Genomic DNA, 115,343 nt, shown 5'->3' with positions numbered 1-115,343 from the left:
AAGGGATTTCTCTTAGACTCGGCGGAACACTCTTGATACTAACAAGGTGGTGAATCGAAATGGCATCGTTGCGCGAGATACAAATGCGGATCAACTCGACGAAAAGTACGAAACAGATCACGAAAGCGATGAACATGGTTTCGGCGTCGAAACTGAACCGCGCTCAAGCACATAGCGCGAAGTTCCAGCCTTACATGCTGAAAATGCAGGAAGTGCTCGGAACCATTGCGAATGGCACGACAGGTGCTAGCCATCCGATGCTCGAAAAACGTCCTGTCAAAAAGACAGGGTATATCGTCATCACATCGGATCGCGGCTTAGCTGGTGCATATAACGCCAACGTGCTGCGTGAAGTCTACCGGGAAATCAATGAAAAGCATACTACGGACAGTTACGTCTTGTTCGTGGTCGGTAAAGTCGGTGTCCAGTTCTTCCGTTCACGCGGAATCACGGTCACGGATGCGATCACAGGACTAAACGATTCTCCTTCGTATGTCGATGTCGCAGAAATCGTGAAGCGTACAGTGAGTGCGTTCACGCTCGGCGAAATCGACGAACTCAAGCTGTGCTACAACCACTTCATGTCTGTCATCAGCCAGGAAGTGAAAGTCGAAACCCTTCTCCCGCTCGGAGAAATCGAAGCTTCGTCTTCGACGACTTATGAGTACGAGCCAAGCGAGGAACAAATCCTGGCTGAACTCCTTCCGCGTTATGCGGAGAGCTTGATTTTCGGTGCGCTTCTTGACGCGAAAGTAGCAGAACATGCGTCACGTATGACAGCAATGCAAAGTGCGACAGATAACGCAGATGACTTGATCGGTCGATTGACTCTCGTCTACAACCGGGCTCGACAAGCTGCAATCACGCAAGAAATCACAGAGATCGTCAGTGGAGCCGCTGCCCAGCAGTAATCTACTCGGCGTAATGATAGCTAGGAGGAAACACGATGAACGAACTCGGTTTAAAAGGCCGCGTCGTCGCGGTCATGGGACCTGTCATCGACGTTAAGTTCGACGGACACTTGCCGAAGATCTACAACGCGCTTCGTATTCAATATACGCCGCAAACAGTAGAAGAAGTGGCTATCGACTTGACGCTTGAGGTCGCCTTGCACCTTGGTGACGACGTCGTCCGTACCATTGCGATGGATTCTACGGATGGTGTACGCCGTGGAGTGGAAGTACTGGACACTGGTGCTCCAATCTCGGTACCTGTCGGAGAAGCAACGCTTGGTCGCGTCTTCAACGTACTCGGTAACCCAATTGATGAAAAAGAACTCGATGCAAGCGTGGAACGTCTTCCGATCCACAAAAAAGCACCGACGTTTGATAACCTTTCAACAAAAGTTGAAATCCTCGAAACAGGAATTAAAGTCGTTGACTTACTCGCTCCTTACATCAAGGGTGGTAAGATCGGTCTCTTCGGTGGTGCCGGTGTAGGTAAGACCGTCCTCATCCAGGAACTGATCAACAACATCGCGCAAGAGCACAGCGGTATCTCGGTATTCGCAGGTGTTGGTGAGCGGACGCGTGAAGGTAATGACTTGTACCACGAGATGACGGATTCAGGCGTTATCAAACAAACAGCGATGGTCTTCGGTCAGATGAACGAGCCGCCGGGCGCACGTCTTCGTGTTGCCTTGACTGGTTTGACAATGGCGGAATACTTCCGTGATGAGCAGGGACAAGACGTTCTTCTCTTCGTTGATAACATCTTCCGTTACACACAAGCAGGTTCAGAAGTATCGGCCCTTCTCGGTCGTATGCCATCTGCCGTTGGTTACCAGCCGACACTTGCTACAGAGATGGGTATGCTTCAAGAGCGTATCACGTCAACAAACAAAGGTTCGGTTACATCAATCCAAGCGGTTTATGTACCAGCCGATGACTATACTGACCCGGCTCCTGCAACGACGTTTGCCCACTTGGATGCAACGACGAACCTTGAGCGTCGTCTCTCTGAGATGGGTATCTATCCTGCCGTGGATCCACTTGCTTCTACATCACGTGCCCTTTCACCGGAAATCGTCGGCGAAGAGCATTACGGCGTAGCTCGTCAAGTTCAGGAAACACTTCAGCGTTACAAAGAACTTCAGGATATCATCGCGATCCTCGGTATGGACGAGTTGTCTGAAGAAGACAAATTGACTGTACACCGTGCGCGTCGTATCCAGTTCTTCTTGTCGCAGAACTTCCACGTAGCTGAGCAGTTCACAGGACAAAAAGGATCGTACGTCCCGGTTAAGGACACGATCCGCGGCTTCAAAGAAATCCTCGGTGGGAAACACGATGATTTGACGGAAGAAGCATTCCGTCTCGTCGGTCCGATCGAAGATGCGATTGAAAAAGCGAAGACGCTTGTCTAAGTGACAAAGCATAAGGGGGACTTGAGATGAACACACTTCATGTCAATATCGTCACCCCGGATGGCGAAGTGTATGATGGCGATGTCCGTATGGTCGTTGCGAAAACGATATCTGGTGAGATCGGGGTTCTCCCGCACCACGTACCACTCGTAACACCACTCGACATCAGCATCTTGAAGTTGCGCCACGAAGATGGCGGACGCACGTTGATCGCTATCAGCGGTGGCTTTATGGAAGTGCGCCAGGATACAGTGACGGTTCTTGCTGAAACGGCTGAAGCAGCGGATAAGGTCGACTACGACCGTGCCTCGGCTGCGAAAGTCCGGGCAGAACGTCGCCTCCAGGACACGAAATTATCAGATCTTGAGTTCAAACGCGCTGAGCTTTCATTGAAACGCGCAATCAACCGTCTCAACCTAAAAGAGTACGGTCGCGATTGATCCAAGTTAAAAGACCCGGTTTCCGTCATGGAAGCCGGGTCTTTTTTTGAGGAGAGGTCAATGATTTCCTGCAGGACAATCGCTTTCACAAATCTGTTGGGTGATTCAGGTTTAACAACGCTAAAAAAAGTAAAAGGACATATATGTGTCCTCTTCACACATTTTTCAATCTTATTATGTGGAATTTTCCATAATCATCTTTTCATAATATATTTTATAGGATAAAATAAATTATCTTGTGCCTTTTTGTTTGCGCAATCATTCATTGTATGAAATCATGGTAAGGTTGGAAAAACCTTAACAGAAGAGGTGCAGTAGCAGTGACGTCAATCGGTTTAAGTGCATTAATCAGTATGCTCGTTTATTTAACGGCGATTGTCTTCGCCTGGTGGGCACTCCTTCCAGTCAAGTGGGAGAAGTTCCTGCAACATCCGAAAGGACCACAGGCTGTCGTCTTACGTGTGTTGCTTGCCGTTGCGCTCGGTTCGCTGATCGCCCGTTTTTTGCTCGACTATTCAGGATTCGCACAGCGTCTCCAGTTCTTAGTCGGGTGAACTTGTAACTTCGTTGTAAACCCTAAATCATCAATCTGATTTAGTATGGAACAGGATAGTATTCTTATAATGAAGAAACGTAACCATTGTAAAGCTGAAAAGTCGTGTTGGATTTGGAATGAGAGATTAACTATAGGGTGTTTCTCTTCTATCATGCGTTGGTCTTCAACTATGATGCACACCAATCGCGAATTGAACATAATAGAACAGAAACGAAAGCAGAGGAGTATGAGTAATGGAAAAAATCGTTGTCCGTGGCGGACGTAAATTAGCTGGAACGGTAAAAGTAGAAGGTGCCAAAAATGCAGTCTTGAAAACATTGGTCGCAACATTGCTGGCTTCAGAAGGTACATCGGTCCTTCAAAACGTTCCCCGTTTGGCAGACGTCTATACCATCAATAACGTCTTACGGAACTTGAACGCAGAAGTAACATTCGATGCTGAAGCAAACACAGTCTCGGTCAATGCAGAAGCAGAATTGAAAGACGAAGCACCACTTGAATACGTTCGGAAGATGCGTGCGTCAATTCTTGTCATGGGACCACTCCTTGCGCGTCTCGGTCGTGCACGTGTCGCCATGCCGGGTGGCTGTGCGATTGGTTCACGTCCAATCGATCTTCACTTAAAAGGATTCGAAGCGATGGGCGCAAAAACAATCATCGGCAACGGATTCGTTGAAGCACACGTTGACGGTCGCCTGCAAGGTGCAAAAATCTACCTCGACTTCCCGTCAGTCGGTGCAACAGAAAACATCATGATGGCAGCGACACTTGCTGAAGGTACGACAGTCATCGAAAACGTCGCGAAAGAACCGGAAATCGTCGATCTCGCAAACTTCCTGAACGCAATGGGCGCAAAAGTCCGCGGTGCCGGTACAGAGACGATTCGCATCGAAGGTGTCGAAAAACTTCACGGTGGCAACCACTATGTCATTCCAGACCGGATCGAAGCCGGTACATTCATGATTGCAGCTGCCATCACGGAAGGTGACGTTGAAGTCATCGGTGCTGAGCGTGAACACCTTCGTCCATTGATCTCGAAAATGGAAGAGATGGGTGTTAAAATCTCAGACACAGAAGAAGGACTTCGTGTCGTCGGACCGAAGAAACTCGTTGCGATTGATGTCAAGACGATGCCACACCCTGGTTTCCCGACAGACGTTCAAGCGCAAATGATGGCGTTGGTCTTAAAAGCAGAAGGCACTTCTGTCATCACGGAAACAGTCTTCGAAAACCGTTTCATGCATGTCGAAGAATTCCGTCGTATGAACGCTGACATCAAGATCGAAGGACGTTCATCCATCATCACAGGCGGCATCCAGCTTCAAGGCGCAGAAGTCCTTTCAACGGACCTTCGTTCAGGGGCAGCACTTGTCACGGCAGGATTGATTGCAGAAGGCGAAACACGTGTTGGTGCCTTGCATCACATTGATCGCGGATACGTTGATTTCCATCTTAAATTACAAGCACTCGGCGCAGATGTCGAACGCATCACGGAAGAAACAGTCGCCATCGAAGAGACAGCAGCGACGAAGCTTTAAGCTATTATTTCATTCCAATACATTCTTGACGACTTTCTCAAAAAGAAAGTCGTCTCTTTTTGTTTCCCTGTGCTAGAATTGAAAGGTATGTATACATAAATGGGTTAGACGTCCAAGCGACGTTCTAAATTTTGGAATAATAGCCAGTGGATAAAGGAGATCACGCGAGATGTTTTTGACAAAGGATATCGGAATTGACTTAGGGACGGCGAATGTCGTCATTCACGTAAAAGGTAAGGGAATCGTACTCGACGAGCCGTCAGTCGTCGCTATTGATAAAGTAACAGGCAAAATTCATGCGGTCGGAACGGAAGCCCACCAAATGGTCGGCCGAACACCGGGTAACATCGTTGCCATCCGTCCATTACGCGATGGGGTCATCGCTGATTTCGAGATGACGGAAGCGATGTTACGTCACTTCATCGATAAAATTGAAGTGAGAAGTATGTTCGGCGGAGTCCGGATGTTGATTTGTACACCGGCCAGCATCACGACGGTCGAAGCGAAAGCGATTCGTCAAGCAGGTGAAAAATCAGGCGCGAAAACAGTTTTCCTTGAAGTGGAACCGAAAGTCGCAGCCGTCGGAGCGGGTATGGACATTTGGATGCCGGCCGGTCACATGGTCATTGATATCGGTGGCGGGACAACAGATGTCGCGGTCCTGTCGATGGGCGATATCGTCTGCGGTGAAACGATCAAAGTAGCAGGGGATCGGTTTGACCACGACATCATCCGTGCGATCAAAGATAACCATAAACTCATCATCGGGGAACGGACGGCTCAAAACGTCAAGATGACGGTCGCGACCGTTTCAGATGAGGGGCGTCAGGAAGAGATGGACATTCGTGGCCGGAATCTCGTGACAGGTCTCCCGGACAACATCACGATTTCATCGCAGGAGATGCATGAAGCATTGGCGGAAGCCGCAATGGAAATCGTTGAAGCAACAAAACGTGTCCTCGAGAAAACACCACCGGAACTTGCGGCAGACATCATCGACCGCGGGATCATCCTGACGGGTGGCGGAGCATTACTTGACGGCATCGACCAGTTGCTGGCGAAAGAGCTTGGACTTCCGGTCTTGATCGCAGAAGATCCGATGTTATGCGTTGCACGCGGGACAGGGATCATGCTTGATCATTTAGGGAAATAAGACGAATCAAAAAGGTTCATTCCACAATGGAAATGAACCTTTTTTTAATGGAGCGAAAAGTAAAAATCACTGCGTATTGCGCATGAAGGCCTGATACGCATCAAAATCATGATAGACGATCGCACTTGGCGGCAGTGAACTGTTCATCGTTTGATTGACGAGCTGATTGAGGGCGGTCCGCGTCTGTCCGTAAAACGTGATACTTGGTGTGTCCGGCAGTTCCGTGAATTCCAGAGCATACGACAGACGATGTTGATGACTGGCGGCGTAGAGCGCGTCGGTCATCGTAATCGCAGCGAGACCGTTTCCGCCGCCGTAGACGGTCCGGTAACTCATTAAAGTGACTTCGTCGGCCAGTTCCATTGCCCATTCGCTAAGCGGTTGTCCGGAAGCATCCGGAACGGTATGGAACCAAAACGGCAGGAACAGTTGCAACGGAAGACGTTTCGACGCACTGGCATCGTGAAAAGCTGTCAACATACGTTGATAAGAGGAGATAACGGCTGCTTGATCCGTTTCCCAGGCCGGTAAGGCATAAGGCTCGAGATCGACACTGATGCCATCGGGACGTTCCATTGTTTCCTGAAGATAGACATTGATCCAGGCTAACGGATCTTCGACGTTCGGCCGGTTCGTCGTCCCTTCATTCGTAATCCATGCGGGCTGACCGAACAAGAAATAGACTTCGATCCCGGCAAGATGGGCTTTTTCAACGAATGTGCGGTAGAGAGTTCGGTCACCCTCGACAGCGACATGCAGGTAGACACGTTTCATCTGTCTGTTTGCCAGCTGTGTGACTTTCGTTGAAATTTGTTTCGCTTCAGGAATGGACCACATTACGGTATGACGCGTGACGGTGACGGCCGCTTCGGTTTTGGCAGGTAGAAGCGTCGCAGCCATCGTAAGACAAATCAGACTGATAATGAAGCGTTTCATATCGTTCACTCCCTATACTTAAGTTATCTTATTATCGGTCGTCCGGTGCAATTTGGATATAAGCCGAAAGTACGAGAGTCCTAAGAATCAGTTCAAATCCTAGACATTTCACTTTATGAAGTGTATATTAGAAGTTGTTGAATTGAAACGGAATTACCATTAAAAAGGAAGTGATGCCACAATGCCATTGTGGAAACGAAATTTAGTCGTCGTATGGATCGGTAGTTTTTTGACTGCTGCCGCGTTAAGTTTAGTCTTACCGTTTTTGCCCTTATTCATTGAAGAACTTGGTGTCCACGGACGCCAGGAAATCACGACCTGGTCCGGCGTAGCGTTTGGTGCAACTTTCCTCGTCGCAGCAATCGTCTCACCGATTTGGGGACGTTTGGCCGATAAAAAAGGCCGGAAGTTGATGTTACTGCGGGCAAGTCTCGGTATGTCGATCGTCATGTTCTTAATCAGCTTCGTTCAAGATGTGTATCAACTCGTTTTCTTACGACTCGTCATGGGAGCCGTCTCCGGATTCATCTCTGCCGGAATCACATTAATTGCGTCACAAACCCCAAAAGAGAAAAGTGGCTGGGCGCTCGGTACATTATCGACCGGTGGGATTGCCGGTGGATTACTCGGACCTCTGATTGGAGGATTCCTTGCCGATATGATTGGGCTTCGACCCGTTTTTTTCTTTACGAGCATTCCGCTCTTCCTGACGTTCCTCGTCACGTATTTCTTCGTCAAAGAAGAATTCGTGCCGCTTCAGACAAAGCAGATGGCGTCAGCGAAACAAATCATCCAGTCGTTACGTCATCCGGAACTGATTTTAAGTCTCTTTTTGACGACGTTTTTGATTCAGTTCGCAGCACAATCGATCAGTCCGATTCTATCGCTGTACGTCCGGGAACTTAGTCCTGGTACGGAACGATTGGCCTTACTGTCCGGTATCGTCGCGTCGGCTCCAGGGATTGCGGCCTTGATTGCCGCGCAGCGGCTCGGTCGGCTGTCGGATAAAATCGGGGCGGAACGCGTCTTGTTCTTCGCCTTACTGATTTTCGCCGCCTTCCTGATTCCGCAAGCATTCGTGACGGATACGAGTCAATTGATCATTTTACGGATGGGTATCGGCTTTGCGACCGCCGCTTTGATGCCGTCGGTCCAGGCGCTTCTCCGGAAACATACGCCGGCGAATGCGTCGGGTCGGATTTTCGGATATAACCAGTCGGCCCAGTTCATGGGGAACTTCCTCGGACCACTTGCCGGTGGCCAGATTGCCGGTCATTTCGGCTTTGAAGCGTTGTTCCTGTTCACTGGTCTGATTGTCATCACGAACGCGGTGCTCGAACGGACGCAAACGGCTGTCCTCAGTAAAAAACATTCTTAAAGCATACGAAAGGGCGGTTCTGATTCTGCATCGGGACCGCCTTTTTGATGTAGCAACGTCAGGATAACACGAAGAATTTATCCAGCTTCAGTTGTTCGGATGTTTCGAGCACCTTCATGATTTGTCCCGACTGGGCGCGGATTTTATAGTCGGCCGAGTAGTGAAACAGTCCGTTCTCGAGTTCGGTCACGGCGAGCGGTTCAATCAGTGTTTTCAGATGGATGATATCCGTCAAAATCCGTTGTTTAAGCGGCGTCCTCCGCTTCGCTTCGGTCGGTGTGATGAACTCATTGAAATGTTGATGGTGAAGTTGTTTCCCACCATAGCCGAGAAGCAGGGACAGTTTTTGATTGTAAGAGACGATTTCTCCTTCTAAATTCAAGATATAGACCGCATCCGGATGATTTTCGAGAAAGTGGGTCGCGTCGACCAATTGTTTAAAATCCAAGGAGCCGTTGATGAAGGATTCTGTGTTCTTCTTTTTGAAGAAAGGCATGAACTCACCTCATTAGTGTCGTTATAGGTCGATTATAACAATTTATGGAATTTAGACATATCGTGTCTGTTGAAAAATAAGCAAATGTTTTTGAACAACAGGGGTAGGCCTTTCGATGCATCTACGAGATTCATTGCCTTATTTTGAAAAAAACATCGAATTTCCAAAAAATTGACCGATATACTTAAGGAACAGAATTGAACAATAAGTCAATGAGGAGCCAACACATATGTTACGAGGAATGTATACGGCGTCTGGTGCGATGCAGGCGTTACAACGGCAACAAGAAATGTTAAGTAATAACCTGGCCAATGCGCGGACGCCGGGCTTCCGGGCCGATCAGGCGTCCCTCCGGACCTTTCCGGAGATGATGATCCAGCAGTCGGGCGTCAACGAACAATCCGGTGTCCGCTCGCGCGGGACAGTCGGGAAACTTGCGACCGGTGTTTTCATGCAGGCCGCGACACCGAACTTCGCTCTCGGCTCGATTACAGAGACAGGTAACGCAACGGATATTCAAATCAGTTCGCTTGAAGGAGCAGCCCTGTTTACGATCCGGCATGCCGATCCTGCGACCGGTGAAGAAGAGACACTCTATACGACGAACGGTCAGTTCGCCGTCGGACAGGACGGTCTCCTGCGGACGACGGAAAATGATCTTGTCCTCGGTGAAGACGGTCAACCGCTGAACGTCGTCAATGAAGATTTTGTTGTCAGTGCGGACGGTGCCGTCACGGACGGGAACGGTCAAGCCATCGGTAACCTCGGTCTTGTCGTGACGAATCAGCCGGAGACGCTTGAACGGACCGGGAACGGTCTGTTCCGTTCGCCGGACGCGTTAAACGCCGGTGCCGTCAAAGTCGATCAAGGAGTGCTCGAACTCGGGAATGTCGAAGTCGAACAGACGATGACAGAGATGAACGCCGGTCTCCGTCAATTCGAAGCCAATCAGAAAGTCATCCAGGCCTATGACCGGACCGCTGAAAGAGCAGTCTCGGAAATCGGACGCGTCCGTTAATCAAGGAGGAAATTCATGCAATCACTTTATACATCGGCCAGTACGATGGCTCAGCTTCAAAAACAGCTTGATACGACGGGGCATAATTTGGCGAACGCCAATACGAACGGATACAAACGACGGGATTCCCAGTTCAATGAACTGCTCGTCCGGAATCTGAATAACCAACCGGCGGGACTGACGACCGGACCGCTGACGACACCTGCTGGTCTCCGACTCGGTGTCGGCGGATACGTCGCCAATGAAGCGACACGCTTCGCAACCGGGACGTTCCAAAATACCGGGCGCAAGCTGGATGCGGCCCTCAGCAATCCCCATCATTTCTTTGGCGTGATTGATGCGGACGGCGTGACGAAGTTTACACGCGACGGCAATTTTGAATTGTCACCGCAGGCAAACGGTCAAGTCTTGTTGACGGATGATGCCGGACGATCGGTCATCAATCAGGCGAACGAACCAATCACGTTCCCGGACAATGCGACTTCGATTGAACTGAACAAGGATGGCAACATCACCGGTGTCCTGAACGGGGAACGGCGTGTACTCGCCCGGATTGGCGTCGCTGATATTCCGAACCACGGGGAATTAACGGATGTCGGAGGCGGACTCTTTACCGCGACGGGACAATACCAGAACACGACAACCGTGAATCCGTTGACGGTCGGAACACTTGAGACCTCGAATGTCGATATGGCGACGGAGATGACGAACTTGACGCAGATTCAGCGGGCCTATCAGTTCAATTCAAAAGCCTTGACGACATCGGACCAGATGATGGGCATCGTGACGTCGCTGAAATAAGCGGAAATTGTATATTTGGATAGATGAAAGAGGGGGCCGGATGTTAAAAATCCGCCCCCCTCTTTTCTGTGCGTACTGATGATGTCAGTAGATGCTGTTAGTTTTTTTTCAACGCAAGATAAATCGCCGCCATGTCTTCATCACCGTGACCATCCTCTAAAGCATGTTGGTACTGCTTGTTTGCCGTCGTGGCCAGTGGCAGATCGAGCGTCAATCGTTTCGCTTCTTCCGTGATCAATCCGAGATCCTTTGCCATCAGGCGAAGCGGGAACGCAGGCGGGAATTGTTCGTCCCGGTACATTGTTTGTTTGCCCTGGAAAAGTGGTGTGTTCATTCCGGAAGCACCAATCAGCTGGAGGAGCTTTTCTTTGTCGAGTCCGGCACGTTCGCCGAGCAATAAGGTCTCGGCGACTCCTTCACCGACTAGACCCAGCAGTAGATTGATGGCAAGTTTTGCTGAACTCCCGGTTCCATATGCTCCGAAGTGAATGCTTTCCTTACCGAGAATGTCGAAGTAGGGACGACATGCGGCGATCGCCTGTTCATCTCCGCCGAGTAACAGGACGAGTTGACCGGCTTCAGCGACCCCGACGGATCCTGAGACCGGTGCTTCGATATACGTCGCCCCGGCCTGTTCGGCACGTTCCGCAAATGAAGTCGATTGTTCCGGTGAAATGGTACTCAGGTTGACGAGAGTCTTCCCCGACAGCGCACTTGTCAGCAGACCGTCTTCCTGTTCAAAGACTGCCGTGATGGCAGGACCATCCGCCAGCATGACGAAGATAATCTCCGATTGTTCGACGACGGCGCGGGGCGACTTCAGTGCGACGGCCCCTTCTTTGACGAGGGACGCTGTCTTCTCGACCGTCCGGTTATAGACGTTGACCGGGTGTCCGGCCCGTCTGAGACGTAACGCCATCGGTACTCCCATATGACCTAATCCAATCCATCCTAATACCATCAATAAAACTCCCTTCGTTTTTTAGCTCTTTTTCTCAATACCCGTCCTGCAACGGTCAGTAACCTGACAAAAAAAACGTGCCCCTGTCTGATGACAAAGGCACGTCAGCTTATTCTTCGTACGTGAGGATGGTCGAGATGACCGCAATCGGGAAACGGATCGTAAACGTCGATCCGGCACCAATCGTCGATTCGACATCAATCGTCCCGTTATGATGTTTGACGATTTCCTTACAAATCGATAGACCGAGTCCGGTTCCACCGATTTTCCGGGTTTCCGAATTGTCGACCCGGTAGAACTTATCGAACAACTTCGACATCGCTTCTTGCGGAATCCCGATTCCCTGGTCCCGAATCGTAATTTCTGCGAAGCCGTCGTTGTTCTCGATTTGAATGGCGACATCGCCGCCATCCGGTGAATACTTGATTGCATTACTGAGCAGGTTGTTCAGCAACTGTTTGATTTTTTCCGCATCGGCATCAATCATGATTGGACCTTCCGCTTCAAAGGACAACTGGTGCGTTGTGTGCGAGGCGTCGTGGAAATCAATCAGTTCGCTTGCGAGCTGGACGAGATCGAACGTCGCCATCTGGTACCGTTGTTCGCTCGACTCCATCCGCTGGACATCGAGGAAGTCATTGACGAGTGTCGTTAAGCGACCTGTCTCCGAGTGGATCGTCGTCAGGTATTTCCGTTGTTTCAGGGAATCGATTTCCCGGTTGAGCATCAGTTCCGTGAAACCATAGATTGAGGACAACGGTGTCCGGAGTTCATGGGAGACTGTCGAAACGAACTCTTCTTTCATCCGGTCCGCTTCCGTTTCCTTCGTGACATCCCGTAAGACGAGCATCGTGCCGACCCAGACCTGATTGATCTGGATTTTTTCCGCATAAATCTGGATGTAGGCACTTTGCGAGCGGATCGAGACGACAAGACTCTCTTTCGGCAGATTCTGTTCGACGATTTGTTCGATATACTGTTCGAACGGTTCCGGCTCATCGATGATGGCAGAGAGGGCCGACATCGCCTGGCGGAACGACGAGAGATTACTTTCGTCCTGGTATTCCGTCTGGACTTCCGGGAAAAGTTTCATCAATGGTTCATTGACGAGCAGTTCATCTGATTCATGTTCAATGTAGACGACGGCTTCGCGAATCGAGTTCAGGAGTTGGCCGGTCTTATTTTTCTCGTGCATCATTTTTTCATAAATCCCCATCCGCATCAGCGAGAGCGACAACTGGTGCGAGAACGACAGGATGTCACCCATCTGTTCCGGTGTGAACGCATCCCGGTAACGGACAAGGTAGACACAGGCGATGATCTGTTCTTCATTCGGATCAAGGATCGGAACGGCGACCTCATACATATAGTACGGATACGGCAACGGACTGTCGTGGGCAACTTGTTTCGACGAATGGACCGGTCGTTTCAGGACGCGGGCCCGGTGGAACAGGGACTGATCGTCCTTGACGAGCTGACCGACCATCTCTTCCGTCATCCCATACTCAATCGTCGAGCGGACGTCATGCTGATCGAGGAACAGCAGGGCACCGATTTCCGAGTGCGTGATGGCGACGAGCTTTTCGATGATTTCCGGATACGCCGTTAATGTCTCGCGTGACGCAAGTGTCTCCGTCAGTTCATTGCGGTATTTGAGATGCTGTTCGCTGCGCAATGTGATTTCGAGTGCCTCTTCGAGTTCCTCTTGCTGCGCCTGCAGTTCTTCCTGCTGGGCGACGAGTTCTTCTTGCTGCGCTTGTAGCTCTTCATTTTTCGACAGCATATGAACTTTATTGTCGGCGATCGATGTTGCCATCCGGTTAAATGATGTCGTTAATGTATACAGTTCATCATGACGCTTTGGTAAAGGAATGTTATTGATATCTTCACCACTGGCGAGCAGGGAACTGTCACGGGATAACGTATTGACCTGCTTCGTCACCCGGCTGATGAACGGACGCACGAGCAGTAACAGGATGATGATTAGAACGACGAGATTCGACAGCCAGATGAACTGGGCCACCCGCATTTCGCCGAGCAGGTTCGTTTTGGCTTCCGTCTCTTTGTTTTGAATCAACGTCAAGTAGTCCCTGAGTAACGTCTCGATACCGGCTGCATCCGTATTTGTCGTCAATTGACTGTTTGATCCTTTTAATGTGCCGTTCTCATTAAATAAATCTTCACCATTCGATAAGGAAGCAAGTGTTTTCGGATCAAGGAATGTCTCGTCGATTGAACCTTGTTTTTTCCCGGTGACATATTCCGTCAACAAGGGGAGGGCGGTCCCGAAGTAATCGTCGTAAAGTGTTCGGGTCGCAATAGCGTATTCCTTTCCTTGTTCGTAAATCGCATTTTTTTCGAACCAGGTCGTCAAACGATTAATTTCCCGTTGGTTCGCTTTGATCGTATCGAGTATTTCTGGTGTACCGAACAGCACATACGATTTCACATTGCTCTGCACAAGTGTCCATTCGTTGGCTAATGTATTGGCATTCGTTCGGCGTTCCCGTAAATCATCGAACGCGGCATTCGTCTGGTCGATCTTTCGTTCTGTATAGTTATAGACGATAGCTGATGTCAGACTGAGCGCGATGAAAACCATATAAAAGGCAAACATCAACTGGCGACCGATTTTTTGATTAATCCATTTCACTTGTTTATCCTCCGTATATTATTTTCTAAGGTTCAAAGAATTAATCCAGCATTTTTATCTTACTTAATAAAACAGGCATTCATCAAACTTTAACACGCAAAGATGCAAAAAAGATATTTTAATTACTAGATTTGTAGAATGAATAAAAAAGTAATCAATTTTTATGGAAGAAATCGAATAAACAATCCTTCAACTATTTTTTGAAAATAAGGATTAGAAGAGTCGGGATAAAGGGAATCTAATGAAGGAGAAGCCCTCATTTTAATCATAAGGAAGTGACAAGATGCAAAAAATGTTTGAGAACAAATGGTACCGCGGTGCCTGGTGGATCATGACACTGCTGATCATCGTCTGGATCGGCAACCACGTGACGTTCCTGTTCCGACCGATTGCGATTTTATTGCAGATGGTCGTTCCACCACTCGCGATTGCCGGTATTCTGTATTATGTCCTATTGCCGATTGTCGAGCTGCTCGAGAAGAGAATGAAACGGCGTCCTGCTGTCATCATTGTGTTGATAGGTTTGATTAGTATCCTGACGACGCTCGGATTCATCTTTGGTCCGATGTTGTCGGATCAGATTACGGAATTCGTCAATTCGATTCCAACACTCGCTTCCCAGTTTCAGCGTCAATTGGTTGATGTCCGGGATCAACTTGAAAACAGTGCCTTCTTCTCCCGTTTCCTCAGCGGACAAGATGACCTGTTTAATAAGTTTTCCGGAAGCGTCTCGGAATATGCGTCATCGTTCCTGAAAAATATTGGAACCGGTGTCGGCGGTGTCGTCAGCGTCATCACGACGACGGTCGTGACGGTTATCATCATTCCGATCATGTTGATCTATATGCTACTAGACGGAGATAAGTTGAAAGGCAACCTCGTCAAGATGATGCCGTTTGAATACCATAAGGAAACGAAAAAGATTCTGCATGATGTCCATTTAACGATCATGAGTTACATCCGTGGCCAGGTCATCGTCAGTATCGGGGTCGGGATCATCGCCTATATTGGTTACTTGATCATCGGAATTGATTACGCGCTGTTGCTCGCGTTGTTTGCGACATTGACGAACATCATCCCGTTCCTCGGTCCGGTCATCGGCGTCGTACCCGCCTTGATCGTCGGGTTCATCCAGGATCCGATTCTTGCCGTCTATGCGGTCATCGTCATGACGGTCGCCCAACAGATTGATTCGCATATCATGTCACCGCTCGTCCAAGGGAAAACGCTTGATGTCCACCCGTTGACAATCATCATCGTTCTGCTCGTCGCCGGAAACATCGCCGGATTCTTTGGTGTCCTGCTCGGTGTTCCATTCTACGCGGTCATGAAGGTCGTCATCCTGAACATCCGTCGTCTGTATCATCTGCGGTCGCAAAAAAAGATGGTTATCGCAGAAGACGATAAGACGTTTAATACAATCGTGACGACAAAAGACTGACTTTGAATTTTCAGGACAGTTCGGTCATACTGAAAGAGTAGTCGATTGTGTCACGAAAGGGGTATGTGTCAGATGGATCAACGTCACGTAGAAGAACAGGCTGATTTATTGGCCCTCCAAAAGTTTCAGCACAATTTCGAAAATAGTCTCAAGTCGAGTGTCATCTATATTTTGCGGGATGGGGCGCTGACGATTGGTGAGATTGAACAACGTCTCGATCAGTCGCACGGTCAGATTCTCGAACAATTGCAGGAATTGATTGAAGACGGACTCGTCTTGCAACAGATGTCGGAAAAGGTCCATGGACTTGCCTATTCCTTGACCAGTCCGGCGGAAGAACTCGTTCGCCAGTTCAAGGAATCGATTGCCTGGAGCAAGCAGCACATCACCTATTAAGGAAGTCTGCCCCCTCGAGCAGTTGCTCGGGGGTTTTTGCTATTATAATTGTGAAAAAATGTATAATTATTGAATTGAAACCGACATAATGAGGGGAAGAACGTTGACGTCAGAGTAGGAGAGAAGGAATCGGTGTGAAAACAATCCTGTTGTATGTCCTGATACCGGTATGCGTTATTTTCGTGATCGTCAAGTGGATCATTCCCGTCTCAGGGTGGGGAGCAGACTCTGAACCGGTCAAGCCGAATCCCATTCCTGTCATGCAAAAATGGGGTGAAGATCAATTGAAACAATTTGACCGGGAAAACCGGGTCGGTACCCGGTATACGCTCGGCGGATTGGAGGTCGAGACGTTAGCGATGAAGCAACGCAATACGATTCGGGCGACCCCGTTGTTACGGGTGATAGTTTCAAAAGAAAAACTGGTGCAAGTCGGCACAGGAACGGACCGGTTACTGGCTTTGACCGTAACGCTTCAAAATCAATCGGACGATCCGATTGATTTGTCCAAAAAACTTGGCAAGTATGAGACGAACGGGAAAAGAACATCGATTTTACATGAAAATCATCCGCTCGTCGGCACGTACCGGGCGGGAGAAGAACGAATGGGAGTCCTGTTCATCCGGACGGAGCAGAAACAGCTGACGACGGGACATCTTGATTTACTTTATCAAACCCAATCGGGTGAGAAACAGTTGCGTGTACCGCTGAATCAACCAAAAAACTGACCGACCCCTGCAGGCAGCTGCTGGAGTCGGTCAGTCGGATTATTTTTGAACGGCACTGAATGCTTCTTCTGATTCAATCCCGGCTTTGTTGACAGCCGTGATGATAAAACGTCCGGTCTTATCTTTTGGTAACGGGAAGGCTTTTCGTTCGATCGATTCCGTCGAACCAAGCTTTTTCCGTTTTCCTTTTTGTTCCTGATAGATGTTATACGCGACGACTTCATCATCAGTCGATGCATACCAGTTAACGAACCCACCCGAGACGCGGACGTTCGTCGCTGGTTTTGGTGGTGTTTTGACGGGATCGGATGCCTTCTCATCTAATTCAGTAAAGACGACGAGCCGATTGTCGTACGTGCCTTCATTTTCATCGTACGTACCGATACACGTGATCAAGTTCAGGTTACGCTGATCAGAGGTCCCGAAGATTTTTTCGAGCGGTGCATCGAGATGACCGTACTCGACCAGTTTTTTGACCCGGAAGACGAGATTACGGCCTGACTCATCCTTGATTTTGACCGTATCGCCTTTTTTGAGTTCGTGCAGTTGATAAAAGACGGCGGGACCGGTCTTCGTATCGGTATGTCCGTCGATGACGGCATTTCCGACATCACCCGGACGGGGACCGAATTTATACCACCCGACTTGCTGTTCGTTTTTCGGCGTCCCCATGGCGCCTTTTTTATCGAGGCCAACCTGTTCCACGTTGGTTTTAACTTTAAGCGAATCAATCGTCAGGGTCTTTGGCAGTTCTACTTGATTCGTAGAGAGATTTTTAAATTCTTTTTTAAAGATTTCGGACGGTTTGAGTGGATCTTCCTTTGTCTCGGAAGATGTCGCAGCGTCCGTTTTTGTATCGCCTTGCGTAATATTCGTTTCCGGTTCATTCGTGTTTCCAAACAGTAGAAAAATTAACGTACCGATTGAAACGAGCATCAAGAGGATGCTGACCGGTAATAACCATTTTTTCATGACACGTCACTCCTTTCCGAGACAAAGCCTCTTACACAGAAAAAGGATAGTGCCGAGGCGCTATCCTTTTTAGTATACCCGAAATCTTATGCGTTTTGACGTTTGCGTGCGAGGACGATTCCGGCTGCACCGAGTGCAAGACCGAAGAGAGCGATCGCACCAGTTGTACCTGCTGTATTGTTGTCGCTCATGCCGCCGTTACCTGTGTTCGGCATTGAACCTGGTGTACCATCCATGAATTTCTCAGGTGATTGTTTGACGATTGCGCCACCGAGGTTTTCACCGACACCGTACATGTAAGCATATGACTCACGGAACGTATCAACTGATCCTTTGTAGTCGCCTTCGACATACTGCATGAACGTATCTTGGACGTATGTCTCATGACCAGAGATTGCTTCCTGTGCTGCTTTTGTCGGAAGGTTTTCTTCCGTTGCTGCACCAAGGAATGCACCAAAGTCATTTGAGAACATTTTGAGCATGTCTTGTGCGTCACCCATCATTTTCTTGTCGTCGTTGATTGCTGCTGTGACAAGGTTCGCTTGCGCTTCGATGTGGTTTTTCGTCCAGACTTGCTCGAACTGATCCGCACCCGCTTGACCGTAGACGGATTTCATTGCCGCTTTGAAGTCAGCTGTGTGCATGTCTTCTGCCCAGTTCGCTGCATCGTAGTCTTTCGCTTGATCGACGCCAGCCGTCATGCTGATGTTGGCAAGGGCGACGTGCTCCGCTGCAAGGCTGTTGAGTGTTGACCGGAGGTCAGCTGCTTTTGTGTCGGCTTTCGTGTTGTCGAACTTCTCAGGCATTTGTGTTGTGATCGCGACTGAGAGTGCTTTTGAGATATCATACATGCGGCTGTAGCCTTCACGGAACGTGTTGTACGATCCTTCGTAGTCACCGGCTGCATATTGTTGGAATGTTTTATAGACGTCGGCTTCATGGGCACGGAGGACTTCTTCCGCTGCTGCCTTCGGCAGTTTACCTTCAGTTGCTGTATCGAGGAAGCTCGAGAGATCCTGGACGAACTCTTCTGTTTCCGCTTTTGACGCGTTGATGCCGTCCTGGTCGTCCGCTTTCACAGCTTTGACGAGATCCGTTGTGTATTTGTTGTGATCAACGAAGATTTTTTCGAATTGTTTTGCACCTTCATCGCCATAGACAGAAGCGATCGCCGGTGTCATGTCGAGTGCGTTCTGTTTAAGTGCTGCTTCATAATACTTCGCATCTTTTGATCCGTCATATTGTTTTTTCATGTCCATGACGGCAAGCACGAAGTGCTCAGAGAGTAACTGATCGAGTGTTGCACGGAGGTCAGCGGCTTTTGTTTTGACCGTGACGTTCTTCGCGCTCTCTTCATGTTTCATGTCGTCTCCGCCACCGGAAGCGAATGCTGCCGTTCCTGGTAATACGAGTGCTGCTGCCATTGCTGTTGCTGCGAATTTTTTTGTGTTTTTCATCTTGTCTCATCCTCTCAAATTTGGGTGATATCTAGTTAGTATTTGGTAGTTGTTGTCTGTATCGTTCTGAACAGCATACGCACCTGGTTTTTGTTTGGATTGGAAAATTGAAAAAGTTTTTTAAAAAAAGTATGAACGGTTCGGTTTCTTCCTTATATACAAAATGCGGAACTTTTTTTACAAGTTCATCGTTTGTGCATGTTACACTAAAAAAAAGAACCGTTTTGTAGCTAAACTGCAACTATTTAATACCAGGTACTAATATGCTATACTGTTCTTTAGACTGAACCAATGAAAGGTGATCAAGATGGTACAAAATCAAGCCGGAACGGACCAACCGACCCGTGAACGTCTGAAACGTAATCAACAGATCAAAAACGAAGAGCAACAGGAGCAGGAACCGAAACAACGTAAAAAGCTGCGTCAGTATTCTTCACGCCGCGTTCCCATCCTTGTTCGTTTATTGATCATTGTTCTTCTTATTGTCCTTGCGTTAGTGATCGGTGCCATGGTTGGGTATGCGACACTTGGTGGTGGCGAAGCGATGGATGTCCTCAAGCTCGACACATGGACCCGCATCACCGATTTTTGGACACAATCTTAAATTAACCAGTGATTGGAGCTGTGTGATATGTATACGATTGAACAAATCAAGGAAGTGATTCCGCACCGGTACCCGTTTTTACTCGTCGACCGGATTTTAGAAGTCGAAGAAGGAAAACGTGCTGTCGGCATTAAAAATGTCACGGCAAACGAAGAATTCTTCAATGGCCATTTCCCGGACTACAACGTCATGCCTGGTGTTTTGATCGTTGAGGCATTGGCGCAAGTAGGTGCCTTTGCTGTTTTGAAGATGGAACAAAACCAGGGCAAACTGGCCTTTTTTGCCGGCATCGAGAATTGTCGTTTTAAACGTCAGGTCGTTCCCGGTGACCAGCTCCGACTGGAAGTCGAACTGACGAAACTGCGTGGACCGATTGGTAAAGGACGTGCCATAGCAACAGTCGATGGGGAAGTCGCCTGTACTGCTGAACTGACTTTCGCAATCAAGTGAATCCGTGATGAAGCGTGTGCTGATTCCTTTGGCAATCTCGCTGCTTGTCATTACCGGTTGTCAGCATGCTGACGAGGTGGAGACTGCTTCCCCGACGGTCATCATCGATCCTGTCACACGTGCTGGACAAACGGAAAACATCTCGGCTCAGATTTCAGCGACGGAAAATGATCGGATGCGTCTGACGATTCGGACGGCAAACGACATCCGGCTGGATGACCAACAGGTCGATATTCGACTGGATGTTGCCAATCAGTCGATTCCGTTCCCCTTCGTTTCGTTTACGGCGAAAAAAATGGGGGAAATCAGAACATATACCTCGGATACGACTATTGAAAAAGAAGTCTTCGATGAAAACCGTCTGCCGGTTTTAATCATCGATGCCGGCGCCGGACGTGGAATTGAAATTCCGCTTGAAGTCGTCCGTTAATGGAAAAGAACCATACGATAACCACCGGTTCCCCGGTTATCGTATGGTTCTTTTTTTCATGTTTCTAGTAGCTAAAAGAGGGAATTTCTCAAAGGAATACTTAGTCAAAAAAATGAAGGAGGAACGAACCATGTCTGAACATCAACAAGATGCATTAAACGAATTACAAAAGTGCATCACAGCCTGTAATGTCTGTTTTGACGCTTGTCTAAACGAGCCGCATGTCGGTCATATGGCAGATTGTATCCGTCTTGATCGTGATTGTGCCGATATTTGTAGTCTCCTCAGCCAAGCGATTGCCCGAAACAGTCCGAACATCGCGGCTCTGGCGGCGGCGTGTGTGGAGATTTGTCGAGCGTGTGCAGAAGAATGCGGCAAACATGAACACGATCATTGCCAAAAATGTGCGACAGCGTGTGAAGCTTGTGCGACAGCGTGTGAAGCATTGATCTGATGAACAAAACCGATAAAATCCATCCAGGTTGCTTTGCTTCTTTGAGCAAAAGCGACCTTTTTTAATGAAAAACAATTGAATTTAAGATTTCATGTGGTTTATTTTTCCTTTATTGTTTAAAATCTAGGTAGAACATATTTAAAGAATGGGGCGAAATGAACAGAATGAAAAAATTAGGCATGTACATACTGGCTTGTTTGCTTGTTTTGGGTGTCATCACACCGGCACAAGCCGAAACAGCACTGATGTGGGACGTCAAAGGAACGGGAACGAATCCTTACACATTAACCTTTACGGGTGAAGGAGTCGTCAACCTCGAATCCGAAACCGCATTGGTTTTTGAAGAGGGCGTGACAGGACAAGACATCGACATCGCGAAAACACCAATCGTGACGTTCACGGCAGAGACGGCACCAGTCGTCAAGATTGTCTCGGCCAATCAAACGAAAACGGTCTTGATTGAGTTTGGCCGTGAAGTCAAAGAGGAACCGACACCAAAAGAGCCGGTGACGGAAGAACCACCGGCAGAAGAACCGGTGACGGAAGAACCACCGGCAGAAGAACCAATCAAGGAAGATCCTCCTGCCGAGGAGCCAGTTAAAGAAGAACCGGTTAAAGAAGAACCAGTCAAGGAAGAACCGGTCAAGGAAGAACCAAAACCGGAGACGGAACAACCGGTCGCGACGACAGGAACGATCAGCGGAACGATCTGGTACGATGAAAACGAAGACGGAATCCGTCAAGACAAAGAAACGCGCATCAGTGATGTGCCGGTCTACCTCTTGGACAGGGACTATGACGTTGTCGACGAAGCCTATACAAAAGACGGTCTTTATTCGTTCAAAGACCTGAAGCCGGGCACATACTACATCGACGTCTACGGAATGGACATCGGATACTACTCCACGTCACCGCAACACGAGGGGACGGACCCGACAATCGATTCTGACCTTGATGAGGATGATATGGCGAAAGTTAAACTGACAGCCGGTGAGAATGTAGAAATCGATGCCGGTTTATACGGTTATGATGAAGAAGCAGAGATGGATTTTTCAAACTTATTGCTCGTCACGAACTTCTTTGATGCGAACGCCGACAAGATTCCAGGTTACTCGGAGCAAACACTTCCTGCGACGTATACGGTGACGGATGCAATCACAGGCAGCGACGTCTATACGGAGAAAGTCGGGAAAGACGACGCATTGATGATTGAATTGACACCTGGTACGTACACAGTCAAAACAGAAGTCGCTTCCGGATACACGGTTGAAGCGATGCACCACATCTCACTGGACGACTTGATGGATTCGTTTGATTTTGAAATGACGAAAGCCAGCGTCAAAGCATTGGCAGTCGGCATGGCGGATGAAGAGGAAGAAGAATTCCCGGAATACGATGAGTTCTTGAAACTGTTCGAACGCAAAGCAACAACCGATTCGATCATATTGACGGAAGACACGATGGGGTATTTCCTCGTCGCGGAAATCGTGAAAGCAAAACCGGTCGTAGCACCGAAGCCAACACCGACACCGACGAAAACATCGGTCAAGACGGTCGAAGCACCGGCGACGAACGTAGCGGATCAACAAACAACGAACACGACGTCAAACGAACGTCTCCCACAAGCAGGTGAAGACAAACCATTCCCATATGCAGCAACTGGAGCAGGTCTCGCTGTAGTCGGAGTTTGGTTATTGTTACGACGCGCTGGATAATAGGAAAGCCCTTTGGACCGAATCGGTTCAGAGGGCTTTTTGATGTGTGTCTTGATTGACACACACGCACACACGTGTGTATATTAAGGGTATCAAATGAATGGAAAGAGGGATGACGATGTTAACAACAAAACAGATCAGTGAATTGTTACGTGTCTCGGAAGAAACGGTCCGTCGTTGGATTCGGACAGGCGAACTGCATGCCGAACAGGATGGTAAAGGGTACTTGGTCGATGAGTTGGCGTTAAAACGTCTCGTCGACGAGAAGTCACAGATTCCAGGCAACGCGATGAACAAAGTCTTGCCGATCATCAACGACCTGTTTGGTCCGGAAGCAGCGAAGTTCGCGAAGTCGAATCTGTTTGATCCGCTCCGCCAGTCGATGGATCAGTCAGCACCGCCACGTCCGGAAGCATCACCGGAATCGGTTGCGGAAGAACTGAGCCAATTAAAACGTAAAAAACGTCGCCTCGAACTCGAACATGAACTGAAGTTGCTCGAAATCGAAGAGAAAATTGCCGTCCTCGAACAAAAGGCGTCACGTCTTTAATTTGAAAGAGCTGAACGATTCCGGTTAACTGACCGGGGTCGTTTTTTATGAACGAAACCCTTTGATAAGCAAACGAATGCGGCTTCCGGACTCGGTTGTGCGACAATGAAAATATAATGAACGAAGGGGTTGGGAAAATGTTCGAACGTGATGTTAAGAACCATTGGCAAGTGACGTATCAACAAAATGGTTATCCGCATGTGCAGCAAGGATGGGTCCTGTCACCGGAGCGGAAGGACGAGTTTGATCCGTTTATCCTGATGGCGGAAGATTGGTTCAAACGCGGAACGTTTTCCGATCATCCGCACCGCGGCTTCCAGACGATTACCTATGTCATCGATGGCCGGCTTGAACATATCGATAATCATGGCGGACACTCGATTTTAGACGCCGGGGACGTCCAGTACATGAACGCCGGCTGGGCGGCACGGCATGCCGAAGAAGCGGTCGATGACGATTTGATCCATACGTTACAACTCTGGCTCAATCTGCCGAAACGTTTGAAAGAGACGACGACATCGTATCAAAACGTCCTGCTGGAACAGGCACCGGTCGTGCCGCTTGCCGGTGGACACGTCCGGGTCTATTCCGGTGCGATTGCCGGCGTGACGGGACCGCTCGAGAGTCTGGTGCCGATTACGATGAGTGAGATTTCGCTGGCTCCCGGAGCGACGTATTCGCATGTCTTACCGGCGAATCATAACACTTTTCTATATGTCCTTGCAGGCGAACTGGAAGCCGGGACAAGCGGGACCCGCCTCGCGAAGACGATGGCAGCAACATTGACGTTTGACGAACAGGCGCAAGGGGACAGTGCACTCGCATTGACGGCTGTCAGTCGGACGAAGGTGCTGATTTATTCGGGTGAACCGATTCGGGAAGAAACGATTGCCTACGGACCGTTCGTCATGAATACGGAAGACGAGATTCGTCAGGCGTACCGGGATTACCATGATGGGAAGTTCGGACCGCCAGCCGTCTTGTGACGACAAAAAAAACCAGTTCCGTCAAACGGACTGGTCTTATGTGATCGATAGGCGGACACCGCTCGACCTCAAACTGAGGAAGAATCGGTTGTCCGTTTTTTCTTGCGGCGCCAAAACCAGTAGCCGAGCCCGAGTGCAATCGGGATAGCGGCCAGGTAAGGATTCGCTTCTAGATAACTGATGATCTCAAACAGCGCGAACCATCCACTGAGTAAACCGAGGATGAGTAAGATCGTCCGAATCGCTTCGGGAAGCTTACGGATACGATATGCGAAGAGACATACGAGGCAAAAGATGATAATCGCCACGAGCATTCCTCCCATTCCCGTATTCAGTATAGCGTATTCGAAAAGCTTTTTCGATGCACAAATCACTTTCGCTCCCGTATAGTGAAGACAGGGAAACTGATGAAGGATGTGATGAGATGCAAGTAACGGTAATTGGGACAGGATATGTTGGTCTTGTGACCGCGATTGGACTAGCTGATGCGAAACACGATGTAGTGTGTGTCGATTTAAATAGAGAACGAATGGAACAGTTGTCAAAAGGAATTGCACCGATTACGGAAGAAGGAATTGAAGAAGCCTTACAAAAAAATCAAAATCGCCTGACCTTTACAACGGAGTATCCAGTCTCAGATTTGTATCTAGTAGCGGTCGGGACGCCGGAAGGAGCGGATGGGAGTTGTGATTTATCGGCAGTCGAAGCGGTGGTTAAGTTAATCCATTCGATTCAACCAGATGCGGCTGTCGTCATGAAGTCGACGGTACCACCAGGAACGACGGAAAAGTTGCAGACGGCCTATCCATCGTTACGTTTTGCGATGGTTCCGGAGTTTTTACGGGAAGGCACAGCGATTCGTGATATGCGTAATCCGCATCGCGTTATCATCGGGGCGTATGATCAACAATTGGCCGAGACGTTGACGGATTTGTTCAAAACGAATGCACCAATCGTTCATGTGGATCCGACGACGGCAGAACTGACAAAATATGCAGCCAACAGCTTTTTGGCGGTCAAAATCAGTTTCATCAATGAGATTGCACGGTTGGCGGATATCGTCGGAGCAGACGTCGAGGATGTGGCCCATGGAATCGGTCTTGATCCACGGATTGGTCCGGCCTTCTTAAAAGCCGGTGCCGGTTACGGGGGATCATGTTTTCCAAAAGACATCGCTGCTTTGACGACACTGGCGCAGCGACAAGGGGAACATCTTCATGTCATCGAGGCGGCAGACCGGACAAACGAAGCACAACTAGAATATGTCCTTCAAAAAATCAATCCAAGACCAGGACATCGGGTTGCTTTGTTAGGGCTATCCTTTAAACCGGGAACGGATGACTTACGTGATGCACCGGCGCTACGTCTAGCGGAGCGTCTGGCTAAAATGGGTGTCATCGTCACAGGATATGACCCGGCTGCCAAAACATTACTCGACCAAAAAAGTACGATTGAAGAGACGGTCTCAGGGGCAGATATAGCAGTTATCATGACAGAATGGGATGAGATCAAGCACGTCACTCCACGACAACTGACGGATAACATGAAAACGGCACGTTTGATTGATGGCCGGAATTGTTGGACATTCGTCGATGAACCGGGGAACGTCCAATATGAAGGCATCGGTCGTCCGAGTAAAACATTTTCGAACAATCCAACGCTTTGACCTGTCATATAGGGTGAGTCCATCAAGGATTCATCCTATTTTTTGTGGAAAAGGAGAAGGCGGATGAAAATCGATTACTTCAGCGTCATGCCGAGTGGTCCTAAAGGAGCACTGGAAACACATTGTCTGACGAATGGAAACTGGTATGAAAGGATCAGCGAAGAGTGGGAACGGGCGATTCATTATGGGGCAGGTCTGATCCGGATTAAAGATAAGGGCGCCGAATTACGGATTCCGATTGAATTCGGATTCGGTTACGCCTTGCAGTACTTACGGCAGTTCGCAGCAGCAGAACGACATACGATTGACCGGGCCAGACGACATCTCCAGCAGCAACTCGAATGGATCGCACGTGGTCTGCCGATTCAATTGCGTCGCTTGGACGACATGATTGAACTGACGGCGGATGCCGATCACCGGTTTCAGCGCGAATCGTTTCTAGAGGCAGTCGAACAAGCAAATCAGAGTATACCCTGAGATAGAAGCCGTCACGTTCAAAAGCGTGGTGGCTTTATTGTATTTCAGAAAAATATTGACTTCAGTGAAATTATATATAAATGTAAGCGTTTTCCCAAAAAGGTATGACCAGTTTTTTAATTTCCATATACAACCTGTAAATATATTTTACTAGTTACTACTATTCACCTATTTTTTACAAAAAACCTATTGTCGTTAGTTTCTGAGTTTTGTATATTTGAGCTGTAGCTGAGTGATTCACTTATCTCGAAGTGAGACTTGGTACGAACCTACAACATACAGAAAGCTTTGTGAATGAAGCGTTCGACAACGTTTTTCTGTTCATCCCAAACTGGATACATAATGGATCACTGACGATCGTCTACTGTATAGGCGATGGATCGGCGTGTGAAACAGAACGTATTCCTCCGAAGAAGACAGAAAATCAGTTGAATGGTTAAAGTAAATATTTACAAATATTTTACTTTAAGTGTAGGTTATCTGGTTGGGATTGTCGCATTTAGTTTTGAAAGACAAGAGGAGGAATTGTAAACATGGCTTACACGAAAAAATCAAACAAATTGTACGCTGCTGCAACTGCACTCGCAGTCACTGCATCTGTCGTCGCACCGGTTGCTGCTGACGCGGCTTCGAAGGTCTCTGTCAAATACATCGAACCGATCTTGATGAAACATGCAGGCGGTGATAAGTACGCTGTTAAGAAATTGATGTTACCGACGAAAGTCAAAGTCAAGCTCACAAACGGCAAGTACGAAATGCGTTCAGTGAAGTGGAACGGTACCGTGAAGTTCGAGAAAAAGTACATTAACAAGTTCCAAGTCTTGTATGGAACAGTTTCTGGTACTTCGAAAAAAGCAATCCTCAAAGTAGAACTTCAGAACTATCCGGTTGATGTCCTCGAACCAGTCCTCGAACCAGTTGCAGTCGGAGGAAAAGTTGTTCTTCCAAGCACAATCAGCATCCGTTACAAATCAGGTATCATCGTTAAACGCCCGATCAGCAAATTCAACCTGAAAACACCAAACACATCAAAAGCAGGCAAGTATAAGCTTGCTTACTCATACAAAGGTGCGAACTCTGTCGTGACAGGTTCAATCAACTATGAAGTCAAAGCAGCGAATATCATGAACGTCATGGGAAGCGTCGATGATCAGACACTTTCTGTTAAAGCAGACGTCATGTACGCAGCGGCAGGCGCAATGACAGAACTCTTAATTTACCCAGGTAAAGATATGTCCAAAGCACCAATCGTCGTCAAAGGGACGCTTTCAAAAGGGAAATTCATGGCTTCGAAAGGCGGAATTCCTGAAGGTACACACAGCTATGTCGTGAAAATCGGCGATGTGAAATCAGCAGCAATGGACTTCACGGTAGCGAACACGATGTTGACGTCAGCAAAAGCAATCGGCAACAAAAAAGTGGAAGTCTCGTTCTCACGCGCGGTTGATAGCGCTTCAGTCGAAAACTTCAAAATCGCAGGCGGAACAGTGACAGCTGTTACCCTCAGCCCGGATAAAAAATCAGCACTCCTTGACGTGTCAGGTCTTGAGTACGATAAAGACTACACAGTGGAAGCGAAAGGCATCATGATCGGCGGCGTCGCTCGTGACCTCGGTTCAATGAGTTTCATGACACAAGGCGTTGAAAACCTCTGGATGCTTGAAGTCTCACCAAAAGCGTCGACAATCGTCGCAAACGGTGCCGACAACACAGAAGTCACGTTCTTACTCAAAGACAAAGCAACTGGTGAAGTCGATAAAAATGCAGACGATATCGTCTTGAAATTATCAACATCATTCGGTGCCCTGGCGAAAGACCGCGTGACAATCCAGGACGGAAAAGCAACGGTCATCCTCACTTCAGAGTTCAGCAACACAGATCTCGAAGCTATGATCCGTGCAGAAATCATCGAAACAGCAGCAGGCGACTACAAAAACCTCATCGGTAAGATTTCTGGAGAGACGAAAGTCAAATTCAGCACAATCGCTGTCACGCCAGCACCGATCGAGATGATCAACGTCCTGGCAGCTGAATCGAATCAGGCAGATCGTGTCACGGTCTTCCTTGATAAAGCTGTTTCACGTGAACTCTTACTCAAATCGTTTGGACTCGATAAAGTCTACCCAGGTCTTCACGAAGAAGATTACTTGGCAAACGACAACATCCAAATCGAACAATTCGATGGCATGAAACGTGTTATCGGTGTCAAAGCGATTCCTTCGAATCCAAAAGCGTTCGAATTGATCTTGGACAAAGAAACACCACTCCAGGACAACGCAGTCGTCAAATTGACAGCGAAAATCACGAGCAGCACGGATACAGAAGTGAAATCAAAAGCAAGCTTCAAATTGACGGATGCCCGTCCGGCTGAAGTAACGTCTGTTAAAGCAGTCGGTCTGAACCAACTCGAAGTGAAATTCTCTGAAGCGGTTGATTCTGCGAAATTCAAAATCGACGGACAATACGGAGAGAAGTACTTCAAAGTCATCCATTACGGATTTGATAACAAAACAGGTGTCGACCGTCGCGATACAGTCCGCATCATGTTGAATGATGATTATCCGGGCGTCAAAGAAGGCTACTTCGCAGCAGGCAAACACTCACTTCAAGTCTGGGATACAATGGACTTCGCAGCACTTTCAGATGAAAGCAACATCGGAACGACACAAAACCTCGACTTCACAGTTGCGGCAGATACAGTCAAACCGACAGCTGGCGTTGTCGTTGAATCACCTGAACAATTCCGCGTGATGTTCAGCAAAGGCCTCAAAAATTCGAATATCCTTGCATTGCTTGATAACGAACTGAAGTTTGAGCGTTACAACTCGAACACGAAGAAATACGAAGACTTCAGCAAGTATGTCAATGTCACGTCTTACAACAAAGAGACGGGCGAAGCTGTCATCGAGTTGATGAAAGACTGGACGGAAATCTACGATACAGTCAACACGAAAGAAAACTACTACAACGATAAGTTCCGCATCACGCTCGAAAAAGGTGCCATCCAGGCCGAAGCGAACGGTGAGAAGAACGACGCGTTAATCCTTGACCTCAGCTATGAAGGATCGCCGCTCAACACGCCGGACCTGAAGAGTGCTGAAATCAACACGATCGACCGCGTACCAATGACAAACGACTTCGTTGTCATGATGAGCGAGCCGGTGAAAATCCGTGACCTCGATGAGTACAACACGCCACTGATCAATGCGGACGGTATCGTCTTGCCTCCGAAAACGACAGTTGAATTCATCGGTAAGAACAAAGATGGAAAAATCGTTACAATCGACGGATCTGTCGTCAAGTACACGGATACAACGGACAAAAACTTCCAAGTCAAAGCAAACGAGAGCCTGCAAAAACTCGTCGACATGGAAGGGTACGGCGAAGACTGGAAAGTCGTCGTCAAATCATTGTCTGATGATGTCGGTAACACGGTTGCAACAGCGACACATGACTTCAAACTCATGAAAACGCCTGTTAAACCAGTCTTGACACCGTTCGAAATCGTTAAAGTATCAGCGAACGAGAAAAACGAGAAAGACGTCATCCGCATCAAGTTCACAGAGGGCGTTCAATACTCTGGTATGTACGATGCGACAAGCACAGCGAACTACATCCTGAACGGAAAATCACTTCCGGTCGGAACAAGTATCTCGCTTGCTGACTCAGATGACATCGTATCGAACGGACTTGATATCGTTAAAATCAAAGTCCCGGCTGGTACACTCAAAACGTTGTCGAACGTCATTGTCGTCAACAAAGATCTTCAGTCATACGACAACTCAGTCTTGACTGGCGGTTACGAGAAAGCAGTTCTTCTCGGATTAAACTAATTCCCTCGAACACCTTTCGTCCGGAAATGGATGGAAGGTGTTCTTTTTTATGACAATTAGTGCAATCGATTGCATTTTGTTAAATCTATTGACTTTTTTTGAAAAATAGAAGGTGTTATCTTGAAAGAAAGATGTTAAATTATGTGATGTTGTTTAGTAATTAAAGGAAAAAATAATCAATTAAATACAGATAATAAAGGGGACTTATATTGATGAAGAATACCAAAAAAGTATCGGCTGGACTGCTTGCTACCCTCGTAGCAACAAGTAGCTTCGGTGTAGCACCAAAACAAGCAGCAGCTTATACGTCAGGTGAGAAATTGGATAACCATGTCATCTTCCAGAGCTTCAGCCTCTACCAACCATATGACAGCAATATGTACCGGACTCTTGCTAAAAAAGGTGACCTGTTAAACTCATGGGGAGTAACAGATGTATGGATGCCGCCTGCGTATCGTTCGTTTGATATGGCGCGTTACATGGAAGGGTATGCTATTGCCGATCGGTATGACTTAGGTGAATTCCCACAAGGACCAGGCGGGACAACGGCGACGAAATACGGTAAAGCCAGTCATCTCGAGATGATGGTCGACATGTTGCATGATGACAACATCAAAGTTCAAATGGACTTGGTTCCAAACCAGATGCTTGGATTAAACAAGCGGGAAGCTGTTTTCGTACGTCGTGCGACAAGCTCAGGTGAGTTATTCACGAATCCATACACGGGCGGACAGACAACAAAAACGCTCGCGACACCTTACCTCGCCTATACAAAAGGTGGCGGACAGGGACAAGAGAAATACGGGTACCTCAAAGAGTGGAACAAAACCTTCTTAAACGGAACATCGCTTCAAGGTCAAGGTACAGGACGTGTCATGACGGACAAAGACGGTAAACCGTACCGTTACTTTGGACCGGAGAATGAGAAAAACTATTTACCTGAATGGTTGATTGAAGCGTCTAAAACTCAAAACTTGAATGTCGTCGATACTTATCTCGCGGCTGACGGTTGGTATGAAGTTTCACCGCAGAACTGGAAACCGATGTTATCGCAATACGCGAAGGATCCGGGTTACCTTGCTTATATGAAAGAAAATGGTTTCGAGACAAAAGAAGCACTCCTCGCGTCAGCGGACAATGGAACGATTGCGAAGTTGACGGAAGAATACATGAAGACACAAGCAACTTACGGATACGGAACAGAAGAACGTTCGTATCAAAACGATAACTCGGGCATCGATATCGAAGATCAGTTCCTCTTCGTAGATGAAACAGGATTCCCGCTTCAAGCCTATAACAAGACGATGACGAATAACGATGAGTTCTTACTTGGCGTAGACTTAGCCAACTCGAACACAGAAGTCATCAAAGAACAAAAGAACTGGATGAAGTGGATGCTTGAAACATACAAGTTCGACGGCTTCCGGATCGATGCAGCGTCACACTACGATACGGCGATTTTAAAAGCGGAAGCAGAAGTCGCAAAAGAACACTTTGGTAAAAAAGAGCATTTAAGCTACATCGAGAGCTATAAGTCAGAGCAAAAAGCATACATGAAGGCAAATAACGATGAGCAGCTGATCATGGACTCACCACTTTACTTCACGATGCGGAATGCCCTTGGAAATGAAGCGTCAAAACGTCCCTTAAGTGCCATCGTGACAGGTTCAACTGTTAATCGTTCAGCGACTGGTGCAACAGATGTATCAGCTAACTGGTCATTCGTTAATAACCACGATCAAGAGAAGAACCGCGTCAACCAGATCATGCTCGATCTGTACGGCATCAAAACAGGTATTCAGTACAAAGCAGGCGAAGAGCCGAAATCGTTTGAAAAAATGTACGATAAAGATACAGAAAAGAAAGCACTCGCAATCTACAATGCAGAACTCGCAAGCACAAAGAAAAAGTATTCAGTGGATAACGTCGTCTCACAATATGCGTTCTTGCTGACGAACAAAGATACGGTCCCGACTGTTTACTATGGTGACTTGTATCAGACGGATACTTCATATATGTCTAAGCAAACGCCATACTATGATGAAATCACAAACTTATTGAAAGTCCGTAAACAATATGCATACGGTGCACAGAAAGTGGCGTATCATACGACGAACACTTCAAAAGTTGCCGGCAGTCATTTGATTTCAAGTGTCCGACTCGGTAAAGACCGTAACACAGGTGTTGCGACAGTCATCGGGAAGAAATCAGCACTTAACACGACAATCAAAGTCGATATGGGAAAACAACATACGAACCAGGTCTTTGTCGATGCTAGTGGTGTAAACCAAACAAAACTTGTCACAGACAAAAACGGAATCCTGACCGTTCCAGTTAAAGGGATGAGAACGGCAGAAGTAAATGGATACCTCGGTGTCTTCGTTCCGCAAACAACAAAAGCACCGACAGCAACAATCGAGAAAGCAAGTGTCTATCAAGGAAAAGGTATCAACCTGAAAACAAAAGTCTCACATACATCATCTACTGTGTCATCGATTCGTTATCAAGTAGCGGACACGTCAAAAGCAACAGTTGATACAACGGGACGTCTCGTTGGTAAAGCATCAGGCAAGACGACTGTGACGGCAACCGTGACATTAAAAGACGGTTTCGTCCTGACGACTACATTGCCGATCGAAACGAAAGTCAATGAAGTGAAGCTGAAAGCTACGCAAAAAACATTGAAAAAAGGTCAAACAATGACAATCATTTATGCGTCAGCAACCGATAAAATCAAATCTGTCAGCTATGCGTCGCTCAATAAAAAAATCGCGACGGTGAACACAAAAGGACAAGTTAAAGCAGTCACTAAAGGAACAACATCAATTCGCGTTACCTATACGACTGTCGGAAATTACAAGGTCGTTAAAACCTTCAAAGTCATCGTGAAGTAAAGCGAATATCCATCACCTATTGAGGTGGTGGATATTTTTATTCCAAAAATAAAGGAATCAGGTAAATGATTTTTAATATTCCACATTATTCCAAAATTAACGGGTATATAGGTGTATGGACCTAAGACAATTGAAGGGGTGAAGGAATGAAAAAAATCATTGCAGGAAGTCTTGCCGCGAGTTTGTTCATGGGACTCAGCGTAAACGGGGAAGCCGTCGCGCAACAAAAAATTGCTGGTACAACACAAAAAACTGTCAGTGCAAAACAAATCAATCAAGCAAAAACGTTACCGACATTCCATGGCAGTTATGCCGGAACACCGATGAAAGGACGATTTGATGAAGACGGATTTGCTATCTGGTACATGGACGCCAAAGACTTTGTTCAGGACGGAACTCATCTTGAATTTGAACTGGATTGGGATGTCTACGGCACGATGTTTACGAGTAAGGCAGACATTGATGCGGGACGCGTCTACAATCGTTATTTCCAGCGTAACGACGAGACGATGTATTTCCCGCTCAGCTGGAGTGGACGGCAGTACTTGATTTTAGAAGGTTACCCGGGCGATAGATATTCCGTCCCGTTCAGTGTCTCGCGTTACGAACCGATTGATGCGACGAGCAGTTCCTCTGTTAAAACGAAAGCGAGTACGACAACGGCTCTTATCATCCAGACAAAAGCGGGTATGGTACGCAGCAGCAGTCTTGGTGCCAAGTCTGTCGAAGCTTTTGCTCCGGAATTGCGTTTAGAAAAATTGACGTATCGTTCAGCGGCGGAAACGAAATTAGCGAAACAAAAGTTTGAGCAGTCGAGTGCGACGGCCTACGTCGAATATGATACGCCGATTCAAGCGTTCGGAACGGACGCTTTCAAGCATCATCAATGGTCGCTCCTGAACACCGGTCAGAAAAAAGGGTTGAAAGGAGCGGATATCGGTCTGACGGCGATGCAGAAACGGATTGCGAAGAAAAAACAGTCGACAACGCTCGTTGCGGTCATCGATTCCGGTATCAATCCGAGTTATGCCGATTTCGCCGGGAAAGTCCGGATGGATCTTGGTTATGATTTCGTCAACCGTTCGAAGACGGCGTGGGATGATTACGGGCATGGGTCGCATGTCGCCGGTATCATTGCAGCCGGAAGTGACAATACGTATGGGATGACAGGGATTAATGCCAAAGCCTCGATTATTCCGATCAAGGTCCTCGATGAGAACGGTGCCGGCTATACGTCGGACTTGGTCAGTGGAATCAATCATGCGGTGAAAAAAGGTGCCAAAGTCATTAACCTCAGTCTCGGTGGCGATACCTCTTCCAAGGCGGTCGAGTCGGCACTGGCTTATGCGAAAAGTAAAAACGTGTTGATTGTCGCCGCTTCCGGCAATGCTGGAAAAAAGGCATTGTCTTATCCGGCTCGTTCGAAATATGTACTGTCAGTCGGTGCGACCGACCGGACGGATAAAAAAGCGTCCTTCTCGAACTACGGAACGGGACTTGATCTCGTTGCACCCGGCGTCTCGATTCCGAGTTATCTCGCAGATGGAGAACTCGCCTTTGCGAGCGGAACTTCGATGGCAGCGCCGCATGTCGCGGCTGTCGCCAGTGTCTTGTACAGTTTCAAGCCGACGATCAAGTCAGCGGACGTCGAAAGTATCCTCAAAAAATCAGCGAAGGACCTCGGTTCGAAAGGATATGATACGACCTATGGTTCCGGTCGTCTGAATGCTGACCGGGCGACGAGTTACATTAAATGAAACAAAAGGTGGATCCGGTTGACGCCGGATCCACCTTTTGTGTGAAGTGACTTGAAAACAGAAAAAAATCTGCTCGAAACGTAAAAATTAGGTGTTTAGCGTAAAATTTTCCATTATACTGGTTTTATAGGTCAAAAGGTGGATGAAGGAGTGAGGAAATGAAAAAATGGATTGCAGGATTAACAGTAGCAGGTCTTCTCGGGACGATGATCCCGACTCAAATAGAAGCAGCAGGAACCGGTGCCAAAAAATTACCGACGCTGGACGCGAAAACAAAGAAAGCCTATATCAAAGGCAAGTTTGACAGTAAAGGAAAAGCATTATTTTATTTCGATACGAAAACCTACCTGACAGGCGGAACCCATCTGAAATTTGCTGCCGACGAGACAGAAGCCGTCACCGTTTATAAATCACAATCCGACTACAAACGACAACTGGTTTACGGACGATATGATCAAGTCACGGATCAGTCGCTCGTCTTCCCGCTCAGTTGGAGTGGTCGTCAATACATAGAAATCGAAGGGAAGAAAAATACAGCGTTTGTCGTGCCGTTTAAGCTTGAGCGGTTGCAGCCGCTTCGGGAATCGATTGGACAATCAGGTACGGTCGCGAAGTCGAGCAGTCTCGTCGTCAAGATAACAGGCACGAGCAGCCAGAAACAACAACTGTCGGAGAAGACGGCAGCCGTGAAGCACGAAACAATTGATGCCGGCCTCGGTCTCGTCAAGTTCACGTACCGGACGGTCATGCAGGCACTAGCAGCGAAACGGCAATTCGCGAAGGCGAGTGGTGTCGCGTACGTCGAGCTCGACAGCTCCATGCACGGACTCGGAGGCGATGTCTTCAAATCGTATCAGTGGTCACTGAACAATACAGGGCAACGCGGTGGCGTCAAAGGCGCCGATATCAACTTCGATGCGATGAAGAAACGGATTGCCGGGAAGAAACAATCGACGGTGCTCGTCGCGGTCATCGATACCGGCATCAATCCGACGTACGCGGACTTTGCCGGACGTGTCCGGATGGATCTTGGTTACGATTTCGTCAACCGCCGGCAAGTCGCGATTGATGATCATGGGCACGGCTCGCATGTCGCCGGTATCATTGCGGCGAACAGTAACAATACGTACGGTATGTCCGGTATTAATGTAAAGGCTTCGATCATTCCGATTAAAGTGCTCGGGGAAGACAACTACGGGTTGAACTCGGATATCGCGAAAGGCATTTTACATGCCGTCAAACAAAAAGCCAAAGTCATCAATATCAGTATCGGCGGTGGGTTCTCATCCCGGGCAATTGAAGACGCCCTCGCCTATGCGAAGAAAAAAGGGGTTCTCGTCATTGTCGCTTCCGGGAACGAAGGACAAAGTAAATTGTCGTATCCGGCCCGGTCCCAGTATGCGTTTTCGGTCGGATCGACGAACCGGTTCGATAAACGGTCGTCGTTCTCAAACTATGGCAAGGGACTGGATTTAGTCGCTCCGGGACAAGACATCCCGAGTTATCTCAGTGACGGTGAGTCCGCTTTTTGGAGTGGGACCTCGATGGCAGCTCCGCACGTCGTCGGTGTTGCGAGTCTCCTCTACAGTCTGAAGCCGACGATCAAAGCGTCGGAAGTGGAAGCAATCCTTAAGAAGTCGGCACAGGATCTTGGCGCAAAAGGATACGACCCGTCGTACGGATACGGGCGACTCGATGCGGATCGGGCAGTTCGATTACTGAAATGAAGAGAGTAGGAACATCATGAAGTGTTTAAAACAATTGGTGCTGGTCCTTATCATCGGTGTCCTGTGCTTGAGCGGGGCACTCGACGGACATGCTGCATCCAAGGAAGAACAAAATGTATTAAAAGAATACCGGTCGTTTAAATTTGGTTTGACGCTGACGCAGGTCGCCAAAGTCATGTACGGTCCATCATACAAACAACATTTGAAACAAACCGATGGCGCGACGGTCTTTAAGAAAAAAGCCGATTGGACTCAGAATAAACAAGGATACCGGTCGCGGGAGTATTCATTTTATGATCAATCGAAGACGTTACCACGACTGATAATGTTTGAATTCCACACGAAAAAAAATCAGAAGACGTATTTCCTGGTCCAAAAAATATTACAGTTTGCAGCGGACACGAATAGCGGATTACGGGAGAGCAGCCGAACGCTCAAACATGTAACCTACATCCGGGGAGATGAGACGGAAGCGGAACTCGATGAACTGTTGTCCGGTAAAGGCTTAGGTCAGGTAGGGATGCGTTGGTCTTTGGACTATAAATCGGTCCAAACGAAACAGGAACGAAAAGAATACAAATACCGCGGTCAAATGAAAATCTATACGTTCAAAAGTTCAAATCCGAAAAAGCAGATTGAGGTAATGATGAAGTTTGATTATCAAAAGAAACATTACGTGATGAACAACTATTCGATTCATACGATTAAGAAGAAGTAAGAAAGGAACACTCATTCATGTTAAAAGGAATGTTGAAATACGCTGTCCTGGTGTCACTCATGACATCAACTCTAGTAATCAGCTCTGTCGATGCGGCAACCAAACAGGAAAAACAAGTCACGACGGATTTTACGAAATATAAGACAGGTATGACGATTACCGAGTTTGCGAAAGTACGCTACGGCAAAACGTATAAAATGCAATTGACGAAGAAACACGGCCGGGTCATCTTAAAAGAAAAGTCACCGAAGCGGGATTCTGACACACTGATGGATTACAGGTACTACCTCGTCGGGGATGAAAAATCGGAGCATCTGATGACTTTCCTCTTTACGGTCAAACCGAAGGAAAAGGTATACCGCTTAGCTTTAAAGTCACTTGATTTCCGTGGGGAAAATCCGATGGGCGTCCGGCAAAGCGACAAACAACTGAAAAGAGGAAAACAAATTAAGAATGGTATGACGGAACAGCAACTCGATAAAGTGTTGATAGGAGAGGGACTTGGCGACTGGATGACCTGGTCAGCAGCCGACTTCAGTCATACGCTGTCCAAGCGGGACATGGAAAGAATGGGATTGGGTCAAGGGAAAGGACGAGGGAAAGTCTATCTTTTCCGGACCAATCATCCGAACGAGCGGTTGCGAATTGAGATGGCCTTTGATTTAGATAAAAAAAACTATCGCGTCAGTGGCGCTGAGACCTTCTCGAGTGATCAAGAACTAGACTAAACCTTAAATTAAAACAGAAAAGAGTGAACACACATGACAACAACATTTGGTAAACTCACAATCGCGGCATTAATCGCCGGATCAACACTGATCGCCGGAACAGCAGAAGCGGCAACGAAACAAGAAACAAAGGTAACGACACAATTCAAGACGTTGAAGAATGGGATGACGATTGAACAGGCAGCAAAAGTTCTTTACGGAAAAGACTATAAAAAACAATTAACTAAAAAGAACGGAATGACCGTCCTCAAGCAAAAAGCAGAGGCGACGAGCACGACACAAGGTCAAAAGACGACGATTTATAGTTTTTATGACAAAAAGGAAATCGTGCCTTCTGATATTACGACGCTGATGTTCATGACGAAGAAAAATAGTTCGGTTTATCGTTTGACATCGAAGTCGCTTGATCTGTTCCGTGACTCTTCGACAGGCGCGCGTGAAAGTAAGATGAAACTTGCAAAAGGCGCGAAAATTAAAACAGGAATGACTGAAAAACAATTGGATGGTGTATTGTCAGGAAAAGGATTGGGCGAATGGACAGGACTGGATTCAATTGATATGACATCTGTCCAAACTAAGCAGGAGATCGATTTAGGACTTGCGATTAAATCAGAGTTTAAAACATATGTCTTCCCGACTTCGACAAAACAGAAAAAATTTGTCATGCTCGAATACAATGTAAAAAAGAAAACGTACACTGTCTCAAGTCAAATGTCATATTAATAAGGACGAAAGAGTCTGCCAACCGGTAGACTCTTTTTTTCATCTTTTCCCGTTTTTTACAATTCCCGGTCGATTTTCAGTATACTCGACTGTAAGATCGTTTTTATTTGACCGATAATAACGAGAACTCATGAAGTTACATAGGAAACAAGCAACATATAATAGAAGGGAACGTGGGAAAGTGGAACGTGTCAAAAAAAGAAGGAAAGTCAAAAAGCGCTGGACGCCGTTAAAGGTTATGCTGTTAATCGCTCTAGTACTGGTCGTCGGAATCGGAGGGTTTATCGGCTACACGTATTATCAGGTTGATCAAACCGTCAAAAAGATCCAGTCGCCAATCAAAAATACGGGTGACGAAGTCGTCGAGAAACAAAAACCGGTGTCTGTTTTATTGCTGGGTGTCGATCGTCGTAAAGGCGAAACAAACGGGCGAAGCGACTCGATTATGATCATGACGCTCAACCCGACACAAAACGAAAGTCGTTTGATCAGTATCCCACGCGATACGAAAGTTGAGATCGTCGGTAAGGGGAAAAATGATAAAATCAACCATGCCTATTCGTTTGGTGGACCGGAAATGGCGATTAAAACCGTCGAGAAGTTTCTCGATATTCCAATCAACTACTATGTAGAAATCAATATGGAAGGATTCACCTCACTCGTTGATGCGGTTGGTGGAGTGACTGTTAATAACGATCTAGATTTCAAAGTCGGCGATAAACAGTTCACGGTCGGAAAAATTAACTTAAACGGTGATGAAGCCTTAAAGTATACACGGATGCGTTATGAAGATCCGCGTGGTGACTTCGGTCGTCAAATGCGTCAACGCCAAGTCATCGAACAAGTTGTCGCTAAATTATCATCGGATGTTTCCGTCAGTAAGTTCAATGCGATCATGGATGTCGTAGGTAAAAATGCTCAGACAAATGTATCATTCAAACCGATGCGGACACTTGCCTTTGATTACATGGATGCGTTTAAAAATCAAAAGAATTTAAAGCTTGAAGGAACAGGTGGAAAAGAAGCGGATGGCATTTATTACTGGCATCCGACTGATGATTCACTGGCCCAAACGAAAACCGCATTACGTTACTCGCTTGGTCTGGAGTAAACAAAAGGGACAATCCGAAAAATGGATTGTCCCTTTTACTGTTATAGATTTTGTTCAGCCAATCGCACCCGGCTGGTACTTGTTTCTGTTTGTTCAAACCGTTGCAGGCGATAAGAATTACTAGTCACAAGACCAGTCGTCTCTGTTTCGAGTTGGAGAGGAGCGAGTGTCGCTAGTTCAGCATTGGTGATGGCTGTTTCAGCCCAGTCAATCGCAATGACCTTGTTATTTTGAAGGGTAAAAAAATGAGTTCCGTAAAACAGATACGTGTTGACTTCATCGGAAAACGTCCGTTCCGGTGGACCATAAGTACTATTTAAATCTTCGGCTTTTTTGCCGATAAGGTCAATGAGCGTCTCGGTGACGAAGCTTGTATCGAGATTGTCATTGACCCACGTCAATAGGGATTCGTCAGCAATCGCGTCTCCTTTTAAAGACTTCGTCGTATCGTTATTTTTGATATAACCTGTCAATTCATCCGTCAATTCAATCTTACTGATAGAGTCGGTCGTTTCAAGAACCCGGTAACCGTCACCAAAGTCAGCTTCAAAAAGTAGATCGGTCAAGGCAGAGTCACTATAGATGTTGCTGTTTCTGCTTTTGACGTAAAGGACATTTGATTCTTCTTTGACCTCCGGCGTTGGTTCTTTTGTTTTTTCCTTTTCTTTTTCAACAGTGACCGGTTGTTCGATTGTTGACTTCGGTTTGCTGGAAGATGGACTCGCGATGTAATTGGAATAGACATATGTTCCACCGGCACCAAGAAGGAAACATAAAATCAGTAGAGCAACCCAACCCCAAGGGAATTTTCTTTTAATGCGTTGTTCTGGTCGGGTTTTCACTTTGTTTCGACGGATGGCTTCTGGTTCACGGTGCGTCCGCGATAGGGATGGAGCAATTTCGATATCCTCTTTAGGTTCGACAGGGCCATCTTCCTCAAGAATCGGACGAGCCACGAGTGTTCCATAAAAATCCGCCAATTCATGGTGATGTTTGCCGGCTAAAAAAGCTGACCATTCTTCGGCGGTCACTGTATCCTGCTTAAATGGAACAAGTGGTGTTTGGCCGGTCAAACGAATCATCGTATCCGTTAACGATTCTGTCGAAGCAAGGCTTAAACGAATCCGCTCATGAAGGCGACGGATGTCTTCTTCCGAGTGCGATGTATAGTATTGAAGGGCTTGTAGAGAGCGATGCATGAAGATCTTCCTCCTATGTTGATATCCGGAAATTCATGTAAAACGAAACATGTCATTCTTTATTATACGCAACAAATTTCAAAAAACGTATGTTATTTCCTGAAATTTAATCAACCATTTCCCAATTTTTTGTTATACTGAGTTCTAGTTGATGAAAAAAGACACCGTATTAGACAAATAAAGGAGAATAATTAAACTATGAATGAAACGATCAGCTTACAGGAATTATTTTCAATTTTGAGAAAATCGCTTTGGCGGATTCTCGCACTGACCATCGTCGCAGCCATCATCACATTTGCCGTCAGTACCTTTTTGATCAAACCGACATATCAAGCCGGTACGCAAATTTTGGTCACACCGAAAAAACAGGAAAACGATGTGATTGATGCTTCACAAGTCCAATCGTCCGTCACACTTGTCAATACATACCGCGTCATCATCAAGAGTCCGGCTATTCTCGAAAAGGTTCAGGCAGAAGTGGAAAATGCTCCCACTAGCATTAACGCCTTAAACAATATGATCACCGTTGAAAGTGAACAAAATTCGCAAGTCATCAACGTCTCCGTTCAGAATACGGATGCCGCTCTTGCGTCGAACGTCGCAAACTCGGTTGCGAGCGTGTTTAGTGAAGATATTACGGATCTGATGAATGTCGATAACGTCAAAGTGTTATCTGTTTCGGGCATTCCGACAGCTCCGGTCAGTCCAAACATCATTTTAAATACAGCCATCGCTGCAGTTGTTGGCTTCTTATTGGGAGTAGGTCTTGCCTTCTTACGTGAAGTGCTTGACCGCCGGATCCGGACAGAGGAGCAGGTTCAGCAAATTCTTGATCTGCCTGTTTTAGGAAGTATTCCGGATATCGACAGCAAAGTCTTTAAGTCATCAGCGAAAGCAGCAAAACGGGAGGCGGCAAAACAATATGGCTAAGAAAAATAAGATGAACAAAGATGCCCGTAATTTAATTACGGTCACTCAACCGAAGTCGCCGATTGCAGAACAATACCGGACCATCCGGACAAATATTGAATTCATGGCAGTGGATAAAGAGATTCAAGTCATACTCGTGACATCAGCCACACAAAGCGAAGGGAAATCGACAACGTCTTCTAATCTTGCCGTCGCATATGCGCAACAAGGGAAAAAGGTATTGATTATCGATACGGATATGCGCCGTCCGACCGTGCATTATACGTTCCGTGTCGCAAACGGTCTTGGTCTATCCAGTTTATTAACGCGGCAAGCGGAACTTGAAAAAGCAATCATGCCGACAAAAATCGAAAATTTATCGATCCTGACCGCAGGACCAATCCCACCGAACCCGGCTGAATTGTTATCATCCAAATCAATGGAAAACCTCATTTTAAAATTACGGGAAGAGTACCATGTCATCATCTTGGACGCACCCCCGCTACTTCAAGTCGCGGACAGCCGGATTACGTCTAAATTGACGGACGGAGTCGTCCTGGTCGTCAGCTGTATGACATCGGATCGTCAACGTGTCCTTAAAGCAAAAGAACAACTCGAACTGGCAGAAGCGAAGATTCTCGGTGTCGTCTTGAACCGCCGGGAGCTGACGGATGATTCAGCTTATCAATACTATTATTCCTATGAATAAGGGGTGCCATTATGGTTGATCTTCATTGTCATCTATTACCGCTGGTCGACGATGGTCCGGCGAGTGTCGAGCAAATGTTACAGCTGGCAGAGCAGGCCGCGAGTGAAGGTATCACACGAATCATTGCGACACCTCACCTGTTCCATCCGCAGTTTGAGACGGAAGACGTCGATGTGAAACTGACCGTCGATGAACTAAACGTCTTACTCCATCAACGAAATATTCCGATTGTTGTTTACCCCGGGCATGAGATTCGTTTGACGGGGGATTTAATCGAAGAAGTTCAAAAGAGCATAGCGCTACCTCTCGCGAATTCCCGTTATTTACTGATTGAGTTTCCTTCGACCGGAATTCCGTCGTATGCACGACAAATGTTTGCCGAATTGATTTCAGATGGTTATGTTCCCGTCATCGCTCATCCGGAAAAAAACAAAGCGATCATTCAAAACCCGACATTGTTGTTTGATTTGATTTCAAACGGGGCAATCAGCCAAGTGACATGTGCCAGCCTGATCGGTAAGTACGGTAAAGATGTCCAACGTTTTGCCGTTGCGTTACTCGAAAACGGTTTGGCGCATCTTGTGGCATCAGACGCCCACCATACTGAAAAACGCCCGTTTTATTGGGAACAATGCCGGACATATCTAGAGCATGAATTAGAAGACTGGTTGTATGAAGAAATTTATGAAAATAATGAAGCAGTTCTTTTAAACCAACTCGTGACAATCAATCCTCCGAATCCGGTTGAAAAAAACTGGAAAGGTCAGTGGGTATAAAAGATGTAATGTCAAGAAATTGTAAAGAGAGTGGAAATACACTCTCTTTTTTCGATGATATCGTTTACATTTTAGGTATATGGAAAATTTTATAGAAGTGTCATTGATGGATGTGTTAATGTAAATTACATAAAGAATTCCAAATTAATTATATTATAGGAGAATTAAGTGAGATGAGGAGGGGTATCATGACTCGTGTCAAAAAGGCTGTTATTCCAGCTGCTGGGCTCGGCACACGTTTTTTACCGGCAACCAAAGCGATGCCGAAAGAAATGTTACCGATTGTCGATAAGCCGACGATTCAATATATCATCGAAGAAGCGATTGAATCGGGGATTGAAGATATTTTAATCATCACCGGTAAAGGGAAACGGGCGATTGAGGATCATTTTGATTCCGTTCCGGAACTGGAAGCGAACTTGATTGCGAAAAATAAGTCGGAGCTGTTGCATCTCGTCGAAGCGACAACGAACATCAATATCCATTTTATCCGTCAATCGAAACCAAAAGGACTGGGTGACGCAATTTTACAGGCAAAAGCATTTATCGGTAATGAACCGTTCGTCGTCATGCTCGGGGATGATATCGTCCAAGCCGATGTTCCATGTACCCGGCAATTAATTGAACAGTATGAGATTACAAACAGTTCCATCATCGGCGTTCAACCTGTTGCGGATAAAGATACACACCGTTACGGTATTGTCGATCCAAGCACAAGCATCTCAGAGAACTTACATAAGGTGAAATCATTTGTTGAAAAACCGGCACCAGGAACAGCACCATCGAACTTAGCGATTTTAGGTCGTTATCTTCTGACACCGGAAATTTTTAAATACTTGGAAACACAGGAAGTCGGATCCGGCGGTGAGATTCAATTGACGGATGCAATTACACGACTCAATGAGATGCAACGGGTCTTTGCCTATGAATTCGACGGCAAGCGCTATGATGTCGGGGAAAAACTAGGATTTATTCAAACGACACTCGAGTTTGCCTTGAAACGGGATGATCTTGGAGACGACGTTGCTAAGATGATGGCAGACTTACTCGCAGAACGGGCGAAGGCATCTTCGTTAGTCTGAAAAATGCTATAACCACCAAACGAGAAAGGAGAGTGTCCTTTGAAATTCTACTATTATTACCGCACGTTGACCTTAGCCTGCATTGATGCCGTAGCCTTAGGGGTTGCGATGGGATTCACCTACTTCTTCTTATATCCCAAAGAACTGTTTGATTTGATTGATAGTAAACTATTGCTTCAATCAGCTGCTGTCTTTGCCTTGTTGTTCGTCACATTGGCTTTTTTAATGAAGTTGTATCGTGTCAACTGGAAGTATGCCAGTATCCAAGAGGCACTGACCTTGTCCTTGTCACTCGGTGCCAGTTCAATTGGACTGATGGTTTATCAAAAAATTGTGTTCGGACAAGTGCTTGAACGTATCACGATTCTTAGTTTTTGTATTTCATTATTATTGCTTGGAGCGATTCGTGTCGCTTTACGGTTACTTGGTATCGGACAACATTGGCGAAAATACGCATTACCAAGAAAATTGGTCAAGTCGCGTAAACGAACTCTTGTCATTGGAGCAGGTCGAGCTGGAAGGTCTTTAGTCCGCCAATTATACGTATCTCCGTTCCATGAGCTAAAGCCTGTTGCATTTTTGGATGATGATCCAAAAAATATGCATTTCATGATTCAAGGGATTGAAGTGGTTGGGACAACAGCGAACTTAAAGTCGGTCATCGAAAAGCACCGGATTGAAGCGATTGTGCTTGCAATTCCGTCATTAACGCAACAACGACGAGTCGAACTGATCACGGAAGCGAAAACGCTTTGTAAAAACGTTCAGACGTTGCCGATGATAGAAGAATTGATTACCGGGAAAGTTTCCGTCAGTGCAATCCGTGATGTTTCGATTGAAGATTTACTTGGTCGTGAACCGGTTGAACTCGATATTTCAGGGATTAAATCTGAAATTGAAGGACGAACGGTTCTTGTGACCGGAGCAGGCGGATCGATTGGATCAGAGATTTGCCGACAAATCATTCAATTTAATCCAACGACACTAGTATTGCTAGGGCATGGTGAAAACAGTATTTATCTGATTGAACGAGAGCTACGCGGACTTCAGTTTCCGATTAACTTAGTCCCGATCATTGCGGATGTCCAAGATCGCACGCGACTCGAAGAAGTGTTTGCGACACATAAACCACAGGTTGTTTTCCACGCAGCAGCACACAAACATGTCCCGTTAATGGAAGCCAACCCGTACGAATCAGTTAAAAACAATGTGTACGGGACAAAAAATGTTGCCGAAGTAGCAGACTTATTCGAAGCAGAACGTTTTGTAATGATTTCAACCGATAAAGCCGTAAATCCAACAAACGTCATGGGATCAACAAAACGGATTGCGGAAATGGTTATTCAAGAACTGGGATGTCGTAGCAAAACAAAATTCGCTGTCGTACGTTTCGGAAATGTACTGGGTAGTCGTGGCTCAGTCATTCCATTGTTTAAATCGCAAATTTTAGCAGGGGGACCAGTTACGGTCACACATCCGGAAATGACGCGCTTCTTTATGACGATTCCAGAAGCAAGTCGGTTAGTCATTCAAGCCGGTATTTTAGCGGATGGTGGAGAAGTATTTGTTCTTGATATGGGGGAACCGGTCAAAATCGTGGATCTTGCAAAAAATATGATTGAACTGAGTGGTTTTACAGAAGATGAGATGCCAATCGTATTCTCGGGGATTCGCCCGGGTGAGAAAATGTATGAAGAACTACTGAAGGATGGTGAAGTGGATCCAGAAGCGATTTATCCGAAGATTTTTGTCGGACGAACACGTCAAAAAGAACCAGTCATAGATATTTTGAATATAGTGGATCGACATAAGAATGCACCACTGCAATTAAGAAACATCTTACTTGATATTGCGAATGATGTAGTGGTTCGTGAAGAAAATTTAGTCTGACGAACGATGTCTAAAAGGAGGAATGAAATTTGAATTACTTAAAAATCAAACGTCCACTTGGATTTTCGATTGCCTTCGTTGCCTGTTTAGTATTGATTCCTGTTTTTATCTTCATTATGGCTGCCATCAAGGTGGAGTCACGAGGGCCAGTATTCTTTAAGCAAAAACGAGTCGGTCTAAATAAAAATCATTTTAATATTCTAAAATTCCGAACGATGTATATCGAAACACCAAATGATACACCAACCCACTTGTTAGCGGATCCAGATGTGTACATCACGCGTGTCGGTAAAATCCTACGAAAAACAAGCCTCGATGAATTGCCACAACTCTTTAACATTTTGAAAGGTGAGATGGCATTTGTAGGGCCACGTCCGGCGTTGTGGAACCAGTACGATTTGATCGACGAGCGAGATAAATACCAAGCGAATGATACATTACCCGGTTTAACAGGTTGGGCACAAATCAACGGTCGAGATGAACTACCGATTGAAATTAAGGCCAAGCTGGATGGAGAATATGTCAAGCGAATGGGAATCATGATGGATACACGATGTTTCGTAGCAACAATTTTTAGTGTTTTGAAAAGTGACGGGGTAGTTGAAGGCGGCACAGGAAAAACTACTGTAAAAGAAGTTGCAAGTACAAAGGAGTAACTAAATCATGAAAAAAGTTCTTGTAACAGGAGAAAATGGCTATATAGGTACTGCATTTTATAATTGGATTAAACTAAATTCTATAGATATTGATATGGATTTTATAAATGTTAGAACAAATGAATGGAAAGAAAAAAGTTTTTCAAATTATGATGTAGTTTTACACTTAGCAGGAATAGCACATTCGTCTCGAAATCCAAAACTTAAAGAGAAATACTACAAAGTGAATCGTGATTTAACTTTGGAATTAGCAAAAAAATCAAGGCGAGATAGTGTGAAACAATTTATTTTTATGAGCAGTATAATTGTATATGGTGAGGGCAATCTTAATGATCCAAAGATTGATGAAAGTACTGTTCCAGTACCATCCAATTTTTATGGGGATAGTAAACTTCAGGCAGAAAATCTAATAAGGTCACTAGAAAATGATAGTTTTAAAATTGCAATTATTAGACCACCAATGATTTATGGAAGAAACTCGAAAGGAAATTATTCGAAACTATCTAAGTTATCGAAACTTACTCCTGTATTCCCAGATTTTTATAACGAAAGAAGTATGCTACATATAGATAATTTATCTTCATTCATTACAGCTATTATTTTAAAAGATGTTAAGGGTACGTTTTTCCCTCAAAATAAATCCTACGTGACTACTTCTGAACTGGTTAAAACAATTGCTGAAGTAAATGACAAAAAAGTAATTCTTGTACCAGGGTTTAATTATTTAATAAAAAAACTAATAAAAAAACAAGAAATTTTTAATAAGCTATTTGGAAATTTAGTCTATGATCAAAAATTGTCAGAGCATCAAATCTTAAATGATTATTGGGTGAATGATTTCTATGAAAGTATAGTAAAAACGGAGAGGGATATACCTTGAATAAACGACATATACTAGTGATTAGCCAGTATTTTTTTCCGGAAACTTTTCGAATAAATGATATGTGTAAGGAATGGATTGAACGAGGATACGAAGTAACTGTAGTGACAGGGATTCCAAACTATCCTCAAGGGAAATTTTTTGAGGGATACGGATTTAATAAAAAGAATAGAGAAAATTATGAAGGAATAAATATTATTCGCTTACCAATCGTTCCAAGAGGAAATTCAGCTTTTAATTTAGTCTTAAATTATATTTCGTTCGTAATAAGCGGTGGACTATGGTCAGTATTTTCCAAATTAAAACCTACACATGTATTTATATTTGAAGTTTCTCCTATGACTCAAGCGCTTCCGGGAATATGGTTTGCACAAAAAAAGAAAATACCTTGTTTTTTATACGTACAAGATCTATGGCCGGAAAATGTAGAAATTGTAACAGGTATTCATAACAAAAAGATTTTGAATATGATTGGAAAAATGGTTGATTACATTTATAAAAGAACAACAAAAATTTTTACAACTTCCAACAGCTTTGTCACAGCAATTTCTAAAAGAGGTGTTCCATTAGAAAAATTAAAATTTTGGCCTCAATATGCTGAAGAGTTTTATAGAGTAATAGAGAATAAAGAGGTTCATGAAGAAAAAGATATTCTTTCGTTTGTCTTCACAGGTAATATTGGTAATGCACAAGGTTTGGATATTTTGCCGAAAGTAGCTGCTGAAGTGAAAAAACTAAATCTAAAGAAACAAATAAAATTCACTTTAGTTGGTGATGGACGCTATAAATCTGAGCTCATAAGCTTAGTTAAGATGAATGATGTAGACGACATGTTTACTTTCGTAAATAAACAACCTGCAGAGGCAATTCCGGAAATCCTAGCAGAGCATGATGTTGCAGTTCTTACTCTAGCAAATAGTAAATTATTTTCAATGACAATTCCTGCGAAATTACAATCATATATGGCATGTGGTATGCCGGTCTTGGCTTCAGTTGAAGGAGAGTGTGATTCCATTATTAAAGAATCACTATCTGGCTTATCAAGTTCACCAAATGATGTTAATTCAATGATTACTAATGTAATTCAATTTGTTAATTTATCGTCTGAAGAATTAAATGAAATGAGTATGAATTCTAAAAAATATTGTGAGGAAAAATTCAACAAGAAAAACTTGATGAATGAAATGGATAGCTATTTCGAAAAAAATTAAGTTTTTATAGATTGGAGTACATAAAATGTTCAAAGATAAAATATTATTAATTACAGGCGGGACAGGATCATTTGGTCATCAAGTGTTAAAACGATTTATTGATACAGATATCAAAGAAATACGTATCTTTAGCCGTGACGAGAAAAAACAAGATGATATGCGTAACTTAATTCAAAACGATAAAGTTAAATATTATATTGGTGATGTTAGAGACTACAACAGTATCGCTGACGCAATGAAGGATGTAAATTATGTTTTTCATGCTGCTGCATTAAAGCAAGTCCCTTCATGTGAGTTTTATCCAATGGAAGCAATCAAGACAAATGTCCAAGGTTCAGATAATGTATTTCGTGCTGCGAAGTATCATAATGTGGAACGTGTCGTTTTATTAAGTACAGATAAAGCAGTCTATCCAGTTAATGCTATGGGAATTTCAAAGGCAATGGCTGAGAAGTGTATGATTGCGGCTTCCCGAAATCTTTCTGAAGACGAGACAGTATTCTGTTCAACACGTTATGGTAACGTTATGGCTTCACGGGGATCGGTTATTCCTTTGTTCGTTAATTTGATGAAAGAAGGAAAAGATTTAACAATCACGGATCCGAGTATGACACGCTATATGATGTCATTGGAAGAATCAGTTGATTTAGTATTGTATGCTTTTAACAATGCTAAACAGGGAGATATTTTTGTACAAAAAGCCCCTGCATGTACAATTTTTGAACTGGCCACTGCGTTAAAGGAACTATTCAATGCGAAAAGTGACTTTAAAATCATCGGACCACGTCATGGTGAAAAGTCGTACGAGACGCTACTTACTAAAGAAGAATTTGTTAAAGCAGAAGATCACGGTGAGTACTATCGTATACCGGCCGACACACGTGATTTGAACTATGAAAAATTTTTTACAGAAGGTAACGAGTTAGTCCGCGACCATTTGGAATATAACTCTGACAATACAAATCGAGTAAACGTGGAGCAAGTAAAAGAAATGCTTTTAAATCTTCCTTATATTCAGTATGAGCTAGCACAATGGAAAGGCGAAAAAGTCGAATCAGATAGCATCATTGAATTGATGTAAGGAGGATATATAATGAAAATTTTAGTAACGGGATCAAAAGGTTTTGTTGGTAGAAACTTGATCTCACACTTAAATGAAAATTCAAGATTTGAAGTATTAGAATACTCAAAAGGTAATTCGGAAGCTGAATTAGAATCACTAGTAAAACAAGCAGATAAAATTGTTCACCTAGCTGGAGTGAACCGGCCAAAAACAGAAAATGAATTTAAGAGCGGGAATCAAGATTTAACGGCTAAACTTGTAGATTTTGCTAGCCGTTCAAATAAACATCCGCATATTTTACTATCATCCTCTACTCAAGCTGAGCTAAACAATCCCTACGGCGAAAGTAAATTGGGAGCGGAAAAAGAAGTACTTAAATATCATGATCAGACGGGATCACGTATTACGATTTATCGTTTACCTAATTTATTCGGTAAATGGAGCCGGCCTAACTACAACTCAGCAATTGCTACATTTTGTTACAATGTTGCGAATGATTTAGAAATTACTGTTACTGATCCTTCCATTGAGCTGAACTTAGCTTATATTGATGATGTAGTTGATAGCATAGTTGCTAACTTATTATCTGATAACAACGGTAGAAATAACACGTATGTTACAGTACCAGTTACTTATAAAAAAACACTTAAAGAAATAGTAACGTTGATTCAAAGTTTTAAAAACATGCGTGATTCTTTACTGTTGCCTAACTATCAAGATTTATTCGTCAAAAAACTATATACGACTTATTTATCTTACTTAGAAGAGGATAAATTCTCATATGGTTTAAAAAAACATGAGGATAATCGAGGCTGGTTAAGTGAATTGATCAAATCGGATTATATGGGACAAATGTTTGTCTCAAAGACAAAACCAGGCATCACACGAGGAAATCATTATCATCATACGAAAGTAGAGAAGTTTATCGTCATTAGTGGTGAAGCAATGATTCGATTCAGACATATTGAGAAATCTGAAGTAATTGAATATAAAATTGAAGGAAACGAAGCGCGAGTTGTCGATATACCACCTGGTTATACACACTCGATTGAAAATATTGGAACAGATGAAATGATTACTTTGTTTTGGGTGAATGAACAGTTTGATACAAAAAAACCAGATACTTATATGAATGAGGTCATAAAATGAACAAATTAAAAGTCATGACGATTGTTGGAACGCGTCCGGAGATTATCCGCCTATCAGCTGTAATTAACAAATTAGAAGAATCTGAAGCAATTGAACATGTATTAGTACATACGGGTCAAAACTATGATTATGAACTAAACGAAGTATTTTTTGAGGATTTCAATTTACGAAAACCTGACTACTTTTTAAACGCTGCAAATGGTACAGCAGTTGAGACTATAGGAAATATTTTAATCGCCATTGATCCGATTTTAGAAGAAGTACAGCCTGAAGCAGTTTTAATTTTGGGTGATACAAACAGTTGTCTTTGTGCAATTGCTGCAAAAAAACGTAAAATCCCGATTTTTCATATGGAAGCAGGAAACCGTTGTTTTGATCAACGTGTACCTGAAGAAACAAATCGTAAAATTGTAGATCATATTTCAGATATTAATCTAACTTATAGTGATATTGCGAGAGAGTATCTACTCAGAGAAGGATTACCTGCTGATCGGATAATTAAAACTGGAAGCCCTATGTATGAAGTTTTGAATTCCAGAAAAATTAGTATTGAAAATTCTTCAATTTTAACCACCTTAAAATTAACCAGTAATCAGTACTTTGTAGTTTCAGCACATAGAGAAGAGAATATTAACTCTGTAACTAACTTTAAAAAATTAATCGACTCCTTAAATACTATTGCTATCTCTTATAAGTATCCAATTATTTTTAGTGCGCATCCAAGAACTATGAAAATGATTGAACAAGAAGATTTCATACTTAATGAAAAAATTATTTTAATTAAACCCCTAGGTTTCAATGACTATATTAAGTTGCAGCAAGGAGCAAAAGCAGTTCTAAGTGACAGTGGAACAATAAGTGAAGAGACATCAATTTTAAATCTTAAATCTTTAAATATTAGAGAAGCTCATGAAAGACCTGAAGCTATGGAAGAAGCTAGCGTTATAATGACTGGATTAGAGTCAAATAATATAATGAGAGGATTAAAAATAATAGAAGAATCTGTACATAAACCTTCCCGAATTGTTTCAGATTATAATATTGTGAATGTTTCAGATAAAGTAGTAAAAATAATTATTTCATATACAGATTACGTCAATAGAAATGTTTGGAAAAAGTAAAAATGAAATATTACCTTTCAAAATTTATTAGTAAGTTGAGAATTAGTTCAGTAAAGTCAAGTACGATTGATAAAAAATCTAAAATTGGTAGAGGAAACAATATTATTAATTTAAAAATGGATAAATATTCATATATTGGAAATGACTGTATTATCGTTAACTCTGAAATAGGTTCATTTTGTTCAATAGCAAATAATTGTATTATAGGTGGAGCAAGTCATCCTATTGATTGGTTGTCATCTTCTCCGGTTTTTTACGATGGTAAAAATATACTTAATAAAAATTTTTCTGAAAATAAATTTAATAGTTATTCAAATACTTACATCGGAAATGATGTATGGATTGGAAACAATGTGCTCGTTAAGTCCGGGGTTAGAATTGGTGATGGAGCAATTGTAGGAATGGGATCTGTTGTTACAAAAAATGTAGGAGAATACGAGATATGGGCAGGAAATCCAGCTCGTTTAATTAAAAAAAGATTTTCTGATTCAACTATTCTGAAGCTTAAAAATTCAAAATGGTGGGAATTTAGTGAAGAGAATATTTATGCTATAGCAGACTATACAAATAATTTAGAAGAAGTATTAAAAATAATTGATGAGAGGAATGAATAATATTAAAATTCTTCATGTTTGCCTTTCGTGTTTTTATATAGATAATCATTCGTATCAAGAAAATTTATTACCAAGGTATCATAAAAAAATGGGGTATGATGTAGAAATTATAGCATCTCAAGAGAACTTTGATGAAAACGGAGAGAAAACAAATGAGGGAGAGTTTAGAGAATATTTAAATGAAGATAACATTAAAGTGACTAGATTGGAGTACAAAAATATAATTTTTTCTAAAAAATTAAAATTGTATAAAAACACCGAAAGATATATCAATGAATCTAATCCTGATATAATTTTTGTTCATGGATCGCAATTTTTAGATTTAAAGATTATCAGGGAATATTGTCAGAAAAATCCTCAAGTAAAACTATATATAGACAATCATGCGGATTTTTCAAATAGTGCTAAAAATTTTATTTCTAAAAACATTTTCCACGGAATTATATGGAGGCAAAATGTAAAACAAATAATTAGTTTAACTGAAAAATTTTATGGCGTTTTACCAGCAAGAGTGAATTTTTTAAATGAAGTTTATAAAATTCCAAAGAGCAAAATAGATTTATTGGTTATGGGTGCGGATTCTGACTACATACAAAAATTGACCGAAAATAATTCAGAAGAAATAACATTATTAAAAAATTCATTAATAGAGAATGATGATTTTTTAATAGTTACAGGTGGAAAAATAGATAATGCTAAAAAAGAAATTTTTCATTTAATAAAATCTGTAAAAGAGGTTAAAGGAGTAAAGTTAGTCATTTTTGGATCTGTTATAAAAGAACTTCAAGAAGAGTTTTATCATGCTATTGATAATCCTCAAATTAAATATGTAGGTTGGATAAAATCAATTGAATCATACAAATACTTTTTGGCTGCTGATTTAGTTGTTTTTCCTGGAAGGCACTCAGTTTTATGGGAACAAGCTGTAGGATCAGGAGTTCCAGGTATATATAAGAGATGGGCAGGAACGGAACATATTAATATGAATAATAACGTTATATTTTTAAATGATGATAGTTCATATACTTTAGTAAGTTTATTAAATACATTAAAGTATAAAGACAAGAAAGAATATAAGAATTTATTAAAAAATTCTCAGGAAATTAAAGATTCGTTCTCATATTCAAAAATAGCTGAAAAAAGTATCGATTATAAAACTACCAAATAATTTTGTGATTTTTAATAAAAAAATCTATGGGTATTTATTTAACCCTATAAAAATTAGAAAAGCTTGATTGAATAGAGTAGGCTAGATTATTATGCAGTTATCTGAGCTATTAGAGTTATTTCTTTAAAATTAAAACATACCATGTTATATATTTAATGGGGTTAAAAAGGAATTTAATTAATGAGAAAAATTATAAAAGATATTTTATATAATGTAATTTCTTCATTTTTAATTGTGTTAGTAATTCAGTTCTTAATTTATCCTTTTTTGGCTAAAGATTTATCAATTAAAGAGTATGGCTTATTTTTATTATCTATAGGTGTTATCAATATGATTTCTATAGGGTTCTCGAGCTCAATTGGAAATCTAAGATTAATTAATCAAAAAAAGTATATTAAAACTAGTGAATATAATAATTTTTTAACTCTTGTATTTATTGTTACCATAATAATTTACATCATAAGCCGATCATTATCTGAAGTAATAAATATTTATTACTTGGTATTAGCCCTTTGTATGATATTTAAAAATTATCATTCTTATAGCTTCAGGATAGAAATTAATTATAATAACGTATTAGTACTTAATTTGATTACTGCAAGCGGATATTTATTAGGTTTAATCTTCTATAAGTTATTACTTCAAGAATGGATATTTATTTTTTTGATTGGTGAAGTATTAGGTACAGTATTCGTCATTTTAAAAGCAAAAACAGTAAAAGAAGAATTTAAAGTAGTAAAAAATAAAAAAATGTACTCTCAGTTTTTTTCACTATCAATGGCGTCTTTGATAAGCAACTCGATGATTTATATTGACAGATTGTTGTTATTTCCTTTATTAGGTTCTACAAGCGTATCTATTTTTGTAGTAGCTTCTTTTGTGGGGAAGTCAATAGGTCTTGTAGTTACGCCAATTAACAGTGTTTTTCTAACATATATATCTAAAAAAAACGATTTAAGTTTAAAATTATTTCAGAAGATATGCTTCTCTTTAACTATAGTCTTTTGTTTGATATTTATTGTAACTTATTTTTTAGGGGACTATATTACTAAAATTTTATATCCAGCTATTTACGATGACTCAAAAAAATATATCGGTATTTCCAGTGCGTCAGCATTAACTTTTATTTTTGGCACTATATTAAATACGTTTCTATTGAAAATGAGTGATATAAAATGGCAATTAAGAGTTCAGATTGTATATGTGATAATTTATATAATTTTTGGAGGTATTTTTCTAATTTACTATGATTTAGAGTTATTTATTTACTTTACGATTATCTTAAATTTATTTAGAATTTCATTGATTTATTTTATTATAAAATTTACTAGTCAACTTAATATAGAGGAGAGAACATAATTTGAAAATTACAGTGGCGGGAACCGGTTATGTAGGGCTTTCTATGGCCGTTTTGCTTGCACAACATAATAAGGTCACATCGATTGATATTATTAAAGAACGTGTCAAGCTCGTTAACGATCGGAAATCACCAATCGTTGATGCAGAAATCGAAAATTTTTTACAGAACAAAGAATTGGATCTACATGCGACAACCGATAATTTTGAAGCGTATAAAGATGCTGAATTCGTTATCATTGCGACGCCCACAGATTACGATCCAGCACGAAACTACTTTAACACCCGGACGGTTGAGAGCGTCATTGCTACAGTCCTTGCGATTAATCCGGATGCCACGATGATAATAAAATCGACGGTACCGGTAGGCTACACACAAGAATTAAAAGAGAAGTTCGATACATCAAACATCATCTTCTCGCCAGAATTTTTGCGTGAAGGACAAGCCCTGCATGATAATCTTTATCCGTCACGAATCGTCGTTGGTGAACAGTCAGAACGGGCGCAACAGTTTGCTAATCTTTTACTCAAAGGAGCCATTAAAAAAGATATCCCGATTCTTTTGACAGACTCAACAGAAGCCGAAGCCATCAAGCTTTTCTCTAATACGTATTTAGCAATGCGTGTTGCGTTCTTTAATGAACTCGATACGTATGCAGAAGTCCGTAACCTCGATACTAAACAAATCATCGAAGGTGTAGGGCTTGATAGCCGAATCGGTAATCACTACAATAATCCATCTTTTGGTTACGGTGGATATTGTCTTCCAAAAGATACGAAGCAGCTGCTGGCGAACTATGATGAAGTACCCAATAATATCATCGGGGCGATCGTTGAAGCGAACCGGACACGGAAAGATTATATTGCCGATACGATCATCAAACAAAATCCGAAAGTCGTTGGTGTGTATCGTCTGACGATGAAAACGGACTCGGACAACTTTCGTGCGTCTTCGATTCAAGGAATCATGAAACGAATCAAGGCGAAAGGAATTGAAGTGACGGTCTTTGAGCCTGTGTTGACAGAAGATACATTCTACAATTCCCGCGTTATTCGTGATCTTGAAGCATTTAAACAAGAATCAGATGTTATCATCTCGAATCGTATGCATCCTGAGTTAAGAGATGTCGAGGATAAAGTGTATACACGTGATTTGTATAGTCGTGATTAAAAAGGGTGTCATCTTCTTATAATATAAAATATATGTCTTATTGTATTGAGTTAATTTAATATTAAATACGTTGGAATAAATAAATAACAAGTCGCCATTTTAGCGAATAGCGGAATAAAAAATATATTTATCTAATAGAATAACAAGCATAAATTGGGTAAACATCCATATTCTTATTGAGATAGGAGCTTTTAATTGAATAGCGCCCAAATACAAATAAATAATAAATCTAAAATTGTATTTTTATTAGGTTGCATGGGAGTGGCAATATACAGTTCAAATTTTTTAAATATAGGCAACTACTTACCTCTTCTTATAGCGCCTGTTATGTTATTTTTTTTAATAAGTAAAAAGATTGAAAAACAATTTATTTTTATTTTTTTCTCATTAGTAGCTTTTACAATTACTTATAGTATTATCCTTATTTTTTATGGATTTAGTTCAATAGATGCAGTAATTGGTCGATTGCTATTTCCACCGATTATGTTCATATTTGGATATTATATTATTGTTAATGATAAAAGTTATAAAAAGTTTACAAAGATATTGTTTGTAATGATTGTTTCTCTTTCACTATTCGGTTTTCTGTCATTCCTAAAGACTATTTATATGTACGGAGATTTTGATTCTTATATCTTGACGAATGGAAGAACGGCAATTAATTTGTGGGGTCAAAACCCTATTAATGCAACCGGTCTAAATACCAGTTTGTCGCTAGGTCTTGTTTTATTACCATTGCTATTTTTATCCGCAAAATCGCTAAAAAATGGGAATTTAATAAAATTAATTTGCTTATTTTGTTTTGTTATAACAATCTACACAGCAGTTCAGTTAGCTAACAGAACTGGTTTGTTGTTAGTTCCAATTTCTTTTGTAGTACTATATTTAGCGTTTGTAAAAATTAACTTTAGAAAAATTATAACTTCGTTCATTATCATTTTAGTTATCTTAATTGGATATTTTTTGTATTCTATAAATTTTCTTAACATAAAAATTTATATCCAATCGACTCTCATGTTTCAAAGGCTTAATTCTTCAGATTTATTTGATGATCCGAGGTTAAAGGCATGGAATGACACATTTTTTGGATTATTTGTTAATCCTATGGGAGGAAGAAAAACACATTTGTCACTAAACTTTGCTCATAATTTATGGCTTGATATTGGGTTAGACGTTGGTGTTATTCCTTTGCTATTCTTATTAATGTTTACAATTTTTTCATTTTTATCTCTAAGGAAATTTATGGAATTACCTCATCCAAAGTTTTTGAAAGCTTTAGTGATTCTTTTATATACAGCATTTTTCGTAAGTTTTATGGTAGAACCTATTATGCAAGGATGGGTTGTTTATTTTACGTTGTTTTGCTTCCTTTTTGGAGTTGTTCAGCGTATTAATCAAGAAGTAAGTAATTGAATTAATTTAAGTTTTAATTATGATTAATCGTTGGATGATTAAAATTTGTTAAGGTGATTTTATTTTTAAATTATTATAGCTAAAATTACCAATATATTTGAGAAAAAAATAAAATATATTTTAATAAAAGTGAACTATTCCAAGTCTACTTGATAGAGTACAGTTCAACTCTCCCACTAGATACTTTTTTTGCTTTTGATTCCTCAATTCTTCGGCTTTATTCTGAAAAAATTACTTTTATGTAATTGTGTAGTGCAAAAGCATTTGAAATTGGAATTGATCAATTGAGAGGGAATCCCTTTGTTATAAAAACTAAAAGAAGGATTTTTCAGAACACAATTTTCTTATTTAGGGCACTACTTTGTTTCACATACGACGTATAGTAAGCTAACAATTAAAGCTTATCGTACATAATGATCTCATACAGATGAAGAAGTATTGTGTAAAGTGACCAGTAAAGTATCTTCGAATTTATTTTTATCATTTAATTCAACACTATAAACCAACTACGGAGATGCGGCGGTATCACGCGTTGATCGCACTCGGAAATGAACTTGTTCGAGCGAAACGGCTTAAGGCAAATCCAATGAAACAAATCCGTTTGATTGTTCATCAACACATTTAACAACACGAGTATCACTCGCTTAAAGAGACGATTCAAACAATTCGCCAAATTCATCATCTGTACTAACGTCTATTTTTTTAACTCATCAGTGAAACGGGCTTCTGCTTTATGGAGGTCCGTTTGTTGTTACCGATGACCGAGCAGATTCAAGACAGTCGGTAAATCAGCGTGATGTTCCTGATAAATTGTTATCGCGAACGTTACTCGTAAGTCATGTGATAGGAGGATGCGCTTAAGGATCTGTTGACTGTCGAGTCGAAGTTGTTTCTTCGTTTGATTCGGCTCCAGTAAACGCCTGGTGTTGTTTTGAAACAAGTAACTGTCATTGGTCTGGACATCGAGATATTGTGTCAGGGTAGTAGCGCATCCAAAAATGATTAAAAAACCCTGAGTCCAACAAAATGTCGGATCCAGAGCTTGAAAATCTCTATTTTTGAACAGTTCAAAAAGACAGGTTTTTATTTTTTTTGATTTTGAAGAGAAGCCGACTTTTGAGTCAGCTTCTTTATTTTACATCGTCGCTGTTTTTGAATCATATTAACGAGTGATAAAAATATCATCTGTCCGTCTGTCGTGATAGGGAAAAAGTTAAATACATTTGCTAAACAAAGTATTTTCACTACTACCCACGCTCCGCTGTTCCCTTCGACCCATATACCAAAAGAGAAAAGAAGTAATGGTGCTGAAGCTGAAATAATCAGATTTTGCCAGTCTACATGAGTATTATGATAACGGACCGTCGGAGTCAGAAAACGGTCGAATGTCACGCGTGGCTGACGTCGGAAGAGAAGCGCAAAACACCAATGGATACTTTCATGAATAGTCACGACTAAAGCAATCAACAGTACATAACTGATCAGGAGCAGCAGTGTCTCAGCTGTCATGTCGAGCAGAAGTCCGTCGTGTCTGCATGAATAATCCAAATAAAGTGAACAGTGCGATAAAGGCAAGATACATGAGGAGCGCCTGTAATGTGAGTGAGAAATGTGTATTCAGTTCTTCTTTCGTCATCACAGTAGAAATTTTCAGACCGGTTAGCGTTGTCACAACACTGGTTTCATTAATTTGAAAAAGCTCATAAATGTAATCAATCAAAAAGATGACCGCCCAGATTACAGTTCCTACACCAATCAATTTTGTGATCTTCATTTTGCCACCTCGTATTCTTTCTTTAGTATGAGATACAACACGCCGAGCAAGAACAATAATGCAGGGTATAGCGCACCGTCTATGCTGACAAGTACTGATAGGAGAATAATTAAGATAATCGTCAAGACGGAAGCAATCGTCTCGTTGATATTACTTTGTGATTTCGGAAACAAAAACCCTGCGATTGTTGCCGCAAAAAAGATATTGATCCCGTATAGATAGGGGTTCAAACTACTTGTCTCGACAATCCCGACATATAAGGCAGGGGCCATTAGAATGATCGACACTCCGAGTAGGGAGCCAAGCTCCATCAACGGATGGATACGGTATAATCCATACAGTTTGCGTACCGCCAACGTCGCATCTGCATAAGTGATCGTTACGATTCCTAAAATCGGTAAAAGGAATAACCACAGTTGCATCGTCCCCCCCAGACCCACTTGATAGAGCGCCCCGGCTGACATGACAGCTAGTAATGCCCAGAAATAAAGGAAGTTCTTACTTCGAATAATGGCCGGCATCGTTGTTGCCAGTCCAATATTAAAAGCGGGCAAGCCCAATTTAAAGTAACTCTGACGCACATAAAGATGGTTGCGGGAGAAGAATAGGGTTTGCAGGAGATACGCAGCTCCTCCAATCAAGATGCTTCCTGCCAGTACGAATAGGGTTAGTGTAAGAATAGAGTACGGCAGCCTGCTGACCCAAACATCGATTTGAAATCGTGTCTTGATTAAATGAAAGGTCACTAGGCCGATCAGACATAAATCGAGCACGAATCCTAATAGGGTGCGCTTCAGTCCGGAGATGTTTTGTAACAGGGCTGCGTACAAAAAATCAAGAATCCAAAAGCTTGCAATAAATACAGTATGTAGCGTTAAGAGCACGAGCAACGCAACTCCCCATTGCATCGGAATCAACTTCAGTGCAGGTGCCACGATAATCATCAATAACTCAAAAAAGACAAGTGCGACACTCAGTTTAAACAAGCGTTGGCTGACATTAACTTCCCGTTCAGAAAAAGGAAGTGTCTTGGCGAAAAATAAAGAGTTTCGATTCAACGAGACTGTTGCGTTCAACAGAATGAACATGAACGTTCCTAAAATGAAAACGACATTGAAGTAACTGCTCAACGTCATTTTTCCTGCTAACAAGAGTGTCGCCTGATCAGCTTCTTTCGCGTTAGTCGTCAACGTCGAAAGTTGGACCATATTTAAATAAAAGTATCCGAGGTAGGCTGCCGTCAGCAGTAGTAATAATCCGTAACGGTTCAATCGGCTACGAAAGAACGGACGATTGAACAAACCATGAAATGTATCGTTATAGAAGAACTTCAGAAGACATAAAATGTTTTTGGACGATGGCGAACTTCTCACGCAAGACCTCCTCTTGTTTTATGACTTGTGTCAATTCTTCGGGAGACCCCTCAAAGTGTATAAGGGAACCATGACGCATGAGTCTGACGTCATTCGGAAAACGATCAATCGTGTTCCGTTCATGCGATACGATGATGATTTTCTTCGTCTCGCCAACCGCTGCGAACAGCTCCTGTACAAGAAGGGAGGTATCGAAATCCAGTCCGCCGAAAATTTCATCCGCGATTATATACTCAGTATTGGCAGCGAGTGCTGCAACAATTTGAATTTTCTTTTTCATTCCAAAGGAGTACGATTCGATGGTTTTATGTTGTCCATCCGCTAAATCGAGTAGTTCGATTAAGATGGGTGCTTTCTCATACTCACTTGTCTCGTATCGACTTAAAACGAACTGTACATATTCTTTACCTGTCATGTATCCTGGTAAATAAAAATCTGAAGGCAGATAGAAGAACTTAGACTTATATGCTTTGCTACCTGGTGATAACTCATCAATCAAAATCTCACCACGATCTGCTTCGAGTAAGTTTGTCATCATGTTTAGTAATGTCGTTTTCCCACTACCATTTGTCCCGACGATCACAGAAACACCGGTTTTTGAGAACGTTGTTGATAATTGATCAATAATACAATTTTTTTTGAACGACTTCGTTAACTGTTTGATTTCAATCATGTTCTCGCCTCCTAAGAAAAACGGGAGCCCGAAGAGCCCCCGCTTATTAAGTACGTTACGAGGCTTTACAGCCAATACCCATTTGCCAAATCTTTGGCCAATTCAGCTTTACGTTTCCGTTAAAGCTGTAGCCGCGGCTTGTGCAATAAAAGGCATATGCAAAAATTCCAACTAAAAGGACTAACGCGAAAACCATCCAGAACCACTTGTTTTCGATCATGTTAAAGAATTTTTCTTCCAATGATAACTGATACGACACGAACATTGCAGACATTCGAATTCCTCCTTTCTCTTTTAAGATAGAAAGTTATTCATCCTCATGAAACATGGCATTAGTTTTTTGAAGAGAAAATTAAAACTTCCTTCCACTTGATTGTAACAAAAATTCCAATATTAGGAACAAGTCCTTTTGGAGCATCTTACTCAACGAATAATCATGACTTTTCTACCGAGGATTTCTCTAATACTAGTAGGTTATTAACTTGTTTTGTAAATATCTGAATGGAACGTCCTACAAAAAGTAAAGATTATTCTCATAGTAGAATTAGATATATTATGGAAGAAGTGTTTGACATTACGTATTAATTGAGAAAACGATGACATAAACATGTATCGTTTTTAAGTGTGGGTCAGGTAGTCTTCAGGGGATTTTTAGAGGATGGCTAATTTGGTATTTTCCTGTGAGCTGAGCGATAGGCAAGTGTTGAAGTAGTGATCATATATTCGAACAGACGATAAAACAAAAATGGGTTTGGATGAAGTGAAATTTGAATAGACCGACAAAAGCTGAACTTTTTGTTTGATTAAGGAGTTCAGCCTTTGGAGTATGAGAAGCGCATAGTTAAGCAGTTTTTAATCTATATTAGTGATACAACCTTTACTTGATTAAAGTAAGAGCTATTTTTATTACTTTTTTTAAAATGATGCATGTCAGACTCACTAGTGTGATAGAAACAAATACTATTTACAATTTAAACTAATTGATGAAGTTGTCCGATAATATAGTACAAGATTAGGCAAAATCATTAATGACTTGATGAGAGGACTGTACAAATATATGCTCAATGTTTTTAAAAAATCAAGTGAGATTTTAAAACCACGTGCACACGTTGTTTTATCAGGCTCTCTGAATGAAGATATGAATTTCCTAGAAGGGCACCCTGATGCCATTTTTATATTAAATACAAAAGGTGAAATATTAACATGTAATAGTAAATTACTTGTTCTATTAGGATACAAAAGGGAAGAACTCAAAAGCTTTTTAGAAGAAGTCGTCCCACCGACTCATCGGGAAGAGGTAAAAGATTCTTTTCAAAGTACTCTTAAAGGCAAGACAGTTCATTATTCAATTGTAATTCGCCAGCAGAATGGCCAATCGCTTACAACGGAAATCACAAATATTCCGTACTATCAAGAAGGCGTAATTAGCGGAGTATATGGCATCGTGCGTGATGTTACGGAAGAACAAACCTTTAAAAAGAATTATGCAGAATTGTTAAAACGAAATGAAGAAGAAGTATGGCGTTTAGCCACTCATGATCATGTTACAAAGCTGCCGAATCGTTTTTATCTTATGAATACAGCAGAGCAATGGCTTAATGAAGATAAAAGCATGACTGTAATAGCAATTAGTTTTAATCAAATCAGCGAAATAAACCGTACTTTGGGATACACGTATGGGGATGTATGGCTTCACGCGACGGCACAGCTCTTAAAAAACAACACACCTAAAGAGGCGTTCATCGGACAGTTGATAGGTGATGATTATGTAATTTTACTTCCCGAGTTAATAGGGTTCAATAAAGAGGAATGGATCGAAACGCTTTTATCGTTTAATAATCATAAATTTAGTTTAGAGTCGTACGAATGGTATGCCAAAGTTTCATTAGGAGTAAGTAACAGTAGTCCTGGTGAAGACGAAAAAGCCGAAACTTTAATCCGCCATGCTAATATTGCTTTGGATCGATCTAAAAAAAGTACTACTAAAGTCCATATTTATGATGCCTATTTAGACATTGAGGCATTTAAGCGTTATAAAATCTATTCAGACTTACGCTATGCGGTTTTGCGAGAAGAATTGTTTTTGGAATACCAACCAAAAGTAAATGCATGGACTGGTAAAGTGGAAGGGGCAGAAGCATTAATTCGCTGGAATCATCCGAAGTGGGGTCGTATTCCTCCGAATGATTTTATTCCACTTGCAGAGGAAAGTTCTGTCCATCTGAAAATTGCGGATTGGGTCGTAGAAGAAACATGTAGACAACTATCGGAATGGAAAAAGCAAAATCTTTTACTAGTACCTATCTCAATAAATGTTTCTCCCAAAAGATTATTACATGGTGATTTTGCAGAGGTTGTCTTTAAAAACTTAAGAAAACATAAGTTACCTTCTTCCTTGTTTGAAATTGAGATTTCAGAAACAGATATTTTATATGAAAATGTAAAAATCTCAGAAACACTTCGTCAATTGCATGATAAAGGGATAAGTATCTCTTTAGATGATTTTGGAAAAGGATATTCCTCTATTTCTTATCTACAGGACTATCCGATTGATACGATTAAAATAGATCGTAAGTTTATCAAGGATATTGATTCAGAAATTCGTGCCCGTTCCATCGTAAGGTCCGCAATTTTTATTGGTCAAGAGTTTAGATTGAATATTGTAGCGGAAGGTGTAGAAACTGCTGCGCAATTACAAGTTCTTCGCGGATTAGATTGTCCGACTATTCAAGGCTATTTATTCAGTCGACCTTTACTAGAAGCGGATTTTGCTGAAGTATTATCACGTCAACTGTTACTACCGAAAGAAGAGATTACTAATAAAGAGATTGCTACGTTATCGTTGCAGGCAAAATTGACAATTGATCGTATTGACGACGTGCCTGTGAAAATTGGCTCCTCTGTCATCATGATTTGCAGAACTAATTTGAAAAACTTAACGTTTTATTCTAACATTCGTTTTCCTGTTAAAGAGGAAGTGGAGTATAGATTAACTGTAGAGTTAACAGATAGATTTCAGGATGTTTCAATTCGGCTCCATGCTATGAAAGAGCTCTCAAACGGATTGCTGGAATATGAAGGGTACTATACCAGCATTCATCAATCACATATCGTCATCACTGCCTTTCAAAATCTTAGATGAAGTAAAGCTTTAAAGTGCCGCTGACCTGTAGTCTCTTCCAGTTTTATCTTTATATACGAAGTTAGGCTGAGTGACAATATTAAGAAAGAAACAATCAAATAGTACAAACTCTCCGATTTTTCTACATTTTAAAAAGTTCACGGGTAGAGTTATTATATGAATGGGATTGAATAAAAAGTGAATGGGGAATTGAGTGGGAAATACTTTCTAAAAGGAGGTTCTTCTCATGACACATTTTGAATATCTAGACCACTATTTGAAAACGCATCTTTTTTATAGTAAATCGACAATCAAAGCATATCGCAGTGATTTACGACAAATGAAAAATCATCAAATTGAATGGTCGATGAAATCCTTGCAACGTTACTTTAATGAGTTGATTAAACGATACAAACCAACGACCGCGATGCGGCGATATCATGCCTTGATGGCACTGGGAAATGAACTCATCCGAGCGAAACGTCTCAAAGTTAATCCGATGAAACAAGTCCGTCCGATTGTTCACCAGCATATCCAACAACGTGAGCATCATCCACTCGAAGAAACGATTCAAATGATTCGTCACATTACGGATCCGACCTATCGTCTCTTCTTTGAACTCATCAGTCAAACGGGCCTCCGCTTTATGGAGGCCCGTTTGTTGTCGATCGAGGATATTCAGTTTGCGAAGTCGACGTTACTTGTACGACATGGGAAAGGCCGACGCTTACGAACGGTTCCGCTTGGAGAAGGACTTGTGAGTAAGCTTCGAACGTTTTTAGAAGGACGGACGACAGGGCTCGTCTTTCAGTCTGTCCGAGGCAAAGCCATCAATGAGCAGTCGGCTCGTGATGCATTACGTAAGCAGTCGCTTGCTAAGCGTGGACAATCGTTACATCCGCATGACTTACGTGTTTCGTTTGCAACGTATCTCTATCAGACAGGAAATCGGAAACTGCTGGAAATTCAGCAGTTACTTGGTCACGGTAGTTCCCGAACGACAGAAGGCTATATCATCAGTCAGGAAACGAAGCTCCAGCAAATCATCAATGCGTTATCGGCATGAGACGGTTGATTGAGGAACGAGCGACTTCTGACGACGGTAAGATATACTGTTGCGTCGTCTTCGCGTCACTATGGCCGAGCAGGCGCATGACAGTCAGTAAATCAGCGCGATGTTCCCGATAAATTGTCGTCGCGAACGTGACCCGTAAATCGTGTGGTCGGAGTGTCCGTTTTAAGACATTTTGACTGGCAAGCCGGAGTTGTTTCCGGGTCTGATTCGGGTCCAGCAAGCCTCCGGCAGTGTTTTGAAATAAGGGATCATTTGGTTGAATGTCAAGATAGCGCTTCAGGACAGTAACCAGTTCGTTATGCAGGGGAACGTAGCGTGTTTTCTGTCCCTTGCCATGACGGACAAACAATTGCCGTTCGGTCAGGTCAAGATCGGTCCGACGTAATTGTCGGGCTTCATTGAACCGAAGACCCGTATGTAACAGCAGGAAGTAGAACGTATACAACGTATCGTCTTGCAGGGTCTCAATGACACGTCTCGCTTCGGTGTAACTAAAGGCAGTCCGGTGTTTTGGAAGCGGACGGGTCGGTTTCTTAATCTGGGATAACGGGTTTGAAGAAATTGATTTTTCAGCGACTAAGGCATCAAATAATGTGGCCAATGCATGAATCCGTCGGGAGACGGTCGTCGGGGCATAGGTTTGTTTTAACAACGTGATGTAACGATGCATGGAAGGGATGTCGATGGTGTGGGCGTGGGTACAGAAATGACGGACGTCAGCACGATAGGCTTTTTTCGTCAGAGGACTGTAGATCGGTGACTGTTCGATGATGGCCAGTAACCGGTCCAAGTAAAACGTCATCATAGGAGGATGTCCTGGACTTTCTGTTTGAGTTCCGACTTGAGCGACCGGAGGCGGGCCGGAGAGTAGCCGAGGGTTTCCTCGTTACCATGAAGGAGGGCTTGAAGAATCGTAAATTCCTTGCGGGACAGTTCCTGTTTCAGTTGATCGAGTAGATAAGTGAACGAGACTTGCTGCTGACGGGGGAGTTCCGGTAACATCTCTACAGCGACTTCACCGGCGAGTGTCCGGTTGCGGGTCGCCAAGTAATCGAGCATCGCACCCTTCGCGCGAATCCGGGCGAAGGTGACGGTCATGACCTTACCTTCTTCGATGGATTTCCAGAGTCGGAGAAGTGCGGCTTGACGGCATTCATCCTGTTCATTCGGATGAATCGAAAGGCGGGAGAGAAGAGAGTTGACGAGGGGAATCCATTGTTTTAAGGCTTCATTCATGACGAGATGATCCAATCTGAGATATGCATATCTATGTATTCCGCGGTAGTTTCAGTATAAGTAGAGTTATCCTGAAGCAAGTGGCGGAAACAGGCGGTTTTTCAAGAAGTTTTTCGTGTTCAGTCGTAGAAATGACGACAGTAGGAAATCGGAAAGTTTAGAAAACCGTTGGCATAATTCAAAAAAGACGATTTGAAAAGAGAGGATAACTCTACTTATCCTAAGGGGTGTTCGAAAAAGAAAATCCTTTTTTTGCAAGTCGTTACTACACAATTATTCTACAGTCTGAAAAACCAAGGTTAAAAGAAAAGACGAGATTTTTCAGATACTGCTTTCCTTGATGTGCAATAGAGAAGTAGAAGCGGATTGACTGAAGGTGATACGGTAATTAAACCGGTAACGTTAATCTTCAACACGAACAATAATACTATTAAAAAGAAAAGGTTGGTTGAAATGGGATGAATTTAAAGAAAAAACGCCCGCGCATAACACTCATCCTAATTGGTGGTTTCCTGTTGCTAAATCTTGTCTGGTACGGGGTTACGGCGGTTGAGTACAAACCATTCGTTTCGGCTGTACCGGATTTTGATGGCGTACACAGTATGATGCAAGACGGTTTCTCCTATACGGTGGAGACACCTGACTACCTGTCTTATACAGGTAGACTGATGATCGCTGACAAACAAGCCGGATTGGCAGTCGGTGTATACCCACACTTGTTTCAAGACGACACGTACGAAGTCTGGATTCAAGAAGGATTGAATGGATATCTTCTTGACGTCAACAATCGTTTGGAACTACTCGAACCGTACGACGAGCAACAAGATGTACTTAATCGGAATAAATCGGAAATCACGCGTCTCATGGACCAAGTGAAGAGTGTGTTTTCACTTGATTGAATAACTATCTGAACCCAATTAAAATGTACTATTCATGTATGTTTTTAAAAGAACAAGGGTAACTGTAACTGTTAGCTAAGGGAATAAAAACTGACATTTACGGAGGCGGAAAATAATGAAGAATCTGGATGGATTTCCAACATCGTACTGGCGCACTTCGATTGAACCATCGAATTATCCGAAACTGGAAACAAATCTAACAAGTGACGTCGTTGTCATCGGGGCAGGCATCGCCGGACTCGTCACGGCTGTTCAACTGATTGAACGGGGCTATGACGTGACGTTGATCGAGGCTGACCGGATTGCAAGCGGGACGACCGGTTATACGACGGCGAAGGTCTCGTCTCAGCACGGCTTGATTTATGACGAACTGATCCAGACGTTTGGCGAAGAGAAAGCACGGCTCTATCACGAAGCGAATGAAGAGGCGATTCGGTTCCTCCGTGATCAGACAACACGCCTGGCAATCGAGTGTGAGCTTGAGGAACAGGATGCTTATCTGTATGTCGCGTCAAGCGGACCGAAACACAAGCAACTGATCAAAGAAGCAGAGGCATACAGCCGGCTTGGAATCAACGGCGGAGACGCGACGGAAGAGGTCAGAGGCAAGTTACCGTATCCTGTCGAACAGGCCCTCGTCATTCGCAATCAAGCTCAGTTCCATCCGGTGAAATACTTACTTGATCTGGCCCGTTATTTCACGGAACAAGGCGGAAAGCTGTATGAACAGACGCGGGCGACGTCTGTCGAGTCGAAACGGACACCGACGGTATTGCTTGAATCCGGTCACCGGATTGAAGCGAAGAAAGTCATCGTCGCAACACACTTTCCATTTAACGACTTCAAGGGACTCTACTTCTCGAAACTCGAAGTTCACCGCTCTTACATCGTCTCGGGACTTGTTCCGGAAGAGTTCCCGGACGGTATGTTCATGAGCGCGGACAAACCGAGCCGGTCGCTCCGTCACGTGCACACGGCGCACGGGAAACGGCTTGGGCTGTTCGGTGGGGAGAACCACCTGTCGGGACATCAGACGGATACGAAAACGAACTATCAAGCGTTGGGTCATTTCGCCGAGAGTGAGTTTGGGGTAGCTGAAATTGATCAATTTTGGTCGGCGCAGGATTTGATTTCACTCGATAAAGTGCCGTATATCGGTCAGATGACGAGTGATGATCCGAACATCTTGATCGCGACTGGATTTGCCAAGTGGGGGATGACGAACGGGATTGCGGCAGGTCTTCTCTTGTCCGATTTATTAACGGGAACGCCGAACCGCTTCAAGGGATTGTTTGATCCGAACCGGTCGAAGTTGCATAAACAGGATGCCAAACAATTCGCGAAGAACAATGCCGATGTCGCAATCGAATTGCTGAAAGGGAAAGTGACCCGTGCCAGTCAATCGGCGGACGAACTCGGTATTGATGAAGGGGGACTTGTCCGTCATGCCGGGAAGACGGTCGGAGGATACCGAGACGAATCCGGTGAGTTACATCTCGTCAAGACGACCTGTACGCATATGGGGTGTGACGTCAAATGGAACAACGGGGAACGATCGTGGGATTGTCCGTGTCACGGCTCGCGGTTTGATTACGAGGGGAACGTGCTCGAAGGACCGGCAGTCAAACCATTGAAAAAATTAAACTGACTAAAAAACATCCACGCCCATTGATGCGTGGATGTTTTGATTAGTTGTAAACACTTTTCGGAACAAAGATTTCCGGCTGACCTGTCGAATAAGGCGCAATCTCGTAAGACTGGAAGACGACCTTGATGCCATCCTTCATCATCAGATATTCTGATTTTTTTGAGACATCGACGTCACCCAATGTATCGACGAAGTAATCGTCATTGTTTTTTAATTTATTGTAGATGTACTTCTCAACTTTTTTAAACTGTGTCGATGTTTTTAAGACGCTTATGATTGGCACTTCTTTACCTGTTTTCAATGAGTAGTTGACCCCATATTTATAACCAAATCCGTGGGCACCGCCTGTATAAGAATAATCCGACAAGGTGAATGTCAAATAAGACGTGTTATTTCCAGTAACTTTATAAGACGTGCTGTATGTATAGTTGCACATCGACGGATTTTTTTTGCAGTAAGAGGTTTTTCTTTCTTCTTTCTCGAAGGCTTCGATCTCTAAATAGTTTTGATAGGCGAACTTGGAGAAATCAGCTAGGTCAGCGTTGATCGTTTTTTGGACACTCGTCGATGGACCTTTCGTGACATATGGGTACTTCAATGCCTTTTTGTCTTTTGCGTACTTTGTGATGACGGTTGGTTTCGTCGCTGCATCAACAGACAAAGTGGTCGGTAAAAGTAATGTCGCTGACAGCAGGGGGATGAACCAGGATTTTTTCATAAGTAATCGCTCCTTAAAAATGTATTTCTTTTAGTATACGGGATTCTAGCCTAATTGTAAGTAATTCCCTTTACATTTCTTTTATCTCCAAATCAATGTTTTGGAGTCCATCTGACCATAAATATTTCAAGTGATATCAGAATTTAATATTCATTTATTTTTTCGATGTGCTATAATTACCAGGTATTAAAAATATTCAAGCGTTTAACTATATCGGTCGGGTCGATCTTCATGTGGATGTTACGAATTCACCGTCACGAACGCCGTTTACAGGTTTCATATCAAGTTCATTTCATAGTAGCGTCGTGAACGCTGTACGAATTCGAGGAGGAAGCAACACATGAGTAAAGAAAAAATCGCCCAGCTTCGCAAACACGTTTCGCCTTTTGAGAAGGCAGACGTCAAATCAAGTGTCCGGCAAATGATCAATACGATCCTGCCGTTTCTCGTCGCCTGGTTCCTGGCCTATCAAGCCTTACAGATTTCCGTTTGGCTCGCTGTTCCGCTTGCGATCGTCGCAGCCGGTTTCGTCGTCCGGATGTTCATCATCTTCCACGACTGTACACACGGGTCATTCTTCAAAAACAAAAAGGCCAATGCAGTCGTAGGAACGATTACTGGCATTCTGACTTTATTCCCGTATGAGAAGTGGAAACGGGAGCACTCGATTCACCACGCATCCAGTGGGAACTTGGACAAACGCGGTGTCGGTGACATTTGGGTCATGACAATTGAAGAATATGTCGAAGCTTCAAAATGGACGCGTTTGAAATATCGTCTTTACCGTAATCCGTTCGTCATGTTTGGTCTTGGACCACTCCTGTTGATTTTAGTCGTCAGCCGCTTTAACCGGAAAGATGCCCGGAAAAAAGAACGTATCAATACGCATGTCATCAATGCGTCACTAATCGTCTTATACGGCATCATGATTTACTTCATCGGATGGCAAGCGTTCCTGATCATTCAAGGAACAACGATGTTCACGGCAGGCGTACTCGGAATCTGGTTATTCTACGTCCAGCATACGTTCGAAGACTCGTATTTCGAGGATGAGAGCGAATGGGATTACGTCAAGGCAGCTATCGAAGGCAGCTCATACTATGAATTGCCGAAAGTCTTGCAGTGGGTAACAGGGAACATCGGTTTCCACCACGTTCACCACTTAAGTCCGCGTGTACCGAACTACAACTTAGAAAAAGCGCATACGGCGACACCACCGCTTCAAAAGGCAACGACAATCGGCTTGTTCTCAAGTCTGAAGTCGCTGCGTTACAAGCTGTATGACGCTAAAAATAAAACGTTCGTGACGTTCGGGGAAATCAAGCACCTCTTGCGTGAACCGAAAACGTCTGTCTCATAAACGATAGGGTCTTACTTCTTTTTAAAAGGAGTAAGGCTTTTTTTGTTGCGAACTCCGACTTTTGCCGTATGTCTCGCCCGGGAATCCATGGTACGATGGCAAGTATTGAAAAGGAGGGATGTTCGGATGCGTCGCCCATCAATCGGCTACATCATGGCAGGAGTTATTTTGCTTTTATTATTTGGATTCAGTTCGATGAGTTATCAGCAACAATCCTTGATTCCGTTTCTGACGAATCATATCCCACTCGGATGGGTCTACGCCTTTTCGTTCGTCTCGTTTCATTATGAGGTGCCGATTAGTGTCGCAGCCCTGGGACCCGCAGCATTCCTTGAATTTTTCATCCGTAAAGGGATGCATGCCGGCCTGTTCTTCATCCTCGGGACAAGCCTCGTCCATGTCTTGCGTCTGCGCGGCTATCGTCCGGTTCCAGCTGCTTTCTTTGCCGCGACGACAGCGATGACCGTCGGAGTGTTCGATGAGTTCCATCAGCAATTGACCGGCGGACGGACCCCGCTCGTCGGAGACGTCCTCATTGATGGCAGTGGGGCTGTATTTGGAATTGTTCTGTATACGGCCATTCGCCTGTTTATCAAAGCCGACCGAATCGTTAAGACTGAGTACTTGCAGTCGAGTTAAAGACAAAAATACCCGGTCGTCTCAATCTTGCTGAGGCGACCGGGTATTTGGACGATTAGAAGCGTTGGACCCATTCGATTTTATATTGCGTCCGACCGAATTGTTTACGAAGCATCGTATCTGCTTTTTTCCGCGCTGCCGTGTGGTCACCGGCTTTAATGATCAGGCGATCTGTGTCCACGATTTCATCCTGTTCGATAACTTGATATTGAATCGTATATTCCTTATTAAAAAGTCCTAATAATCCCAAGAAAATCACTCCCATATTCTTCATTCTAGTAGTTAGTATATGGTATTTAAGAGGGAATAGCAATTTAAATAAATGACTATTGTCGCACCTGTAACTAAAAATTATATGGTTCTAAAGAACCATTCGTCTAATGTTTCAAATGTTACGAGTGATGTTGGTATAACTAGATAAATGGTGTTTGAAAGTGGCTTTTAATCAACTTATTTATAACTTTCATGAGTCTTTAGACGTACTTAGGGTAAATATATTTTTATCCTTAAAATATATTTAAATATAATGATTCGGATGATTAACAAGAATTGCCTTGGAACTCTTATGGAATTATCGGTATGATAAGAGAAGTGAGAAAAAGAGGTGAACCAATGCATGAGGAAGTGAAACAAATCAGACAGAGAAAACAGTCCGCGACTGTACGAGAGCGACTTTATTTTTGGTTACTCTTGCTGAGTACACTCGTAACGGGTTGTGGCTTAATCATCGGGATTCTGACGCTTGAAACAATAGGGATCATAATCGTTGGAACGGCCCTTGTTTTACTCGGTATGTTCTGGGTTCGTCAGTGGATTCGTGTCATGACCATCCGGACGGACGGGATGGTGCTGAGTGAACAGCAGCAGCCGCTTGTTTATGAACAACTTCGGCAGGATACGGAACGACTGGGATTCTGGAAGGTGCCGGAAATCATCGTAACAAACCATAAGACAATCAAACGTCCACGGACGATCGGCTTGTTTCAAAAGTATCTGCTTGTCTTACCGACCGGTTATCCGGTCGATGAGGCGACGCGTTTCGAACTGTTGCGCGAGCTCGTCCATTTAAAACAGAACCACGAAGAGAAACGGATGCTACTGTTGCTCGGGAGTTGGGTGCCGTTCCTGAGAAGTGCTTATCTCCGGGCATGCGAAGAGACGGCTGACCGGCTGGCACTGGCTTGTCTTGCAGAAGAGGAACGTGTCCCGGCGCTTGTCCGGTCCGTTGTCGGTCCTGTCTCCTGGCAGACGTTGAACCTTGATGCCTATATCGGTCAAAAACGCCAACCGATGCCGTTTGCCGCAGCGCTCAGTGAATTGTTCCGAAATCAGTCGTCCATTTCCCGGCGGTTGACGTTTGCCGGACTCGACGCTCCGCGAAAACAGTCGACCCGTATTGCGAGTGCCGCCGTCGTCAGTCTGAGCTGTCTGGCCCTGGCCGGTCTGGTCTTCGCCGTGACCAAGCTTGAGTTGCCCACTTGGTGGACGAATGGTGCCTCTTCCGTTGCCCAACAGACGGCGAAAGAAGATCTTGGAGAATCGAAACTGATGGCGGCGATTCAAAAGGGGACGCTCGCAGAAATCGAAACGTTGATTCCGAAGAGTGATATGCAGGCAGTCGATGCCGACGGCGATACGGCCCTGCATTATCTCGGGTACCGCAAGTCGAGTGAGGGGCTGGAAACAGTCTTTAAAGCCTTGCTTGCTGCCGGCAGTGATGTCGACGCCGTCAATGAGTTCGGCGAACGGCCGTTCATCACAGCGGTCTACAGCAACAACAAGGAATTGGTTGAACTGTACTTAGAACGGGGTGAGAAGATCAATCAACAGGACGACGAGAAATACACACCACTCCACCACGCGGTTGAAGGCGAAGGAAAAGAGACCGTCCAACTATTGCTTGAGCGGGGCGCCGATCCGGCAATCAAAAATGCCGATGGTTATACCCCATTGATGATGGCACAGGAGTATGAGCTTGATGACATCATCATCTTGCTGAAACAAAATCAGACCCAGACGTTATGAATATAACAACAGGATGGGATATGATCCGCCTCCTGAAGACGCAAAAAGACCGGCTGTTAAGCCCGGTCTTTTTTTGCGGAATTATTTTGTTTCTGCTTTTGTATCAACGATCCGGCCTTCGATTTTGTAATCGACTTGACCGAGTGTTTTCGTAAAGTCGCGGAGGTTTTCCCAGTCCGAGAGACCAAGATCCGTCACACGGCCGGCTTTATAAGCCACTTCGAACGGTGTGAGTCCGTCGCCACCTTTTGCTGTGAAGGCATTAGTTGCGATGACATACGTTTTCGCAAGGTCAATGGCTTCAAACGTATCGCCGTTTTTGACTTCTACTTTCGTGACACGGTCGCCTTTTGCGAGTTTGCTGCTGTATTCGAACTTCATGCCTGAGACGTGGAGGAAACCGCCGTTTTCGATTGGAGCGACGCCAACGCTGATTTCAAGCAAGTCTTTGATTTCCTGACCTGTCAATTTCGCTGTTGCGAGTGTGTTACCGAATGGAAGTGTCGTTAAGACTTCACCGACCGTGAGTGGACCGGCATTGATGGCAGCACGGATTCCACCACCGTTTTGCATCGCGATGACAGTCTCTGAATTGTACTCTTTAGCTTTTTTAAGCATCCCGTCTGTGATCAGGTTTCCTAGTGCCGTTTCGCTGTTCCGGACACTGACTTCGCCACGCGGGTTCACGAGTTCGTTGACGATGTTCGCGCCGACTTCTTCGTTTTTAAGTTCTGTGATTTGATCAGCGTACGGTTTAAGGATAGACGCGGCAGTAGCATCTTCTGCTGCTTTCGAGACGTCGATCAATGATCCTTTATACTCTGTCAATTTCCCTTTGTAGTCGAACGTCAGGTTAAGATTTCCGAGGAAATCACCGTACTGGTAAGCTTGAGCGATGATAGTCGGCTCTGCTTTACCCGGTACGACCGTATCATCGACGACGACCGGTGTTTCGAGTTTCGTATGCGAGTGACCACCGACGATGACATCGATGCCGTCCACGTTACGAGCGAGCAACTGATCGTTGTCGACGGCCGGATTGTCATCGAAACCGATGTGCGTCAAGGCGACGATTTTGTTGACGCCACGGTCTTCGAGTTTTTTGACGGCTGCTTTCGCGCTGTCGATGTAGTTCGCGAAGGCGACAGTTCCCGGACTCGAGATATCGGCCGTTTCTTCTGTCGTCAGACCGAAGAAACCGATTTTTTGTCCTTTGTATTCTTTAATGATGCCTTGATAGATTTTACCTTTTTCAGGACCGGCTGTGATCGTTTTAGATTGCAGACCACTAAGTAATTCGTTTTTGCTGAAATCGACGTTCGCTGTGATGAACGGGAATTTCGCTTTCGTGACGAATTCTTGTAACGCGAGATGGTTGTCCGCATCCCCGAGATCGAACTCATGGTTACCGAACGTCATCATGTCGTATTTCATATAGTTCATCAGTTCGAGATCGGCTTGTCCTTTGAACTTATTGAAGTAAAGGGAACCGGAGAAGACATCGCCTGCGTCAAGTAACAGTGATGGTGTGCCGTCTGCTTTATAGGCAGTGCGGAGTTCTTTAATGACGGTTGCCCGTTTCGGTGCTTTATCAAGGTTTGCGTGCGTATCGTTCGTGTGCATCAAACCGATTGAGAAATCATCTTTATTGATATCGAGGACGTTGATTTTTGCTTTGAGTGTGATTGTTTTTCCGAGACGTGTGTAACTCGCGACGGCATATTTCACGCCGGCTTCGCTCGTATCGACTTTCGACCAGCGAACCGGCTTGTCGTAGACACGGCCTGTCGCATAGAGGACAGCCAACGTTTTCGGAAGTTCCGGTTTTTCACCGACATAGATCGTCTGTTCCTTGACACTTTCAACGAACTTGACGGCATAGTTTTGAATGAGGATTTTCACTTCGATCGGTGATTTCTTCTTGCCATACGTTCCTTTGACCGTCTGATAGCGGTTGAAGATGTGACGATCATAATTTGTCCACGTGATTTTCTCGCCCTTGTATGTAGCAGGTAACTTGACCGGGGCACCTTTTGTGAAGACGAGTGACTTGAGTTTGACCGTTTTGACCTTGACATGCGTTGCTGCCGATACAGTAGTCTGTGCAACGGGCACGATTGCCGATGTCGTCAGGGCGACAGCGACGGCTGCCGCGTAAAGCGGTTTTGATTTATACATGCGTAAAAATCCTCCTTCAAAGTGGGTGTATGAATACAAGGTCGAAATGCGATCGTTGACCTCTTCTTCTACTATAAGTCGTTCTTGACAGGTGGTGCGATAAAACTTTTGTAAAATTCGTAAATTCTTAGGTCGGACGACATGACAACCAGCGGGAGACGTCCGTTTCAGCACGTTTTTCTGGTTAATTTGACCTAAACATGTAAAATGATAACGCTTTCATTATAATCTGTCCGAATGAAAAAAGAAACGGAAATATACATCAAATCGTCAAACATTCCCATTAATTGATAATCTACTGGTGGAGTTCAGTGCATGAGTTCGGTATGATGAAGAAATGAGGAAACCGCGGGAGGAGAGCAACAAGACGATGAAAGAGACGATTCAAGGCACCATGGTTTTGGTCATCTTATGTGTGATGAGCATTTTACTGATTTGGGGATTGTCGTCCCCGCCCACCACGATTGAATTTCCACTTCTATCCCATTCCAAACCAGTCAGTAGCGATGTCTTTCATACCGCTGCCGACTGGTTTTTTTATCGGGGAGAAAGCTACAGTTTGGTGTCGGTTTGCCCAATACATTGACATGAATTTTAACGATGGCTAGAATTGATTAAGTGTATGGCACCCGGTGCCTGCTTTTTTAATAGGAAAAGAGTGCTTGAAAAGGAAGGGAGGAATGAATCAACGTGCAGGCGTCTGCCTGTCCGCAGTCGGTCGTTCGTTTGAAGAATCGCGAACGGAGCCCGTCTTTTTATTTTGAATTGGATGCAACCGAACTAAAATACATGTACCTTTACAGATCGGAAGGAAATTAATTATGTGGAAAGAAATGAAAAGCATCATCCGCGAACAAGTGGAGAATTTTCCGCTGATTCGCCGTCTCGCCCGTTATGAGATTAAATCGGCGCACGCGGAGCAACGACTTGGACTTTTGTGGGAGCTGCTCAATCCTGGTTTACAGATCTTTATTTATTGGTTCGTCTTTGGTGTCGGTCTGAAAGGGAATAAAAACGTCGACGGTGACACGCCGTTTATCGTCTGGCTCCTCTGCGGGATCGTCGTCTGGTTCTTCATCAATGATGCCTTGTTGCGCGGATCGAACTCGATCAACAGCCGACTGGCGATGGTGACGAAAATGCGTTTCCCGATGAGTGCGATTCCGTCGTATGTCATCCTATCCCGGATGTACCAGCATTTCGCGATGCTCCTGATCGTCTTCATCGTCATCATCCTGAACGGTATTCCGATCACATGGAAGTTACTCCAACTCCCGTATTATATGGCGGCGACTTACATCTTCGTCTACGCGTTCTCCCTGTGTTTCTCGACATTGATTACGCTCGTCAAAGACATTCAATTATTCCTGCAGTCGATGATGCGGATGCTCTTTTACCTGACACCGATTCTGTGGAACATCGAACGGTTCCCGGATGTCTTACATGGTGTACTTCGCCTGAATCCGGTCTTTTACCTTGTGGAAGGATACCGCGCGAGCCTGCTCGGCGGAGCCTGGGTTTGGCAGGAGTGGCCGACGGGACTTTATTTCTGGAGCGTGACACTGCTCTTGTTCACAGCCGGAACGTTTTTACACATCAAGTTCCGTAAATCATTCACCGAGCTCGTTTAAGGAAGGAAATCGCCATGTCTATGATAAAACTCGACCATGTCACGAAACGGTTCGATATGGTCACGACGACAAAAGAAAAATTTAAGTTACTGTTTAAGAATCAAAGTAAAAACGTTAAGACGTTTACGGCGCTCCGCGATGTCTCACTTGATATCGGGTCCGGTGAAGTCGTCGGTCTCGTCGGAATCAACGGTTCCGGGAAATCGACGCTGTCGAATCTGATTTCCGGTATCATCTATGCCAACGAAGGCGACGTCGAGATCAACGGGGAAGTAGCGATCATCGCCGTTTCCCAAGGGTTGAAAAACGTTTTGACCGGCCGTGAGAACATCCACCTGAAATGTTTGATGCTCGGGATGGACGATGCAGAAATCGAACGCCGGATGCCGGGGATCATTGATTTCGCGGACATCGGGGATTTCATCGATCAACCGATTAAAAAATATTCAAGCGGGATGAAATCGCGCCTCGGATTTGCGATCGCCGTCAATGTCGATGCCGACATCCTGATCGTCGATGAAGCTTTGTCAGTCGGTGACCAGACGTTTTATAACCGGTGTATCGACAAGATGAACGAGTTCAAGAACGAAGGCAAGACGATCATCTTCGTCAGTCACTCGTTGAACCAGATTCGGAGTTTTTGTGAGCGGGTCATCTGGCTCGAATACGGACAGGTTAAACTCGACGGGACGACGAAGGAAGTCGTACCGGAATACAAGAAGTTCCTGACCGAATACAAGAAGCTGACGAAAGAAGAACAGCACCAGTACCGGCGGGATCGTCTGAAGGAACAGGGGGCCCAGGCAAAACCGGGCAAGAAAAACATGGATGCCGAAGATACCGTCAAACATCCGGGATGGATCTTGTCAGGGATCAGCTTACTGGTGCTTGCAGCCGGCAGTCTGATGGTCATCGATGAGACACCGTCATTCGCGACGTTTACAGAAGCCTTAACCAAATTATTCTGATGGCAGGCCAGGGACATGTGTCTCTGGTCTTTTTTTGAGTAAAACAGGGAACAAGAGATTGGAAAGCGAATGCTTACGAGTAACGGATCAAGTGCTGAGGAGGAATGTACGTGTCGAAAGTCAGAAAAGCCATCATCCCGGCAGCCGGTCTAGGGACCCGGTTTTTACCGGCGACTAAAGCGATGCCAAAAGAAATGTTACCGATTTTAACGAAACCGACCATTCAGTATATCGTCGAAGAGGCGGTGGCATCAGGGATCGAACAAATCATCATCGTCTCCGGACGGAACAAGCGGGCGATCGAAGATCATTTCGACCACGCACCGGAACTCGAGAACAGCCTGCGTCAAAAAGGGAAACTCGACTTGCTGAAAGAGGTCGATGCCTCGACGACGATGGCGGAGATTCATTATATCCGTCAAAAAGAACCGAAAGGACTGGGACATGCGATCTGGAGCGCCCGGCATTTCATCGGCGATGAACCGTTTGCCGTCTTGCTCGGGGATGATATTATCGTCTCGGAAGAACCGGGTCTAAAACAACTGATTGATCAATACGAACAACTGGACGCCTCAGTCGTCGGTGTCCGGCACGTCCCGACGGAAGATACACATCGGTACGGCATCATCGATCCATTGAATCAGACAGGACGCCTATATCAGGTCCGTCAGTTCGTCGAAAAACCGGTCCAGGGAACGGCACCGTCGAATATGGCGATCATCGGACGGTACATCCTGACTCCGGCGATTTTTGAATACTTGGCGACTCAAGGAGCGGGATCGGGCGGAGAGATTCAGCTGACGGATGCAATTGAACGGCTGAATGGACAAGAAGAGGTCTACGGATATGAGGTGGAAGGGAAGCGGTTCGATGTCGGGGAGAAGATGGGGTACGTCGAGACGACGTTAGCCTTTGCGCTCGAAGACGCAGAGATTCAGGCAGACGTCCGGCAGTTACTCAAACGGTATGTCGAGAGCTGGAAGGATTAAAAAAACAGGGGTGACGGATGAGAGTTCCGTTACCCCTGTCGAAAGAGAGTAGTTGTCAGCTTGATGTGTCACGTTTGCTTCATGTTCATATACGTTTTCATTTGTGGTGCATGATAAGAGCGGAAGCGTTCGAGCAACCGTTCCGGATCCGATTCGACGAGCAGCATAGACGCGTGTTCCGGAATCAGGAAACCTTGTGTCTCCATTTGTTGAAATAACGCAACGAGCGGATCGTAATAGCCGTCAATGTTTAAGATGCCGCACGGCTTTTCGTGAAGACCAAGTTGTGCCCAGGTAAAGACTTCAAAAAACTCTTCCATCGTTCCCGGACCACCGGGAAGGATGATGAATCCGTCGGCCAGTTCTGCCATTTTCGCTTTCCGGTCATGCATCGATTCGACGAGATGAAGTTCTGTCAGATTCGGATGGGCAATCTCCTTTTCCTGCAAGAAGTGGGGCAGGACACCGACTGCCTGTCCGTTGGCTGCGAGGACAGCGTCCGCAACGGCGCCCATCGTCCCGACACGTGAACCGCCGTATACAAGTCCGATTTGATGCGCTGCGAGTGTCATCCCGAGTGTTGTTGCGGCTTGACGGAAAATGGGTGTTGCTCCATCTTTAGAACCACAAAATACTGCTAAATTTTTCATCCATAGGTCCCCCTTGTTAAAAATCATCTTCTGTCAACATATCATATCAGGATGTTTCGAATAAGAGGGATTTTGTAAGTTTTTGACGAAGAAAAACAAATCAAGAAACGTCGAAGTGGAGGAGGAAGTAATGAGACCTAAAATCATCGTTTGGCTTGTCTTATTGATTGCGGCAATCAATCTTGCAATCGGTCTGTGGATCCCGGAATCACCTGCCCGAACGACGGTTAGCAGCATTTTGCTCGGACTGATCGTCTTACTTGGAGTGGGGTATTTCATTGCACTGCGCCGTTCGTCAAAATAAATTAAACCCGTTTCGTTTGCGTGCAGCAGACGGAACGGGTTTTTGTATACGAAAGAATCATAAAGATGAGAGTGAGTGAATATTCTAAAAAATCTATTTTCATACACTTTATCGACACAAAGGTGGATAAAATGTAAATAATATGCACGTTTCGGGACCTATGACCTAAGACGAAAGGTATGGTAAGTGTAAATAATGTGCAAAATGTATCGAATATTCGTATTCGAATATCCGAGGGGGGTCTAAGGTTATATGATGTTGTTACAGAGCTAGACAAAAAAATTAGGAGGTTATTCATTATGAACTTGAAAAAGAAAGTACTTTTATCTATCGGTAGCGTAGGGATCACACTTTCAGCATTTGGAATCATTCATTCAGGAAGTGTATTAATCAAAACTGACATAGCTGGAAACAACCTTCCGACAGAATTCTCAGTGAAGCGTGATGTAGCCGGAAACAACCTTCCGACAGAATTCTCAGTGAAGCGTGATGTAGCCGGAAACAACCTTCCGACAGAATTCTCAGTGAAGCGTGATGTAGCCGGAAACAACCTTCCGACAGAATTCTCAGTGAAACGTGATGTAGCCGGAAACAACCTTCCGACAGAATTCTCAGTGAAACGTGATGTAGCCGGAAACAACCTTCCGACAGAATTCTCAGTGAAGCGTGATGTAGCCGGAAACAACCTTCCGACAGAATTCTCAGTGAAGCGTGATGTAGCCGGAAACAACTTGCCAACAGAATTCTCAGTGAAACGTGACGTAGCTGGAAACAACTTGCCAACAGAATTTTCATTTAAATACACAGTGTAAATTCTAAATGATGGTGTTAGTTTGAATATAGTGAATTTTATTAGTAACAATAATTTCTTTATATTCTTTCATTCCTAACAAATCAAAAAGTAGATACGCTTTTGTATAAGCTTCTTTTATATCTGAAAGATCTGCATAGCTGAATTCTAAAGCAGAAGCTTTTTGAAATAATAATTGACCAAGCAAGGACATATCCTTGAATTTTAAACTGTCTCGAATTCCTTCTTCGATGTAAATCAAAGCTTCTGAGATTTGGTCCATATCGAGTAAGATTTTAGAAAAATTGTATAAAATTCTGATTCTATCAATCATCAATTCGTCGTTATCAAAATTTAATTTAAGTAATTCTTGATAAACAGATATTCCACGCTTAAAACTTTTATTCTCATAATACATCGTTGCAATCGCTGATTTTAATCGAATCAACATTTTAGGAGAATAATAAGTTGTGGAATAGAGGTCAGACAGTTTTTGAAGCTCGACGATACACGTTCGAAAATCGATTTTTTTCAATCGGTATGATGATAGGTGGAAATAGTACTGATAGAGTAGTGAAGCTTCTTCTGTGAATTGAGAAGTTTCTAAAAAATATCTGGTTTCATTATAGATTTCTTTATATTTCAAGTTTCTGAACTTCATTAGTAATGAATCATCTATTGTACGTAAAGAATCATATTGTTCTGTACGATCTAAAAAAACAGTAATCGGTACCTGTAATCGTCGTGATAAAGCAAAAAGCAAATCAACGGTCGGAGAATGTGTCCCACTTTCAATTTTACTGATTTCCGCCTGGCTGCAAATTCCGTTCGCCAAATCCTTCTGCGTCAGATTATGTTTCTTGCGAAGGCGGCGAAGGGCCAGACCAATCTGCGGTGACGTGAATTGATCCATCGGGTTCTGTCCTTTCTGTCCAGTGGATTTGAGAAAACGATACCCTTTTCCATTATAAGAGGGAACAGGATCGGATACCAAACTTTTAGTTCAAAAAGTCGTCAACGTGTTGTCTGCCATTTTAAACGAATGAAAGGGGTAACTCCTATGAATCTCACCTTTAAAGAATCGCGCCGGACGATGACATCTTACGGCTGGTGCTTAAATGTTGCTACTGTCTCGGTCGCACCCTTGGCAAGTCGGGAAATGGACCGGATCAAACCGACGGCGAAACGAGAATTAAAAACTTCATGATGACGTCTCTTGCTGACGTGGCTTCATTCCGTCACAGGTTTGAAGCTTTTTTTAATACAGACTGCTGAAAGGAGCATGGATATGATCGGACTAACGGTTCTTTCTGAAAGCGAAGGCTGGTTACACCAACTCGACCCGACCGATGCGCTCACGACTTTTTGTGAGCAGCACCGGTTCTCAATGGATCGTTATGATTACGATCAGCATACGTTTTTGGATTTACTCGACTATATGGACTTTCAAGAATTCGAACATTATTTGTTTGTCCTGCGAGGAACGGGGGAGCGGACCTTGCGACTTGTCGCGTATTTACAACAGCGGATGTTACATGTTCAGTTTCATCTGATTAATGAGCGGGGCTATGTCTTGTTCGGTGATCCATATTTCTTGAACGGAACCATCCCGTTAGACGGGATGGCAGTGCATACGCAACCGATTGAATTACAAGATGCGTTGATGTCTTTATTCACCGGTGTCTATCCGGATACGGCTTCTCGTGAGCCACAACCGTTACGTCATGTCTATGTCGAAACAACAGAGTTACTCGACTCGATTGTACCCACCCTGTTTGATCAGATGACGATTAACAGTTTGTTGTACATTGATCAGTCGACTCGTCATGATTTGCCGGTCATTGAATTGATGAGCCGGACGCCGGTCTTGTTAGCCTTTTCCGATACGTTATCCTTTAATGTCAGAGAACGATTGGCGACGTTTGACCGCCAGGAGTTGGATGCTGCTATCAAACAGTGGCATGAGACAAGTGTCGTCTCTAATCCGGAACAGCGGATCGGGATTCTTGATTATGCGACGCTCACCGGTATGCCGTCCTCCCATCGTTTGTTCATTCACAGTGACGGGATCTACGCGGATTATGGAAAACGGCTATTGCTTAGTGCGGCGTTCGACTTAAATATTTGTCAGTTACGTCAAAATCAGTTGGCGAGATGGGAAGCGCTCGCTCCGATTACTCAGCTCGCCTTATATCCGGTTCTGTTTCAACTCGCTTCAGCGTTTCAAGGGACCAGTCAGTTCGTGACGCCTTACAGCGCATTTGAACTGCCGCGGACCGACGGAAAGATTGGTCCGCTGACGATGATCGGGATTCAGAATAACGAGGGATGTTTTGCCTTCGAACTGGTGACGAATCAGTTGTTTGAGACGGATGAGACATTCCTCGCCATTCTCGAAGCCGATCAAAAGGAACGGTTTGATGTTTTGCCAGAGCGGCTTGGTACAGACTATGAATCGGCGATTCAGACGTATAAGGAGTTGATCTATCATGGATGACAGACCGTTATTCGGTCCATTTGCGCGAAAAGGGAGTTATTCACGTGTTCAAGTTCTCGATCATCTGTTTGCAGACGACCGATTCACGGCACTTTATCAAGAAACGTCCATCTTGCCTGAAGTTGATGAGTTGATGTTATATCGCCGGTATCTGCAGAAAGACGACCGTGTCTTGCTGCACGGGAACTTTTCCCCGCATCTCTTCAATCTGCTATGTGCAGAAGGATATGATTTGCATCTCGTTGAACCGGAACTGAATCGGATTACGGGTATCTCTGAAAAATACCTGAATCGGGTCTATGGTCTCAGTAATGAGTTGATTGATGTGATGGGGAGTGGAGTATTCGATAAAATCGTTTTACCGGGCACAACAATTGCACGATATTCACGGGGAGAACTGTTATTATTTTTCCGGAATATCCGACACTTGTTGACTATGAATGGACGATTACTCGTCAATATCCATAATGCGGATTATCTCAAACGACATGTCCAACCGATTGCTTCACGCCGGGTTCAAGACTGTACGCTGTTTTACGGTCAAAAGGTCGATCGCGACCGCTTGATTTTTAATACGTATCTGAAATCGGCTTCTGATGAGAAGGTTGGTTATGTATTGGAACATCTGTACGAAACAGATACGTTGTTTGAATTTGCTAAACTGTCCCGGTATCGGGGACGGACATTGTACGCCGGGAAAAGCATCAGTATTTTAGAGTTTGATAAAATCGGTTGATTTTACAATCCATCTTATACTATCAAAAGGGGCAGATTTTTTTATGATCTGTCCCTTTTTGGTATGATAAAAAAACCGCGTGCTTTAAATCGTTGTTACGAAGAAAAAAATAAAAGAAGTCAGCCTTTTTGAAGATAATTAGTTCCTTAAATTGGATAAAAAATATTTTAAATACTAGTTTAACTAGGTCTAAAGGTGGGGTAATAAACAAAAGCAGCCCTTATTAATCAGTTTCATGATGCCATCAGACAATCGGAGGATAGGTAAATGTTATGGATGAGAAGGTAGCAAAACTGAAAGCCAGTTGTTTATCGTTTATCGAAACATTATTTCCGGAAGAGCGTTTTGAGTTTGTGGATTATGTTATTCTTCCCGATGCCTTTGGTAAGAGCGGAACACATTTGACATTCAAATCCGCTGCACGGGAACTCAAACTCAGTTTTGTCGATCAAGCACATAGTCGCTTCGAACGTGTTTTCTTAGCTGAAAAGACGCCGAAGTCTCCATTTTTCAACCGGATGATGGAAGCGACATATGAAGACGGTCAACTTTACATTCACCATGTCTTAAAATCTGATTGAAACGGCAAGTAAAAACACGATGAGATGTGTACAGGAAACATCCTGTCCGCTTCTCATCGTGTTTTTAAGTCAAATCTTAATCGATTGCAAACCTTGTTGGAGTGCTTGATTAATGGTTGTCGCCATATGATCACGGACCTCTTGTGTCAGCAGACGACCATTGAAGTAGACTTCCGGTGAGAGCGTCAAGTGGACGAGAACATCTTCCAGGACGAGCTTGAAATCGAGCGGTTGCGTCGGTTCGAGGGATTGAGCCATAAATTCTTGTAATGAAGGATGTTGGACATATTGGGGATCAATCAAATCAATCACAGTCGTATTCAAAGCAAGAGCAAGCCGTTCTAATGTTTGCGTATTTGGCATCCGTTGACCACGCTCGTAAGCGGAAATCGAAGTGACCGTTTCTCCGCATCGCTCAGCCAAGTGTTTTTGGGTGAACTGATGTTGTTTACGCAATTTCATGATTTTTTTTCCGAGAGCACGTTCCACGGGCCTCACCTCCTATTCTTGCCGATAAGCTTACTAGTACTAAATAACCACTTTCATTATAGCGCAAACCTTTGAAATGTAAAAAAAAGTTTTTAATAAAAAATAATTACATGATTATGTATTTAATGGGTTTAAAATTCACGGTATCATGTGTTATTTGAAAATATTGGGAAGTTCTCTAAAAGAGAACATGCTATTCTAATAGTTAGCGAGAAAAGGAGGGCATATATGTTTAAAAAAATTCCATGGTCCGGTTATGTGACCCTGTTGATTGTAACCATCTTGTTTATCTCGAGTTCGATGCCATATGAAGAGCAGTCGTTAAAGCCTGGGTTGTCGAGGTACTTTGATTTAGGTTTCGTCGAAAAGCTTCGGTTCATTTCGTTTGACTACCATGGGAAAGTCAGCGTGGAAGCGCTTGGTGCTTCTGGATTTGTTGAGTTTTTCATTCGAAAGGCAGCCCATCTGTCCATCTTCATCGTTCTCGGCATCGCCTTGGTGGATTTAACGTATCGAATGATCCGTCCGTATGCGTTGGCCGATTTGTTTGCGTATACAGTCGCAATTACAATTGCCGTCTTTGATGAGTTTCATCAAATATTGACGGGCGGACGGACCGGATTGATTCAGGATGTCTTACTGGACGGCACGGGTGCTTTGATCGGGATTCTATTGTATCGATTATTTTGGAAGAAAAGACCAAGTGAACAATGGATGCGCCCGTGAGTCTTCTGTCCTAGTTTTTTTAGAGAAAAAGCAGGGTTTTGATGATGGAAGTCGAAAAAAAGATTAATCTCATTAACTAAAAGGAGTGAAATCGGATGCAGCATCCTCATCTATTGATTACGAGCGCCGGTCGCCGGGCAAAGCTCGTCGAGTATTTTGTCAAAGAGTTCAAGACGGGACGTGTCAGTACGGCAGACTGTAGTCCATTGGCATCCGCCTTATATATGACGGAAGACCATTACATCGTTCCGAAGATAGATGAGGTCGATTACATCGATCATTTACTGAAGCTTTGTCAAGAGGCGGGAGTGACGGCCATCCTGACACTGATTGATCCGGAACTCAGTTTGCTGGCTCGATCAGCTGAACGATTTCAAGCCGTGGGGGTGACAGTCGTCGTTTCACCGTATGCCGCCTGCCAACTTTGTTTCGATAAATATACGATGTATGAGTACTGTCTGCGTCAAGGTATCGCCCATGCGCGGACGTATCCCTCGATGGAATCGTTTCAAGAAGCTTTTTCCATAGGAGAAGTGAGCCTGCCTGTGTTTGTCAAACCACGTAGCGGGAGTGCCAGTACGGAAGTCCGCCAGGTGGAAACCTTCGAAGAGGTCGAACAGTTATTCACGAAGAATCGCGATCTGATCGTTCAAGAGTTGTTAGTCGGTCAAGAGCTCGGCGTCGATGCGTATGTCGATTTGATTTCTGGAAAAGTGACCTCTATCTTCATCAAGGAGAAATTAACGATGCGGGCAGGGGAGACGGATAAAAGTCGTACCGTCGTCCGGGAAGACGTTTTTGAATTAATTGAACACGTCCTGGAAGAATCAGGCTTGACGGGTCCGCTCGATTTTGATTTGTTTGATGTCGCAGGTACATTGTATCTTTCGGAAATTAATCCGCGTTTTGGTGGGGGCTATCCCCACGCCTACGAGTGTGGCATTAATTTTCCGGCGCAACTTTACCGGAATCTCATGCAACAAGTCAACGTCCCTCAAATCGGACAGTACATGAGTGATGTCTACATGCTAAAGCATGACACGGTCACCTTGGTTTCTGCTGCTGAACTGCAACAAATCAAGCGATGAATGCAAAAAATGCCGATTGGGTTTCGTGTAGAAATCCGGTCGGCATTTTTATTACAGATGACATTCGTCAAGAAATCGAAACACGGGATCGTTTGAGGCACTGTACAGCAGACGTCCAGCTCCCGAATAAGGCGTTGATCGTCGACGTACTCGGGACGGATCGTCCTTCCGCCCATTTCCGGTAGTGGATGATGCTGAGCGATGGGAGCTCGCGTTGTGCCTGTCTCAACGCATCAAGGACATCTTCTTCGACCCACTTCCGCCGTGGGGGAGCGATGTCGAGACAAGTGAGGGCATCAACCCATGAACCGTATTTTCGGGCAATCGTCGCGACCGTCGGATGTCCGTTTTCCTGCGCCCAAATCGAGTAGGTCTGGGTCGTCAGGCGCGGAAGAACGTCCGATGCTTCGAGGAGCGCGTTGATAATGCGTTCTTCTGTCATACAGATTGAACGTGTCATCTCGATGTGTGCTTCCTCAAGGGCCCGTGACCATGACCCGAAACGAAGGTTAATCAACGTCAAGGAAGGACCGTGTTTGGCTTTGGCCCATTCGCGGTAACTGTTGCTATGAAACGGATGCAAACGTTCTGAAGCTTCTTTGATGAAAGCGAGGATCTCCTGATCGGAATAGTATGGCCGAATGGATGATAACCCAGCAGCATGCAACGCTTCACGCCATGATCCGAACACGTTGATAATCGTCGTGATCGACGGGATTTCTTTTCCGGTCGACCAGCGGGCATACGTCTTGGCGTCCAAGGCAGGATAAGCAATACTCGCCTCGATTAAGCTGTCGATTACTTGTTGTTCTGTCCATTTCTTCATGATGTCATACCCCTTTCGTGTAGGTGTTCGTCTAGGTGTGGGTACTTTCTTGTGAGGTCGTGCGACGGCGTGTCGCATAAATCAGAAAACTGAGCCAAATGAAATAAAATCCACTGGGCCGGATCAAGACACTTTCTGTGAACTGAAGCAAAAGCAACCAGATACTGAGTAACAACAAACTGATCGCTAACGAATCGTCGTAGCGGTAATCCTGAATGAACCGGACGAGTATCAACAGAAATGACGCGGAATACAGCAACAGTCCGAAAAATCCGAGTTCATACAGATAGACAATAGGCGTGCTGTGGAACGTATACAGTGTACTCGGTCCGAGCTGTTGTTCAAGCCCGATCACAGCAGAGCCGAGTCCGTGTCCGAACCAAAACCGGTCGAGTGAAGCGGTCAGACCGGCTTGCCATAACTCACTCCTTCCGTTGAGGCTGATCAACTTGGCGAATAACGAGTGGTTGAGGGACAGTGAGCCGATGAGAATCGCGGCACCAATCAGATAAAGCCCCGTCACCTGATAACGCAACCGATGGGCCGGAATCAATAAGATCGTCGTCAACAGCGCAAGCAGACAAAATGAATAGAGACCAGTCTGCGAAGCACTAAGGATCAGACCAATGAAAATCACAATCAGGATCATCCCGAACAGAACGAATGACCGGAGATTTCGGCGAGCAATCGACTGCAGGACAGACATCCAGGCCATGAGACCGCCAGGAACGAGCCATGCTGCCAACGTATTCGGATTGTTGGTCAGACTGGCTGACCGGAGAAAACTGCCTTGCTCACCGACATAAAGTTGGGATAAGGAAACGGGACCAAGTTGCAACGACTGAATGTTCTCGATCGGAACGTATTGTTTTCCGAATGAGACGATGAGTGCATAAACAGCGAGAAAGAAGGCCTGATAGAGAAGGATGAGGTTCAACAGCTGAAACCAACGGATGAAAGGTTGAAGCGTCAGTGATAGAACGATGATGACGAAAAGCCATGTCGTAAACAGATGGAGTAGGGCAAGCGAAGAATCGACAGCTGGACGAAAAAAGAAAATGATAGCGTGAAACGTGAGATAAAGTAAAAACGAAGTGACAAGTCGTTGGGTCAAGGCGCGTGGCGGAAAATACAAGGGACGGGTAACAAGATAAAGGCCAGTAAACAGAATCAGATAGATAAGAGCGATCCAGATGTTCCAATGACTCGGCAGGACTTCGTCCGTGAAGGAGAGAGGACGTGTCCATAAATCGATCAGGACCCAAAGAGCCAGGAGGAATAAGCCAATCGATTCAGGTATATTGTCTGATTTTAACATCATTACTAGTATCTATCCACCCTTCATATAGGACTTATTACCGAATTTTCAGTATTTTAATCATCAAATTGGTATTTACCCTTCATTTACTAAAATTCATGCAGTTTTCACGGATGATTTTGAAAAAATGGCGATCATTTTTTTGTGAATCGTCTTTTTTTTGTGAATCAATCTTTTTCGATGAACTAACGATACCGAAGCATGATGACTCCTCAAAAAAATATAATCATTTCCACCAAGCTCTAATTGTTTTGGCAGTCGTTTGGAAATAAGGTGTAACCATAACCAGTGTCCATCCAACATGTCAGGTAGCGAGAAAGAGGTGAACCATGTGAATTCCATCCATCAAAAAAAGACATTCGGTGACCATGTGATGACATTAAAGAAAGGGTGGTGGGTACTCTGCTTACTGACTCTTCTCTTAGCGGGTGCCGGATATGCAGTCAGCACCTATGTCATTCCACCGACGTATGAAGCGACTGCCTATATCCTTGTCGTCCCGCAACAGGATGCGGAAGCGACATCGACGACGACGCTTGTCAGTACCTACCAAGATATTTTAAGAAGCCCTGAAGTCATTGATCAGGTCGCTCAAAAGATGGACGTCACGGATAAACGGATCTTTGATTTGACGGATCGTCTGACCGTTGCCAGTAACCTGGACTCCCAAGTCATCGCCTTATCGGTCACGGATCGATCGGCAGAACAAGCCGCAATCCAGGCGAATACGATGACGGAAGTCTTCCAGGATTATGTGCCGCAACTGATCAAAACAAGCAGCACGGAAGTCTTCTCGACAGCCCGGATTCCAACGAAACCGGTCTCGCCGAACATTCTGATGAATACCGCAATCGGCGGGATTCTCGGACTCCTCTTCGGATTATTGATCGTCTATTCCCGGGCGCTCGGAAAAAAGTCAGTCGTTGAAGAAACAAAAGAGACGTCTTACCCGCAAGCTGTCAGTCATCCCAGCCGTTCTTGATTGAAGAAAGGAGGAGCCGATCATGCAAGCCCCGCCATTTCAGCAATATCGCCGGCATATGAAAATCGGTCTACTGCGGCTGATCGATGCCTCAATCATCATTGCTGCGACGGTCGTGACCTTTTACTTCTTTAACCCGCTGAACCTCACGGCCAACTTTGAACTGATGGATGCTATCGAAATCGCCCTGATTCAATGGGTCGCCTTGACGCTGGTCGCCCACTGGATGCGTTTTTATCAAATCATTTGGCGGTATGCCAGCCTCCGAGATTTGGGTGTGCTGCTCGTCGTCGTTGTTGCGAGCAGCTTCGTCCTTCTCGGACTTGAGTACGCGTTGTTCGATTTTGCCGTCGAACGCGCCGTTTTCCTCCAAACCGGACTGGTTCTGAACGGAATCTTGTTCGTCCGTCTGCTGATCCGTGGACGGAGTCTCGAACTGAAACGTGAAAATCGGTCGCTCGGGAAACGGACGTTGATCATCGGTGCCGGTGCATCGGGGCAGATGATCACGAAAGAGCTGAAACAGAAAAAAGCCCACATCCTTAATGTCGTTGGATTACTCGACGATTTTACGGAGCTGAAAGGGATGATGATTCACGGTGTCCCGGTTATCGGAACGATTGACCAGCTCGAATGCATCATTGAAGAACATAAAATTGAAGCCGTCGTCCTGGCGATTCCGTCACTTGCCTATCCGGACCGGGTTGCCTTACTGAACCGGATCAAACAGACGAAAGTCGAAGCCCATACATTACCGATGCTTGTCGAACTGGCTTCCGGCAAGGTCTCCGTCAATCAGATGCGCGAAGTATCGATCGCTGACCTGCTCGGTCGGGAACCGGTGGAACTCGATATCACGGAGATTGCAAAAAGTGTCAGTCAAGCAACGGTCCTTGTAACCGGTGCCGGCGGATCCATCGGTTCAGAGATTTGCCGGCAACTGATTAAATTCAAACCGGCCCATCTGATTTTACTCGGTCATGGAGAAAACAGCATTTATCTGATTCGGCGTGAACTGGAAGCCGTAACGGAAGGAATCACGCTCCACTCCGTTATCGCCGATGTCCAGGATGCGGACCGGATGATGGATGTCATGGCACGTTTTAAACCGGATCTCGTCTACCATGCGGCGGCGCATAAACATGTCCCGTTAATGGAAGATAATCCGAGTGAAGCGGTCAAAAATAACATTTACGGGACACGGAACGTCGCGCTTGCCGCGGAAGCGGCCGGAGTCAAGCGATTCGTCATGATTTCGACCGATAAGGCGGTTAATCCGAGCAGTGTGATGGGAGCGACGAAACGAATCGCGGAGATGGCCATCCAGCAGATTGCCCGCAACAGTGAGACGACATTCGCTGTCGTCCGGTTCGGCAACGTGTTAGGGAGCAGGGGTTCCGTCATTCCGCTCTTTAAGGACCAGATTGCGAAAGGCGGTCCGATTACGGTGACGGACCCGAAAATGACCCGGTATTTCATGACGATTCCAGAAGCGAGCCGGCTCGTCATTCAAGCAAGCGTCCTCGCAGAAGGTGGAGAAGTCTTTGTCCTCGACATGGGCGAACCCGTCAACATCACGACGCTCGCCCGGAACCTGATTCATTTAAGCGGCTTTACCGAACAACAGATTCCAATCGTCTACAGCGGCATCCGAAAAGGTGAAAAGTTATACGAAGAGTTGCTCGCGACGGAAGAAGTACATGAAGAACGGGTCTTTGACAAGATTCTCGTCGGGAAGACACGACCGTTCGGATCCATTGATCCTTATTTACGGAACATCGCCTTGACGCTGGATGATGAACAGGCGTTACGGACGTATCTACTTGAAGCGACGAACCGGACCGACATGATGCCGGAGACGATTCCACCGGCGATTCGGATCGCCCGGGAATGAGGGGGAGACGAGATGAAATCTGTTCGGCAACTGTCACGATTTAATCTGATTTTCATTGCAGATACGGCCTATTCCCTCCATCAGTGGATGATTTTGACACTGCTGATTAAATGGAGCACACCACTCAACATCGGTTACTTCAATTACGCGCTCGCTTTAACCGCTCCGATTGTCATGTTTTGCTGGTTAAATGCCAGCACGATCCTGACGGCAGAACGGTCAGGCTTAAAAAACTTCAATTTGTTCATCAAGACCCGCTTTTCCTTATTATCTGTCGGAGTATTGGTCCTTCTCGGTGTCTATTATTTCTTTGGGGAAGCCGATATCCTCTGGCTGACGTTACTCGTTTACCTGAACAAGTATATGGAATCATTCGCTGATCTCGCCTACGGATTTCTCCAAGGACATATGGCGTTCAAGGAAGTCGCCTTATCCAAGATTTTCCGCAGTCTCGTCAACGTCTCAGGTGCGGCCTTGATTCTTTTTACGACCCATTCGATCCACGGCTTCGTCTTAGCACTCGTCGCCGGAAACCTGATCATGTTGATTCTTTACGATTTACCGACCGTCCGGCGTGTCGGTCACGGATTTGAAAACCAGCAGATGAGTGAACGGTATCAAACGGGACGGCAATTGTTCTTTAAAGCAGTCCCGCTCGGATTCGTCGCCTTATTGATCGCTCTCAATGCCAACATTCCCCGCCTGTTCGTCGGACATGCGATCGGAACGGAAGAACTCGGTTATTATGCGAGCATCGCGTATCTCCTGGTTCTTGGCAGCTTGTTCATTCATTCCCTCGTCGCCGTTTTGCTGCCGAACTTCTCCTCCGACAGCGGGGAGCGGCAAAGCTTACCGGAATTGCGGAAGCTGACCCGGTCGATGCTGCTCATGACGAATGCCGTCGGTATCCTGTTGATCATCGGGTCGATTTTCTTCGGCAAGTGGGGCTTGACGATTTTCTACAACGCCTCGTTTGTCCAGTACCATACGATTTTCGTCCTGATGATGGTCGCCTCGCTCTTCTTTTATAATTCGACCGTCATCCAAGCGTTGTTGACCGGATTTCAACAATTCCGGATTCAGACGATTGCCATCTTCGGCAGTGTCATCGTCAATATCGTCGCCTGCAGCATCCTGATTCCGATGTACGGTTTATACGGAGCGACGACAGCTTACGGATTATGTGCCGTCACCCAGATCGGGCTATTGATTCCGGCCCTTTATCGTTCGCTTTATCCACGAAAACTGACACTGGCAATTGAACAAAGCAGCTAAAGGAGGGAAAAGCATGCGGCCGATTCTGATTGTCGTCGTTCTCGAAGCATTGCTCAGCCAATTGGTCCGACCGCTCTTTTTGACTTCTGAAGGTTACGTCGCAACCGTTCTTGCCATCAACTCGGTCTTGCTGATGTTTTATCTTCTCCGGCAAGCCGAGACGACACCGTTGTTCCTGATTTTCGTGACGGCGTTCCTGATCCGGCTGACATTGATGCTGGTTGATTTGGAACTGTTTCGGCTCCCGCCGCACAGCGGTGACGATACGGAAGCGTTTCATCTCGAAGGACTGCTGATTTATACCGACCCGACGATGTTCAACGAAGTCGTCCGGGGGAGTTACTCCAAATTTTTAGGAATCTTTTATCTTGCGTTTGGTCCGGAGCGGATGCTCGCCCAGTACTTCAATGTCATTCTCGGCGTCGTCTCGATCGTCATCCTGTCGAAAACGTTGCTGCTTTTGAAACTGCCGATGCATTACGTCCTGATCGCAACCGGTGTGTTTGCCTTCTTTGCCCAGGGCCTGTTGTTATCACCGATTCTCTTACGCGACCAGCTCGTCGCACTCGGAATCGTCTATACGCTCTACTACATGGTGCGCTGGACGCTTGATAAATCGGTGGCGAGTCTGACTTTCGCCTATCTCGGTTATTTGATCAGTACGATGTTTCATTCGGGTCTCGCAATCGGGATTCTGGTCCTCCTCGTCTACTTCTCCTTTTATAATCACGAGACGCAACGGATGGATTTTGAAGCTTCGAAAGTACAGCGGTTGCTGGTCCAAGTTGTCATCGTCGGGTTCATCGTCTATAGCTTCCAGGACGTGCTGTTCGCGAAATTCACTCACGTCTCTGAAAACGGACAGCTGTTCAGCGGGATGAGTTATGACCGCGGCGGATCGGCCTATCTGAACGGATTGATGGTGACCGGACCGTCCGACATGGTCCTGTACGCACCACTGCGGATGATTTACTTCCTGTTCTCGCCGTTTCCATGGCAATGGTCGAGTGTGATGAACATCGCGATTTTCTTCGCCGATGCGGCTTTTTATCTCCTGTTATGCGGTCTGACACTGATACATCTGAAATATTTGAAACAACACCCGCTCGGCAGTGTGCTTCTGTTCATGCTGATTCTGTTCATGGTTAACGCCGTCATTTTCGGTCTCGGGACAGGGAACGTCGGAACAGCAATCCGTCACCGGTATAAACTGTTTCCGATGCTGCTGATTGCTTATACATCGATTCATTACATCCGCTATCAAGTGCTCCACCACTTCGAGGAGGTTGAGAAACGTGCAGAATAAGACGATTTTAATTACCGGGATTGCAGGATTCATTGGATTTCATGCGGCACATCGCTTTATGGCGGAAGGGTACCGGGTGATCGGACTGGATGAAGTCAATGATTATTATGATCCGTCACTGAAAGAAGCCCGCCTGATGGAACTGGATCCGAATCGGTATACGTTTTACCGGGTGTCACTCGAAGATGCGGCGACAATCAGTCGGATTTTCGAGACGGAACAGATTGACCTGGTGCTCCATTTAGCGGCTCAAGCCGGCGTCCGGTACAGCATCGATCGTCCCGACGTCTACATCACATCGAACATCGTCGGTTTCCTGTCCATCCTCGAAGCCTGCCGGCACTATCCGGTTGAACAATTGATTTATGCCTCTTCAAGTTCCGTCTACGGATCGAATACGAAGATGCCGTTCGCAACGACGGATGCCGTCGATCATCCGCTCAGTCTCTATGCGGCTTCTAAAAAAGCGAATGAGCTGATGGCGCATACGTACAGCAGTCTTTACGGCATCAAGACGACCGGGCTTCGGTTCTTCAGCGTCTACGGACCATGGGGACGGCCGGATATGGCCTTGTTCAAGTTCACGGAAGCGATTGCGAAAGGACAACCGATTGATCTTTACAACTACGGGGAGATGGGACGGGATTTCACCTACGTTGACGACATCATCGAAAGCATCTACCGGTTGATGCAGACGGAACCGGTTGCCGATTCGGCGTTTGATCAGGAAAATCCGTTGCCTGACCGCAGCAATGTTCCGTACCGTGTCTTTAATATCGGCAGTCACAGCCCGATCCGGCTGAACGAATTCGTCGCCTTGATTGAAGAGCGACTTGGTAAAAAAGCCATCAAACACGAAATGCCGCTTCAGGCAGGAGATGTTCCCGAAAGTTTTGCTGATGTTGAATCGTTATTCGAGACGATTGGTTACCGGCCGCAAACGACGATTGAAGCAGGTGTCCATGCATTCATCGACTGGTACGAACAGCATTACCGGCTGAAGGAGGAAGTCCAGGATGGCGCTTAAAGAAGAGATTTACTATAACTCTCCGATATTTATTCAGAATATTTTGACATCCATGTACGGAAAAAAGCTGATGCAGGAACGCTACGGTCCGGGATATGAGAAAAAAATTCAAGAACTACGGGTTAAAGACCGGACAGTCGATTACCGGATCGAACAGCTGGAACGGCTGAATACGTTTCTCCTGTTCATCCAGGAACATACACCTTATTACCGGAAACTGTTTCGGGAGCACGATATCCGTCTTCCGTTCACGTCAATCGACCAGTTACAGACGATTCCGATCCTTGAGAAAGAAACATTACGGCAACAAAACGAATCCTTCATGTCGGAAGTGGACGCGCCGGTTCGCGGCCGGACCGGCGGGACGAGCGGGAAATCCCTCCAAGTCGCCTTCATGCGGGAAGACGTTCAGGAACGGATGGCGCATCTCGATTACTTCAAGGAATTGCACGGCTTTCATTCCGGGATGCGACGCGCGAGCTTCACCGGGCGGACGTTAACCGCGATCGATCAGAAAAAACCGATCTTTTGGCGGAAGAACCGACCACTCAATCAGTTGTTATTATCAATCTTTCATATGAAAGAAGAAAATTTTCCGGCTTATATCGAAGAGTTGAACCGGTTTCGGCCGGCGGCACTCGACGGCACACCAACCGCGATGCTGGAGATTGCCTTATATCTGCTGAAACATGAGTTACGGCTCGACTTTCCGCTGATCGCGATTTTCCCAACATCGGAAACAGTGACGCCGGAGATGCGCCGGTTAATCGAAGAGGCGTTTCAAGCGCCGGTTTTTGACCAATACGGTTCATCGGAAGGGGCACCGATCATCTCGGAATGCCGGGAACACAAACTCCATCTCCATCACGAAACCGGCATCATCGAACCGTATGGGGACAGGGGAGAAGTCGTCGTCACATGTTTTACGACCCGCGGGACACCGCTCGTCCGGTACCGGATCGGCGACCGGATGACACTCGGACAAGAGGCTTGCACCTGCGGACTGAACGGTCCGATCATCGAGTCGATTGACGGGCGGGGAACGAGTTATATCGTCAGCGAGAAACGCGGCAAGGTTTTTGAAGGCGACATCACGACGATCGCCCGGGAACTGCCGAACTCGGTCTTACGCCTCCAGGTGGAACAACATGCGCTGAATCATGTGACGCTCCGTTACATTCCCGACGAGCAGCGGTTCGTGCCGAAACATGAAAAAATCCTGTTGCGGGAGATGCAGAAACTCCTCGGATCGTCGATGCAGGTCACCCTCGAGCCGGTCCGGCAGATGAAGCAGGAACCGAATGGAAAAACACTGATTGTCAAACAGTCGATGAAATAGGAGGAATCCATCATGAACAAGGCAGTCAAACACATCGTAGATACGACAGCAGCCGAAACACGATCACTCCCCATCGCCAACCGTTCGATTGCCGTCGTCGGTCTCGGATATGTCGGTCTTCCCGTCGCCGTCGCCTTTGGCGAAAAAACGGAAGTCGTCGGCTTTGACATCAAAGAACAGCGGGTCGCCGAACTGAAAGAGGGCATCGACGCAACGCTTGAACTCAGTCCGTTCGTCCTCAAAAATGCCGACGTCGAATACGTGACGGACGCAACAGCACTTGGTGTGAGTGATTTCATCATCATCGCCGTCCCGACACCGATCAACGCCCAAAATCAACCGGATTTGACACCGCTTCTGCGCGCTTCACACCTCGTCGGACGCCAACTCAACAAAGGCGATATCGTCGTCTACGAGTCGACGGTCTATCCGGGAGCGACGGAGGAAGATTGTATTCCGGTCCTTGAAGAAGCATCCGGTCTGCGGGCCGGGATCGACTTCTTCGTCGGTTACTCGCCGGAGCGGATCAATCCCGGTGATCATGAGCATACATTCAAGACGATCAAAAAAATCGTCTCAGCCCAAAATCAAGAAACACTCGATATCGTTGCTGAAGTCTACGAAGCGGTCGTCGAAGCCGGCGTCCACCGGGCGTCCTCGATCAAAGTCGCCGAGGCGGCAAAAATCATCGAGAACACGCAACGCGACTTGAACATCGCGCTAATGAACGAACTGGCGATCATCTTCGACCGGATGAACATCGATACGCTTGAGGTTCTCGAAGCCGCCGGAACGAAGTGGAACTTCTTACCGTTCCGTCCGGGACTCGTCGGTGGTCATTGCATCGGGGTTGATCCGTTCTACTTGACGATGAAGGCCGAGTCGCTCGGTTACCATCCGGAAGTCATCCTGGCCGGACGCCGGATCAACGATACGATGGGACGTTTCATCGCCACCTCGCTCGTAAAAAATCTGATCAAACAAAACATGCCGGTTCTCGGTGCGCGGGTGACGGTCCTCGGTCTATCGTTCAAGGAAAACGTCAGCGATATCCGGAACTCGAAAGTCGCGAACCTCGTCAAGGAAATCGAAGAATTCGGTATCGAAGTCCAGGTGACGGACCGCCTTGTCGAAAAAGGAGATGCCAAACGCGAATACGGAATCGATTTAGTTGATATGGCAGACTTGAAACCCGCCGACGTCGTCATCTTCGCCGTCTCGCACGAAGAATATGTCGAAGGCAACTGGCTGCTGGCGCAACATCTGCTCAAAGTCGGTCGCGGAATCGTCATCGATATCAAAGGGATGCTGGAACCGGCGGAAAAACCGGAAGGGGTGCATTTATGGCGACTTTAAAAATTCTTCAGGTCTGCGCCCTCGATACGACGGCCGAGACGATGTTACAACCGTTGCTGTTAGCCTTGCAAAATGCCGGACATGAAGTCGGCATTGCCTGTGCCGACACCGGGGCAGCATCGAAACTCGCGGCGCAAGGATTTACGATGCACGACATTCCAATCGAACGGAAAATCGACTGGACGAGTAACTGGAAGACGATTCGTTCAATCGTCCAGATTTTAAAGACCGAACAATATGACGCCGTGCATGTGCACACGCCGGTCGCGGCAGCCCTTGGCCGGGTCGCGGCGAAGCGGGCCGGCACGAAACATATCGTCTATACGGCACACGGTTTTTATTTTCACGAAAAGATGGGACGTGTCACCTACCAGCTGACGTATTCCGTCGAGAAATGGCTGGCACGGTTCGCGACCGATTATCTGTTGCTCCAAAGTCAGGAAGACTACGAACTGGCGAACCGGAAACGGTTCAAAAATACGACCCGCCTGATGCACCTCGGGAACGGGATTGATTTAACCCGGTTTTATCCACGTCCCCGCCAAACGACCGGACCGTTCACGTTTTTATTCATCGGGCGGATCGTCGAAGAAAAAGGAATTCTCGAACTGTTGAACGCTTTCGAACAGGTTGTCGCGGTCCAATCGGACGTCCGGTTGATGATTGCCGGTGAGATGATGGAAAGCGAACGCGATCAGACGACGAAACATACGTTCAGGAAACGGATCCGGGAAATCCCGAACATCGATTATCTCGGTTTCGTCGAAGATGTACCGGAACTGTTGCATCAAGTCGATGCGTTCGTGTTACCGTCGCACCGCGAAGGTGTTCCCCGCTCAATCATCGAAGCGATGGCGACGGCGAAACCGGTCATTGCGACAAACATCCGCGGCTGTCGGGAAGAAGTAGTCGACGGCAAAACCGGTTATCTGGTCGAGGTACAGGATGAAACACAACTGGCCCGGCGGATGCTGAATCTGGTCGAACAGCCGGACGTCGCGTCTGAAATGGGACGGGCCGGATTCGAACGGGCGATGAAACACTTTAACGAAGCAGATGTCATCAAGCGGCAACTCAATCTCTTTTCGAACTTATGAGAAGGAGGACGTTATCATGAAACGGACATTCGATTTCACTGTCAGTCTACTCGCTATCCTCGTCCTGTTGCCGGTCTATGCCTTCGTCGCCGTATTCGTCTATACGAAGCTCGGACGACCGATTTTCTTTAATCAAGTCCGTCCGGGGTACAAAGGAGAACTGTTCAAGATTTATAAGTTCCGGACGATGTCGAACGAAACCGATGCGGACGGCAAGCTGTTACCGGATGCCGACCGGATTCCAAAATCGGTCGAATGGATCCGGCGCCTGAGTCTCGACGAGATCCCCCAGTTCTTTAACATCCTGCGGGGACAGATGAGTTTCGTCGGACCCCGTCCGCTGCTCGTCAGCTATTTGAACCATTACTCAAAAGAACAGATGACACGGCATGACGTCCTGCCGGGCTTGACCGGATGGGCGCAAATCCACGGGCGAAACGCGACGACCTGGCAGGAACGGTTGGAACAGGATCAATGGTATGCAACACACCATACGTTCCGACTCGATTTATATATTCTTTGGAAGACCGTCAAGATTGTCATTTCTTCAGAAGGGAATTCGACCGACCACCAGACGGGGATGGGTGAGTTCAAGGGACTCGATGGGGGTGTCCATCATGATGTCGCTAAGCAATGAACGTCTGATTCACGATCCCTTGGAATGGGATGCCCTTGTCGCCCGATATGGACTTGATTGTTATTATGAATACGCTTACTTTGAACTGGCGCAAGAACCGGAAGCGGTACCCGAGATGTACATTCATCCTTCCGAGTCCGGTGTGCTGATTTATCCGTACTTGAAACGTAAAATAACCGGCACACCGTTTCAAGACTTAACGACTCCATACGGATACGGCGGACCGGTCTTCGTCGGACGCTGGTCGAGCGATCAAGTCGAGGATATCCGCCGCCACTTTCTCGATTATTGTCACGCGGAACGGATTGTCAGCGAAACGATTCGTTTTCATCCGCTCCTTGAAAATCAGGAACTTGGACAGGTTTGGTGTGAGACGACGACAGTTCTGCAACAGACGGTGACGGTCGATCTGACCGATTCGTTTGAGACGATTGAAAGTCGGTTCTCTTCGATGACACGGCGGAACATCAAAAAAGCCATTCGGGAAGACGTGACGGTCCGGGTCGCGGGACAGGACGAATATGACCGTTTCATCCGGCTTTACCGGCTGACGATGGACAAACACCAGGCCGATGCCCGTTATTACTTCACCGACCATTACTTTCACCAGTTTCAGGATGGGCGACTGCCGGCCGAATTATTGGTCGCTGAGCGAGAAGGAAAGATCATTGCCGGTTGTATCGTTCTCTACGGTCAACAGTTTGCACATTATCATCTCGGTGCATCCGATCCGGCGGAACTGGCAGCCCGTCCGAATCATCTTCTGTTCGCTGAAATGATCCGCCGTGCCAAGGCACTCGGAAAAACGGCCCTTCATCTTGGAGGAGGAACGACGCGGAACGAGAACGACAGCCTGCTCGCCTATAAACGTTCCTTCAGCCATCGCCAGACATCGTATACGCTCGGGACATCAGTGCTCCATCCTTTACTGTACCGGCAATTATCCGAACAGCATCTCACACACCACATCCCGTCGTCGCAAGACTGGTTTCCGGCATACCGGACACCTGTCCGCCAACTGTCACCAAGGGAGGAGCAGTCATTATGAAACACATCCCGTTATCAATCCCGCATCTCAGTGGTCAGGAAATACGTTATGTTACGGAAGCTTTGGAAACGAACTGGGTCGCGCCGCTCGGACCAAATGTCGAAGCATTCGAGGCGGCAATGAAAACGTACAGCGGTGCAGCAGCGACACTCGCAACAAGCAGCGGGACCGCAGCCATCCATTTAGCCTTGGCGACGCTCGACGTCACGGAAGGGGATGATGTCTTTTGCCAGTCGTTAACCTTTGTCGCCTCGACGAATCCGATCCGCTATGTCGGCGCAAGACCGGTTCTGATCGATTCCGAACCGGAAACGTGGAACATGTCACCGGCGGCACTGCGCCGGGCGATGATTCAAGCCGCGACCCGGGGACGCCTGCCGAAAGCCGTCATCGTCGTCCATCTGTACGGGGTCGTTGCGAAGATCGAGGAGATCGCCGCCATCTGTGAGGAGTATGATGTGCCGTTGATCGAGGACGCGGCAGAATCTCTCGGATCAACGGTCAACGGCCGGATGACGGGCACGTTCGGAACGTTCGGCATCTATTCGTTTAACGGTAATAAAATCATCACGACGTCGGGTGGCGGCATGCTGGTCTCAAATGACACCAGATTGATTGAGCGGGCCTTTTATCTCGCGACTCAAGCCCGTCAGCCCGTCTTACATTATGAACACACGGAAGTCGGCTTTAACTACCGGATGAGTAACGTCTCTGCCGGCATCGGACGCGGACAGCTGGAAGTGATCGAAGAGCGCGTCGAGGCACGGCGGACGATTTTTAATCGATACGTCCGGGCGTTCGAGACGGTCGATACCTCGCATTATCAACAGGAGATTGAAGGAAGCCGTGCAAACCGCTGGCTGACGGCACTGACGTTACCGGGCGGCATGGAACAACGGGATATGTTGATTCGGCAGTTGCAGCAAAAAAATATCGAGGCGCGTCCGGCCTGGAAACCGATGCATCTGCAACCCGTCTACCGGGATGTTCCGTATATCACGGCGAATGAGGAGGATGTCAGCCGCCGTCTGTTCGAGGAAGGAATCTGTTTACCGTCCGCTTCGCAAATGAGTTTTACGGATCAGGCACTCGTCATTCGTTTTGTTCGCCAGGGACTCGTTGAAGATGTTCGACGAAATGTTCAGTTATGAATGTGTGGGAGGGAGACATCGTGATGAGCGATTTGGAGGAAGCGATTGAAGCACTCCGTCTCGCTGCGAACGGGAAAAATGAACTGACGGCAAATACCTACTTTCGTTGGCAACTGAATACCCAGTATCCAAGCGTCGCGGAAATCCTGATTTTATTCGGATCATGGCAAATCGCTCTCGAACGGGCCGGCATCGGCCATGTCCGGGTAGCCTTTACCAAGTCGGATATCGTCGAGGCCTTACGAGCCGCGAAGGAAGAACTGGAACCCTTCACGAGTGCGACGTATCGTGAATGGGCTCAGCAACATCAGGCGCCGAGCTTGACCGATATCGTCCATCAATTCAACTCGTGGCAGCAGGCATTATCGGAAGCAGAAATTTTAAAAGAACGGGTGCAGGAGATGGAGCGCCGGATCATCGAATCGTTACTCGAAGCACAAGAGACGTTATCCGTCCTAACGAGCCAGACGTATACGAAATGGGCAGCCGGAAAAAACCGGCCGACGGTGGCAACGATTGCGAGACGGTACGGATCGTGGAGTAATGCTCTGGAAATCATCGGGATTGAACAACCACGCAAACGCTGGACGGAAGAGGAAGTGTTACGCATTTTACGGGAGGCATCGGTTGAAATGGATGGTTTGACGATTGCACACTATCAACGCTTCAGTGAGGGACGGGAGGCGCCGAGCATCGGTGTCATCACGGCCTTGTTCGGCAGTTGGAGCAATGCGGTGATGATCGTCTCCGACCAGCAATCGTAAATCGACTTGATCCGAAGGAAAAGGGGATATCATGATGAAAAAATGGACGTGGCTGATCATAACAGTGGTTGGTATCGGGTTACTCGTTTTTTTCGGATCAGGTGGGTACATCCAGCAGGCAGATCATCCGACGAGCAAGCAGGCGGAGGTGGCCGATTCGACACATGTCGAGGCGACGACTCAATCTCAACCGGCAAAAGCCTCGAAGAGCAAACCGGCAAATCAACAAAAGGCGTTGTCGTTTTTATTGCTTGGTGTGGATCAAAGGGGAGACGAAGCAGGACGGAGCGATACGATCATCGTCGTCACGGTTAATCCGGCAACCGGCGAAAGCAAGATGCTCAGCATCCCCCGCGACTTGAAGACGGAAATCATCGGTGTCGGTTCGAACGATAAAATCAATCATGCCTATGCTTTCGGAGGTCCGGAAATGGCACGGGATACGGTCGAGCATCTACTCGATCTGCGAATCGACTACTTCGCCGAAATCAATCTCAAGGGGTTCACCGATTTAGTCGATGCCGTTGATGGAGTGACCGTTGAAAATGATATTAATTTTTCCTATTATGAGATGCAGTTCCCGAAAGGTCCAGTGTCACTGAACGGAAAGGAAGCTCTTGCGTATGCCCGGATGCGTCACGATGATCCGCGGGGGGACTTTGGACGGCAAATCCGGCAACGGCAGGTCGTTCAGGCCGCCGCAGATAAACTGACGGCTGATTTTTCCTTGACGCGTTTTAACGATGTGTTGACGGCACTCGGTAAAAATGTCAAAACGGATATCCCGTTCCCGGTCGTCCGGAAGCTTGCGACCGATTACCGGGACAGTTTGAAACAAGTCGAGACGTTGTCGCTTGAAGGAAGCGGCGGCATTGAGTCGGATCAGATCTATTACTGGCATCCGACAGCCGCTTCGCTGAAGCAGGTCCGGACCGAGTTGCAAAAGGAACTGAAATGATGGTTATAGTCCTCGAAAAAGGGCGGCAGATTAAAATCCGCCGCCCTTTTTCATATTCATGCCCGACGTTGAAGCCAGGATGGATGGTTGTTTTTAGTTTTTCGAACGGACAATCGTCCGGACAGGAAGGAACTTAACGGCCGCATAGATGAAATACAAGACCGTCATGATAGCGGCTGCACTCCAGATGAGCTGGTAGCTGGCACCGTTCGTCCCGAACCGCAGTCCGACGAGAGCCGGAACGATTAGCGTCAGCCAGCTGAGGACAATCGCAACCCGTGCCGTCAGAGCATCGATGCTGATGTTTAATCCCATCCCGAGGAAAAATAATCCCCACAGGATGACCCAAAATAACCACGTCGCACCACCCATGAAATCGCCGGTACTAAAGCTGACCCCTGCATAAAACAGCGCGGAGATGGCGACAAACAGCGAGAACCAGCCGACGCCGCTCCCATCAAGACCAAATAAAAAGGTGATGCCGACATAGAGGTACGTAAACGCAAATAAATAGATGCTCGCATAGCCGAACGTCAATGCCGGATCTCCGGCTGCCCCGATGACGAGCCAGGTCGCGATGAACGTCTGCAGTAATCCGGTCAACAGACTGAACAGGCCTGCACTCTTCAAATCGACTTTACCGAACAGCGACAGACTATTTAAAAAGAGGGCGACGCCTCCGAATAACAAACTTACATTTCCCACGTGAATTCCTCCATTAAGACGTCAGACGTCTGATTGTTATCTCCACCATATGATGAATTCTCTTCCATTGCAAGTGAAATTTTTAAGAGAAAATCAACAAAAAAGACTCGCGATTCCACTTTCCGAAGAAAGCGGATCCGAGAGTCTGTTCTTAACGATTAAGGACGGAACGTAACGTCGTTTCTGTTTGAGGAAGGGTCCCTTTTAACGTGACGAGACCGTAACGTGTTGAACCTTTTTTAATGAAGAAGACCCGTGTATAAGCAGATTCCGGAGTGTAACCGGTCTTGCTTGCATAGACACGCGTATCACCTGGAAGTGACGTGTTCGTGTGATACCACGTCAACGTCCGGGCATACGGTCCTTTAACGGTCGTCTGGAACGACTTACGTCCGCTGACCGTCATCAGATAACTGTACTTGGCATAGGTATTGGCAAGCTTCTGCATATCCGCCGCCGTCGTATAGTGGCTTGGATGATAGAAGCCGTGTGGATTCATGAAATGACTGGCCGACATGCCGATTGCTTTCGCTCGGCTGTTCATCATGGAAACGAAGTTCGACTCCGAACCGCCCGTACGGACCGCGATGGCTTTCGCGGCATCGTTGCCTGACCGGATCAGCATCCCGTTTAACAGTTGACGCATCGTGACTTTGTCACCCGATCGGAAACCAGCGGAGCTGCTGCCGGCAGGAACAGACAACATCGAATACGTCAGTGTAAATGTCTGATCGAGTGTCCCCTTTTTTGCAGCCGCGTCATAAGCGACAAGGGCCGTCAATAATTTTGTCGTACTCGCAGGGTAACGGCGGGCAAAGCTTTCTTTCGTCAGTTCATAACCGGATGATCCAAGCTTGAAATAACGCATCGAAGCAACCGGATAACTGCCGCTCGCTGGAGCAGGAGAGCTCGTCGTCAGCTTTCTGGCGACTTGGTTCGAAACATAATAGTAGTTCGTTTTCCCTTTGACCTTATACCAGCCATTCGAATAGGAAACGGCATTGAACTTTGACTTGTATGTAGCATGCCGCTTGATATTTTTAGAGGAAGCTGTACTTGGTGACGTGCGGACGTTTGCGCCGGCCGTCGAGTAAATGATGATTTTATATGTCTTGACGGAACTTGTTGTCACCTTTTTAGCGACTTGATTCGACAGATACCGATAGGCACTTCCATCTTTGATTTTGTACCAACCGTTCGAATAGGAGACCGCTGTGAATTTAGCTTTATACGGAGCACGACGGGTAATGGTTGCAGATGAGCTTGTACTCGGCTTCGACCGGATGTTCGCTCCAATCGTCGACGTGACGATGACCTGGTAGCTTGCTGCTTGGGCAGGAACGGCCGGGAGACATAACGTAATAAGTAGGACGAGCGTCAAACCAATCCTGAATAATGATTTCATAAAAAAACTCATTCCCTCCTTTTGCAAAATATGTTCTTATCATAAAACAAAAAAAGGAAATTATCTTCTTTTTTAAAAAAATACTTTAGTTACACGAAGTGTATGAAAACCGCTAACATAGGGTATGAGAGCAAAAGACGTGTCCAAGGAGGAATTTAGATGAAGATTGCAATAATTGGTTTAGGCGATATCGCTCAAAAGGCATATTTACCGGTCTATGCGGAGCGGACGGACTTAGAGGTCTATCTTGTTTCAACGGATCAGGAAAAAGCAGAACGGTTACGGAACGCTTACCGGTTTGCCGGAACATTGTCTTCACTCGAAGACGTGATCAAAGAGGGGATTCAAGTCGCGATGATTCACTCAGCAACGAAAGCCCACGCGGAACAAGCGAAACAGCTGCTGACGGCAGGTGTCCATCTCTACATTGATAAACCGGTCTCGCTCGAAGTCGCGGAAGTCCGGGCCTTAACAGAACAGGCGGAAGAACAAGGACTGCATTTCATCACCGGCTTCAATCGCCGGTTTGCATCAGCACATCGAACTTTACTTGAAGTCGAAGAACCGAATCTGGTCGTCATGCAAAAAAACCGGACATCCTTCATCGAAGATGCGAAGACCTTCATTTTTGATGACTTCGTCCATGTCGCGGATACACTTCGATTCCTGACGGGACGAGGTGAAATCGAACAGTTGCAAGTCCGCGGTAAAAAAGTCGATGGGTTGTTGCATCACGTGACGATTCAATTCGAATCGAACGGTATCACGGCGATCGGCATCATGAACCGGAACAACGGCGTGACGGAAGAACGCGTCGAAGTAATGGGACCAAATGAAAAACGGATTGCGACAGATGTGACGTCGGTGGAACGGCTGACGAAAGCCGGTACGTTGCGTCTTCCGCTCGATAACTGGGAGCCGACGCTTCACCGTCGCGGATTCGTTGAGATGGTAGATGCGTTCATCGAAACCGTCCACGGACATCCGTCAGCATCTGTCACGGGGAAAGATAGCCTGGCGACGCACGAGCTGTGTGCGGAAATCGTCAGTCGACTGGATGCATTGTAATTCTTTTTTTATGTAAGTAAAAACGAACGCTGCCTCTTGAATCATCAAGAGACGGCGTTCGTTTTTTTCGTTTACTGATCAGCTTTTTTTAATTGATAGATTCGTTTCCCGCCCGTACCTTCGAAGGTGACGGTAAGACCTGCCCGGCTGAAGACATAACTGACGAGCCCTTCGGATTGGGCGAGGCGGGCCGATAAATCCGGTTCGAAGCGGACTGTCTCTGTATCACTCCGGGTTGCATCAGTCGTTCCGAACTGTTGATACTGGATCGTTGCCAGCAACGTGTGTGGTTTACCGAATGATACTTTCACTTGACCTGTGGCAGGGAAGGATTGTTCTTGCAGCCCGTCATCGAGAATACTGCGCTCGATTTGATAAGTACCCGCTGCTTGTTTTAAGCGCTCGATCATCGCTTCGGCACTGAGTTGAATCGACTTTGCCTGCAAGCGAACCGAATTATCTTGTGTTAACGGCAACTGTTCAATCTTTCGGGCAGTAGTGACGGCGTCATGAAAATGGTAACTCGCAAATTGCGTTTCCAAGCGAACCATCAACTGAGCTGCTTCATCCATCGGGTCCTGACGGGTCGATTGATCGACGGCTTTCGTATATTGTCCCATGTCCAGTTCGTCCTGGATACGTGACGGCTCCTGGGAACACCCCATCAGCAGACTGCATAAAAGAAGTATGGCGAACACTCTCATGCGGGCACCTCCGTCCGGACGATGTGCGTGATCTGCAGGTGATCCGTATGTAACCGAACACTGTAACGGACAACGTACGTGACGAGCTGATGACCGGCAGGAAGTTGATACGTTTCAATCGTCCTTACCTGATAGGAATCTCCTTTTGAGACGAACCCCTTAAAGTCAACTGTCTGGAGGCGCGGTGGAATCGGACTGTCGGAAGCGGCATGGATCGTCCGTAACGCCCCGACTTCTGACTGAAAGGCATCCAAGGTCGCGAACTGGATGGCGGAGAACGTTTCCAGTGTATCCGTCGCTTTTGAATAATTGGCCGTTTCCGGAACCGTTTGTGTATATTGACGGACGAACTTCAAGATATCGTAAGAGGCCGGAGGGTTTTCCGACGAATAGGTTTGATTGTAGGCGGATGTCTCATCGGACCAATCCGACAAAGGTAAGGCTTGAACGGGCGCCGCCAGCGTCGTGCGGGCTGAGTCGGTTTGCGTCAAGGCATACCATGTCCCGATCGATCCAACCGCTAACGCGAAAACGATAATGAAAGATAAGATGTGACGGCTGGATTTGACCGGCGTGACCGGTAATTCCTCATCGAAGCGTTGTTTTTTGAGGACAGGATGTTTGCAGTAGGAACATGCTGTCGCTTCTGTTTCCAATGGTGTTCCGCAAAGTGAACAACGTTCCATGAACCATCCCTCCTAAGTAAAATGACATAATATTTTTTGTGTCGAATAATATTTTTGAAATTCTAATTTAGAATAACATTAATTGGAAATCAAATCAAAAAGCAATTGGCTGAAGGCGGTAGTTGTTCGGCTGAACAGAAAAAAGGATTCTTTCCACGGGTGTGGAAAGAATCCTTTCTCATATGAAACTTTCATGTTCTTAGACGGAATAACTGCCGTCCGATTGCTCGGTTAACTCGAGTGTGTCTTTCGCAAAATAGCTGTCGACGACACGTGAAGCCGCCGAACCATCTTCCATCGCACAATACGCTTCCCGGAAGGAATCGAGTCGCGACTGGTAGTCGTTCGTCAATTGCGGGATATTCGCCAAGGCCTCAATAAAGGCATCTTCGGTCTCAAGAATCGGTCCCGGTAAGTCTTTGTAGTAATCAAGATAGAAACCGCGTAACGTATCGCGGTATAAATCAAGATCGTAAGCATAAAAGAACATCGGCCGGTTCATATTCGCGAAATCAAAGAAGACGGACGAATAGTCGGTAATCAATAAATCCGTGATCAAATAGAGTTCCTGAATATCCGGATAACTCGTGACATCGATGAAACGTTCCCGGTGTTCGGCAGGAATCCGCGGTTTCTTCGTCACAAGGACATGGGTCCGGATTAAGAAGACGTACTCGTCTCCGAGCGCTTCAGCGACGCGGTTGAAATCGAACGGATAGTCAAAGAAGAACTTTCCGTTTCCGAGCGACTGATGATCGCGGAAAGTCGGAGCATATAAAATGACTTTCTTATCATCTGACAATTGGAGTTTCGTCCGGATGCTTTCGATTGTCTTCGGCTGATTGTTCGAGAAGAACAAGTCATTGCGCGGATAACCGGATTCAAAAATCGGTCCATCATACCGGAAGGCACTTTTGAAAATCGTCGAGGCATAAGCACTCGGAGACAACAAGACGCTCCACTGCTTGATCGAGTTCGTGACCCGGTCGATGTATCCCTCGTCCCGTCCGTGAATCTCGTCCAAATCGAACAACATCTTCTTGAGCGGTGTGCCGTGCCACGTCTGAATATAGGTCGTCTCTTTCCGGCGTGTGAAGTAATGCGGGAAGTTCTGGTTGTTGACCCAGAACTTCGCCGTTGCCAGGTAATAGAAGTAAGCAGGTGACAGACGTTTGATGACTTTGGCATTCGGATCCCCGAGATACAGACGCTTATGGTAGACCCAGACGACTTTATAATCGAGATCACGTCGTTTTAATTCTTCATAGATATAACGCGGGCTGTCGGAATACTGTTTACCGAGTCCACTTTCAAACACGACAAGTTTCGGGTCGACCGGCAACCGTTGCATTAAACGATAGGCCAGTTTCATTGAAGGGAAGTAGAACCGGCTTCGGCGATACAGACGGAAGAGAATATTGGCGGCTTCCGCCGTCTGGATTTGTTCGATCCAATTCCGTTCCTTCTTAAAATCGACGATTGTTTGAAGAATTTTCTCCGAATACGAAGACTCGACGGGTTGCAAGAAGGCTGCAGCACGTGCCTGATATTCCGGCGCCATCGCGAACGAACGGGCAGCCGTCGCGTCGAGATCATCAAACAACTCATCGAGTGTCGATGAGATCGGTCCCGGTAATTCCTGTTCCAGATCCAGATAAGAACCCTTTGGTCCGATGAACCGGACCGGGTCAAATTGGAAATAGTGAACCGGACGATTCAAGAAACTAAAGTCGAACGCGACACTCGAATAATCGGTCACAAGGAGCAGACTTTCCTTCATTAATCCTTGTACGTCCCGTTCACCCTGATGGATGACCGTGATCGGCAAGTCTTCGAAGTGACTCGTATATTGTTGCATGTTCGGATGCAGGCAAAAGACGATTTCGAGCTGATGTTCGTCCGCGAATCGGTGTAATCGTTCACTTGTCAGCAACGTCTGATATTGTTGATAATACTCGGATTCAAAGAATTGAAGCGGTGTCTGTAACCAAGAACGCCATGTCGGGATGATCAACATTTGTCGTTTGACTTCGACATCTTTTGCAAGCAAAGCATCGAAGCGGGACAGACCGGTAATCCGGACTTCCCGTTCCGGATACCCCATGTCCTGAGTCACAAGACGTTTTTCCCGTTCTGAACTGACAAGGAATAAATCCGTATCGAACGCCGGTGCGAATTTGCCGTACTGGTCGTCCATGTTTTTCGTCCCAAGGACACCGTGCTGGATAAAGACACGATCAGCTTTCATCTTCCGTTTGAAGGCTTCCGACCGGAGCGGATAAAGATATTCAGCATGATGCGTCCCGATGACTTTTTTCGACATCAGTGAATGATAAATATGTTCCTTTGACTTGAACGGTAACGCATGTCCTAGCTGTTCGACTTGCGAATATTCATTGGACTCAGGATCAATCACGTAATAGACAGGACGATCGGGATACGTCTCGCGCATGTATTTAAAGAAATGATAACCGTTGTCTTGTGCTTTGTAAGGACGTTCGCCGACGAGCCATGTATTCTTTTCGGCAAACAGTCGATAGAGCGGAGCAAACTTCATCATATGATTCAAATAGGCATAGTTGTCATTCGTAAATTCCGTCATTTCGAACGACAGATTCCGGTGTCCGACCGTAAAGTACGGGATGATATGCATCGTCGTCGCATCTCCTTGCCCCCGTGTTTCGGGGGTCAATTGACGGGTGATATAACGTGCCCGTCCAAGGCGAAGCAACGTTGGGGCAGAACGGTGGTAATAGTCCAGAGCAACGAAAGCATCATAAATGCCTTCTTGTAAAAGTTGATGCTCCTGATGCAGACGTGTCCAATTGATGACTGTCCGGTACGTATACCGGTAGAGACCAAATTTTTCGGCACTCCGGGCGTTATCGTATACCCAATCAATCGGGACCGGGATTTGCTCACCCGTCTCGCGGTGCACGAGTTGTAACGTTCCTTTTCGGATGAAAGCATGCCGGGTAAAGATTTTCCCTTTGATTTCCGTTTGATCGGCGACTGGAGAATCAATCGCATCAATCTGCATCTTCGGTTTGACCTTTGGTTCCTTATTTAATAACAGGCGAAGATTCCCTTTTAAATCCGTATACAGGTGGGCAACATGTTGGAAGTCCGCATCAAGCAGTGGTTTTAATGGCGCGGCGATCCGGGTCTCCAAGAACCGGCCGAGAATGATTTCACGTGTGAAGAGATCATCAATAATCGTGGCGTGACTCGGTAAGCCGTTTGTTTCCCATTTCTCGAGCGTCGCAGGTTGGAAATCAGTGACGCTTTTCGAGAATTTGAGCCAGAGCGAGAAACGTCCGGAAGGGAGTTCTGTCTCCTCTTCAGTCGTGTCGCCAGAAGCATCTGTCTCTAAGCTTTCTAACGTGTCTTCAGCCTCTTTCAAAAGCAACGGCTGTTCCTGCTCGGTCAGTTCCTGATTTTCGAGGACACGATTGACGAGGGCAGGAAGTATGTCATGCGTCAACGAAAAGGAAAACTGATGTCCTCCTGAGCTGTGCGTGTTAGGTAAGGCGATTACTTCGTTTAAAAGACGATCGCGAACAAGTAAGGCTTCGACCGTCACTGTAGTATCAGAAAGTTTTCCTGAAAGGGTCTGTTCTTGGAATGTGGAATCCAGTTGCAGGAATTGTTTGAAATTCGATCGTTTTGGACTGTTTTTTTTCGGTGCTGGCAAAATCGTTTTTCCGAATCGTGCCATCCGTAATAATGTCTTGGAAAGACTCACGGGGTAGAACCTCCTCATAAAAAATCGTCTGTTTTCGACGGCGAAAACAAACAGAACGTGTCGTGTGCATGACAATTATCATATCATATTTTACTTTTTTTAGATGGTCAAAATAAAGACAAGTTACAGGAGGCAATCAAGATGCATCATTTCATCTGTATCGACAGCTTCAAAGGCTGCATCAGCTCGTCGGATGCAGCACATGCCATCGAACGGGGTATTTTACACGCCGATCCTGACGCGACGATTGATTGGAGCCCTGTCGCGGACGGTGGAGAAGGTACGATTGACGTGTTATCCGCCAACGGATTTGAGAAAATCGTTGCTCCGACAATCGATTTAGCCGGTCGGCCGATTGAAATGTCCTATGCTCAAAAAGACCGGATTGCCGTGATTGAGGTGGCGACAATCTGTGGGTTGCATTTGAAACGTCCGGAGGATGATGCGTTTTCAGTTCATACACGAGGAGTCGGGCGTCTCGTCCGGCAGATTTTGGCGACTGGTGTATCGGATGTCTTTCTTGCCTTGGGCGGTACGGCGACGACCGATGGCGGACTTGGTTTTTTGGCGGAACTGGGGGCTGACTTGCTGACACAAACCGGTGCGCCGATTCCATGGCAAACGAATCCGTTGATGGAAACGAAACAAATCCGTTTGCCGGCAAGGTCCGGTTCCTTACACGTATTGGCCGACGTTACGGCTTCGTATGCCGGCGAACAAGGAGCTGCTTACGTCTTCGGACCTCAAAAAGGACTGATCACATCCGACATCAATTTACTCGATGACCGGTTAAAAGAGATTGGAAGCCAACTTCACATCGACCATATCAAAGGGGCAGGGGCTGCCGGAGGACTTGGTGGAGCGGCATATGCGCTCGGCGCTTCAATCGAATCCGGAGCATCGTTTGTCCTCCGGATGATTCATGCGCAGGGACGAATCGAACGAGCCGCTTATGTCTGGACAGGGGAAGGACGGGTCGACCGTCAAACCGCGATGGGAAAGCTTCCTTCACAAGTCAGCGCATTAGCTGATCGTGCGGATGTTCCTTGTATCGTCCTGGCAGGAGAAGTCACGGAACGATTGGAACAGGCGTGGATCTGCGAAGCAATTCATGATCCGGGTGAAGGGAAGACACTCGATCCATTCATCACGAAACAACGGTTGGCGCGACGGGCAGAACAAATCGTCCGGCGTTTAAACCTGAAATGACTTTTCTAATTTAGGGAAATGGTTGACTGGAAAAGGAATGAAGCGCTGGCGCTTAGGGTAAAAGAAACTATACTACTCTATCAATTGGAAGGCAGGTCACCACCATGATCAATCAGTCGATTCAACTGTCATTTCGACAAGTCCGGGCACTCGTCGAACATACATTATTGTTATTCAAGGAGCTCGATCAACAACT

The 115,343-nt window shown here is 45.3% G+C and carries 108 protein-coding genes (2 of these 108 only partly in view); 81 read left to right on the top strand and 27 right to left on the bottom strand.

Annotated elements, in window-relative coordinates; all coding sequences use genetic code 11:
- The 7 genes from atpA to mreB form a co-directional block, all read left to right on the top strand.
- A protein-coding gene (atpA, locus tag HNY42_RS15065) for a F0F1 ATP synthase subunit alpha (RefSeq protein WP_012371542.1) crosses the window boundary here: on the top strand, positions 1-2 show a 2-nt sliver of it. 1,507 nt of this gene lie to the left of the window's left edge; just 2 of its 1,509 coding nucleotides fall inside the window; the start codon falls outside the window, past its left edge; its stop codon straddles the left edge of the window (only 2 of its three bases are visible, at positions 1-2).
- 57 nt (positions 3-59) lie between these two features.
- The gene (gene atpG, locus HNY42_RS15060; protein WP_012371541.1) at positions 60-911 is read left to right on the top strand and encodes an ATP synthase F1 subunit gamma; all 852 of its coding nucleotides are present in this window, start codon (positions 60-62) and stop codon (positions 909-911) included.
- A 35-nt stretch (positions 912-946) separates the two neighbouring features.
- Positions 947-2,365 carry a F0F1 ATP synthase subunit beta gene (gene atpD / locus HNY42_RS15055; RefSeq protein WP_114597335.1) on the top strand — a complete coding sequence of 473 codons (1,419 nt, stop codon included), beginning with the start codon at positions 947-949 and terminating at the stop codon, positions 2,363-2,365.
- Between the two features lie 26 nt (positions 2,366-2,391).
- Positions 2,392-2,805 (top strand): F0F1 ATP synthase subunit epsilon, encoded by a 414-nt coding sequence (locus HNY42_RS15050; protein WP_012371539.1) that lies wholly within the window; start codon positions 2,392-2,394, stop codon positions 2,803-2,805.
- A 320-nt stretch (positions 2,806-3,125) separates the two neighbouring features.
- On the top strand, positions 3,126-3,359 hold the full coding sequence (locus tag HNY42_RS15045) for a DUF1146 family protein (RefSeq protein ID WP_012371538.1): 234 nt from the start codon (positions 3,126-3,128) through the stop codon (positions 3,357-3,359).
- A 235-nt stretch (positions 3,360-3,594) separates the two neighbouring features.
- The gene (gene murA, locus HNY42_RS15040) at positions 3,595-4,899 is read left to right on the top strand and encodes a UDP-N-acetylglucosamine 1-carboxyvinyltransferase (protein ID WP_114597338.1); all 1,305 of its coding nucleotides are present in this window, start codon (positions 3,595-3,597) and stop codon (positions 4,897-4,899) included.
- Between the two features lie 169 nt (positions 4,900-5,068).
- Entirely contained in the window at positions 5,069-6,052 is a 984-nt protein-coding gene (mreB, locus tag HNY42_RS15035) for a rod shape-determining protein MreB (protein WP_026827353.1), read from the top strand.
- A gap of 66 nt (positions 6,053-6,118) precedes the next feature.
- Here mreB and HNY42_RS15030 read toward each other — a convergent pair whose 3' ends face one another.
- Positions 6,119-6,988 carry a hypothetical protein gene (locus HNY42_RS15030; protein WP_188004787.1) on the bottom strand — a complete coding sequence of 290 codons (870 nt, stop codon included), beginning with the start codon at positions 6,986-6,988 and terminating at the stop codon, positions 6,119-6,121.
- Positions 6,989-7,169: 181 nt separating this feature from the next.
- On the opposite strand from HNY42_RS15030, the gene HNY42_RS15025 reads away from it, so the two are divergent.
- On the top strand, positions 7,170-8,366 hold the full coding sequence (locus HNY42_RS15025; protein ID WP_188004786.1) for a multidrug efflux MFS transporter: 1,197 nt from the start codon (positions 7,170-7,172) through the stop codon (positions 8,364-8,366).
- A 58-nt stretch (positions 8,367-8,424) separates the two neighbouring features.
- On the opposite strand, the gene HNY42_RS16330 is transcribed toward HNY42_RS15025, so the two are convergent.
- Positions 8,425-8,862 (bottom strand): PAS domain-containing protein, encoded by a 438-nt coding sequence (locus HNY42_RS16330; RefSeq protein WP_255508381.1) that lies wholly within the window; start codon positions 8,860-8,862, stop codon positions 8,425-8,427.
- Between the two features lie 229 nt (positions 8,863-9,091).
- Between HNY42_RS16330 and HNY42_RS15015 the strand changes: the two genes are divergently transcribed.
- Positions 9,092-9,880, top strand: a complete 789-nt coding sequence (locus HNY42_RS15015; protein ID WP_131502392.1) for a flagellar hook-basal body protein — start codon at positions 9,092-9,094, stop codon at positions 9,878-9,880.
- Between the two features lie 15 nt (positions 9,881-9,895).
- Complete coding sequence (locus HNY42_RS15010; RefSeq protein ID WP_131972091.1) at positions 9,896-10,681, top strand: flagellar hook-basal body protein; 786 nt, start codon at positions 9,896-9,898, stop codon at positions 10,679-10,681.
- Positions 10,682-10,778: 97 nt separating this feature from the next.
- Here HNY42_RS15010 and HNY42_RS15005 read toward each other — a convergent pair whose 3' ends face one another.
- Both HNY42_RS15005 and HNY42_RS15000 read right to left on the bottom strand, forming a co-directional pair.
- Entirely contained in the window at positions 10,779-11,642 is an 864-nt protein-coding gene (locus HNY42_RS15005; protein ID WP_188004785.1) for an NAD(P)-dependent oxidoreductase, read from the bottom strand.
- 109 nt (positions 11,643-11,751) lie between these two features.
- Positions 11,752-14,295: a HAMP domain-containing sensor histidine kinase gene (locus HNY42_RS15000; protein ID WP_188004784.1), complete on the bottom strand. Its 2,544-nt coding sequence runs from the start codon at positions 14,293-14,295 to the stop codon at positions 11,752-11,754.
- A gap of 283 nt (positions 14,296-14,578) precedes the next feature.
- Here HNY42_RS15000 and HNY42_RS14995 point away from each other — a divergent pair, with 283 nt between their 5' ends.
- The 3 genes from HNY42_RS14995 (at position 14,579) to HNY42_RS14985 (ending at position 16,860) form a co-directional block, all read left to right on the top strand.
- Positions 14,579-15,736, top strand: coding sequence for an AI-2E family transporter (locus HNY42_RS14995; RefSeq protein ID WP_131502388.1), 1,158 nt, complete (start codon positions 14,579-14,581; stop codon positions 15,734-15,736).
- Between the two features lie 72 nt (positions 15,737-15,808).
- Positions 15,809-16,132, top strand: a complete 324-nt coding sequence (locus HNY42_RS14990) for a winged helix-turn-helix transcriptional regulator (protein ID WP_131502387.1) — start codon at positions 15,809-15,811, stop codon at positions 16,130-16,132.
- 134 nt (positions 16,133-16,266) lie between these two features.
- Positions 16,267-16,860 carry a hypothetical protein gene (locus HNY42_RS14985; protein WP_188004783.1) on the top strand — a complete coding sequence of 198 codons (594 nt, stop codon included), beginning with the start codon at positions 16,267-16,269 and terminating at the stop codon, positions 16,858-16,860.
- A 39-nt stretch (positions 16,861-16,899) separates the two neighbouring features.
- On the opposite strand, the gene HNY42_RS14980 is transcribed toward HNY42_RS14985, so the two are convergent.
- Both HNY42_RS14980 and HNY42_RS14975 read right to left on the bottom strand, forming a co-directional pair.
- Positions 16,900-17,832 carry a class F sortase gene (locus tag HNY42_RS14980; protein ID WP_131502385.1) on the bottom strand — a complete coding sequence of 311 codons (933 nt, stop codon included), beginning with the start codon at positions 17,830-17,832 and terminating at the stop codon, positions 16,900-16,902.
- An 86-nt stretch (positions 17,833-17,918) separates the two neighbouring features.
- Positions 17,919-19,289: a copper amine oxidase gene (locus tag HNY42_RS14975; RefSeq protein WP_131502384.1), complete on the bottom strand. Its 1,371-nt coding sequence runs from the start codon at positions 19,287-19,289 to the stop codon at positions 17,919-17,921.
- 307 nt (positions 19,290-19,596) lie between these two features.
- Between HNY42_RS14975 and HNY42_RS14970 the strand changes: the two genes are divergently transcribed.
- The 7 genes from HNY42_RS14970 to HNY42_RS14940 all read left to right on the top strand — a co-directional run bounded on the left by HNY42_RS14970 (position 19,597) and on the right by HNY42_RS14940 (position 24,478).
- A complete protein-coding gene (locus tag HNY42_RS14970; protein ID WP_131502383.1) occupies positions 19,597-19,893 on the top strand; it encodes a DNA-directed RNA polymerase subunit beta in 297 nt (98 codons plus the stop codon).
- A gap of 27 nt (positions 19,894-19,920) precedes the next feature.
- On the top strand, positions 19,921-20,343 hold the full coding sequence (gene fabZ / locus HNY42_RS14965; RefSeq protein WP_131972103.1) for a 3-hydroxyacyl-ACP dehydratase FabZ: 423 nt from the start codon (positions 19,921-19,923) through the stop codon (positions 20,341-20,343).
- Positions 20,344-20,350: 7 nt separating this feature from the next.
- Positions 20,351-20,773, top strand: coding sequence for a hypothetical protein (locus HNY42_RS14960; protein ID WP_188004782.1), 423 nt, complete (start codon positions 20,351-20,353; stop codon positions 20,771-20,773).
- A 130-nt stretch (positions 20,774-20,903) separates the two neighbouring features.
- Complete coding sequence (locus HNY42_RS14955; RefSeq protein ID WP_131502381.1) at positions 20,904-21,227, top strand: four-helix bundle copper-binding protein; 324 nt, start codon at positions 20,904-20,906, stop codon at positions 21,225-21,227.
- A gap of 155 nt (positions 21,228-21,382) precedes the next feature.
- A complete protein-coding gene (locus HNY42_RS14950; protein WP_255508378.1) occupies positions 21,383-22,942 on the top strand; it encodes an SdrD B-like domain-containing protein in 1,560 nt (519 codons plus the stop codon).
- Positions 22,943-23,060: 118 nt separating this feature from the next.
- Complete coding sequence (locus HNY42_RS14945; protein ID WP_012371518.1) at positions 23,061-23,492, top strand: helix-turn-helix domain-containing protein; 432 nt, start codon at positions 23,061-23,063, stop codon at positions 23,490-23,492.
- Positions 23,493-23,629: 137 nt separating this feature from the next.
- Positions 23,630-24,478 (top strand): pirin family protein, encoded by an 849-nt coding sequence (locus tag HNY42_RS14940; protein ID WP_131972107.1) that lies wholly within the window; start codon positions 23,630-23,632, stop codon positions 24,476-24,478.
- A gap of 68 nt (positions 24,479-24,546) precedes the next feature.
- Here HNY42_RS14940 and HNY42_RS14935 read toward each other — a convergent pair whose 3' ends face one another.
- On the bottom strand, positions 24,547-24,792 hold the full coding sequence (locus HNY42_RS14935; RefSeq protein ID WP_251138607.1) for a hypothetical protein: 246 nt from the start codon (positions 24,790-24,792) through the stop codon (positions 24,547-24,549).
- Between the two features lie 110 nt (positions 24,793-24,902).
- Between HNY42_RS14935 and HNY42_RS14930 the strand changes: the two genes are divergently transcribed.
- The 10 genes from HNY42_RS14930 (at position 24,903) to HNY42_RS14885 (ending at position 40,112) form a co-directional block, all read left to right on the top strand.
- Entirely contained in the window at positions 24,903-26,144 is a 1,242-nt protein-coding gene (locus tag HNY42_RS14930) for a UDP-glucose dehydrogenase family protein (RefSeq protein WP_131972111.1), read from the top strand.
- A gap of 63 nt (positions 26,145-26,207) precedes the next feature.
- Positions 26,208-26,621 (top strand): hypothetical protein, encoded by a 414-nt coding sequence (locus HNY42_RS14925; RefSeq protein WP_188004781.1) that lies wholly within the window; start codon positions 26,208-26,210, stop codon positions 26,619-26,621.
- A 533-nt stretch (positions 26,622-27,154) separates the two neighbouring features.
- On the top strand, positions 27,155-30,454 hold the full coding sequence (locus HNY42_RS14920; RefSeq protein WP_188004780.1) for a hypothetical protein: 3,300 nt from the start codon (positions 27,155-27,157) through the stop codon (positions 30,452-30,454).
- Between the two features lie 212 nt (positions 30,455-30,666).
- Positions 30,667-33,348 (top strand): glycoside hydrolase family 70 protein, encoded by a 2,682-nt coding sequence (locus HNY42_RS14915; RefSeq protein WP_188004779.1) that lies wholly within the window; start codon positions 30,667-30,669, stop codon positions 33,346-33,348.
- A 146-nt stretch (positions 33,349-33,494) separates the two neighbouring features.
- The gene (locus tag HNY42_RS14910; RefSeq protein WP_255508377.1) at positions 33,495-35,105 is read left to right on the top strand and encodes a S8 family peptidase; all 1,611 of its coding nucleotides are present in this window, start codon (positions 33,495-33,497) and stop codon (positions 35,103-35,105) included.
- A 158-nt stretch (positions 35,106-35,263) separates the two neighbouring features.
- Positions 35,264-36,832, top strand: a complete 1,569-nt coding sequence (locus tag HNY42_RS14905) for a S8 family peptidase (protein WP_188004778.1) — start codon at positions 35,264-35,266, stop codon at positions 36,830-36,832.
- 16 nt (positions 36,833-36,848) lie between these two features.
- Complete coding sequence (locus tag HNY42_RS14900) at positions 36,849-37,550, top strand: hypothetical protein (RefSeq protein WP_188004777.1); 702 nt, start codon at positions 36,849-36,851, stop codon at positions 37,548-37,550.
- A 17-nt stretch (positions 37,551-37,567) separates the two neighbouring features.
- Positions 37,568-38,278 carry a hypothetical protein gene (locus tag HNY42_RS14895; RefSeq protein WP_188004776.1) on the top strand — a complete coding sequence of 237 codons (711 nt, stop codon included), beginning with the start codon at positions 37,568-37,570 and terminating at the stop codon, positions 38,276-38,278.
- 33 nt (positions 38,279-38,311) lie between these two features.
- On the top strand, positions 38,312-39,001 hold the full coding sequence (locus HNY42_RS14890) for a hypothetical protein (RefSeq protein ID WP_188004775.1): 690 nt from the start codon (positions 38,312-38,314) through the stop codon (positions 38,999-39,001).
- A 181-nt stretch (positions 39,002-39,182) separates the two neighbouring features.
- The gene (locus HNY42_RS14885) at positions 39,183-40,112 is read left to right on the top strand and encodes an LCP family glycopolymer transferase (protein WP_188004774.1); all 930 of its coding nucleotides are present in this window, start codon (positions 39,183-39,185) and stop codon (positions 40,110-40,112) included.
- Between the two features lie 41 nt (positions 40,113-40,153).
- Here HNY42_RS14885 and HNY42_RS14880 read toward each other — a convergent pair whose 3' ends face one another.
- On the bottom strand, positions 40,154-41,311 hold the full coding sequence (locus HNY42_RS14880; RefSeq protein ID WP_188004773.1) for a hypothetical protein: 1,158 nt from the start codon (positions 41,309-41,311) through the stop codon (positions 40,154-40,156).
- Between the two features lie 198 nt (positions 41,312-41,509).
- Between HNY42_RS14880 and HNY42_RS14875 the strand changes: the two genes are divergently transcribed.
- The 16 genes from HNY42_RS14875 to HNY42_RS14800 all read left to right on the top strand — a co-directional run bounded on the left by HNY42_RS14875 (position 41,510) and on the right by HNY42_RS14800 (position 58,479).
- Entirely contained in the window at positions 41,510-42,241 is a 732-nt protein-coding gene (locus tag HNY42_RS14875) for a YveK family protein (RefSeq protein WP_188004772.1), read from the top strand.
- Positions 42,234-42,929 carry a CpsD/CapB family tyrosine-protein kinase gene (locus HNY42_RS14870; protein WP_131972133.1) on the top strand — a complete coding sequence of 232 codons (696 nt, stop codon included), beginning with the start codon at positions 42,234-42,236 and terminating at the stop codon, positions 42,927-42,929. Before HNY42_RS14875 ends, HNY42_RS14870 begins: the two co-directional genes overlap by 8 nt.
- A gap of 11 nt (positions 42,930-42,940) precedes the next feature.
- Positions 42,941-43,705: a tyrosine-protein phosphatase gene (locus HNY42_RS14865; protein ID WP_188004771.1), complete on the top strand. Its 765-nt coding sequence runs from the start codon at positions 42,941-42,943 to the stop codon at positions 43,703-43,705.
- A 188-nt stretch (positions 43,706-43,893) separates the two neighbouring features.
- On the top strand, positions 43,894-44,787 hold the full coding sequence (galU, locus tag HNY42_RS14860; protein ID WP_131972137.1) for a UTP--glucose-1-phosphate uridylyltransferase GalU: 894 nt from the start codon (positions 43,894-43,896) through the stop codon (positions 44,785-44,787).
- Positions 44,788-44,826: 39 nt separating this feature from the next.
- Positions 44,827-46,677, top strand: a complete 1,851-nt coding sequence (locus HNY42_RS14855) for a polysaccharide biosynthesis protein (RefSeq protein WP_188004770.1) — start codon at positions 44,827-44,829, stop codon at positions 46,675-46,677.
- Between the two features lie 29 nt (positions 46,678-46,706).
- The gene (locus HNY42_RS14850) at positions 46,707-47,333 is read left to right on the top strand and encodes a sugar transferase (RefSeq protein WP_188004769.1); all 627 of its coding nucleotides are present in this window, start codon (positions 46,707-46,709) and stop codon (positions 47,331-47,333) included.
- A gap of 7 nt (positions 47,334-47,340) precedes the next feature.
- Positions 47,341-48,213 carry an NAD-dependent epimerase/dehydratase family protein gene (locus HNY42_RS14845; RefSeq protein ID WP_188004768.1) on the top strand — a complete coding sequence of 291 codons (873 nt, stop codon included), beginning with the start codon at positions 47,341-47,343 and terminating at the stop codon, positions 48,211-48,213.
- The gene (locus tag HNY42_RS14840; RefSeq protein WP_188004767.1) at positions 48,210-49,424 is read left to right on the top strand and encodes a glycosyltransferase family 4 protein; all 1,215 of its coding nucleotides are present in this window, start codon (positions 48,210-48,212) and stop codon (positions 49,422-49,424) included. Before HNY42_RS14845 ends, HNY42_RS14840 begins: the two co-directional genes overlap by 4 nt.
- A 25-nt stretch (positions 49,425-49,449) precedes the next feature.
- Positions 49,450-50,505, top strand: a complete 1,056-nt coding sequence (locus HNY42_RS14835) for a polysaccharide biosynthesis protein (RefSeq protein ID WP_188004766.1) — start codon at positions 49,450-49,452, stop codon at positions 50,503-50,505.
- A gap of 12 nt (positions 50,506-50,517) precedes the next feature.
- Positions 50,518-51,636 (top strand): polysaccharide biosynthesis C-terminal domain-containing protein, encoded by a 1,119-nt coding sequence (locus tag HNY42_RS14830; protein WP_188004765.1) that lies wholly within the window; start codon positions 50,518-50,520, stop codon positions 51,634-51,636.
- Positions 51,633-52,757 (top strand): non-hydrolyzing UDP-N-acetylglucosamine 2-epimerase, encoded by a 1,125-nt coding sequence (wecB, locus tag HNY42_RS14825; protein WP_188004764.1) that lies wholly within the window; start codon positions 51,633-51,635, stop codon positions 52,755-52,757. The genes HNY42_RS14830 and wecB overlap by 4 nt, the downstream gene beginning before the upstream one ends.
- Positions 52,758-52,759: 2 nt before the next feature.
- Positions 52,760-53,371 (top strand): CatB-related O-acetyltransferase, encoded by a 612-nt coding sequence (locus tag HNY42_RS14820; protein WP_188004763.1) that lies wholly within the window; start codon positions 52,760-52,762, stop codon positions 53,369-53,371.
- Positions 53,364-54,539 carry a glycosyltransferase family 4 protein gene (locus HNY42_RS14815; RefSeq protein WP_188004762.1) on the top strand — a complete coding sequence of 392 codons (1,176 nt, stop codon included), beginning with the start codon at positions 53,364-53,366 and terminating at the stop codon, positions 54,537-54,539. Before HNY42_RS14820 ends, HNY42_RS14815 begins: the two co-directional genes overlap by 8 nt.
- A gap of 180 nt (positions 54,540-54,719) precedes the next feature.
- A complete protein-coding gene (locus HNY42_RS14810; RefSeq protein ID WP_188004761.1) occupies positions 54,720-55,898 on the top strand; it encodes a lipopolysaccharide biosynthesis protein in 1,179 nt (392 codons plus the stop codon).
- Position 55,899: 1 nt separating this feature from the next.
- Complete coding sequence (locus HNY42_RS14805; protein WP_188004760.1) at positions 55,900-57,066, top strand: nucleotide sugar dehydrogenase; 1,167 nt, start codon at positions 55,900-55,902, stop codon at positions 57,064-57,066.
- Positions 57,067-57,261: 195 nt separating this feature from the next.
- Positions 57,262-58,479, top strand: a complete 1,218-nt coding sequence (locus HNY42_RS14800) for an oligosaccharide repeat unit polymerase (protein WP_188004759.1) — start codon at positions 57,262-57,264, stop codon at positions 58,477-58,479.
- Positions 58,480-59,562: 1,083 nt separating this feature from the next.
- Here the strand turns inward: HNY42_RS14800 and HNY42_RS14795 are convergent.
- The 4 genes from HNY42_RS14795 to HNY42_RS14780 are packed head-to-tail and all read right to left on the bottom strand — an operon-like array spanning position 59,563 to position 62,299.
- Positions 59,563-59,988, bottom strand: a complete 426-nt coding sequence (locus HNY42_RS14795) for a metalloprotease family protein (protein ID WP_188004758.1) — start codon at positions 59,986-59,988, stop codon at positions 59,563-59,565.
- Entirely contained in the window at positions 59,978-60,253 is a 276-nt protein-coding gene (locus HNY42_RS14790; RefSeq protein ID WP_188004757.1) for a hypothetical protein, read from the bottom strand. Before HNY42_RS14790 ends, HNY42_RS14795 begins: the two co-directional genes overlap by 11 nt.
- On the bottom strand, positions 60,250-61,626 hold the full coding sequence (locus tag HNY42_RS14785) for a hypothetical protein (RefSeq protein WP_188004756.1): 1,377 nt from the start codon (positions 61,624-61,626) through the stop codon (positions 60,250-60,252). The genes HNY42_RS14790 and HNY42_RS14785 overlap by 4 nt, the downstream gene beginning before the upstream one ends.
- On the bottom strand, positions 61,571-62,299 hold the full coding sequence (locus HNY42_RS14780; RefSeq protein ID WP_188004755.1) for an ATP-binding cassette domain-containing protein: 729 nt from the start codon (positions 62,297-62,299) through the stop codon (positions 61,571-61,573). The genes HNY42_RS14785 and HNY42_RS14780 overlap by 56 nt, the downstream gene beginning before the upstream one ends.
- Before the next feature lie 1,057 nt (positions 62,300-63,356).
- On the opposite strand from HNY42_RS14780, the gene HNY42_RS14775 reads away from it, so the two are divergent.
- Positions 63,357-65,441, top strand: coding sequence for a sensor domain-containing protein (locus HNY42_RS14775; protein WP_188004754.1), 2,085 nt, complete (start codon positions 63,357-63,359; stop codon positions 65,439-65,441).
- A gap of 226 nt (positions 65,442-65,667) precedes the next feature.
- On the top strand, positions 65,668-66,486 hold the full coding sequence (locus tag HNY42_RS14770) for a tyrosine-type recombinase/integrase (protein ID WP_188004753.1): 819 nt from the start codon (positions 65,668-65,670) through the stop codon (positions 66,484-66,486).
- On the opposite strand, the gene HNY42_RS14765 is transcribed toward HNY42_RS14770, so the two are convergent.
- Entirely contained in the window at positions 66,467-67,300 is an 834-nt protein-coding gene (locus HNY42_RS14765; protein WP_188004752.1) for a tyrosine-type recombinase/integrase, read from the bottom strand. The genes HNY42_RS14770 and HNY42_RS14765 overlap by 20 nt on opposite strands.
- Positions 67,297-67,731 (bottom strand): sigma factor, encoded by a 435-nt coding sequence (locus tag HNY42_RS14760; RefSeq protein WP_188004751.1) that lies wholly within the window; start codon positions 67,729-67,731, stop codon positions 67,297-67,299. Before HNY42_RS14760 ends, HNY42_RS14765 begins: the two co-directional genes overlap by 4 nt.
- 458 nt (positions 67,732-68,189) lie before the next feature.
- Between HNY42_RS14760 and HNY42_RS14755 the strand changes: the two genes are divergently transcribed.
- Both HNY42_RS14755 and HNY42_RS14750 read left to right on the top strand, forming a co-directional pair.
- Positions 68,190-68,630 (top strand): hypothetical protein, encoded by a 441-nt coding sequence (locus HNY42_RS14755; protein WP_188004750.1) that lies wholly within the window; start codon positions 68,190-68,192, stop codon positions 68,628-68,630.
- Positions 68,631-68,745: 115 nt separating this feature from the next.
- Entirely contained in the window at positions 68,746-70,278 is a 1,533-nt protein-coding gene (locus tag HNY42_RS14750; protein WP_188004749.1) for an FAD-dependent oxidoreductase, read from the top strand.
- 40 nt (positions 70,279-70,318) lie between these two features.
- On the opposite strand, the gene HNY42_RS14745 is transcribed toward HNY42_RS14750, so the two are convergent.
- Complete coding sequence (locus HNY42_RS14745; RefSeq protein WP_188004748.1) at positions 70,319-70,996, bottom strand: DUF3298 and DUF4163 domain-containing protein; 678 nt, start codon at positions 70,994-70,996, stop codon at positions 70,319-70,321.
- Positions 70,997-71,336: 340 nt separating this feature from the next.
- Here HNY42_RS14745 and HNY42_RS14740 point away from each other — a divergent pair, with 340 nt between their 5' ends.
- Positions 71,337-72,356 carry a Delta(5) desaturase DesA gene (locus tag HNY42_RS14740; RefSeq protein WP_188004747.1) on the top strand — a complete coding sequence of 340 codons (1,020 nt, stop codon included), beginning with the start codon at positions 71,337-71,339 and terminating at the stop codon, positions 72,354-72,356.
- A 126-nt stretch (positions 72,357-72,482) separates the two neighbouring features.
- Entirely contained in the window at positions 72,483-72,995 is a 513-nt protein-coding gene (locus tag HNY42_RS14735; RefSeq protein ID WP_188004746.1) for a VanZ family protein, read from the top strand.
- Between the two features lie 55 nt (positions 72,996-73,050).
- On the opposite strand, the gene HNY42_RS14730 is transcribed toward HNY42_RS14735, so the two are convergent.
- Positions 73,051-73,245: a hypothetical protein gene (locus HNY42_RS14730; protein ID WP_131502347.1), complete on the bottom strand. Its 195-nt coding sequence runs from the start codon at positions 73,243-73,245 to the stop codon at positions 73,051-73,053.
- Positions 73,246-73,607: 362 nt separating this feature from the next.
- On the opposite strand from HNY42_RS14730, the gene HNY42_RS14725 reads away from it, so the two are divergent.
- Complete coding sequence (locus HNY42_RS14725) at positions 73,608-75,020, top strand: ankyrin repeat domain-containing protein (protein WP_188004745.1); 1,413 nt, start codon at positions 73,608-73,610, stop codon at positions 75,018-75,020.
- A gap of 81 nt (positions 75,021-75,101) precedes the next feature.
- Here the strand turns inward: HNY42_RS14725 and HNY42_RS14720 are convergent, their stop codons facing one another.
- The gene (locus HNY42_RS14720) at positions 75,102-77,198 is read right to left on the bottom strand and encodes a 5'-nucleotidase C-terminal domain-containing protein (protein WP_188004744.1); all 2,097 of its coding nucleotides are present in this window, start codon (positions 77,196-77,198) and stop codon (positions 75,102-75,104) included.
- Between the two features lie 370 nt (positions 77,199-77,568).
- Between HNY42_RS14720 and HNY42_RS14715 the strand changes: the two genes are divergently transcribed.
- From HNY42_RS14715 to galU (HNY42_RS14700), 4 genes are all read left to right on the top strand, one after another.
- Positions 77,569-77,784 (top strand): hypothetical protein, encoded by a 216-nt coding sequence (locus HNY42_RS14715; protein WP_131502344.1) that lies wholly within the window; start codon positions 77,569-77,571, stop codon positions 77,782-77,784.
- 235 nt (positions 77,785-78,019) lie between these two features.
- On the top strand, positions 78,020-78,829 hold the full coding sequence (locus tag HNY42_RS14710) for an ABC transporter permease (RefSeq protein WP_026827415.1): 810 nt from the start codon (positions 78,020-78,022) through the stop codon (positions 78,827-78,829).
- Positions 78,830-78,843: 14 nt separating this feature from the next.
- Positions 78,844-79,797 (top strand): ABC transporter ATP-binding protein, encoded by a 954-nt coding sequence (locus tag HNY42_RS14705; protein WP_131972192.1) that lies wholly within the window; start codon positions 78,844-78,846, stop codon positions 79,795-79,797.
- A 110-nt stretch (positions 79,798-79,907) separates the two neighbouring features.
- Positions 79,908-80,786 (top strand): UTP--glucose-1-phosphate uridylyltransferase GalU, encoded by an 879-nt coding sequence (gene galU, locus HNY42_RS14700; RefSeq protein WP_188004743.1) that lies wholly within the window; start codon positions 79,908-79,910, stop codon positions 80,784-80,786.
- A gap of 68 nt (positions 80,787-80,854) precedes the next feature.
- On the opposite strand, the gene HNY42_RS14695 is transcribed toward galU (HNY42_RS14700), so the two are convergent.
- Positions 80,855-81,436, bottom strand: coding sequence for an LOG family protein (locus HNY42_RS14695; protein ID WP_188004742.1), 582 nt, complete (start codon positions 81,434-81,436; stop codon positions 80,855-80,857).
- Between the two features lie 130 nt (positions 81,437-81,566).
- Between HNY42_RS14695 and HNY42_RS14690 the strand changes: the two genes are divergently transcribed.
- Entirely contained in the window at positions 81,567-81,740 is a 174-nt protein-coding gene (locus tag HNY42_RS14690) for a hypothetical protein (protein ID WP_012371451.1), read from the top strand.
- 299 nt (positions 81,741-82,039) lie between these two features.
- Positions 82,040-82,552: a hypothetical protein gene (locus HNY42_RS14685; RefSeq protein WP_188004741.1), complete on the top strand. Its 513-nt coding sequence runs from the start codon at positions 82,040-82,042 to the stop codon at positions 82,550-82,552.
- A gap of 3 nt (positions 82,553-82,555) precedes the next feature.
- Here the strand turns inward: HNY42_RS14685 and HNY42_RS14680 are convergent, their stop codons facing one another.
- Positions 82,556-83,443: a helix-turn-helix domain-containing protein gene (locus tag HNY42_RS14680; protein ID WP_131972200.1), complete on the bottom strand. Its 888-nt coding sequence runs from the start codon at positions 83,441-83,443 to the stop codon at positions 82,556-82,558.
- 147 nt (positions 83,444-83,590) lie between these two features.
- Here HNY42_RS14680 and HNY42_RS14675 point away from each other — a divergent pair, with 147 nt between their 5' ends.
- The 4 genes from HNY42_RS14675 to HNY42_RS14660 all read left to right on the top strand — a co-directional run bounded on the left by HNY42_RS14675 (position 83,591) and on the right by HNY42_RS14660 (position 86,344).
- Entirely contained in the window at positions 83,591-83,737 is a 147-nt protein-coding gene (locus tag HNY42_RS14675) for a hypothetical protein (RefSeq protein ID WP_165871603.1), read from the top strand.
- A gap of 81 nt (positions 83,738-83,818) precedes the next feature.
- Positions 83,819-85,027 (top strand): hypothetical protein, encoded by a 1,209-nt coding sequence (locus HNY42_RS14670; RefSeq protein WP_188004740.1) that lies wholly within the window; start codon positions 83,819-83,821, stop codon positions 85,025-85,027.
- Positions 85,020-85,763: a hypothetical protein gene (locus tag HNY42_RS14665; protein ID WP_188004739.1), complete on the top strand. Its 744-nt coding sequence runs from the start codon at positions 85,020-85,022 to the stop codon at positions 85,761-85,763. The genes HNY42_RS14670 and HNY42_RS14665 overlap by 8 nt, the downstream gene beginning before the upstream one ends.
- Before the next feature lie 272 nt (positions 85,764-86,035).
- Complete coding sequence (locus tag HNY42_RS14660) at positions 86,036-86,344, top strand: hypothetical protein (protein ID WP_131972206.1); 309 nt, start codon at positions 86,036-86,038, stop codon at positions 86,342-86,344.
- A 69-nt stretch (positions 86,345-86,413) separates the two neighbouring features.
- Here the strand turns inward: HNY42_RS14660 and HNY42_RS14655 are convergent, their stop codons facing one another.
- Positions 86,414-86,833, bottom strand: coding sequence for a helix-turn-helix domain-containing protein (locus tag HNY42_RS14655; protein WP_131502334.1), 420 nt, complete (start codon positions 86,831-86,833; stop codon positions 86,414-86,416).
- A gap of 228 nt (positions 86,834-87,061) precedes the next feature.
- On the opposite strand from HNY42_RS14655, the gene HNY42_RS14650 reads away from it, so the two are divergent.
- Positions 87,062-87,559 carry a VanZ family protein gene (locus HNY42_RS14650; RefSeq protein ID WP_188004738.1) on the top strand — a complete coding sequence of 166 codons (498 nt, stop codon included), beginning with the start codon at positions 87,062-87,064 and terminating at the stop codon, positions 87,557-87,559.
- Between the two features lie 95 nt (positions 87,560-87,654).
- A complete protein-coding gene (locus HNY42_RS14645; protein WP_188004737.1) occupies positions 87,655-88,647 on the top strand; it encodes an ATP-grasp domain-containing protein in 993 nt (330 codons plus the stop codon).
- 67 nt (positions 88,648-88,714) lie between these two features.
- On the opposite strand, the gene HNY42_RS14640 is transcribed toward HNY42_RS14645, so the two are convergent.
- Both HNY42_RS14640 and HNY42_RS14635 read right to left on the bottom strand, forming a co-directional pair.
- The gene (locus HNY42_RS14640) at positions 88,715-89,473 is read right to left on the bottom strand and encodes a hypothetical protein (protein ID WP_131502331.1); all 759 of its coding nucleotides are present in this window, start codon (positions 89,471-89,473) and stop codon (positions 88,715-88,717) included.
- A gap of 31 nt (positions 89,474-89,504) precedes the next feature.
- A complete protein-coding gene (locus HNY42_RS14635) occupies positions 89,505-90,794 on the bottom strand; it encodes an O-antigen ligase family protein (RefSeq protein ID WP_188004736.1) in 1,290 nt (429 codons plus the stop codon).
- A gap of 328 nt (positions 90,795-91,122) precedes the next feature.
- Between HNY42_RS14635 and HNY42_RS14630 the strand changes: the two genes are divergently transcribed.
- Genes HNY42_RS14630 through HNY42_RS14570 form a run of 13 tightly spaced genes read left to right on the top strand, consistent with a single transcriptional unit; the run spans position 91,123 to position 105,625 of the window.
- Positions 91,123-91,773: a YveK family protein gene (locus HNY42_RS14630; protein ID WP_131502329.1), complete on the top strand. Its 651-nt coding sequence runs from the start codon at positions 91,123-91,125 to the stop codon at positions 91,771-91,773.
- 22 nt (positions 91,774-91,795) lie between these two features.
- The gene (locus HNY42_RS14625; RefSeq protein ID WP_188004735.1) at positions 91,796-93,667 is read left to right on the top strand and encodes a polysaccharide biosynthesis protein; all 1,872 of its coding nucleotides are present in this window, start codon (positions 91,796-91,798) and stop codon (positions 93,665-93,667) included.
- Between the two features lie 12 nt (positions 93,668-93,679).
- Positions 93,680-94,942: an oligosaccharide flippase family protein gene (locus HNY42_RS14620; RefSeq protein ID WP_188004734.1), complete on the top strand. Its 1,263-nt coding sequence runs from the start codon at positions 93,680-93,682 to the stop codon at positions 94,940-94,942.
- A 13-nt stretch (positions 94,943-94,955) separates the two neighbouring features.
- Positions 94,956-96,248, top strand: coding sequence for a hypothetical protein (locus HNY42_RS14615; protein ID WP_188004733.1), 1,293 nt, complete (start codon positions 94,956-94,958; stop codon positions 96,246-96,248).
- Complete coding sequence (locus tag HNY42_RS14610) at positions 96,238-97,275, top strand: NAD-dependent epimerase (protein ID WP_188004732.1); 1,038 nt, start codon at positions 96,238-96,240, stop codon at positions 97,273-97,275. The genes HNY42_RS14615 and HNY42_RS14610 overlap by 11 nt, the downstream gene beginning before the upstream one ends.
- Complete coding sequence (locus HNY42_RS14605; protein WP_188004731.1) at positions 97,265-98,614, top strand: phenylacetate--CoA ligase family protein; 1,350 nt, start codon at positions 97,265-97,267, stop codon at positions 98,612-98,614. Before HNY42_RS14610 ends, HNY42_RS14605 begins: the two co-directional genes overlap by 11 nt.
- A 12-nt stretch (positions 98,615-98,626) precedes the next feature.
- On the top strand, positions 98,627-99,970 hold the full coding sequence (locus HNY42_RS14600; protein WP_131972222.1) for a nucleotide sugar dehydrogenase: 1,344 nt from the start codon (positions 98,627-98,629) through the stop codon (positions 99,968-99,970).
- The gene (locus HNY42_RS14595) at positions 99,958-101,067 is read left to right on the top strand and encodes a glycosyltransferase family 4 protein (protein WP_188004730.1); all 1,110 of its coding nucleotides are present in this window, start codon (positions 99,958-99,960) and stop codon (positions 101,065-101,067) included. Before HNY42_RS14600 ends, HNY42_RS14595 begins: the two co-directional genes overlap by 13 nt.
- Before the next feature lie 16 nt (positions 101,068-101,083).
- Positions 101,084-101,704, top strand: coding sequence for a sugar transferase (locus tag HNY42_RS14590; RefSeq protein ID WP_188004729.1), 621 nt, complete (start codon positions 101,084-101,086; stop codon positions 101,702-101,704).
- Positions 101,685-102,752: a lipid II:glycine glycyltransferase FemX gene (locus HNY42_RS14585; RefSeq protein WP_188004728.1), complete on the top strand. Its 1,068-nt coding sequence runs from the start codon at positions 101,685-101,687 to the stop codon at positions 102,750-102,752. Before HNY42_RS14590 ends, HNY42_RS14585 begins: the two co-directional genes overlap by 20 nt.
- Complete coding sequence (locus tag HNY42_RS14580; protein WP_304999544.1) at positions 102,749-103,903, top strand: aminotransferase class I/II-fold pyridoxal phosphate-dependent enzyme; 1,155 nt, start codon at positions 102,749-102,751, stop codon at positions 103,901-103,903. The genes HNY42_RS14585 and HNY42_RS14580 overlap by 4 nt, the downstream gene beginning before the upstream one ends.
- Positions 103,904-103,926: 23 nt before the next feature.
- The gene (locus tag HNY42_RS14575) at positions 103,927-104,667 is read left to right on the top strand and encodes a hypothetical protein (protein ID WP_131502318.1); all 741 of its coding nucleotides are present in this window, start codon (positions 103,927-103,929) and stop codon (positions 104,665-104,667) included.
- Between the two features lie 34 nt (positions 104,668-104,701).
- A complete protein-coding gene (locus HNY42_RS14570) occupies positions 104,702-105,625 on the top strand; it encodes an LCP family glycopolymer transferase (RefSeq protein ID WP_188004727.1) in 924 nt (307 codons plus the stop codon).
- A 93-nt stretch (positions 105,626-105,718) separates the two neighbouring features.
- On the opposite strand, the gene HNY42_RS14565 is transcribed toward HNY42_RS14570, so the two are convergent.
- Together HNY42_RS14565 and HNY42_RS14560 are read right to left on the bottom strand one after the other, a co-directional pair.
- On the bottom strand, positions 105,719-106,330 hold the full coding sequence (locus HNY42_RS14565; protein WP_131502316.1) for an AmiS/UreI family transporter: 612 nt from the start codon (positions 106,328-106,330) through the stop codon (positions 105,719-105,721).
- 151 nt (positions 106,331-106,481) lie between these two features.
- Positions 106,482-107,735, bottom strand: a complete 1,254-nt coding sequence (locus HNY42_RS14560) for an SH3 domain-containing protein (RefSeq protein ID WP_255508371.1) — start codon at positions 107,733-107,735, stop codon at positions 106,482-106,484.
- A gap of 159 nt (positions 107,736-107,894) precedes the next feature.
- On the opposite strand from HNY42_RS14560, the gene HNY42_RS14555 reads away from it, so the two are divergent.
- Positions 107,895-108,803 (top strand): Gfo/Idh/MocA family protein, encoded by a 909-nt coding sequence (locus tag HNY42_RS14555; RefSeq protein ID WP_188004725.1) that lies wholly within the window; start codon positions 107,895-107,897, stop codon positions 108,801-108,803.
- A gap of 71 nt (positions 108,804-108,874) precedes the next feature.
- On the opposite strand, the gene HNY42_RS14550 is transcribed toward HNY42_RS14555, so the two are convergent.
- From HNY42_RS14550 to HNY42_RS14540, 3 genes are all read right to left on the bottom strand, one after another.
- Positions 108,875-109,423 (bottom strand): hypothetical protein, encoded by a 549-nt coding sequence (locus tag HNY42_RS14550; RefSeq protein WP_188004724.1) that lies wholly within the window; start codon positions 109,421-109,423, stop codon positions 108,875-108,877.
- Positions 109,424-109,503: 80 nt separating this feature from the next.
- Positions 109,504-110,193, bottom strand: a complete 690-nt coding sequence (locus HNY42_RS14545; protein ID WP_131502312.1) for a zinc ribbon domain-containing protein — start codon at positions 110,191-110,193, stop codon at positions 109,504-109,506.
- Between the two features lie 199 nt (positions 110,194-110,392).
- Positions 110,393-113,938 carry a CDP-glycerol glycerophosphotransferase family protein gene (locus HNY42_RS14540; protein ID WP_188004723.1) on the bottom strand — a complete coding sequence of 1,182 codons (3,546 nt, stop codon included), beginning with the start codon at positions 113,936-113,938 and terminating at the stop codon, positions 110,393-110,395.
- Positions 113,939-114,079: 141 nt separating this feature from the next.
- Between HNY42_RS14540 and HNY42_RS14535 the strand changes: the two genes are divergently transcribed.
- The gene (locus HNY42_RS14535; RefSeq protein ID WP_188004722.1) at positions 114,080-115,147 is read left to right on the top strand and encodes a glycerate kinase family protein; all 1,068 of its coding nucleotides are present in this window, start codon (positions 114,080-114,082) and stop codon (positions 115,145-115,147) included.
- Positions 115,148-115,251: 104 nt separating this feature from the next.
- Positions 115,252-115,343, top strand: partial view of a hypothetical protein gene (locus HNY42_RS14530; RefSeq protein WP_131972240.1) — the beginning only. It continues 478 nt past the right edge of the window; only the first 92 of its 570 coding nucleotides appear in the window; the start codon lies at positions 115,252-115,254; the stop codon falls past the right edge of the window.

The sequence above is a fragment of the Exiguobacterium sp. Helios genome (genome assembly GCF_014524545.1).
Lineage (GTDB): Bacteria > Bacillota > Bacilli > Exiguobacteriales > Exiguobacteriaceae > Exiguobacterium_A.
The sequence above is the reverse complement of the archived record's forward strand: the minus strand, read 5'-3'. Positions and strand labels throughout refer to the sequence as shown.

What these genes read in the sequence shown, in the direction of transcription:
- HNY42_RS14915 (WP_188004779.1), top strand. Translation starts at nt 30,667, where the DNA reads ATGAAGAATACCAAAAAAGTATCGGCTGGACTGCTTGCTACCCTCGTA.
- HNY42_RS14745 (WP_188004748.1), bottom strand. Translation starts at nt 70,996, where the DNA reads ATGAAAAAATCCTGGTTCATCCCCCTGCTGTCAGCGACATTACTTTTA.
- HNY42_RS14590 (WP_188004729.1), top strand. Translation starts at nt 101,084, where the DNA reads ATGAAACGGACATTCGATTTCACTGTCAGTCTACTCGCTATCCTCGTC.
- HNY42_RS14580 (WP_304999544.1), top strand. Translation starts at nt 102,749, where the DNA reads ATGAAACACATCCCGTTATCAATCCCGCATCTCAGTGGTCAGGAAATA.
- HNY42_RS14910 (WP_255508377.1), top strand. Translation starts at nt 33,495, where the DNA reads ATGAAAAAAATCATTGCAGGAAGTCTTGCCGCGAGTTTGTTCATGGGA.
- HNY42_RS14980 (WP_131502385.1), bottom strand. Translation starts at nt 17,832, where the DNA reads ATGAAAAAATGGTTATTACCGGTCAGCATCCTCTTGATGCTCGTTTCA.
- HNY42_RS14695 (WP_188004742.1), bottom strand. Translation starts at nt 81,436, where the DNA reads ATGAAAAATTTAGCAGTATTTTGTGGTTCTAAAGATGGAGCAACACCC.
- HNY42_RS14895 (WP_188004776.1), top strand. Translation starts at nt 37,568, where the DNA reads ATGTTAAAAGGAATGTTGAAATACGCTGTCCTGGTGTCACTCATGACA.
- HNY42_RS15030 (WP_188004787.1), bottom strand. Translation starts at nt 6,988, where the DNA reads ATGAAACGCTTCATTATCAGTCTGATTTGTCTTACGATGGCTGCGACG.
- HNY42_RS14640 (WP_131502331.1), bottom strand. Translation starts at nt 89,473, where the DNA reads ATGAAGAAATGGACAGAACAACAAGTAATCGACAGCTTAATCGAGGCG.
- HNY42_RS14635 (WP_188004736.1), bottom strand. Translation starts at nt 90,794, where the DNA reads ATGATGTTAAAATCAGACAATATACCTGAATCGATTGGCTTATTCCTC.
- HNY42_RS14715 (WP_131502344.1), top strand. Translation starts at nt 77,569, where the DNA reads ATGAAAGAGACGATTCAAGGCACCATGGTTTTGGTCATCTTATGTGTG.
- HNY42_RS16330 (WP_255508381.1), bottom strand. Translation starts at nt 8,862, where the DNA reads ATGCCTTTCTTCAAAAAGAAGAACACAGAATCCTTCATCAACGGCTCC.
- HNY42_RS14935 (WP_251138607.1), bottom strand. Translation starts at nt 24,792, where the DNA reads ATGCTCGTGGCGATTATCATCTTTTGCCTCGTATGTCTCTTCGCATAT.
- HNY42_RS14740 (WP_188004747.1), top strand. Translation starts at nt 71,337, where the DNA reads ATGAGTAAAGAAAAAATCGCCCAGCTTCGCAAACACGTTTCGCCTTTT.
- HNY42_RS14925 (WP_188004781.1), top strand. Translation starts at nt 26,208, where the DNA reads ATGAAAATCGATTACTTCAGCGTCATGCCGAGTGGTCCTAAAGGAGCA.
- HNY42_RS14735 (WP_188004746.1), top strand. Translation starts at nt 72,483, where the DNA reads ATGCGTCGCCCATCAATCGGCTACATCATGGCAGGAGTTATTTTGCTT.
- HNY42_RS14780 (WP_188004755.1), bottom strand. Translation starts at nt 62,299, where the DNA reads ATGATTGAAATCAAACAGTTAACGAAGTCGTTCAAAAAAAATTGTATT.
- HNY42_RS14755 (WP_188004750.1), top strand. Translation starts at nt 68,190, where the DNA reads ATGAATTTAAAGAAAAAACGCCCGCGCATAACACTCATCCTAATTGGT.
- HNY42_RS15010 (WP_131972091.1), top strand. Translation starts at nt 9,896, where the DNA reads ATGCAATCACTTTATACATCGGCCAGTACGATGGCTCAGCTTCAAAAA.
- HNY42_RS14880 (WP_188004773.1), bottom strand. Translation starts at nt 41,311, where the DNA reads ATGCATCGCTCTCTACAAGCCCTTCAATACTATACATCGCACTCGGAA.
- HNY42_RS14600 (WP_131972222.1), top strand. Translation starts at nt 98,627, where the DNA reads ATGAACAAGGCAGTCAAACACATCGTAGATACGACAGCAGCCGAAACA.
- HNY42_RS14775 (WP_188004754.1), top strand. Translation starts at nt 63,357, where the DNA reads ATGCTCAATGTTTTTAAAAAATCAAGTGAGATTTTAAAACCACGTGCA.
- atpG (WP_012371541.1), top strand. Translation starts at nt 60, where the DNA reads ATGGCATCGTTGCGCGAGATACAAATGCGGATCAACTCGACGAAAAGT.
- HNY42_RS15005 (WP_188004785.1), bottom strand. Translation starts at nt 11,642, where the DNA reads ATGGTATTAGGATGGATTGGATTAGGTCATATGGGAGTACCGATGGCG.
- HNY42_RS14620 (WP_188004734.1), top strand. Translation starts at nt 93,680, where the DNA reads ATGAAATCTGTTCGGCAACTGTCACGATTTAATCTGATTTTCATTGCA.
- HNY42_RS14660 (WP_131972206.1), top strand. Translation starts at nt 86,036, where the DNA reads ATGGATGAGAAGGTAGCAAAACTGAAAGCCAGTTGTTTATCGTTTATC.
- HNY42_RS14650 (WP_188004738.1), top strand. Translation starts at nt 87,062, where the DNA reads ATGTTTAAAAAAATTCCATGGTCCGGTTATGTGACCCTGTTGATTGTA.
- HNY42_RS14905 (WP_188004778.1), top strand. Translation starts at nt 35,264, where the DNA reads ATGAAAAAATGGATTGCAGGATTAACAGTAGCAGGTCTTCTCGGGACG.
- fabZ (WP_131972103.1), top strand. Translation starts at nt 19,921, where the DNA reads ATGTATACGATTGAACAAATCAAGGAAGTGATTCCGCACCGGTACCCG.
- HNY42_RS14990 (WP_131502387.1), top strand. Translation starts at nt 15,809, where the DNA reads ATGGATCAACGTCACGTAGAAGAACAGGCTGATTTATTGGCCCTCCAA.
- HNY42_RS14845 (WP_188004768.1), top strand. Translation starts at nt 47,341, where the DNA reads ATGAAAAAAGTTCTTGTAACAGGAGAAAATGGCTATATAGGTACTGCA.
- HNY42_RS14535 (WP_188004722.1), top strand. Translation starts at nt 114,080, where the DNA reads ATGCATCATTTCATCTGTATCGACAGCTTCAAAGGCTGCATCAGCTCG.
- HNY42_RS14690 (WP_012371451.1), top strand. Translation starts at nt 81,567, where the DNA reads ATGAGACCTAAAATCATCGTTTGGCTTGTCTTATTGATTGCGGCAATC.
- HNY42_RS14680 (WP_131972200.1), bottom strand. Translation starts at nt 83,443, where the DNA reads ATGGATCAATTCACGTCACCGCAGATTGGTCTGGCCCTTCGCCGCCTT.
- HNY42_RS14930 (WP_131972111.1), top strand. Translation starts at nt 24,903, where the DNA reads ATGCAAGTAACGGTAATTGGGACAGGATATGTTGGTCTTGTGACCGCG.
- HNY42_RS14920 (WP_188004780.1), top strand. Translation starts at nt 27,155, where the DNA reads ATGGCTTACACGAAAAAATCAAACAAATTGTACGCTGCTGCAACTGCA.
- HNY42_RS14675 (WP_165871603.1), top strand. Translation starts at nt 83,591, where the DNA reads ATGAATCTCACCTTTAAAGAATCGCGCCGGACGATGACATCTTACGGC.
- galU (WP_131972137.1), top strand. Translation starts at nt 43,894, where the DNA reads ATGACTCGTGTCAAAAAGGCTGTTATTCCAGCTGCTGGGCTCGGCACA.
- HNY42_RS14615 (WP_188004733.1), top strand. Translation starts at nt 94,956, where the DNA reads ATGCGGCCGATTCTGATTGTCGTCGTTCTCGAAGCATTGCTCAGCCAA.
- HNY42_RS14770 (WP_188004753.1), top strand. Translation starts at nt 65,668, where the DNA reads ATGACACATTTTGAATATCTAGACCACTATTTGAAAACGCATCTTTTT.
- HNY42_RS14710 (WP_026827415.1), top strand. Translation starts at nt 78,020, where the DNA reads ATGTGGAAAGAAATGAAAAGCATCATCCGCGAACAAGTGGAGAATTTT.
- HNY42_RS15050 (WP_012371539.1), top strand. Translation starts at nt 2,392, where the DNA reads ATGAACACACTTCATGTCAATATCGTCACCCCGGATGGCGAAGTGTAT.
- murA (WP_114597338.1), top strand. Translation starts at nt 3,595, where the DNA reads ATGGAAAAAATCGTTGTCCGTGGCGGACGTAAATTAGCTGGAACGGTA.
- HNY42_RS14670 (WP_188004740.1), top strand. Translation starts at nt 83,819, where the DNA reads ATGATCGGACTAACGGTTCTTTCTGAAAGCGAAGGCTGGTTACACCAA.
- HNY42_RS15025 (WP_188004786.1), top strand. Translation starts at nt 7,170, where the DNA reads ATGCCATTGTGGAAACGAAATTTAGTCGTCGTATGGATCGGTAGTTTT.
- HNY42_RS14960 (WP_188004782.1), top strand. Translation starts at nt 20,351, where the DNA reads ATGAAGCGTGTGCTGATTCCTTTGGCAATCTCGCTGCTTGTCATTACC.
- HNY42_RS14950 (WP_255508378.1), top strand. Translation starts at nt 21,383, where the DNA reads ATGAACAGAATGAAAAAATTAGGCATGTACATACTGGCTTGTTTGCTT.
- HNY42_RS14975 (WP_131502384.1), bottom strand. Translation starts at nt 19,289, where the DNA reads ATGAAAAACACAAAAAAATTCGCAGCAACAGCAATGGCAGCAGCACTC.
- HNY42_RS14945 (WP_012371518.1), top strand. Translation starts at nt 23,061, where the DNA reads ATGTTAACAACAAAACAGATCAGTGAATTGTTACGTGTCTCGGAAGAA.
- wecB (WP_188004764.1), top strand. Translation starts at nt 51,633, where the DNA reads ATGAACAAATTAAAAGTCATGACGATTGTTGGAACGCGTCCGGAGATT.
- HNY42_RS14790 (WP_188004757.1), bottom strand. Translation starts at nt 60,253, where the DNA reads ATGAAGATCACAAAATTGATTGGTGTAGGAACTGTAATCTGGGCGGTC.
- HNY42_RS14900 (WP_188004777.1), top strand. Translation starts at nt 36,849, where the DNA reads ATGAAGTGTTTAAAACAATTGGTGCTGGTCCTTATCATCGGTGTCCTG.
- HNY42_RS15015 (WP_131502392.1), top strand. Translation starts at nt 9,092, where the DNA reads ATGTTACGAGGAATGTATACGGCGTCTGGTGCGATGCAGGCGTTACAA.
- HNY42_RS14995 (WP_131502388.1), top strand. Translation starts at nt 14,579, where the DNA reads ATGCAAAAAATGTTTGAGAACAAATGGTACCGCGGTGCCTGGTGGATC.
- HNY42_RS14795 (WP_188004758.1), bottom strand. Translation starts at nt 59,988, where the DNA reads ATGACAGCTGAGACACTGCTGCTCCTGATCAGTTATGTACTGTTGATT.
- HNY42_RS14665 (WP_188004739.1), top strand. Translation starts at nt 85,020, where the DNA reads ATGGATGACAGACCGTTATTCGGTCCATTTGCGCGAAAAGGGAGTTAT.
- HNY42_RS14570 (WP_188004727.1), top strand. Translation starts at nt 104,702, where the DNA reads ATGAAAAAATGGACGTGGCTGATCATAACAGTGGTTGGTATCGGGTTA.
- mreB (WP_026827353.1), top strand. Translation starts at nt 5,069, where the DNA reads ATGTTTTTGACAAAGGATATCGGAATTGACTTAGGGACGGCGAATGTC.
- HNY42_RS14820 (WP_188004763.1), top strand. Translation starts at nt 52,760, where the DNA reads ATGAAATATTACCTTTCAAAATTTATTAGTAAGTTGAGAATTAGTTCA.
- atpD (WP_114597335.1), top strand. Translation starts at nt 947, where the DNA reads ATGAACGAACTCGGTTTAAAAGGCCGCGTCGTCGCGGTCATGGGACCT.
- HNY42_RS14575 (WP_131502318.1), top strand. Translation starts at nt 103,927, where the DNA reads ATGAGCGATTTGGAGGAAGCGATTGAAGCACTCCGTCTCGCTGCGAAC.
- HNY42_RS14810 (WP_188004761.1), top strand. Translation starts at nt 54,720, where the DNA reads ATGAGAAAAATTATAAAAGATATTTTATATAATGTAATTTCTTCATTT.
- HNY42_RS14545 (WP_131502312.1), bottom strand. Translation starts at nt 110,193, where the DNA reads ATGGAACGTTGTTCACTTTGCGGAACACCATTGGAAACAGAAGCGACA.
- HNY42_RS14830 (WP_188004765.1), top strand. Translation starts at nt 50,518, where the DNA reads ATGAAAATTTTAGTAACGGGATCAAAAGGTTTTGTTGGTAGAAACTTG.
- HNY42_RS14750 (WP_188004749.1), top strand. Translation starts at nt 68,746, where the DNA reads ATGAAGAATCTGGATGGATTTCCAACATCGTACTGGCGCACTTCGATT.
- HNY42_RS14555 (WP_188004725.1), top strand. Translation starts at nt 107,895, where the DNA reads ATGAAGATTGCAATAATTGGTTTAGGCGATATCGCTCAAAAGGCATAT.
- HNY42_RS14865 (WP_188004771.1), top strand. Translation starts at nt 42,941, where the DNA reads ATGGTTGATCTTCATTGTCATCTATTACCGCTGGTCGACGATGGTCCG.
- HNY42_RS14815 (WP_188004762.1), top strand. Translation starts at nt 53,364, where the DNA reads ATGAATAATATTAAAATTCTTCATGTTTGCCTTTCGTGTTTTTATATA.
- HNY42_RS14835 (WP_188004766.1), top strand. Translation starts at nt 49,450, where the DNA reads ATGTTCAAAGATAAAATATTATTAATTACAGGCGGGACAGGATCATTT.
- HNY42_RS14760 (WP_188004751.1), bottom strand. Translation starts at nt 67,731, where the DNA reads ATGAATGAAGCCTTAAAACAATGGATTCCCCTCGTCAACTCTCTTCTC.
- HNY42_RS14725 (WP_188004745.1), top strand. Translation starts at nt 73,608, where the DNA reads ATGCATGAGGAAGTGAAACAAATCAGACAGAGAAAACAGTCCGCGACT.
- HNY42_RS14720 (WP_188004744.1), bottom strand. Translation starts at nt 77,198, where the DNA reads ATGTATAAATCAAAACCGCTTTACGCGGCAGCCGTCGCTGTCGCCCTG.
- HNY42_RS14705 (WP_131972192.1), top strand. Translation starts at nt 78,844, where the DNA reads ATGTCTATGATAAAACTCGACCATGTCACGAAACGGTTCGATATGGTC.
- HNY42_RS14890 (WP_188004775.1), top strand. Translation starts at nt 38,312, where the DNA reads ATGACAACAACATTTGGTAAACTCACAATCGCGGCATTAATCGCCGGA.
- HNY42_RS14940 (WP_131972107.1), top strand. Translation starts at nt 23,630, where the DNA reads ATGTTCGAACGTGATGTTAAGAACCATTGGCAAGTGACGTATCAACAA.
- HNY42_RS14605 (WP_188004731.1), top strand. Translation starts at nt 97,265, where the DNA reads ATGGCGCTTAAAGAAGAGATTTACTATAACTCTCCGATATTTATTCAG.
- HNY42_RS14765 (WP_188004752.1), bottom strand. Translation starts at nt 67,300, where the DNA reads ATGATGACGTTTTACTTGGACCGGTTACTGGCCATCATCGAACAGTCA.
- HNY42_RS14550 (WP_188004724.1), bottom strand. Translation starts at nt 109,423, where the DNA reads ATGGGACAATATACGAAAGCCGTCGATCAATCGACCCGTCAGGACCCG.
- HNY42_RS14955 (WP_131502381.1), top strand. Translation starts at nt 20,904, where the DNA reads ATGTCTGAACATCAACAAGATGCATTAAACGAATTACAAAAGTGCATC.
- HNY42_RS14870 (WP_131972133.1), top strand. Translation starts at nt 42,234, where the DNA reads ATGGCTAAGAAAAATAAGATGAACAAAGATGCCCGTAATTTAATTACG.
- HNY42_RS14560 (WP_255508371.1), bottom strand. Translation starts at nt 107,735, where the DNA reads ATGAAATCATTATTCAGGATTGGTTTGACGCTCGTCCTACTTATTACG.
- HNY42_RS14970 (WP_131502383.1), top strand. Translation starts at nt 19,597, where the DNA reads ATGGTACAAAATCAAGCCGGAACGGACCAACCGACCCGTGAACGTCTG.
- HNY42_RS14625 (WP_188004735.1), top strand. Translation starts at nt 91,796, where the DNA reads ATGCAAGCCCCGCCATTTCAGCAATATCGCCGGCATATGAAAATCGGT.
- HNY42_RS14685 (WP_188004741.1), top strand. Translation starts at nt 82,040, where the DNA reads ATGAACTTGAAAAAGAAAGTACTTTTATCTATCGGTAGCGTAGGGATC.
- HNY42_RS14645 (WP_188004737.1), top strand. Translation starts at nt 87,655, where the DNA reads ATGCAGCATCCTCATCTATTGATTACGAGCGCCGGTCGCCGGGCAAAG.
- HNY42_RS14875 (WP_188004772.1), top strand. Translation starts at nt 41,510, where the DNA reads ATGAATGAAACGATCAGCTTACAGGAATTATTTTCAATTTTGAGAAAA.
- HNY42_RS14595 (WP_188004730.1), top strand. Translation starts at nt 99,958, where the DNA reads ATGGCGACTTTAAAAATTCTTCAGGTCTGCGCCCTCGATACGACGGCC.
- HNY42_RS14585 (WP_188004728.1), top strand. Translation starts at nt 101,685, where the DNA reads ATGATGTCGCTAAGCAATGAACGTCTGATTCACGATCCCTTGGAATGG.